Origin of the sequence: Bacillus sp. 005/A4HT-01/001 (assembly GCF_004634445.1) — a bacterium.
GTDB lineage: Bacteria > Bacillota > Bacilli > Bacillales > Bacillaceae > Bacillus > Bacillus altitudinis.
This window is the reverse complement of sequence record NZ_SEIZ01000001.1, coordinates 402352-517694: the sequence shown is the minus strand read 5'-3', so window position 1 is coordinate 517694 and position 115343 is coordinate 402352. Positions and strand designations below refer to the sequence as shown.

At 41.6% G+C, this 115343-nt stretch carries 122 protein-coding genes, 1 tRNA gene, 1 pseudogene and 1 other annotated feature (2 of these 125 only partly in view); of the genes and pseudogenes, 101 read left to right on the top strand and 23 right to left on the bottom strand.

Annotated elements, in window-relative coordinates; genetic code table 11:
- From tuaD to ES896_RS02795, 7 genes are all read left to right on the top strand, one after another.
- Window positions 1-1264, top strand: the 3' portion of a protein-coding gene (gene tuaD / locus ES896_RS02825; protein ID WP_046344599.1) for a UDP-glucose 6-dehydrogenase TuaD. It extends 74 nt beyond the left edge of the window; only the last 1264 of its 1338 coding nucleotides appear in the window; its start codon lies off the left edge, out of view; it ends in the stop codon at window positions 1262-1264.
- A 14-nt stretch (window positions 1265-1278) separates the two neighbouring features.
- Window positions 1279-2208, top strand: coding sequence for an NAD-dependent epimerase/dehydratase family protein (locus ES896_RS02820; protein WP_052320992.1), 930 nt, complete (start codon window positions 1279-1281; stop codon window positions 2206-2208).
- A 39-nt stretch (window positions 2209-2247) separates the two neighbouring features.
- Window positions 2248-3714 carry a teichuronic acid biosynthesis protein TuaE gene (gene tuaE / locus ES896_RS02815; RefSeq protein ID WP_052320993.1) on the top strand — a complete coding sequence of 489 codons (1467 nt, stop codon included), beginning with the start codon at window positions 2248-2250 and terminating at the stop codon, window positions 3712-3714.
- A gap of 61 nt (window positions 3715-3775) precedes the next feature.
- Entirely contained in the window at window positions 3776-4453 is a 678-nt protein-coding gene (tuaF, locus tag ES896_RS02810) for a teichuronic acid biosynthesis protein TuaF (RefSeq protein WP_052320994.1), read from the top strand.
- A 24-nt stretch (window positions 4454-4477) separates the two neighbouring features.
- Window positions 4478-5233: a teichuronic acid biosynthesis protein TuaG gene (gene tuaG / locus ES896_RS02805; RefSeq protein WP_135226382.1), complete on the top strand. Its 756-nt coding sequence runs from the start codon at window positions 4478-4480 to the stop codon at window positions 5231-5233.
- Window positions 5202-6449 (top strand): teichuronic acid biosynthesis protein TuaH, encoded by a 1248-nt coding sequence (gene tuaH, locus ES896_RS02800; protein WP_050826656.1) that lies wholly within the window; start codon window positions 5202-5204, stop codon window positions 6447-6449. The genes tuaG and tuaH overlap by 32 nt, the downstream gene beginning before the upstream one ends.
- A 134-nt stretch (window positions 6450-6583) precedes the next feature.
- Window positions 6584-7651, top strand: coding sequence for a glycosyltransferase family 4 protein (locus ES896_RS02795; protein WP_007499956.1), 1068 nt, complete (start codon window positions 6584-6586; stop codon window positions 7649-7651).
- Between the two features lie 36 nt (window positions 7652-7687).
- Here the strand turns inward: ES896_RS02795 and ES896_RS02790 are convergent, their stop codons facing one another.
- Together ES896_RS02790 and ES896_RS02785 are read right to left on the bottom strand one after the other, a co-directional pair.
- Window positions 7688-8779 carry an LCP family protein gene (locus ES896_RS02790; protein WP_135226381.1) on the bottom strand — a complete coding sequence of 364 codons (1092 nt, stop codon included), beginning with the start codon at window positions 8777-8779 and terminating at the stop codon, window positions 7688-7690.
- Entirely contained in the window at window positions 8764-9432 is a 669-nt protein-coding gene (locus ES896_RS02785) for a YigZ family protein (RefSeq protein WP_017357860.1), read from the bottom strand. The genes ES896_RS02790 and ES896_RS02785 overlap by 16 nt, the downstream gene beginning before the upstream one ends.
- Window positions 9433-9653: 221 nt before the next feature.
- On the opposite strand from ES896_RS02785, the gene degS reads away from it, so the two are divergent.
- The 24 genes from degS (at window position 9654) to ES896_RS02665 (ending at window position 31738) form a co-directional block, all read left to right on the top strand.
- Entirely contained in the window at window positions 9654-10829 is a 1176-nt protein-coding gene (degS, locus tag ES896_RS02780; protein WP_003213166.1) for a two-component sensor histidine kinase DegS, read from the top strand.
- Between the two features lie 64 nt (window positions 10830-10893).
- Complete coding sequence (degU, locus tag ES896_RS02775) at window positions 10894-11583, top strand: two-component system response regulator DegU (RefSeq protein ID WP_008348273.1); 690 nt, start codon at window positions 10894-10896, stop codon at window positions 11581-11583.
- A gap of 211 nt (window positions 11584-11794) precedes the next feature.
- A complete protein-coding gene (locus ES896_RS02770) occupies window positions 11795-12637 on the top strand; it encodes a DegV family protein (protein ID WP_024719242.1) in 843 nt (280 codons plus the stop codon).
- A gap of 119 nt (window positions 12638-12756) precedes the next feature.
- Window positions 12757-14136 carry an ATP-dependent helicase ComFA gene (locus ES896_RS02765; RefSeq protein WP_205687763.1) on the top strand — a complete coding sequence of 460 codons (1380 nt, stop codon included), beginning with the start codon at window positions 12757-12759 and terminating at the stop codon, window positions 14134-14136.
- Window positions 14137-14200: 64 nt separating this feature from the next.
- Window positions 14201-14494 carry a late competence protein ComFB gene (comFB, locus tag ES896_RS02760; RefSeq protein ID WP_035701582.1) on the top strand — a complete coding sequence of 98 codons (294 nt, stop codon included), beginning with the start codon at window positions 14201-14203 and terminating at the stop codon, window positions 14492-14494.
- Window positions 14495-14595: 101 nt separating this feature from the next.
- The gene (locus ES896_RS02755; protein ID WP_234717161.1) at window positions 14596-15177 is read left to right on the top strand and encodes a ComF family protein; all 582 of its coding nucleotides are present in this window, start codon (window positions 14596-14598) and stop codon (window positions 15175-15177) included.
- Between the two features lie 56 nt (window positions 15178-15233).
- Complete coding sequence (locus ES896_RS02750) at window positions 15234-15653, top strand: TIGR03826 family flagellar region protein (RefSeq protein WP_017357864.1); 420 nt, start codon at window positions 15234-15236, stop codon at window positions 15651-15653.
- Between the two features lie 79 nt (window positions 15654-15732).
- The gene (flgM, locus tag ES896_RS02745; protein ID WP_003213252.1) at window positions 15733-15996 is read left to right on the top strand and encodes a flagellar biosynthesis anti-sigma factor FlgM; all 264 of its coding nucleotides are present in this window, start codon (window positions 15733-15735) and stop codon (window positions 15994-15996) included.
- A gap of 18 nt (window positions 15997-16014) precedes the next feature.
- Window positions 16015-16497, top strand: coding sequence for a flagellar protein FlgN (locus tag ES896_RS02740; protein WP_007499977.1), 483 nt, complete (start codon window positions 16015-16017; stop codon window positions 16495-16497).
- 15 nt (window positions 16498-16512) lie between these two features.
- The gene (gene flgK, locus ES896_RS02735; RefSeq protein ID WP_017368142.1) at window positions 16513-18033 is read left to right on the top strand and encodes a flagellar hook-associated protein FlgK; all 1521 of its coding nucleotides are present in this window, start codon (window positions 16513-16515) and stop codon (window positions 18031-18033) included.
- Between the two features lie 8 nt (window positions 18034-18041).
- The gene (gene flgL, locus ES896_RS02730) at window positions 18042-18953 is read left to right on the top strand and encodes a flagellar hook-associated protein FlgL (RefSeq protein WP_017368141.1); all 912 of its coding nucleotides are present in this window, start codon (window positions 18042-18044) and stop codon (window positions 18951-18953) included.
- Between the two features lie 46 nt (window positions 18954-18999).
- Window positions 19000-19578: a DUF6470 family protein gene (locus ES896_RS02725; RefSeq protein ID WP_135226380.1), complete on the top strand. Its 579-nt coding sequence runs from the start codon at window positions 19000-19002 to the stop codon at window positions 19576-19578.
- A gap of 28 nt (window positions 19579-19606) precedes the next feature.
- A complete protein-coding gene (fliW, locus tag ES896_RS02720) occupies window positions 19607-20041 on the top strand; it encodes a flagellar assembly protein FliW (RefSeq protein WP_007499985.1) in 435 nt (144 codons plus the stop codon).
- Entirely contained in the window at window positions 20035-20259 is a 225-nt protein-coding gene (gene csrA, locus ES896_RS02715) for a carbon storage regulator CsrA (RefSeq protein ID WP_017368138.1), read from the top strand. Before fliW ends, csrA begins: the two co-directional genes overlap by 7 nt.
- 153 nt (window positions 20260-20412) lie before the next feature.
- Window positions 20413-20754 carry a flagellar protein FlaG gene (flaG, locus tag ES896_RS02710; RefSeq protein ID WP_017368137.1) on the top strand — a complete coding sequence of 114 codons (342 nt, stop codon included), beginning with the start codon at window positions 20413-20415 and terminating at the stop codon, window positions 20752-20754.
- Window positions 20755-20774: 20 nt separating this feature from the next.
- Window positions 20775-22301, top strand: coding sequence for a flagellar hook-associated protein 2 (locus ES896_RS02705; RefSeq protein ID WP_135226379.1), 1527 nt, complete (start codon window positions 20775-20777; stop codon window positions 22299-22301).
- 17 nt (window positions 22302-22318) lie between these two features.
- Window positions 22319-22723 carry a flagellar export chaperone FliS gene (gene fliS, locus ES896_RS02700; protein WP_008348247.1) on the top strand — a complete coding sequence of 135 codons (405 nt, stop codon included), beginning with the start codon at window positions 22319-22321 and terminating at the stop codon, window positions 22721-22723.
- A complete protein-coding gene (gene fliT / locus ES896_RS02695) occupies window positions 22720-23061 on the top strand; it encodes a flagellar protein FliT (RefSeq protein ID WP_008348246.1) in 342 nt (113 codons plus the stop codon). Before fliS ends, fliT begins: the two co-directional genes overlap by 4 nt.
- A gap of 13 nt (window positions 23062-23074) precedes the next feature.
- Window positions 23075-23455 (top strand): DUF8042 domain-containing protein, encoded by a 381-nt coding sequence (locus tag ES896_RS02690; protein WP_008348244.1) that lies wholly within the window; start codon window positions 23075-23077, stop codon window positions 23453-23455.
- Window positions 23456-23488: 33 nt separating this feature from the next.
- Window positions 23489-25174, top strand: coding sequence for a methyl-accepting chemotaxis protein (locus ES896_RS02685; RefSeq protein ID WP_135226378.1), 1686 nt, complete (start codon window positions 23489-23491; stop codon window positions 25172-25174).
- A 189-nt stretch (window positions 25175-25363) separates the two neighbouring features.
- Window positions 25364-25927: a ribosome hibernation-promoting factor, HPF/YfiA family gene (gene hpf / locus ES896_RS02680; RefSeq protein ID WP_007499992.1), complete on the top strand. Its 564-nt coding sequence runs from the start codon at window positions 25364-25366 to the stop codon at window positions 25925-25927.
- Between the two features lie 198 nt (window positions 25928-26125).
- Window positions 26126-28651: a preprotein translocase subunit SecA gene (gene secA / locus ES896_RS02675; protein WP_008348240.1), complete on the top strand. Its 2526-nt coding sequence runs from the start codon at window positions 26126-26128 to the stop codon at window positions 28649-28651.
- Between the two features lie 67 nt (window positions 28652-28718).
- A protein-coding gene (gene prfB / locus ES896_RS02670; protein ID WP_098680723.1) for a peptide chain release factor 2 occupies window positions 28719-29820 on the top strand; the annotation gives its coding sequence in 2 pieces (ribosomal slippage) (window positions 28719-28790 and window positions 28792-29820; 1101 coding nt in all).
- 124 nt (window positions 29821-29944) lie between these two features.
- Window positions 29945-31738 (top strand): M3 family oligoendopeptidase, encoded by a 1794-nt coding sequence (locus ES896_RS02665; RefSeq protein WP_135226377.1) that lies wholly within the window; start codon window positions 29945-29947, stop codon window positions 31736-31738.
- Between the two features lie 214 nt (window positions 31739-31952).
- On the opposite strand, the gene ES896_RS02660 is transcribed toward ES896_RS02665, so the two are convergent.
- On the bottom strand, window positions 31953-32687 hold the full coding sequence (locus tag ES896_RS02660) for an alpha/beta family hydrolase (protein WP_135226376.1): 735 nt from the start codon (window positions 32685-32687) through the stop codon (window positions 31953-31955).
- A gap of 189 nt (window positions 32688-32876) precedes the next feature.
- Between ES896_RS02660 and ES896_RS02655 the strand changes: the two genes are divergently transcribed.
- From ES896_RS02655 to ES896_RS02635, 5 genes are all read left to right on the top strand, one after another.
- Window positions 32877-33725 carry a YitT family protein gene (locus tag ES896_RS02655; protein WP_035389657.1) on the top strand — a complete coding sequence of 283 codons (849 nt, stop codon included), beginning with the start codon at window positions 32877-32879 and terminating at the stop codon, window positions 33723-33725.
- A 48-nt stretch (window positions 33726-33773) separates the two neighbouring features.
- A complete protein-coding gene (cccB, locus tag ES896_RS02650) occupies window positions 33774-34103 on the top strand; it encodes a cytochrome c551 (protein WP_007500002.1) in 330 nt (109 codons plus the stop codon).
- A 382-nt stretch (window positions 34104-34485) separates the two neighbouring features.
- On the top strand, window positions 34486-35172 hold the full coding sequence (ftsE, locus tag ES896_RS02645) for a cell division ATP-binding protein FtsE (RefSeq protein ID WP_008348229.1): 687 nt from the start codon (window positions 34486-34488) through the stop codon (window positions 35170-35172).
- Window positions 35165-36055, top strand: coding sequence for a permease-like cell division protein FtsX (gene ftsX, locus ES896_RS02640; RefSeq protein WP_017368131.1), 891 nt, complete (start codon window positions 35165-35167; stop codon window positions 36053-36055). The genes ftsE and ftsX overlap by 8 nt, the downstream gene beginning before the upstream one ends.
- Window positions 36056-36169: 114 nt before the next feature.
- Window positions 36170-37432 (top strand): murein hydrolase activator EnvC family protein, encoded by a 1263-nt coding sequence (locus ES896_RS02635; RefSeq protein WP_008348225.1) that lies wholly within the window; start codon window positions 36170-36172, stop codon window positions 37430-37432.
- A gap of 48 nt (window positions 37433-37480) precedes the next feature.
- Here ES896_RS02635 and ES896_RS02630 read toward each other — a convergent pair whose 3' ends face one another.
- A complete protein-coding gene (locus ES896_RS02630; protein ID WP_017368130.1) occupies window positions 37481-38221 on the bottom strand; it encodes a sulfite exporter TauE/SafE family protein in 741 nt (246 codons plus the stop codon).
- A gap of 153 nt (window positions 38222-38374) precedes the next feature.
- Between ES896_RS02630 and ctpB the strand changes: the two genes are divergently transcribed.
- The 3 genes from ctpB (at window position 38375) to ES896_RS02615 (ending at window position 41777) form a co-directional block, all read left to right on the top strand.
- A complete protein-coding gene (ctpB, locus tag ES896_RS02625) occupies window positions 38375-39823 on the top strand; it encodes a carboxy-terminal processing protease CtpB (protein WP_052321121.1) in 1449 nt (482 codons plus the stop codon).
- Window positions 39824-40167: 344 nt separating this feature from the next.
- Complete coding sequence (locus ES896_RS02620) at window positions 40168-40521, top strand: swarming motility protein SwrAA (RefSeq protein WP_007500014.1); 354 nt, start codon at window positions 40168-40170, stop codon at window positions 40519-40521.
- Window positions 40522-40589: 68 nt separating this feature from the next.
- The gene (locus ES896_RS02615; RefSeq protein ID WP_240688361.1) at window positions 40590-41777 is read left to right on the top strand and encodes a PDZ domain-containing protein; all 1188 of its coding nucleotides are present in this window, start codon (window positions 40590-40592) and stop codon (window positions 41775-41777) included.
- A gap of 9 nt (window positions 41778-41786) precedes the next feature.
- On the opposite strand, the gene ES896_RS02610 is transcribed toward ES896_RS02615, so the two are convergent.
- A complete protein-coding gene (locus ES896_RS02610; protein ID WP_135226375.1) occupies window positions 41787-42152 on the bottom strand; it encodes a winged helix-turn-helix transcriptional regulator in 366 nt (121 codons plus the stop codon).
- A 220-nt stretch (window positions 42153-42372) separates the two neighbouring features.
- On the opposite strand from ES896_RS02610, the gene ES896_RS02605 reads away from it, so the two are divergent.
- Together ES896_RS02605 and ES896_RS02600 are read left to right on the top strand one after the other, a co-directional pair.
- Entirely contained in the window at window positions 42373-43047 is a 675-nt protein-coding gene (locus ES896_RS02605) for an NAD(P)H-dependent oxidoreductase (RefSeq protein ID WP_045033987.1), read from the top strand.
- A 91-nt stretch (window positions 43048-43138) separates the two neighbouring features.
- Window positions 43139-43363, top strand: a binding site (T-box leader).
- A 75-nt stretch (window positions 43364-43438) separates the two neighbouring features.
- On the top strand, window positions 43439-44788 hold the full coding sequence (locus ES896_RS02600; protein WP_008348215.1) for an amino acid permease: 1350 nt from the start codon (window positions 43439-43441) through the stop codon (window positions 44786-44788).
- 48 nt (window positions 44789-44836) lie between these two features.
- Here the strand turns inward: ES896_RS02600 and ES896_RS02595 are convergent, their stop codons facing one another.
- The 8 genes from ES896_RS02595 to ES896_RS02560 all read right to left on the bottom strand — a co-directional run bounded on the left by ES896_RS02595 (window position 44837) and on the right by ES896_RS02560 (window position 56034).
- Window positions 44837-45829 carry a glycosyltransferase family 2 protein gene (locus ES896_RS02595; protein ID WP_048001939.1) on the bottom strand — a complete coding sequence of 331 codons (993 nt, stop codon included), beginning with the start codon at window positions 45827-45829 and terminating at the stop codon, window positions 44837-44839.
- A 31-nt stretch (window positions 45830-45860) separates the two neighbouring features.
- A complete protein-coding gene (locus tag ES896_RS02590) occupies window positions 45861-47972 on the bottom strand; it encodes an ArnT family glycosyltransferase (protein ID WP_017357879.1) in 2112 nt (703 codons plus the stop codon).
- 148 nt (window positions 47973-48120) lie between these two features.
- Window positions 48121-49539 carry a HAMP domain-containing sensor histidine kinase gene (locus tag ES896_RS02585; RefSeq protein WP_046526817.1) on the bottom strand — a complete coding sequence of 473 codons (1419 nt, stop codon included), beginning with the start codon at window positions 49537-49539 and terminating at the stop codon, window positions 48121-48123.
- Window positions 49536-50222: a response regulator transcription factor gene (locus ES896_RS02580; protein WP_048001940.1), complete on the bottom strand. Its 687-nt coding sequence runs from the start codon at window positions 50220-50222 to the stop codon at window positions 49536-49538. The genes ES896_RS02585 and ES896_RS02580 overlap by 4 nt, the downstream gene beginning before the upstream one ends.
- Window positions 50219-51202, bottom strand: coding sequence for a YncE family protein (locus ES896_RS02575; RefSeq protein ID WP_017357882.1), 984 nt, complete (start codon window positions 51200-51202; stop codon window positions 50219-50221). Before ES896_RS02575 ends, ES896_RS02580 begins: the two co-directional genes overlap by 4 nt.
- Before the next feature lie 268 nt (window positions 51203-51470).
- Window positions 51471-52805: an MFS transporter gene (locus ES896_RS02570; RefSeq protein WP_048001941.1), complete on the bottom strand. Its 1335-nt coding sequence runs from the start codon at window positions 52803-52805 to the stop codon at window positions 51471-51473.
- Between the two features lie 40 nt (window positions 52806-52845).
- Window positions 52846-53418, bottom strand: a complete 573-nt coding sequence (locus ES896_RS02565) for a TetR/AcrR family transcriptional regulator (protein WP_008348201.1) — start codon at window positions 53416-53418, stop codon at window positions 52846-52848.
- Window positions 53419-53508: 90 nt separating this feature from the next.
- Complete coding sequence (locus ES896_RS02560) at window positions 53509-56034, bottom strand: PEP/pyruvate-binding domain-containing protein (RefSeq protein ID WP_046526819.1); 2526 nt, start codon at window positions 56032-56034, stop codon at window positions 53509-53511.
- Between the two features lie 284 nt (window positions 56035-56318).
- Between ES896_RS02560 and ES896_RS02555 the strand changes: the two genes are divergently transcribed.
- The 3 genes from ES896_RS02555 (at window position 56319) to uvrA (ending at window position 61724) form a co-directional block, all read left to right on the top strand.
- Window positions 56319-56564: a CsbA family protein gene (locus ES896_RS02555; protein ID WP_008348197.1), complete on the top strand. Its 246-nt coding sequence runs from the start codon at window positions 56319-56321 to the stop codon at window positions 56562-56564.
- 290 nt (window positions 56565-56854) lie between these two features.
- Entirely contained in the window at window positions 56855-58840 is a 1986-nt protein-coding gene (gene uvrB, locus ES896_RS02550; protein WP_113746940.1) for an excinuclease ABC subunit UvrB, read from the top strand.
- 7 nt (window positions 58841-58847) lie between these two features.
- A complete protein-coding gene (uvrA, locus tag ES896_RS02545; protein ID WP_099496862.1) occupies window positions 58848-61724 on the top strand; it encodes an excinuclease ABC subunit UvrA in 2877 nt (958 codons plus the stop codon).
- Window positions 61725-61954: 230 nt separating this feature from the next.
- Here uvrA and ES896_RS02535 read toward each other — a convergent pair whose 3' ends face one another.
- A complete protein-coding gene (locus tag ES896_RS02535) occupies window positions 61955-62185 on the bottom strand; it encodes a hypothetical protein (protein ID WP_135226374.1) in 231 nt (76 codons plus the stop codon).
- A gap of 197 nt (window positions 62186-62382) precedes the next feature.
- On the opposite strand from ES896_RS02535, the gene ES896_RS02530 reads away from it, so the two are divergent.
- The 5 genes from ES896_RS02530 to ES896_RS02510 all read left to right on the top strand — a co-directional run bounded on the left by ES896_RS02530 (window position 62383) and on the right by ES896_RS02510 (window position 68358).
- Window positions 62383-62718: a membrane protein gene (locus ES896_RS02530; protein WP_017357888.1), complete on the top strand. Its 336-nt coding sequence runs from the start codon at window positions 62383-62385 to the stop codon at window positions 62716-62718.
- An 11-nt stretch (window positions 62719-62729) separates the two neighbouring features.
- Window positions 62730-63821 carry a DUF4097 family beta strand repeat-containing protein gene (locus tag ES896_RS02525; RefSeq protein WP_135226373.1) on the top strand — a complete coding sequence of 364 codons (1092 nt, stop codon included), beginning with the start codon at window positions 62730-62732 and terminating at the stop codon, window positions 63819-63821.
- Between the two features lie 6 nt (window positions 63822-63827).
- Entirely contained in the window at window positions 63828-64022 is a 195-nt protein-coding gene (locus ES896_RS02520; RefSeq protein ID WP_008348183.1) for a PspC domain-containing protein, read from the top strand.
- Complete coding sequence (locus ES896_RS02515) at window positions 64023-64409, top strand: phage holin family protein (protein WP_048001944.1); 387 nt, start codon at window positions 64023-64025, stop codon at window positions 64407-64409.
- A gap of 94 nt (window positions 64410-64503) precedes the next feature.
- Window positions 64504-68358: a lamin tail domain-containing metallophosphoesterase family protein gene (locus tag ES896_RS02510; RefSeq protein WP_135226372.1), complete on the top strand. Its 3855-nt coding sequence runs from the start codon at window positions 64504-64506 to the stop codon at window positions 68356-68358.
- Between the two features lie 27 nt (window positions 68359-68385).
- Here ES896_RS02510 and ES896_RS02505 read toward each other — a convergent pair whose 3' ends face one another.
- The 3 genes from ES896_RS02505 to nagA are packed head-to-tail and all read right to left on the bottom strand — an operon-like array spanning window position 68386 to window position 71045.
- Window positions 68386-69111: a GntR family transcriptional regulator gene (locus ES896_RS02505; protein WP_135226371.1), complete on the bottom strand. Its 726-nt coding sequence runs from the start codon at window positions 69109-69111 to the stop codon at window positions 68386-68388.
- An 18-nt stretch (window positions 69112-69129) separates the two neighbouring features.
- The gene (gene nagB, locus ES896_RS02500; RefSeq protein WP_048001946.1) at window positions 69130-69855 is read right to left on the bottom strand and encodes a glucosamine-6-phosphate deaminase; all 726 of its coding nucleotides are present in this window, start codon (window positions 69853-69855) and stop codon (window positions 69130-69132) included.
- Window positions 69855-71045 (bottom strand): N-acetylglucosamine-6-phosphate deacetylase, encoded by a 1191-nt coding sequence (gene nagA / locus ES896_RS02495; RefSeq protein WP_135226370.1) that lies wholly within the window; start codon window positions 71043-71045, stop codon window positions 69855-69857. Before nagA ends, nagB begins: the two co-directional genes overlap by 1 nt.
- 176 nt (window positions 71046-71221) lie before the next feature.
- Here nagA and hprK point away from each other — a divergent pair, with 176 nt between their 5' ends.
- The 7 genes from hprK to ES896_RS02460 all read left to right on the top strand — a co-directional run bounded on the left by hprK (window position 71222) and on the right by ES896_RS02460 (window position 76347).
- Window positions 71222-72154: an HPr(Ser) kinase/phosphatase gene (gene hprK / locus ES896_RS02490; protein ID WP_003212943.1), complete on the top strand. Its 933-nt coding sequence runs from the start codon at window positions 71222-71224 to the stop codon at window positions 72152-72154.
- An 11-nt stretch (window positions 72155-72165) separates the two neighbouring features.
- Window positions 72166-72990: a prolipoprotein diacylglyceryl transferase gene (gene lgt / locus ES896_RS02485; RefSeq protein WP_035701537.1), complete on the top strand. Its 825-nt coding sequence runs from the start codon at window positions 72166-72168 to the stop codon at window positions 72988-72990.
- An 18-nt stretch (window positions 72991-73008) separates the two neighbouring features.
- The gene (locus ES896_RS02480; protein ID WP_056702882.1) at window positions 73009-73953 is read left to right on the top strand and encodes a nucleoside recognition domain-containing protein; all 945 of its coding nucleotides are present in this window, start codon (window positions 73009-73011) and stop codon (window positions 73951-73953) included.
- Window positions 73950-74600 carry a pyrophosphatase PpaX gene (ppaX, locus tag ES896_RS02475; RefSeq protein ID WP_017357895.1) on the top strand — a complete coding sequence of 217 codons (651 nt, stop codon included), beginning with the start codon at window positions 73950-73952 and terminating at the stop codon, window positions 74598-74600. The genes ES896_RS02480 and ppaX overlap by 4 nt, the downstream gene beginning before the upstream one ends.
- A 1-nt stretch (window position 74601) precedes the next feature.
- Window positions 74602-75120, top strand: a complete 519-nt coding sequence (locus tag ES896_RS02470) for an acyltransferase (protein WP_017368116.1) — start codon at window positions 74602-74604, stop codon at window positions 75118-75120.
- 69 nt (window positions 75121-75189) lie between these two features.
- Window positions 75190-75618: an Rrf2 family transcriptional regulator gene (locus tag ES896_RS02465; protein WP_003213266.1), complete on the top strand. Its 429-nt coding sequence runs from the start codon at window positions 75190-75192 to the stop codon at window positions 75616-75618.
- Between the two features lie 87 nt (window positions 75619-75705).
- On the top strand, window positions 75706-76347 hold the full coding sequence (locus ES896_RS02460) for an NAD(P)-dependent oxidoreductase (protein ID WP_017368115.1): 642 nt from the start codon (window positions 75706-75708) through the stop codon (window positions 76345-76347).
- A 31-nt stretch (window positions 76348-76378) separates the two neighbouring features.
- Here ES896_RS02460 and ES896_RS02455 read toward each other — a convergent pair whose 3' ends face one another.
- Window positions 76379-77170, bottom strand: a complete 792-nt coding sequence (locus tag ES896_RS02455; RefSeq protein ID WP_060832680.1) for a C39 family peptidase — start codon at window positions 77168-77170, stop codon at window positions 76379-76381.
- A 230-nt stretch (window positions 77171-77400) separates the two neighbouring features.
- Between ES896_RS02455 and ES896_RS02450 the strand changes: the two genes are divergently transcribed.
- From ES896_RS02450 to ES896_RS02370, 17 genes are all read left to right on the top strand, one after another.
- Window positions 77401-78576: an ATP phosphoribosyltransferase regulatory subunit gene (locus ES896_RS02450; RefSeq protein ID WP_017368113.1), complete on the top strand. Its 1176-nt coding sequence runs from the start codon at window positions 77401-77403 to the stop codon at window positions 78574-78576.
- Window positions 78569-79216 carry an ATP phosphoribosyltransferase gene (gene hisG, locus ES896_RS02445; protein ID WP_007500071.1) on the top strand — a complete coding sequence of 216 codons (648 nt, stop codon included), beginning with the start codon at window positions 78569-78571 and terminating at the stop codon, window positions 79214-79216. The genes ES896_RS02450 and hisG overlap by 8 nt, the downstream gene beginning before the upstream one ends.
- The gene (gene hisD, locus ES896_RS02440; protein WP_135226369.1) at window positions 79213-80502 is read left to right on the top strand and encodes a histidinol dehydrogenase; all 1290 of its coding nucleotides are present in this window, start codon (window positions 79213-79215) and stop codon (window positions 80500-80502) included. Before hisG ends, hisD begins: the two co-directional genes overlap by 4 nt.
- Window positions 80499-81083 (top strand): imidazoleglycerol-phosphate dehydratase HisB, encoded by a 585-nt coding sequence (hisB, locus tag ES896_RS02435; protein WP_017368110.1) that lies wholly within the window; start codon window positions 80499-80501, stop codon window positions 81081-81083. Before hisD ends, hisB begins: the two co-directional genes overlap by 4 nt.
- On the top strand, window positions 81083-81721 hold the full coding sequence (hisH, locus tag ES896_RS02430) for an imidazole glycerol phosphate synthase subunit HisH (RefSeq protein WP_046344538.1): 639 nt from the start codon (window positions 81083-81085) through the stop codon (window positions 81719-81721). The genes hisB and hisH overlap by 1 nt, the downstream gene beginning before the upstream one ends.
- Window positions 81718-82455, top strand: coding sequence for a 1-(5-phosphoribosyl)-5-[(5-phosphoribosylamino)methylideneamino]imidazole-4-carboxamide isomerase (hisA, locus tag ES896_RS02425; protein WP_008348146.1), 738 nt, complete (start codon window positions 81718-81720; stop codon window positions 82453-82455). The genes hisH and hisA overlap by 4 nt, the downstream gene beginning before the upstream one ends.
- Complete coding sequence (gene hisF / locus ES896_RS02420; RefSeq protein WP_108611010.1) at window positions 82452-83210, top strand: imidazole glycerol phosphate synthase subunit HisF; 759 nt, start codon at window positions 82452-82454, stop codon at window positions 83208-83210. The genes hisA and hisF overlap by 4 nt, the downstream gene beginning before the upstream one ends.
- Window positions 83207-83836: a bifunctional phosphoribosyl-AMP cyclohydrolase/phosphoribosyl-ATP diphosphatase HisIE gene (gene hisIE, locus ES896_RS02415; RefSeq protein ID WP_025208029.1), complete on the top strand. Its 630-nt coding sequence runs from the start codon at window positions 83207-83209 to the stop codon at window positions 83834-83836. The genes hisF and hisIE overlap by 4 nt, the downstream gene beginning before the upstream one ends.
- A gap of 130 nt (window positions 83837-83966) precedes the next feature.
- On the top strand, window positions 83967-85427 hold the full coding sequence (locus ES896_RS02410) for a tetratricopeptide repeat protein (RefSeq protein ID WP_017357904.1): 1461 nt from the start codon (window positions 83967-83969) through the stop codon (window positions 85425-85427).
- A gap of 364 nt (window positions 85428-85791) precedes the next feature.
- On the top strand, window positions 85792-87168 hold the full coding sequence (locus ES896_RS02405; protein WP_135226368.1) for a C40 family peptidase: 1377 nt from the start codon (window positions 85792-85794) through the stop codon (window positions 87166-87168).
- A gap of 234 nt (window positions 87169-87402) precedes the next feature.
- A complete protein-coding gene (gene trxB, locus ES896_RS02400; protein ID WP_024719880.1) occupies window positions 87403-88353 on the top strand; it encodes a thioredoxin-disulfide reductase in 951 nt (316 codons plus the stop codon).
- Between the two features lie 357 nt (window positions 88354-88710).
- A complete protein-coding gene (locus tag ES896_RS02395) occupies window positions 88711-89175 on the top strand; it encodes an 8-oxo-dGTP diphosphatase (RefSeq protein ID WP_008348133.1) in 465 nt (154 codons plus the stop codon).
- A gap of 39 nt (window positions 89176-89214) precedes the next feature.
- Entirely contained in the window at window positions 89215-90102 is an 888-nt protein-coding gene (rapZ, locus tag ES896_RS02390; protein WP_024719879.1) for an RNase adapter RapZ, read from the top strand.
- Entirely contained in the window at window positions 90103-91062 is a 960-nt protein-coding gene (locus tag ES896_RS02385) for a gluconeogenesis factor YvcK family protein (RefSeq protein ID WP_008348128.1), read from the top strand. It abuts the gene before it with no gap.
- A 17-nt stretch (window positions 91063-91079) separates the two neighbouring features.
- Window positions 91080-92030 (top strand): DNA-binding protein WhiA, encoded by a 951-nt coding sequence (gene whiA, locus ES896_RS02380; protein WP_008348125.1) that lies wholly within the window; start codon window positions 91080-91082, stop codon window positions 92028-92030.
- Window positions 92031-92056: 26 nt separating this feature from the next.
- Entirely contained in the window at window positions 92057-92314 is a 258-nt protein-coding gene (locus ES896_RS02375) for an HPr family phosphocarrier protein (RefSeq protein WP_008348124.1), read from the top strand.
- Between the two features lie 39 nt (window positions 92315-92353).
- Entirely contained in the window at window positions 92354-93097 is a 744-nt protein-coding gene (locus tag ES896_RS02370) for an arylamine N-acetyltransferase family protein (protein WP_065461123.1), read from the top strand.
- Between the two features lie 52 nt (window positions 93098-93149).
- On the opposite strand, the pseudogene ES896_RS02365 reads toward ES896_RS02370, so the two are convergent.
- Window positions 93150-93476 (bottom strand): annotated as a pseudogene (locus ES896_RS02365) (ribonuclease); the annotation flags it as partial.
- 342 nt (window positions 93477-93818) lie between these two features.
- Window positions 93819-94796: a 2-hydroxyacid dehydrogenase gene (locus ES896_RS02360; RefSeq protein WP_026050151.1), complete on the bottom strand. Its 978-nt coding sequence runs from the start codon at window positions 94794-94796 to the stop codon at window positions 93819-93821.
- Window positions 94797-95359: 563 nt separating this feature from the next.
- On the opposite strand from ES896_RS02360, the gene ES896_RS02355 reads away from it, so the two are divergent.
- Both ES896_RS02355 and ES896_RS02350 read left to right on the top strand, forming a co-directional pair.
- Complete coding sequence (locus tag ES896_RS02355) at window positions 95360-95941, top strand: beta-class carbonic anhydrase (protein WP_025208023.1); 582 nt, start codon at window positions 95360-95362, stop codon at window positions 95939-95941.
- Between the two features lie 37 nt (window positions 95942-95978).
- Entirely contained in the window at window positions 95979-97601 is a 1623-nt protein-coding gene (locus ES896_RS02350) for a SulP family inorganic anion transporter (protein ID WP_125589574.1), read from the top strand.
- 29 nt (window positions 97602-97630) lie between these two features.
- Here ES896_RS02350 and ES896_RS02345 read toward each other — a convergent pair whose 3' ends face one another.
- The gene (locus ES896_RS02345) at window positions 97631-97972 is read right to left on the bottom strand and encodes a MazG nucleotide pyrophosphohydrolase domain-containing protein (RefSeq protein ID WP_017368102.1); all 342 of its coding nucleotides are present in this window, start codon (window positions 97970-97972) and stop codon (window positions 97631-97633) included.
- Between the two features lie 136 nt (window positions 97973-98108).
- Here ES896_RS02345 and ES896_RS02340 point away from each other — a divergent pair, with 136 nt between their 5' ends.
- Window positions 98109-98687: an LOG family protein gene (locus tag ES896_RS02340; protein WP_048001956.1), complete on the top strand. Its 579-nt coding sequence runs from the start codon at window positions 98109-98111 to the stop codon at window positions 98685-98687.
- Window positions 98688-98742: 55 nt separating this feature from the next.
- On the opposite strand, the gene clpP is transcribed toward ES896_RS02340, so the two are convergent.
- A complete protein-coding gene (gene clpP / locus ES896_RS02335) occupies window positions 98743-99339 on the bottom strand; it encodes an ATP-dependent Clp endopeptidase proteolytic subunit ClpP (RefSeq protein ID WP_007500118.1) in 597 nt (198 codons plus the stop codon).
- Between the two features lie 253 nt (window positions 99340-99592).
- Here clpP and ES896_RS02330 point away from each other — a divergent pair.
- The 18 genes from ES896_RS02330 to ES896_RS02245 all read left to right on the top strand — a co-directional run bounded on the left by ES896_RS02330 (window position 99593) and on the right by ES896_RS02245 (window position 110244).
- Window positions 99593-99668 (top strand) — tRNA-Arg (locus tag ES896_RS02330).
- Window positions 99669-99851: 183 nt separating this feature from the next.
- A complete protein-coding gene (locus ES896_RS02325; RefSeq protein ID WP_135226367.1) occupies window positions 99852-100838 on the top strand; it encodes a tyrosine-type recombinase/integrase in 987 nt (328 codons plus the stop codon).
- Window positions 100839-100955: 117 nt separating this feature from the next.
- Complete coding sequence (locus ES896_RS02320) at window positions 100956-101828, top strand: hypothetical protein (RefSeq protein WP_135226366.1); 873 nt, start codon at window positions 100956-100958, stop codon at window positions 101826-101828.
- 12 nt (window positions 101829-101840) lie between these two features.
- A complete protein-coding gene (locus ES896_RS02315; RefSeq protein ID WP_135226365.1) occupies window positions 101841-102341 on the top strand; it encodes a hypothetical protein in 501 nt (166 codons plus the stop codon).
- Window positions 102338-102685 (top strand): helix-turn-helix domain-containing protein, encoded by a 348-nt coding sequence (locus ES896_RS02310; RefSeq protein WP_048001679.1) that lies wholly within the window; start codon window positions 102338-102340, stop codon window positions 102683-102685. The genes ES896_RS02315 and ES896_RS02310 overlap by 4 nt, the downstream gene beginning before the upstream one ends.
- A gap of 365 nt (window positions 102686-103050) precedes the next feature.
- A complete protein-coding gene (locus tag ES896_RS02305; RefSeq protein WP_135226364.1) occupies window positions 103051-103386 on the top strand; it encodes a hypothetical protein in 336 nt (111 codons plus the stop codon).
- A gap of 148 nt (window positions 103387-103534) precedes the next feature.
- Window positions 103535-103708: a hypothetical protein gene (locus tag ES896_RS20025; protein ID WP_167764436.1), complete on the top strand. Its 174-nt coding sequence runs from the start codon at window positions 103535-103537 to the stop codon at window positions 103706-103708.
- Complete coding sequence (locus ES896_RS20520) at window positions 103690-103911, top strand: DUF7695 domain-containing protein (RefSeq protein ID WP_458208221.1); 222 nt, start codon at window positions 103690-103692, stop codon at window positions 103909-103911. The genes ES896_RS20025 and ES896_RS20520 overlap by 19 nt, the downstream gene beginning before the upstream one ends.
- Window positions 103892-104089 (top strand): hypothetical protein, encoded by a 198-nt coding sequence (locus tag ES896_RS02295; RefSeq protein WP_135226362.1) that lies wholly within the window; start codon window positions 103892-103894, stop codon window positions 104087-104089. Before ES896_RS20520 ends, ES896_RS02295 begins: the two co-directional genes overlap by 20 nt.
- Complete coding sequence (locus tag ES896_RS02290) at window positions 104086-104406, top strand: hypothetical protein (RefSeq protein ID WP_135226361.1); 321 nt, start codon at window positions 104086-104088, stop codon at window positions 104404-104406. Before ES896_RS02295 ends, ES896_RS02290 begins: the two co-directional genes overlap by 4 nt.
- Before the next feature lie 209 nt (window positions 104407-104615).
- A complete protein-coding gene (locus ES896_RS02280; protein ID WP_135226359.1) occupies window positions 104616-104978 on the top strand; it encodes a hypothetical protein in 363 nt (120 codons plus the stop codon).
- Window position 104979: 1 nt separating this feature from the next.
- Complete coding sequence (locus ES896_RS02275; protein WP_135226358.1) at window positions 104980-105798, top strand: hypothetical protein; 819 nt, start codon at window positions 104980-104982, stop codon at window positions 105796-105798.
- Between the two features lie 163 nt (window positions 105799-105961).
- Entirely contained in the window at window positions 105962-106159 is a 198-nt protein-coding gene (locus ES896_RS02270; protein ID WP_003212744.1) for a hypothetical protein, read from the top strand.
- Complete coding sequence (locus ES896_RS02265; RefSeq protein WP_135226357.1) at window positions 106149-106910, top strand: ATP-binding protein; 762 nt, start codon at window positions 106149-106151, stop codon at window positions 106908-106910. Before ES896_RS02270 ends, ES896_RS02265 begins: the two co-directional genes overlap by 11 nt.
- Window positions 106911-107555, top strand: coding sequence for a hypothetical protein (locus ES896_RS02260; RefSeq protein ID WP_135226356.1), 645 nt, complete (start codon window positions 106911-106913; stop codon window positions 107553-107555).
- Window positions 107552-107758, top strand: a complete 207-nt coding sequence (locus tag ES896_RS02255; protein ID WP_135226355.1) for a hypothetical protein — start codon at window positions 107552-107554, stop codon at window positions 107756-107758. Before ES896_RS02260 ends, ES896_RS02255 begins: the two co-directional genes overlap by 4 nt.
- Window positions 107759-107764: 6 nt before the next feature.
- Window positions 107765-109120, top strand: a complete 1356-nt coding sequence (locus tag ES896_RS02250) for a DnaB-like helicase C-terminal domain-containing protein (RefSeq protein ID WP_135226354.1) — start codon at window positions 107765-107767, stop codon at window positions 109118-109120.
- A gap of 122 nt (window positions 109121-109242) precedes the next feature.
- Complete coding sequence (locus tag ES896_RS02245) at window positions 109243-110244, top strand: toprim domain-containing protein (protein WP_135226353.1); 1002 nt, start codon at window positions 109243-109245, stop codon at window positions 110242-110244.
- Here ES896_RS02245 and ES896_RS20380 read toward each other — a convergent pair.
- Complete coding sequence (locus ES896_RS20380) at window positions 110241-110483, bottom strand: helix-turn-helix domain-containing protein (RefSeq protein ID WP_081375104.1); 243 nt, start codon at window positions 110481-110483, stop codon at window positions 110241-110243. The genes ES896_RS02245 and ES896_RS20380 overlap by 4 nt on opposite strands.
- Window positions 110484-110898: 415 nt before the next feature.
- Between ES896_RS20380 and ES896_RS02230 the strand changes: the two genes are divergently transcribed.
- The 7 genes from ES896_RS02230 to ES896_RS02205 form a co-directional block, all read left to right on the top strand.
- Window positions 110899-112086, top strand: coding sequence for an AimR family lysis-lysogeny pheromone receptor (locus ES896_RS02230; RefSeq protein ID WP_035389583.1), 1188 nt, complete (start codon window positions 110899-110901; stop codon window positions 112084-112086).
- A 284-nt stretch (window positions 112087-112370) separates the two neighbouring features.
- Entirely contained in the window at window positions 112371-112901 is a 531-nt protein-coding gene (locus ES896_RS02225; protein WP_135226351.1) for a hypothetical protein, read from the top strand.
- Window positions 112902-113035: 134 nt separating this feature from the next.
- Window positions 113036-113179 carry a hypothetical protein gene (locus ES896_RS20020; RefSeq protein WP_167764435.1) on the top strand — a complete coding sequence of 48 codons (144 nt, stop codon included), beginning with the start codon at window positions 113036-113038 and terminating at the stop codon, window positions 113177-113179.
- Window positions 113176-113700, top strand: coding sequence for a hypothetical protein (locus ES896_RS02220; protein WP_135226350.1), 525 nt, complete (start codon window positions 113176-113178; stop codon window positions 113698-113700). Before ES896_RS20020 ends, ES896_RS02220 begins: the two co-directional genes overlap by 4 nt.
- A gap of 249 nt (window positions 113701-113949) precedes the next feature.
- Window positions 113950-114723 (top strand): hypothetical protein, encoded by a 774-nt coding sequence (locus tag ES896_RS02215; protein WP_135226349.1) that lies wholly within the window; start codon window positions 113950-113952, stop codon window positions 114721-114723.
- Window positions 114724-114736: 13 nt separating this feature from the next.
- Entirely contained in the window at window positions 114737-115171 is a 435-nt protein-coding gene (locus tag ES896_RS02210) for a group I intron-associated PD-(D/E)XK endonuclease (RefSeq protein WP_135226348.1), read from the top strand.
- A 40-nt stretch (window positions 115172-115211) separates the two neighbouring features.
- On the top strand, window positions 115212-115343 hold the beginning of the coding sequence (locus ES896_RS02205) for a hypothetical protein (protein WP_135226347.1). It continues 618 nt past the right edge of the window; only the first 132 of its 750 coding nucleotides appear in the window; the start codon lies at window positions 115212-115214; the stop codon falls past the right edge of the window.

Genomic DNA, 115343 nt, shown 5'->3' with positions numbered 1-115343 from the left:
AAATCGCGTCATATGTTGTGACATCGACGAATCAAAAATCAACAGCTTAAAAAGCGGTCTCGTTCCAATTTATGAACCGGGCTTAAAGGAATTGATTGAGAAGAATACAGAAGAGGGAAGATTGTGTTTTACAACCAATATTCCGGCTGCAATTCGAGAATCAGAGATTATTTATATTGCGGTAGGAACACCAATGACACCTCAGGGGGAAGCGGATTTAACATTCGTGAAAGCTGTGGCTCAAACGGTTGGGGAACACCTGAATGGCTACAAAATCATCGTGAATAAGAGCACAGTGCCAGTTGGAACAGGACGTCTTGTTCAAGCCATTGTTCAAAAGGCTTCACGCAGTAAATATCCATTTGACGTCGTCTCCAATCCAGAGTTTCTGCGGGAAGGTTCAGCTATTCAAGATACGATGAATATGGAGAGAGCGGTGATTGGCTCTACAAGTGCACATGCATCCACGATCATTAAAAAATTGCATGATCCGTTTCAAACAGAAGTGGTTGAGACCAATCTAGAAAGTGCAGAAATGATTAAGTATGCGGCAAATGCCATGCTCGCCACAAAAATCTCATTCATCAATGACATTGCGAACATTTGCGAGAGAGTTGGTGCTGATGTGGAAAAAGTCAGCGAAGGCGTTGGGTTAGACAGCCGGATCGGGCATAAATTTTTAAAAGCAGGCATTGGATTTGGTGGTTCTTGTTTCCCAAAAGATACGATGGCTCTTCTCAAAATTGCCGAAACAGCTGGCTACCGGTTCAAGCTGATCGAATCTGTCATTGAAACAAACAACCACCAAAGAGCCCATCTTGTCAGCAAACTGATGAGTGTGTTCGGTGATATTAAAGGAAAAACGATTTCCGTTTTAGGGCTCGCATTTAAACCAAATACAAACGATATGCGTTCAGCACCAGCACTAGATATTATCCCAATGCTGAGAGAGCTCGGAGCTTTTGTCAAAGCCTATGATCCAATTGCTTATATAGAAGCAGAAAGAGAGCTTGGCCCGCAGGCGGTCTTCAGCAATGATCTCTATGAAACAGTGAAAGATACAGATGCTTGTCTCATCTTAACGGAATGGGATGACGTACAGAAGATGGATAAAGATCAGATCAAGCAGCTGCTTCGTTCTCCCATTTTAATTGATGGAAGGAATTTGTTTGATCCAGCAGAAATGAAAGAGAGAGGATTTATTTACCAGTCCATCGGCCGCCCAGGCGTATGGGAAACAGAATTGGTATCGAAGGCACAATAATAGGGGGAACTTGGATGAAGAAAGTATTGGTCACTGGGGGAAGTGGATTTATAGGATCTCATACGGTAGAGGCTTTATTAGAGAAAGGATATGAGCCTATCGTTCTTGATAACTTTTCAACTGGATCGAAGGAAAATATCGCTCATCTATCCGTACAATGCATTGAAGCAGATGTCACAAAATCAGAAACGGTCGATTTGATCAAACACATTTCACCAGATTATATCATTCATCTTGCAGCGCAAGTGAGTGTAGCCGTTTCGGTTCAACATTTCGTCTACGACGAAGAGGTCAATATTAAAGGCTCGCTGCATGTGATCAAAGCAGCGGCTGAAGCCGGGGTAGAGAAAGTGGTGTTTGCCTCATCGGCAGCAGTTTATGGAGACCCAGTCTATCTGCCGGTCGACACAGCTCATCCACTGCAGCCTGGTTCACCTTATGGCTTGTCGAAACTGACAGTTGAACGATACTTACACATGGCAAAATCACTCTATGATGTGGACTATTGTATTATGCGGTACAGCAATGTATATGGTCCGCGCCAAGACGCACGTGGTGAAGGCGGTGTTGTCTCAATTTTTTCTGATAAGTTTGCAAAGCATGAGGCACCTTTCATCTTCGGAAACGGGGAACAAACAAGAGATTTCATCTATGTAGGCGATCTAGCCGCAGCGAATGTTGCAGCTTTAACCGCTCAATCAAACGTTTGTTTAAATATTTCATGTGGTCATTCCATCACGGTGAATGAGCTGTTTCAAACGATGAAGCGAGTCACAAGATCAGATCTTGAACCGATTTATAAGCCTCAGCGTGCAGGAGATATTGTGCATAGTACATTGGAAAATGAGGAAACGAAACAAGTCTTAGCATGGGAGCCTGTTGTGACTTTACAAGAAGGTTTGGCTCGTACCATTTCCTACTATGAACAGGAAGTAAAGGCTTAATCCCTCAAATCGGATGGGTTGCTTAGGAGGAAAATAGGTATGAGTGTGAAACAAACAGCATGGCAAATGATAATCGGATGTATTTTATTAATAGCAGGTATAGGGCTTGTACAAATGGCATCCGCACAGCCTATCGGGTTAAAGAAGATGGTGGTCATTCCGGTTTTGATTGTGGTGCTCATGGTGGCTGCTATATATATGAAGCTCTACATGAATGGTGAGCACATATTCATGTCAGCCATTTACCTTTTAATTGCACTAACATTTCTCAATAACGCTTTCTTCTCTATTAGTGCCGGGTTCTTTAGTCTCTTTCTCTACCGCATCATGCTCTTGGCTGTCTTTGCTTTATTCATATGGCGGATGAGAGACAAAGGAACGTACATATCCCAGTGGCAGCAAATTCGTGTTAAAGGCATTCTTGGTTTTTTCGCTGCATGGTTTCTTTACGGGCTCATCTCACTGCTTTGGGCTCATTCGGTCACAGACGGCCTGAAATATATGTCTCTTCTTGCGATGGGAATGGGTTTTGTCTTTCTTGTGGTCATGTACATTCAGCGAATGGATCAGATCGTGACTTTTTATAGTATTTGGTTAGTCATGACTGTATTTGTGATGGGAATCGGGTTCTATAATCACTTGACCTTAAATCATTTACCGAATACCTCATTGTATCTTGGACCAGCGTATAAACAGCACTATCCTACGGCTGTCTTCTTTAACCAAAATGACTTTGCGACGTTTTTATCTATTAGCTTTTTCTTATATGTGGCGTGCATGCGCCAAATGAAAAATGGTTATATCAAAGCGTTCGGATTACTAGGAGCCATCTTAGCGCTGTATCTTATTTTGTTAACAGAATCGCGCGCCAGCTTGCTTGGCATATTAGCCGGAGCGGCAATCTATGTATGGCTGCTGATGCCTCGCTTTTTAAAAAAATGGTCCATCATGGCAGCAGGCGGGCTTGTTATCATCTGTATCGCCATTTTTTCAGCCAAAATCTATTCTGTCTTTTATGACTTGTTTCTCGCTTCTCAGGTCGCTCATTCTTTTAGCGAACCACTTCCGTCCAACATTGCCCGGGCGAATTTAATCAAAAACGCTTGGCATTTCTTTACGAATTCATATGGCTTCGGGGTTGGAGCGGGCAATGTGTCTTATTACTTAGCTCACTTTTCTATCTTTGATACAGATCAGGTCGTTGAAGTTCACAATTGGCTGCTAGAGGTGATGACGAATTTTGGGTTTGCCGTCATGCTAGGTTATATCTCAGTGTATGCCTATCTCATGTTCTCACTGTACAAACAATACCAATTGGCTGACACGAGATCAGCCAAGATGATCATTGAAGGTCTATTTGCTGCCATGCTGAGCTTTCTCGTCTCAAGTATCAGTCCGAGTTCGGTCTCAAATTTATATTTCCACTGGGTGTTTCTAGGTCTAGTGATCGCAGCGGTCAATATCATGAAAAATAAACAGCGTTTCAAGCCGTGGGCAAACGTGTGATGCTGAGTTTGTATGGCTACACTAGTGAAAAAGCAAATACGTCAATGTTGGGAGAATGAGCATGTCTGGTTTTATGTTAAGAATAGGGAAGCGAATGAAAAAATATATCGTCTGGCTTGTGCTGCTGCCCGTTGTATTGGCTGCTTTTGGTTTCTTTTTTGCCAAGGGGACAGTAGAACAGTCAAGTTACACAGCTGCTGTGACCTTGACGCTTGGGAAATATGACGACGGTGTGTATAACAATCTGTCAGAAGTGACATCTCTATTAAAAAGCGATGCATTTCTGAATCAAGCGCTCCGGGATGTAAAGGAAGAAGAAAGGCAGGATGTGAAAAATCGTTTGATTCTCACTAACCAGTCCGATACACAATTGCAGTTGTCGTTTACAGATGCTGATCAAGCTCGAGCTTTGGCGGTAGTGAAACAAGTGTCAGATACATTTTTAAAGCAGGACAAAGCCTTATTTACGAAAAGACAGCAAGTCATTGAAAGAAGACTATCCGCTCTTGAAGATGAATCTGTCAGCAATGACTCCAAAGTCGATAAAGAACGATTTTTATATGAATTGGAATCGACAAAGCTCGGGATGAAGCAGGCAAAGATTGTCGATCCTGCCCAAGTACTTGATGAAGGGAACAAAGGGATGTCAGCGAAAAAACGAGCACTGCTTGGACTTGTCATTGGCCTTAGCATCTCGCTTATGTTTGTGGTGTTACCTGAAGTGTTCAAAGAATCTTAATGATGAACTGGAGATGAGTCTTAGGTGAACAATCAACCGTTAGTATCAATTATTACACCGGCGTATAATGCGGAACGTTATTTAACGGATACAGTTCATTCCGTCCTTGCCCAAACCTATTCCAACTGGGAGCTGATCATTGCAGATGATTGCTCAACAGATGGCACAAGGAAGTTGTTAGGGGAATTAAGTCAGACGGACGACAGAATCAACGTCATTTATTTAGAGGAAAACGGGGGAGCCGCTATTGCTAGAAACACAGCCATCAAACAGGCGAAAGGCCGCTTTATCGCTTTTTTAGATAGCGATGATATTTGGAAACAGACAAAGCTCGAAAAGCAGGTCAAGTTTATGTTAGAAAATGATCATGCCTTTACTTTCACGGCATATGACATCATTTCAGAAAATGGAGAGCCGTTACAAAAAACCGTCACAGCGCCGGCTCAGTTGAACTACAATGAAGCTTTAAAAAATACGATTATCGGCTGTTTGACGGTGATGCTCGATCTTCAACAAGTAGGACACGTGGAAATGCCAAACATTCGAACAAGGCAGGACTTAGCCACATGGCTCTCTATTTTAAAAAAAGGATTTACTGCCTATGGAATGAGTGAGCCGCTCAGTGAATATCGCATCGTGGGAAACTCGATTTCTAGTAACAAGTGGAAAGCAGCGAAAAAAACATGGTTTGTCTATAGAGAAATTGAGCAGCTTCATTTTGTGAAAGCATCTTGGTGTTTTATGCACTATGCCACAAATGCTGTCAAAAAGCGTTTATAAACAGAAGGGAAAAAAGGTGATAAAGGTGAAAGCAGACTCGATCATACATGTGATTGTCGCAACGGGAGAATGGGGCCACGATGGCTTAAGGTACAGACGGCATCGACTGGCGGAATTTCTTGCATCTGATCCAGAAACGAAAGAGGTCATCTGGGTATGCCCATCTTCCACTCGTCATTCAACTCCCTTTCAGCCTATAACGGATCGAATGAAGCAAATGACCATTCCTGATGTGCTCAAGAGCAAGTTTTTTCGCTTTGGCCGTTATCAAGATATGTTTTATTTTCATAAATTATCTCCTCTTCTTGAGCATTTGCGTCAAGAAGAAAAGCAGGGCATAGCCGTCTGTTTATGGTATACGTTTCCGGGATTTCCGCTCTTATCTTCTTTATTTGAATGGAAACATATTGTGTATGATTGCAGTGACCTGTGGGGAGAGCCCATCAGCGGAAAAAACAACATTCTCTCTTATATGAGACAGCGAGTCATTGTAAAAGCTGAAAACCGCATTATTAAATATGCACACAGCATTACATGCTCTTCACAATACTTACATGATCAAATCAAAAAAAGGCTCATGGGTGAACCGAAAGATGTCTTTACAGTAGAAAATGGCGTCGAGTATGATGTGTTTGCAAAAAGCAACCTCCCTAGCAGGGAAGACGTGCTAGAGGGAAGAGAGGGAACGGTTCTTGGCTTTATAGGTGGGATCAAGCCGAAGCTCGATTTTGACATGATCGCTCAAGCTGCTCGAATGCAGCCAGATTGGACATTTTTATTTGTCGGTCCGGATGGAACGAATGGAGATCCATCTTTTCAGCATGCACTCAAACTGCCCAATGTCATATGGACAGGAGCAGTCGCACCAGAAGAAGTGCCTGCTTATATGAAATTAATTGATGTAGGGATGATGCCATACAAACAGTCTCCTTACAATCAAGCGGTTTTTCCGCTCAAGCTGTATGAATTTTTAGCTGCCGGAATCCCTGTTGTTGGTTTAAATCTTCCATCAACGGAAAGGCTAAAAGAGAATGATGTGTATGAATATGTAGAGGGCGAAGATCCAGCTCTCTTCGTCGAAGCCTGCCAGAAAGTGATCAGTAAAAAAGATGACATGACATGCAGACATCTAAGACAAAGCCGGGCAATGAAAAAAGATTGGCACGCACTGTTCACAAACATGGTGGAATTAACGAATATTAAAGAAAACGCATAATTCATTCAGGATTGTGCGTTTTTATTTGTTTCTTCTTCTTAGGGGGAGCTTGTGATCATCCTATATTCAATTGTATAATGGAAAGAGCGGCCAATATACAAAATACAGATTTCAATTTAGAAGGAGACTGACCTATGGATTACGAACGCGCCTTATTAGCGTTTTTTGTCTCTCTGGCTACAGTTTTAATTGTGACACCAATCGTCAAAAAGTTTGCAATTAAGATTGGTGCAGTGGACCAGCCGAATAAACGAAAAGTTCATGATAGAGTAATGCCTCGAATGGGCGGTTTGGCGATTTTTATTGGGGTAGCGGCTGGAGCACTAGCAGGCGGGCTGTTTCTACATAATAAAATTACAGCTATATCAGTTGGCGCTGTACTCATCGTCATTTTAGGTATATTTGATGATAAATATAATTTAAGTGCAAAATTTAAATTTCTTGTGCAAGTCCTCGTTGCTTGCTTAATCGTGAGCACGGGCTTAAAAATGGACTTTTTCTCTGTTCCTTTCTTAACAGATCGACTGGAGTTAGGATGGATGGCATATCCCCTGACTGTACTATGGATTGTTGGGATTACAAATGCGATCAATTTAATTGACGGATTAGATGGACTGGCTGCCGGAATTTCGGTTATCGGTTTAACCACGATTGCCGTCATGGCATTTTCTGCGGACAAGATCCTGATTCTTTCGTTATCTCTTGTCGTCATTGGCAGTACCATCGGTTTTCTTTTTTATAACTTCCATCCAGCAAAAATATTTATGGGTGATACAGGGTCGTTATTTTTAGGCTATATGATCTCGGTCCTGTCACTTTTAGGATTGTACAAAAGTGTTACTTTGTTTAGTGTTGTTGTCCCTGTAATTATTTTAGGTGTGCCTATTTTTGATACGACCTTTGCGATCATAAGACGAATATTGAATAAACAGCCTATCTCAGCACCTGACAAATCACACATCCATCATCGACTGATGGCCTTTGGCTTATCACATCGAATGGCAGTGATTGTGATTTACATGATTGGTTTAGTCTTCAGCTTAAGCGCGATTTTGCTGACAAGTGCCACCATTTGGCTGTCATTGATCATCATCTTTTTACTGGTCATGTTTATGCAAGTTATCGCTGAAGTCACTGGTTTGGTGAACGAAGAGTTTAAACCATTTACGAAATTCTACAAACGTATGGTCAAAAGACAATAAAAAACAGCCCGTTCCTCGGAAGACGGGCTGTTTTTATTATTGTCCTGTTGTATTGCTCGAAGGAGTCGTGGTATCAGTTGTTCCTGTTTCACCAGAGTCTGGATTGGTTTGTGAATCTGTTTCAGACGATGACTCAGCAGGAAGCTTTAAATGCGTCCTTAACTCATTTTGCACCTCAGCCAAGTTGGTTTGATCTGGCTCAAAGAAGTATGTTCGATTTGGTCCTAAATAAAGGTCTGATCCTTTAATAGATAATGTTTCAGTATCGTCTCCTTTGAAACCACTGTAAATTTGCTGTAGAGCAAGTCCTTCTGTGATGCGGAAGTTGGTTGTTATATGATCACTTACTTCTTTTGCGATATTATCCACGTTTGCAATGTTATGAGGTTTCGCCATTTGATCAATCATGGCACGTAAGATTTGTTTCTGACGATCGTTACGCCCGAAATCACCACGTGGATCTTGTTTTCTCATTCGCGCATAAGCAAGTGCCTCTTCCCCGTTTAAATGCATATTCCCTTTTTTAAAGTAAATCTTTTTCGATTTTTTGACGTCACTTTTTTCATTGAAGTCAAATGGAACGTCTATATCGATTCCCCCAACTTCATCAATGACATCCTTAAAACCGTCAAAGTCCACTGTTGCATATTTGTCAATTGGGATATGCAAGAATTGTTCGACAGTTTCAATCGTTTCGTCTTTACCGCCTTTAGCAAATGCCGCATTGATCTTTACTTTATTTCCCGTTGTGTCACTAGCAAGCTGTACTCGTGTGTCACGGGGGATACTGACCATTTTCATCGTTTTATCCTGAGGATTAATCGTTGCGACGATGAGTGAATCTGAACGGCCGTGATCACCATTTGTGGCGTAATCCTCTATACCAACAAATAGGACAGAGAAAGGTTTTTTCTTTATATCAATGACAGCATCACGGAGTTTCGATTTCTCCCCACGCTCTAATTCATCATAAGTTTTGTCAGCAGCCTGGAGTGTATTCACAATCTTATAAACTGCAAATCCGCCCATGCAGATGAAGAGAAGCAAAAATAAGACCAGAATCCGTTTGAAAATCTTTTTCTTCTTACTCTTTTTCTTTCGTACACGCACTTTTACTCGTTGTGCCATTCATCTGTCTCCTTTATCGGACCAACGTCCTTTTCTAAATAAATCAATTCGCCTTCTTTAGTAACACTCTTTCCATTCGTTAACTCAGTCATCCATTCAATGAACTGCTCTGTTTGTGTTTCTTCTACATACGTTTCAAAAATCACATCTTCTGCATAATGGATGTCTTTTAGCTGAAAAGATGAGGCTCTAAGCTCATTCTCTACCTTTCCAAGCCATGTATAATCTATTGTTGTGTGCATCGTACGCATTAAACAGCGTTCTACCATACCAACATGATTGATTGCTTCAGACACAGATTTTCCGTACGCGCGAATTAATCCACCGGCACCTAGCTTAATACCGCCGAAATAACGAGTGACGACAACAACTGTATCTTTCAGCTTGCGTTTTTTAAGCACTTCAAGCATGGGTACCCCTGCCGTACCGCTTGGTTCACCATCATCATTTGCTTTTTGAATCAGATCATGTTCACCGATCAAATAGGCGGAACAATTATGAGTGGCGTTCCAATGTTGTTTTTTTATGGATTGTATAAAGGCTTGTGCTTCTTCTTCTGAGACAGCACGTTGTATATGACAAATAAAACGTGATTTTTCAATGACGATCTCATGCTCGCCACGGCTTTTGACTGTGAGATAGCGGTTCAGCAAAAGACATACCCTCCTGACAAGCAAATTGTAAGGCTAGAGAAAATTTGCATTGGTTTTAGAATTTTACAGCGTATTTTGTTATGATGATAGGAGCGGAAAAAGGGTCGTCATAAAAATTTCATGATTTATACGCATTCTTTCATTATAATTCGACATAAAATGCAGATCAATGACATTTATAATAAAAAAAGATGACATCACTGTTACGGGAGGGAAAAGCCATGACAACACCTAAAATGGATCCGAAGTTATTGGATTCAATCATCATGAAAATGCTAAGTACAGTTGATGGCAGTAAGGACGAAGTATTTAGAATCGGCGAACAGTCCCGTCAACAATATGAAAGCCTAGTAGAAGAGCTTAAGCAAATTAAACAGCAAGTCAACGAAGTAATTGATTTTGGGGATAAACTAGAAGTACATACGAGACATGCTAGAAATCGATTATCTGAGGTCAGCAGAAACTTCAACAAATTCAGCGAAGAAGAAATACGAGAAGCCTATGAAAAAGCACATAACCTGCAAGTAGAATTGACCATGATCCAGCAGCGCGAAAAACAGCTGAGGGAAAGAAGAGATGATCTCGAAAGACGATTGTTAAGCTTACAAGATGTCATTGAACGTTCAGAAACGCTTGTGAGCCAGATCACGGTCGTCCTCAACTACTTGAACCAAGATTTACGTCAGGTCGGTGTTTTACTTGAAGATGCTCAGGCAAAACAAGATTTTGGACTAAGAATTATTGAAGCCCAGGAAGAAGAGCGCAAAAGGGTATCACGAGAAATCCATGATGGACCTGCTCAGATGCTGGCAAACGTGATGATGCGTTCAGAACTAATTGAACGAATTTTTAGAGACCGTGGAACAGAAGAAGGATTTAAAGAAATTAGAAGTCTAAGACAGAATGTGCGAAATGCACTGTACGAAGTGAGAAGAATCATTTATGATTTAAGACCGATGGCTTTAGATGATTTGGGTCTCATTCCGACACTGCGAAAATACTTAAACACAATTGAAGAATATGATGGAAAAACCAAAATTACGTTCCAGTGCTTAGGTGATACTGAAAGCGAAAGAATTGCTTCTCAATTTGAAGTGGCACTATTTAGACTAGCTCAAGAAGCTGTCACAAATTCTTTAAAGCATTCTGAAGCTGAAGAAATCTCTGTGAAGGTTGAAGTGACGAAAGACTTTGTCACCTTAATTATCAAAGACGATGGAAAAGGCTTTGATATGAAGGATGTTAAAACAAATAAAAACAAATCCTTTGGGTTACTTGGTATGAAAGAGCGCGTAGACTTACTAGAAGGTAAAATGACCATAGACTCAAAAATAGGTCTAGGGACATTCATCATGATTAGAGTACCGTTAACATTACAAAATAAAATTGTAAAATAGAGACAAAAGACATATTGACCATAAAGTTCAGGTGTAGAACAATAAACATGGGGAGGCGTAGCTTGTGACTAAAGTAAATATTGTAATTATCGATGACCACCAATTATTCCGTGAAGGTGTCAAACGGATTTTAGATTTTGAACCTACTTTTGAAGTAGTTGCAGAAGGAGACGACGGTGACGAAGCTGCACGTATCGTAGAACACTATCATCCGGATGTTGTCATTATGGACATTAATATGCCGAATGTAAATGGTGTGGAGGCTACAAAACAGCTAGTAGAGCTTTATCCCGAATCAAAAGTCATTATCCTATCTATTCATGACGATGAAAACTATGTGACACATGCATTAAAAACAGGAGCAAGAGGCTACTTGTTAAAAGAAATGGATGCAGATACTCTCATTGAAGCAGTAAAAGTAGTAGCTGACGGAGGCTCTTATTTACATCCGAAAGTCACTCATAACTTAGTAAATGAATTCCGACGCTTAGCAACAAGCGGCGTTTCAGCACATCCACAGCACGAGGTATATCCTGAAATTCGCAGACCACTTCATATCTTAACAAGACGTGAATGTGAAGTTCTTCAAATGTTAGCTGACGGAAAGAGCAACAGAGGTATTGGTGAGTCGCTCTTTATTAGTGAGAAAACAGTCAAAAACCACGTGAGTAACATTTTGCAAAAAATGAATGTAAATGACCGTACTCAAGCTGTTGTTGTAGCAATTAAAAACGGCTGGGTAGAAATGAGATAATGTTCCGGACAAGTACTCCTTTTTCGCCTGTTTTTAGTTCTCTCACATTCAAGTTAGAGAGCAATGATAGGCAGGTAAGGAGTCTTTTTCGGATATAGCGGGCTTGCCTATTGATTAGGCAAGCTTTTTTGATTAGTATTATAAATCTAGTGAAAAACAATGATCATTCTTTTTTAAAAAGCAACTTAACGGATAAGGAAGGTATTTAAGAATGAAAATAGCCGTTGTAACAGACAGTACTGCTTATATACCACAAGAACTACGTGATAAACATCATATTCATATGATCCCTCTGAATGTCATCTTTGGTACTGAATCATACCGTGAAGAAGTAGAAATGGATTGGAAGACATATTATGAAGAAGTCAAGAAACATAAAGATCTTCCAACAACCTCTCAGCCTGCTTTCGGTGAACTTATAGAATTATATGAAAAACTTAGTGAAACATATGATGCTGTGATTAGTATACATCTGTCAAGCGGAATTAGTGGAACATACAATAGTGCGGCCTCAGCGAATGAACTAGTTGACGGAATCGACATTTATCCGTTTGATACAGAGACTAGCTGTATGGCGCAAGGTTTTTATGTGTTAGAAGCTGCTGAAAAAATCCAAGGTGGTGCTTCTCCAGAAGAAGTGATTTCCCATCTCAATTATCTGAAAGAAAATCAAAGAGCTTATTTTATGGTAGACGATTTAACTCATTTACAACGTGGCGGCAGATTAAATGGTGCTCAGGCTTTTATTGGAAGCCTCTTAAAGGTAAAGCCTATCTTGCATTTTGACAACAAGCTAATTGTCCCTTTTGAGAAGATTCGTACACGCAAAAAAGCCATTTCACGTATTTTTGAATTATTTGATGAAGATGCATCACGTGGTGTTCCAATGAGAGCAACTCTGATACATGGTAATAGAGAAGAAGAAGCAGATGAATTAATTGCGCACTTATTAGAAAAGTATCCTCATGTTGAATTTTATAAAAGCTACTTTGGTGCCGTGATTGGCACTCATCTAGGCGAAGGCTCTTTAGCACTTGGCTGGATCATCAGGTAGATATCAAAATCCCCTTTTCTCATGGAAAAGGGGATTTGTTTTTCTATTTTTACAATTAGACGAAAGGCCTTCTCTTTGTACATAATGGGTCAACATGAATGGAAAGGTAGTGCGTGAAATTGAATCTGGAAAAAGCAATGGAACTCAGTCACAAGCTACAATCAAGGCATCTTCTTCCTATTGAATGTCAATGTACACAGTCCGAATTGGAGTGGCTGGAGAATCAAGGATTGATCCATAGAACACCTGCTGTCGATAGGGTGGCGGGTGGTTTGATCTGCTGCCGGTGCGGTGTATCAAACAAGCGCTACTTTGCCCTCTCTCCGTGTGAAACATGTAAAAAAGACTGTGTATACTGTAGGTCCTGCATCATGCTGGGAAAAGTAAGTGAATGTGGCTTTCTCTATGAATGGACGGGTCCACAAAAGAAAGAAACAAGACAAGTTGAATTAACATGGCAGGGAGAGCTTTCTAAAGGGCAAAAGAGAGCGTCCGATAGACTAGTAGAAGCAATCCAAAACAAATTTGATCTGCTCGTTTGGGCTGTTTGTGGTGCGGGGAAAACGGAGGTGCTTTTTCACGGAATAAAATATGCGTTAAATAACGGAATGAGTGTTTGTATTGCGACGCCTAGAACCGATGTTGTACTTGAGCTCGAACCTCGAATGAGGAAGGCATTTCAAGGAGTGAATATAGCTGTACTTTATGGCGGGAGTTCTCAAAGATTTCAAATGGCACCGCTTATGATCGCTACAACCCATCAGCTAATGAGATATAAAAACGCTTTTGATGTCCTCATTGTAGACGAAGTCGATGCTTTTCCTTATTCAATGGATGAACGGCTTCAGTTTGCTGTTTTAAAGTCAATGAAAAAAACAGGAGTTAGAATTTACTTAAGTGCCACACCATCTAAAAAAATGCAAAAGGATGTTGCTCGTGGACAATTAGAAGCGATCAAAATTCCTCTGCGCTTCCACCAAAAACCGCTGCCTGTCCCAACATTTCAATGGGTTGGAGATTGGAAAAAGAAATTAAAAAGAAATCGGCTTCCAGCATCTACAATGAACTGGCTGCATGAACATATCACAAAGAAAAAAAGAGTGCTACTCTTTGTTCCTTCTATTTCTACTATGAAGAAGGTAACTCATATTCTTCAAGTTCAATGTGTAAATGTACAGGGAGTTTCTGCCGATGATCAAGAAAGGAAGCAAAAAGTCCAGCATTTCAGAGATCATAGATACGATGTATTGGTTACAACAACTATTCTAGAAAGAGGCGTTACCATTCAAGATGTTCAAGTGGGCGTATTAGGTGCGGAATCTCCTATTTTTACAGAAAGTGCACTTGTCCAAATTTCTGGTAGAGCAGGGAGACATCCAGATTTTTTTAATGGAGACGTGTACTTTTTTCATTTTGGTTTAACGAGAAGTATGAAACAAGCAAAGAAACATATCGTAAAAATGAATAATACAGCTGAAAAAGAGTTTTCTGAAAAATAGTGTGGGTTCAACTAAATCATGGTACATTATATTCACAAAACACAAATGGCAGGAGAGACAAAATATGCTACTCAACGCAAAAGAAATACTACTTAAAGAAATTCTCTATCAATATCTCAACCAATTAAACATGATTTGTCATTGTGAAAAATGTATAGAAGATGTATTAGCCATTTCTCTAAATCAAGTGAAACCGCAATATATAACAGATATCGATAAAATATCCTACAGTAAATCCGAGATGGTGGATAAACAGAAAAATACGGCGATGCTCGTCATTCTGACAGAAGCTGCTTCAACGGTCACAACATATCCAAGGTGCGAAAATCATTTGCCGTTGAACAAAGAAAATCGTTGATTTGTCCAATTTGTGAGAGCCATTTTGTGGCTGCTTTTACATGGAAATCATTCCTACTATTAAATGAAGATTGTTTATGTGTAGCATGTAAGGACCACCTGATGAAGATTCAAGGTCCTACTTGTCCCAAATGCGGAAGAGCGCAATTAAATGATCAATTGTGTCAGGATTGTTCAAGGTGGAATAAACGACGGGATTTTGCTGAGATTCTTGTGATGAATCGATCTGTTTATGCTTACAACGACTTTATGAAAGATATTCTAGCTCGATTTAAATTTCGAGGTGATACGGCTTTAGCTGATCTATTTAAAAAAGATGTACAGTCAGCGTTTAAACGTTCTTTTTCAATCAAAGAACCGGTCCTTGTCCCAATTCCTTTGAGTAAAGAGAGATTAAAGGAAAGAGGATTCAATCAGTCAATGATGCTTGCTTCCATGATTGGCGGACCTATATTGGAGCCACTTATAAAAGTACATCAAAGTAAGCAGTCTAAGAAAAGAAAAAATGAACGTTTACATCAACAGAATTTGTTCCAATTAAGGCAGTCAAACCCGATCGTTCTAAAGGATGTCGTGTTAATCGATGACATTTATACAACTGGGGCGACAGTCTATCATGCAGCAAAAATTTTAAAAGGAGCAGGCGCCAAAAGTGTTTCCTCTTTTACGTTGATTCGTAGTTAAAAATCATGACAATCAACCGATATTAAGAAAAGAAAATAACGTAAGGGGTTTTGGTTATGAATCAATTGGCAAACTGTCCACAATGTAATCAGTTATTTTTAAAAACCACCATCCAAACGGTTTGTAACAAATGCTTTGAAGAAGAAGAACGTTCTTTTGATATCGTTTATAAATTCTTGCGTAAGCAAAGTAATAGACAATCAACCATTGCTGAAATAGTAGACGCAACAGAAGTTGATGAAGAATTAATCCTGAAATTTATCCGTTTGAAAAGACTTCAAATTAGTCAATTCCCGAATATCAATTATCCTTGTGAAAGATGCGGCCAACCGATCAGGAAAAACAAGCTGTGTAGCCATTGTGAAAAGGATATAAAGACGCAAATCAGCCAAATGGACCAAGAAGAAGAGCGTAAAAGGGAGATTGAATCTAGGAAAAAAGACACCTATTATGCCATTAATCCTAAAAACGACTGATTCCCTAAACTAAGTTGCAGTTTGGTCGATAAAATGGATAGAATCAAGACAGACTGTAACGGAAAGCGAGAGGAATCCCGTGAAAATTAATCGATATGGAACACAACCAGTAAATCCTTACAAGAAAACATATGAGAAACAAACGTTGCAATCGAATCAAGCAAAATCAACTGACAAAGTCGAAATTTCTAAAAAGGCAATCGAAATGCAAAAGGTGCCGAATATCATGAAAGAACGTCAAGATAAAATAGACCAAATTAAAAAAAGCATTGAAGCCGGAACATATCAAGTAGATACAAAAGGCATTGCAGATAAAATGTTGAATTTTTATAAACAACAATAACAAAAGGGAGTAGCGTGAATGTCAGTAAAAATAATGATTGAAGAACTGCACCGTCTCTACGGATTACATGAACAGCTTCTAAAGCTGTCTAAGAATAAAACAGAAATGCTGAAAAATAACGAGATCGATGCTCTTTCAGAGGTTCTGAACCTTGAGCAAAAATATATTCAGGCCATTTCACAATTAGAAGAAAAGCGGATTGAAGCAGCAGTTCAATTTTTACAAAGTGATCAATCGCCGACAATCACCGCATGTATCGAAAAAGCTACAGGAACGGATCAAGAAGAGCTTATTTCGTTATATGAGAAGCTGAATGACATCATGGTGGAACTGAAAGATGTAAACGAACTGAACAAACAGCTTATTCAGCAGTCACTTCAATTTATTTCACTGACATTCGATCTTGTGAATCCTAACAAAGAAAATATGAATTACGGACAAAATGGTCTTGAGAGTTCAAAGCCTAAACAGCATAGGGCTTTGTTTGATTCAAAGGCGTAAACAAGGAGGATATCTATGGGTTCTACATTCATGGGACTAGAAACGGCAAAACGAGGAATCACAGCCCAGCGTGCAGGGCTTTATGTCACATCAAACAACGTATCCAATGCAAATACTGATGGCTACTCAAGACAGAGAGTTACCTTTAAAGCAGAGAATCCTTACCCAGTGATTTCAGTTTATGATGGCAAGACATACGGCCAAATGGGGACAGGTGTCCAAGTTGGAACTGTTGAAAGAATTCGAGACAGCTTTTTAGATCTTCAGTATAGAGATCATAACAATAACCTGTCTTATTATGCGACGAAGTCTGATGCTCTTTCACAAATGGAAGGAGTGATGAATGATTTAACAGATGAAGGCTTGAATAGAGCCTTTGATAATCTCTGGAAATCATTACAAGTCTTATCAGAATCGAAAAATGCTGATACTGCTTCAGCCCGTACAGTTGTTAAGACAAGTGCTCAGGCTTTAGTAGATCAATTCCGCCTGCTAAATTCTTCTTTAACAACGATACAAAAGAATTTGAAAACTGAACTCGATTCAACGGCAAAAAATGTGAACACCCTATTAACTCAAATTGATGAAGTGAATAAACAGATTGCAACAGTTGAGCCAAATGGTTATCTTCCCAATGATCTTTATGATACCCGAGACGCTCTTATAGATCAGCTTTCCTCACTTGTTGATATTAAAGTGAGCTACAACCCTTCTGGAGGAAATGCTCTGGAAATTGCTGAAGGAACCGTTAACATCGACATTATCGGTGCTAATGGACAATCTGCTGGTACAATTTTAAATGGCATTACCAATGAAAAATCTGAATTACAACTTTCCTATGATAATACGACAGGACTTGTTAACTCACTCCAATTTGGAACGACAACCATCGCAGCTGATCAATTACAAGTGAATGGTAAAGTAAAAGCACTTGTTGAGGCGTATGGCTACATGTCTAATGGAGCTGAAAAAGGCATGTACCCAGATATGCTTGCTGAGCTGGATGAAGTAGCAAAAGTATTTATGGATACTTTTAACGATGTCCATAAGCAAGGGTACACGTTAAATGGCACAAGTGGACAAGACTTTTTCGATATTGAGAATAACAATGATTTGAATAAAGGCTTGGCAGCACGTATCAAAGTGAGTGACGTGATTTTAGCATCGACAGATAACATTGCTGCATCTCTTAATCAAACGCAAGGTGATGGTTCGAATGCTACGAAATTAGCTAATATTCAAAACTTAAAGCTGCCAATCGGCGGAACTACCACAACGATTCAGGATTACTATCAGAATGTCATTGCCGAAATGGGGATACAAGCTAAAAAGAACATGACCCTTGAAAGCAGTTCAGCAGCTCTTGTGAATTCAGCCAATGAACGCAGGATGTCAACTAGTTCTGTATCTATTGATGAAGAAATGACGAACATGATCCAATTTCAGCATGCGTATAATGCAGCTGCAAGAATTATGACGTTACAAGACGAAGTATTAGATAAAATAATAAACGGCATGGGTGTCGTAGGAAGGTAGGGTAACTGATGCGAGTCACGCAAGGTATGATTTCTCAAAATTCACTTCGGAATATTAGTAAAAGTTATGAAAAACTCTCTAAAATTAATGAGCAGGCACAGTCTGGAAAACGTTTCACAAAAACGTCTGATGATCCTGTGGCAGCAGTGAAAAGTCTTCAGTATAGTACAGCCATGTTTCGAAATGAGCAATACCAAACTAATTTAAATGAGGCACGAAACTGGATTGATACATCTGAAACAAGTGTCACTGAAATAATTGATATCATGTCAAATATACGAGATAAAGTACTCGATGCGGCCAATGGAACAAAACAGCCAGAAGATTTAGCTGCTATCGGAGTGGAAATTGGTCAGATGAAGAATCAAATCATTGATGCAATGAACACGCAGATGTTAGGTAAGTTTGTTTTTAATGGGACGAATACAAATGTTAAACCAGTTGTAGAGAATGCAGATGGTACGTTTACATTTAACTTTGAAAACTATACAGATGCAAACGTGGTTCAATCGAACATTTCTGATGGAATCACATTAAATGTGAATTCAAATCCTCTTTCAGCTTTTGGTGGGCAATCTGCCAGTGGTCAAAATGTCATTGAAATGCTGACTGATTTAGAAAACTCATTAAAAAATGGAACGTTTACAAATTCTGATGATGCATTAGGAAATATCGATCAGTTTAAAGAAGTGATGAGTGCTGAGCGTTCAGACCTTGGGGCTAGATCTAATCGTATCGACTTAGTCGGAAGCCGTTTGACTTCGCAATTTGAAGTGCTGAAAAAGGCTAAATCAGATGCCGAAGATGTAGAAAGTGAAAAAGCCATTCTTGATCTTCTTCAACAAGAGACTGTGAATAGAGCTGCTTTAGCGACGACAGCTAAAGTGATTCAGCCATCCCTTGTCGATTTCTTAAGATAAGAAAAAGCATCCGTTGGGTGCTTTTTTGCATCATGGAGGTGAACCTATGCAAATCCCTAGATTGTTAATAGAGCAAAGTTATGCAAAGCTGCAAATGTCGACAACCCCTTCCAGGCAAGAAGTAGAGCAGCCAAGAGCTGAGCTTGAGATTCAGCAGCCAAGAGCTGTCATGAATATCACAAGGACACCGTCGAAATTAACCATAGATCAAACCGAGGCATTTGCCGATATGGATATTAAGTCGATTTTTAGACGTTCAGAGGAATGGGCTGCGGAGGGGAAACGTGCGATTGGAGAAGGTATGGGGCGTAGAGCGGAAGAAGGAAGTGAACTCATCAAGATCGAGAATGGTGGGAATGCGATTGCTGAGTTTGCGAAAATCAATGGCAGTCCTCCAGCAAAACAATTCAACATCGGTGTGATTCCTTCATTTTTTAGTGTGAAAATTCACTATCAGCCATCTGAACTTAAAATTGATGTGGAGCCGCAAAAAGCTATTATAGAGGCAACACCTCATAAACCAATTGTTAACTACCAGCCAGGTAAAGTTCATATTGATATGTTACAATACCCAGAATTAAAAATAGAAGTTGACGAAACAGGTCAAAATGGTGATAAGGTATAGTTAAGAAAAATGAAAAAGGTCGTGAATTATGATCATTCAAACAAAATACCATGGTGAAGTGACGATTAAAGAGGAGCAAATCATTCACTTCTCTAATGGGATACCAGGATTTCTGGATCAAAAACAATTTGTCATTTTACCTTTATCAGAGGAATCCCCATTTTTAGTTCTCCAATCTTTGGAAAATGCGGAACTAGGCTTTATTGTCAGCAGCCCATTTTTGTTCTTCAATCAATATGAATTTGACTTAGAAGAATCGGTTGTAGACATTCTTGGGGTGGAAGATGCCAATGATGTGGAAGTCATGGTTATTTTAACAATGGGATCTTCTATTGAAAAAACGACAGCCAATTTAAGAGCGCCTATTATTGTAAATCGGAAAAACATGAAAGCCAAGCAGGTCATTTTGCATGATTCAGCCTATCATACAAAACATTTGCTAGAGGTGGCTTCCTCATGTTAGTTCTATCTCGTAAATTAAATCAATCGATTCAAATAGGCGACGATATTGAAGTCAAAATTATTGCGATCGAAGGCGATCAAGTAAAAGTCGGAATTGAGGCTCCTAAGCATATTGATATTCACAGGAAGGAAGTATACCTGTCTATTCAAGAAGAAAACAGCCGTGCTGCTAGCTTGTCCCTCGATCTACTTTCTCAATTATCCTCACAAAAAAAGTGAGGATTTTTTTATCCTATTTGTCGATCCTCCTCCGTGTGAAACCGTAGAAGTACACCATCTATATGAAACTTTAACAAATCGGTCCATCTATATTTAATTTAAAAATTCAAAGCCGATATAAAAGATAGATTAAAGCACAGGAGCTGAATAACTATGTCTGTTGGTAAGTTGACTTCGATAGAGCCACTGATTGATGCATTTCAAACCCGTGTTACGAATCATCAGAATGATAATGCAAACAACGATTTACAAGCAAATGGAAAAGTCGTTTCAAAAGAAGAAATTGAAAAAACGCTTCAAGGAGCAAATAAGCTGATTGAACCTACTCAATTTCATCTTCAATTTGAATTACATGAAAAACTCAATGAATATTATGTCAAAGTCGTAGATAACCAAACAGAAGAAGTCATTAGAGAAATTCCATCTAAGGAATGGCTTGATTTCTATGCGGCAATGACAGAAATTGTCGGTTTATTTGTCGATAAAAGAATGTAATTGAAGGGAGAACATAAACAATGGTTAATCGAATTACTGGATTTTCAAATGTATTTGATATTGACGAAATCGTCTCAAAGCTAATGAAAACTGAGCAAGCACCACTTGATAAAATGACACGACAGAAACAAACACTTGAATGGCAAAGAGACAGCTACCGCGAGGTCAATTCAAAGGTCAAAGAATTAGATGATCTCATTGCCAAACTAAATTTAACATATCCGAGTACTTATGGCGCAAAAAAGGTCACAAGCTCCAATGAATCTGCTGTCACAGCAACTGGCTCAACAAATGCTACCTCTGGCTCGATTAATGTGACCCAACTAGCGACAGCATCCGTATTCAAATCTTCTGGCACATCTGGATTTACTGCTGCAAACGGTACGTTCACGTTTGAGGTGACGACACCAGATTCTACAACACCTAAAACAGTGACCATTAATACAACTGATACAGATACCCTTGATTCAATCGTGTCAAAATTGAACAATGCTCAACTAGGTGTCACGGCTTATAAAGGCCAGATCTTTGATGGAACCAACTACGTAGATACGATCGCTCTGACTTCGCGTACGACTGGTGAAGGTGTCAGTATTAAGGCAGCAGATGGCAATTCCGCTTCATTTTTAACGCAATTAGGCTTCCAAGTGGATGGAGATAATAAATTAGTTGCGACTACTCAAGGGCAGAAAGCGCAATACGAAATTAATGGTCTCAAAATGGAAAATAACAATAATACCTTCACGCAGGCTGGTATCACATATGAGCTGAAAGGAACAACAGATAAGCCTGTCAGCTTGAACGTTTCAACAGATGTCGATGCCATCTTTGATAAAATTAAACAATTTGTTGATAAATACAACGAACTCGTTGAACTGGTCAATGGTAAAGTGAATGAAAAGCGAAATAGAGACTATCAACCATTAACGGCTGAAGAGAAAAAAGCCATGTCTGAAAAAGAAATTGAGTTATGGGAAACAACCGCTAAGTCTGGCTTACTGAGAAGTGATTCTATTTTACGAGCTGGTGCCTCTAAAATAAGAAGTGATTTTTATGCTGATATTACGACAAGTGATGGGAATAAAATTCACATGACACAAATCGGTATTTCTACTTCATCCTCGTATAAAGGTGGCGGGAAGCTTGAATTAATTAATATTAATGGAGTAGAGAAATTAAAAAAAGCCATTGAAGAAGACCCAGAAAAGGTAAGACAAATGTTTATCTCTGGTTCTTTAAATGTTGATTCTAAAGACAAAGACAAAGCACAGCAGCAATATAAAGAACAAGGAATCATCTATCGCGTCAAAAATTCCTTATCAGCCTTCACGAAGAGTATTCAAACAAAAGCTGGTAGTACAACAATGGAGCTAAAAGAATATGGACTTGGTAAAGATTTAGATTCTTTGACAAAACGAATGGATACATTCCAAGATCGTTTAAAATTAGTGGAAGCTCGTTACTACAAAAAGTTTAACGCCATGGATAGTGCGATTCAAAAGCTAAACAACCAATCTGGCTATCTTTCTCAACTGCTTGGACAATAATTGGAGGTTTATAACATATGGCAATTCAGAACCCTTATGCCGCCTATCAGAAAAATTCTATTGAGACCGCAACACCGGCCGAGTTAACGCTTATGCTTTATGAAGGATGCTTAAAGTTTATTAGACTAGCAAAGCATGGCATTCAAAAAGAAGATGCTGAAATGAGAAACTTGAACCTGAAAAAGGCTCAAAACATCATCCAAGAATTAAATGTTACCTTAAATCGTACGTATGATGTATCAAAGAGCATGGCAAGTATGTATGACTACATCTATCGAAGACTGATTGAAGCCAATCTGCAAAATGACGAAGAGATCCTGAATGAAGTAGAGCAATATGTGACTGATTTCCGAGATGCTTGGAAGGAAGTCATTCAAACCGATCGAAAAGGGCGTCACCACTCTATTGGGGGATCTCTATGAGTATTGTGGACCAACTGCACGACCAAACGTTAAAAATGGCAGCGGAAATAGAGGCCAACCCGCAAAGCGAAACACTCGTTGAAGACTTTGATGCTTTTTTAGTTGAGAGAGACGAACTAATGAGAGACATTCAACATGAGCTTTCCGTTCAAGAAAAAGAGAAAATCAAAGAAATCATTCAAACAGATCAACTGATGGCCAAGCAGTTAACGGAGATTCAAAATGGGATCAAGGCAGATATTCAAGCCATTCAACGTAAGAAAACAAAACAGCTGAATTATCAAAATCCGTATCAGCCCATGACAAGTGACGGCGTATACTACGATAAACGGAAATAAATAGGTGAGACCTGTGGCGTATCGTTCAGATGACTATATTTTATTAACCACATATTATGACCTTCTATATACGATAGAAGAGAGTCTAAAATATTTAGATGAAATTGAGAAGGATTTCGCTAAAACAGAAGGGGATCGGATCTTTAATGATCTGATCCATGCCTTCTTTCATTTAGAGACAACACATCCGCTTCTGCTTTCGATTATTGAAAATGAGCACTTTGCCAAGACGATTCGATCGTTTGACCAAATTTTTTTAAGTTTCGATATACTAGCTTTCTATACATTCCCTTCAAATCACTTCCAGTCATTCCTTACATCGTATTTTATACCTGAATATAGAAAGTGGATGGATGAAATACATGCCTGTATGAGGCCGTATGTCATTCATTAATTTTTGTTCAATTCAGACCATTCGGAGGAATTTATGAGACTAAAAAATCAATTTTTATTTGGGCTTATTGTCATATGTGTATTGTTTGTCAGTATTTTAGGATTTTCTAGCTTTATCTATTACAAAACAGATCAATCGTATAAAGCACTCCTCACCAAAGAAGTAAAGCTGTACCAGACCTCACTGGAATTAGAGGCACTGCTACAAAAGCAGGAAGCACAAATTAAAACGTATGTGGTTGTTCAAGATGCTGAAAATTTACAGAAGATTGAGCAAACATATGAAGAAATCAATAAGAAAACAACTGAAGCATCAAAAATGAGCACCGTTAAACAAGCAAAAAATCTGTTAGATCAAATTTCTGAAAAAAATTATCTTTACTACACCTCAACAAATCGATTATTTAATTCATTGAATATGCAAAATCAAAAAGAATTCAACACCCGCCTCAGTCAAGAATTACAACCTATCGAACAAGAAATACATACCTTTACAAAAGAATTTGCCCAAACACAATTGAAACAGCGTGATCAAAAAATCAGTCAGCTCAATGAAGAAAGTAACCAATTATTGCTGACGCTTATTCTCGTTAGCGCAGCGATTATAGTCGGCTTTTTAGTCATTGGCACAAGGTTTGTTCATCGTATGACAAAACCGATTGTCTCTGTCACACATGCAGCAAGAAGAATGGCAGATGGTGACCTCACACTTGAAGAGATTGAAGTAACCTCTAAAAATGAAATTGGCCAGCTCGGTACGGCTTTTAACCAAATGACAGCTCATTTGCGTCAGCTCATCCTACAGGTGCAAAATGGATCAAGGCAATTAGCTGATTCTGCTGCGCAATTTGAAGAAACCATCAGTCAAACCATTTCGGCAAGTGAACAGACGTCTAGCTCGATTGAACAGGTCAGTGAAGCTTCACGTGAACAATCGGATGCAGTAGGAAAAGTAGCTTCTTCAATTCAAGAAGTTTCGACTGGTATGCATAATGCGGCTGAACATACGTCTGATGTTTCGGGTCACTCAATTTCAGTGACTGAAAAGGCTGAAGAGGGCGCATCCCTCATTCAACAATTTGTGAAACAAATGAGTTCTATTAAGGAATCTGTGAATGAACATCATTCTACAATGGCCAATGTACAAGTACAGTTTACCGGCATTCAAGGCCTGCTGGGGAATATTCATGCCATTGCAGATCAGACAAATTTACTTGCTTTAAACGCAGCCATTGAAGCAGCAAGGGCTGGGGAACATGGACGAGGTTTTGCGGTTGTTGCAGATGAAGTCAGAAAGCTGGCGGAAGAATCAAGTCAGCTGACTGATCAAATTAGTCAGTTACTCGCCAACGTGAACAAAGATACTGAAAGATCGTCTCAATCTATGACGAAAGTGGAACGAGATGTAGCAGAAGGTGTGAAAGTATCGCAATTGTCTGAACAGAGCTTTCAAGAAATTCTGGCAGCCATTCGTGATATCTCGATGAAAGCAGAGGAGCTTTCTGCTACGACGGAGCAAATCTCAGCTAGTACAGAAGAAATTTCTCAAACAATTGGTGTGATAGAAGAAGGAGCCAAGCGAAATTCTGAGGAAACAGAGTACATGTCGGCGGCTGTTGAAGAATCACTAGCAGCGAATGAGGAAATGAAAGCAGCAGCGGAAGATTTAAAAACTTTGTCTCAATCACTGAAAACATCTATTTCATCTTTCAAGATTTAACAGCGCCATGGTCTTTTTCAAGAATCAATCGAATATATATTCATCACCTATCAAGTAAAAGCTGAAGCACCGCAGGATTCGACAAATTTCAATAAAAATTCACATTTTTTTTACGTTTGAGCAGGAGAAAAGGAGGGAAAAGTAGAAATAAGTTTACATATCCTTAATTTTAAAGGAGGCGTTCTTTACATGAATTACAATGTCCGAGGAGAAAACATCGAAGTAACACCTGCACTAAGAGATCATGTCGAGAAAAAAATTGGAAAGTTGGAGCGTTATTTTGAGTCAGATGTTGATGCTTCAGTCAACGTGAACTTGAAATTTTACAACGATCAAGAATCTAAAGTTGAGGTTACCATTCCAATGACTGATCTAGCACTTCGAGCAGAGGTGCATAATGAGGATATGTACAATGCAGTAGACCTAGCAACCAGTAAATTAGAACGTCAAATTAGAAAACATAAAACGAAAGTGAACCGTAAATTCCGTGAGCAAGGTGCGAAAAAGCATTTATTTGCTGGAGGAAACGGTGCGTCCGAAGTAGCAGTTCAAGATGACGAAGAGATTGATGAAACAGAAATCGTCAGACAAAAACGCTTCAATTTAAAACCAATGGATAGCGAAGAGGCCATTCTCCAAATGAACATGTTAGGTCACAGTTTCTTTGTCTTCACAAATGCTGAGACAAATTTGACCAATGTGGTATACCGCCGAAATGACGGCAAATATGGACTCATTGAGCCGAACGCTTAATCATTCGTTCCTTTTGATCCGAAAATGACCTAAAAAAAGTAAACCCGTTCCCTTCATTAGGGGCGGGTTTTTTGTGCTAAATCATTGCAAATTCTTTGGAAATCAAGGAAGGTATGGTATGATAAATGCAGGTAAATATGGACCTGTCAAACTTTTGAACATGCCGAAAAATTGCATGAAATAGAGGAGCGTTATTATATGCTTGGAATCTTAAACAAAGTGTTTGATCCTACGAAACGTACGATCAGCCGATATGAAAAAAAGGCAAATGAAATCGAAGCTCTCGCTCAAGATTTCGAGAAATTATCTGACGAGGCTTTACGAAATAAAACGATCGAATTTAAAGAAAAACTTGAAAAAGGACAATCTGTAGACGACCTTTTGGTTGAAGCATTTGCAACGGTTCGTGAGGCTTCCCGCCGCGTGACAGGAATGTTCCCATTTAAGGTGCAGCTCATGGGGGGGATTGCCCTACATGAAGGGAATATCTCTGAGATGAAAACAGGTGAAGGTAAAACGTTGACATCAACGATGCCTGTTTATTTGAATGCTCTTTCTGGGAAAGGCGTCCACATTGTAACAGTCAACGAATATTTGGCAAGCCGTGATGCACAGGAAATGGGCAAGATTTTTGAATTTCTAGGATTAACAGTTGGCTTGAACTTAAACAGTTTAGACAAAGATGAAAAAAGAGAAGCGTACGCTGCTGATATCACATATTCAACAAACAATGAGCTTGGCTTTGATTATTTACGAGATAACATGGTGCTGTACAAAGAGCAAATGGTTCAAAGACCACTTCATTATGCCGTCATCGATGAAGTTGACTCCATCTTAATTGATGAAGCGAGAACACCTCTTATTATTTCTGGACAAGCTGCAAAGTCGACGAAACTTTACGTACAAGCAAATGCCTTTGTTCGTACGTTAAAAATAGAAGACGATTTCACTTATGATATTAAAACAAAAAGTGTACAGCTGACTGAAAGCGGAATGACGAAGGCGGAAAAAGCATTTGGCATCGAGAACTTGTTTGATGTCAAACATGTCGCTCTTAACCACCATATCGCGCAGGCTCTTAAGGCGCATGTTGCGATGCAAAAAGACGTTGATTATGTTGTGGAAGATGGCCAAGTCGTCATCGTTGACTCCTTCACAGGACGTTTAATGAAAGGACGCCGCTATAGTGAAGGTCTGCACCAAGCCATTGAAGCAAAAGAAGGTCTTGAAGTGCAGAATGAAAGCATGACACTTGCAACCATTACGTTCCAGAACTACTTCCGTATGTATGAAAAGCTATCTGGTATGACAGGTACAGCGAAAACGGAAGAAGAGGAATTCCGTAACATTTACAATATGCAGGTTGTCACAATCCCAACCAATAAACCGGTTGTGCGTGATGACAGACCTGATTTAATTTACCGCACAATGGATGGCAAATTTAAAGCAGTAGCTGAAGACGTCGCACAGCGTTATATGACAGGACAGCCGGTCCTTGTCGGAACTGTTGCGGTTGAGACATCTGAATTGATTTCAAAACTGCTTAAAAATAAAGGCATCCCTCATCAAGTGTTAAACGCGAAAAACCATGAGCGTGAAGCACAAATTATTGAGGAAGCTGGACAAAAAGGTGCCGTCACAATTGCGACAAACATGGCGGGACGTGGAACAGACATCAAGCTTGGCGAAGGTGTGAAAGAACTAGGCGGTCTTGCTGTTATTGGGACAGAGCGTCATGAATCACGCCGTATTGATAACCAGCTCCGTGGTCGTTCTGGTCGTCAAGGAGACCCAGGGATTACTCAATTCTATCTCTCAATGGAAGATGAATTGATGCGCCGATTTGGTGCAGAGCGGACAATGGCGATGCTTGATCGCTTCGGTATGGATGACTCTACTCCAATTCAAAGTAAAATGGTCTCAAAAGCTGTTGAATCTTCTCAAAAACGTGTTGAGGGGAATAACTTTGATTCCCGTAAGCAGCTTCTGCAATATGATGATGTTCTTCGTCAACAGCGTGAAGTCATTTACAAACAGCGTTTTGAAGTCATCGATTCTGATAACTTGAAATCGATTGTGATCAATATGATTCAATCGTCTATTGAGCGGGCTGTTGGATCTTACACGCCGAAAGAAGAACTTCCAGAAGAATGGAAATTAGATGGTCTTGTTGAATTAATCAACACGAACTATTTAGATGAAGGTGCCATTTCGGTCAAAGATATCTTCGGTAAAGAAGCAGATGAGATCACCGAATTCATCATGGAGCGGATTAAAGAGAAATATGATGCAAAAGAAGAGACATTTGGCGATGAACAAATGCGTGAATTTGAAAAAGTCATCGTTCTTCGTGCAGTAGATTCGAAGTGGATGGATCATATCGATGCAATGGATCAGCTGCGTCAAGGAATCCATTTACGTGCATATGCACAAACCAATCCGCTTCGTGAGTATCAAATGGAAGGATTTGCGATGTTTGAGCATATGGTCGCTTCAATTGAAGATGACGTCGCTAAATATGTGCTAAAATCAGAAATCCAAAACAACCTAGAACGTGAAGAAGTCGTTCAAGGACAAACAACTGCTCATCAGCCTCAAGAAGGCGATGAGGAGAAAACAGTGAAGAAAAAGCCGGTGCGTAAAGTGGTGGATATCGGAAGAAACTCACCATGTCACTGCGGAAGCGGCAAGAAATATAAAAATTGTCATGGGAAGACAGAATAAGTAATGGAAAGAGGTGAAAACCTCTTTCTATTCATGTCAGCCCCCATACATCTATGAGGTGAAGGATATGGAATTAGTAGAAATTAGACAAGAGCTTGAAAATATGGCTAGCAGGCTAGCTGATTTTAGGGGGTCTCTTTGACCTCGATACAAAAGAAGCGAAAATTGCAGAGCTTGAGGCCACGATGTCAGAGGCTGACTTTTGGAATGACCAGCAAAAAGCGCAAGGTGTCATTAATGAAGCCAATGCACTGAAGGATTATGTGAATACATATCATGAGCTCAGTGAATCTCATGATGAGCTGCAAATGACGCATGATTTATTAAAAGAAGACTACGATGAGGATCTTCATGCAGAGCTTGAAAAAGAGCTGAAGAACTTAACAAAACAATTTAACGAGTTTGAATTGCAGCTTCTTTTAAGTGAACCGTATGACAAAAACAATGCCATTCTTGAGCTTCACCCGGGTGCAGGTGGAACGGAATCACAGGACTGGGGATCGATGCTCCTCAGAATGTATACCCGCTGGGCAGAGCGCAGAGGCTTTAAGGTTGAAACCCTTGATTATCTTCCAGGGGATGAAGCGGGAATTAAGTCTGTGACATTACTGATTAAAGGACATAACGCTTACGGTTACTTAAAAGCAGAAAAAGGTGTCCATCGTTTAGTCCGTATTTCTCCATTTGATTCATCTGGCCGTAGACACACATCTTTCGTTTCCTGTGATGTCATGCCAGAATTTAATGAAGAAATTGATATCGATATTCGTACAGAGGATATTAAGGTGGATACGTATCGTGCAAGTGGTGCAGGGGGTCAGCACGTCAATACGACGGACTCTGCGGTTCGTATCACACACATCCCAACAAATGTCGTCGTGACGTGCCAAACGGAAAGATCCCAAATCAAAAACAGAGAACGTGCAATGAAAATGCTGAAATCTAAGCTTTATCAAAAACGGATCGAAGAACAACAGGCGGAATTGGATGAAATCAGAGGAGAACAGAAAGAAATTGGCTGGGGAAGCCAAATTCGCTCGTATGTTTTCCACCCATATTCTCTTGTGAAAGACCATCGTACCAACACGGAGATGGGAAATGTTCAAGCGGTGATGGATGGAGATTTAGATTCCTTTATCGATGCGTATTTACGTTCAAAATTATCATAAAAACTCGGCTTCTTGCCGGGTTTTTTTAATTGTGAGAAAATATAATGAATATAAAGGAATACATATGCCATACTGACTCTATATCCTTTGTATGATGAAATTAGCAATTAAAGGGGGAAATAATTTGGGATTAAAACCATTACAAGAGACGTGGGATTTAGATGCCTTTTTTAAAGGAGGCAGTTCTTCATCAGAATTTATCACATACTTACAGCACATACAGCAGCTATTAGATGAGTTACGACAAAAGGTAGATGCCTTTTCAAAAGAAGATACACAAATTGAAAAAGAGTTAACAGCTGTCCTTGAAACGTATGAAATCACATATAAAAAATTAGCACAAGCAGGTTCATTTGTATCCTGTCTACAATCTCAAAATACAAAGGATATGAAGGCGGGCAGTCTCCGAGGGTCTATTGCCAAGCTGGAAGCTGAATTAGGAACCATTCTAGCAGGGTTTGATCAATCACTTGCTGAGATACCTACTAGCCAGTGGGAAGAATTAATGGATTCAGCCGCTTTCTCAGCTGTTCGTTACATATTAAATGAACGAAGAGAACATGTGAAAGATCAACTGCCTGTTGAACAGGAAACACTCATTCAAAAACTAGCAGTAGATGGGTATCATGCGTGGGATGAACTTTATTCTAGCTTGGTGAACAAAATTACCATTCCATTTGAGCAAAATGGTGAAACACAAATGATCTCTGTAGGCCAAGCAGAAAATGCGATGGATGATTCAGACCGTGAAGTGAGAAAAGCCGTGTATCATAATTTAGAACATGCATGGACACAGGATGAACATTTGTTTGCAAGCACACTCAATCATCTCGCTGGTTTTCGTCTACAAGTATATGAAGCCAGAGGATGGGATCATATATTAAAAGAGCCTCTTGATATTTGCCGGATGAAACAAGAGACGCTCGATACAATGTGGTCTGTCATTGATGAACATAAACAGCCATTCATTGAATATTTACAACGTAAAGCTGACATGCTTGGGGTTGATAAACTGAGCTGGTTTGATGTGGGGGCGCCTATTGGAAGTGAGACAAAGACCTATTCTTATCAAGACGCAGCCGCTTTTATTATCAAGCATTTCGCAGGGTTTGGAAAAGAGCTTGCTGCTTTTACTGAAAAAGCTTTTAATGAACGCTGGGTAGAAGCTGAGAATCGCCCAAACAAACGAGTGGGCGGTTTCTGTACGAATTTCCCTGATAGCGGAGAATCACGTATTTTTATGACCTTCTCAGGGACTCCATCCAATGTAGCGACACTAGCACATGAGCTTGGTCATTCGTTCCATCAGGAAGTCATGCAGGATGTTCGGATGTTGAATCGTAAATATGCGATGAATGTAGCTGAAACTGCGTCGACATTCGCTGAAATGATTGTGGCAGATGCTTCATTAAAAGAGGCGGCCAATGAAGAAGAGCGTCTCAGTTTGCTAGAGGATAAGCTGCAGCGCAGTGTGGCATTCTTTATGAATATTCAATCACGCTTCTTATTTGAACAACGTTTTTATGAAGAGCGCAAACAAGGAGAAGTGCCAGCTGACCGCTTGAATGAGTTGATGGTAGAAGCACAGAAGGAAGCCTTTGGCGACTCTTTAGATGAATACCATCCGCATTTCTGGGCGTCTAAACTGCATTTCCATATTACAGGTGTCCCGTTTTATAACTTCCCTTACACCTTCGGGTACATGTTCTCGCTAGGTATTTACGCGAAAGCATTGCAGGCTGGGACATCATTTGAAGAGAAATATATTGCGCTATTAAAAGATACAGCGTCAATGACTGTAGAAGATTTGGCATATAAGCACCTAGGTGTCGACCTTACTCAAAAAGCATTTTGGGAAGAGGCCATTTCACTGGCTGTGGCAGATGCTGAAGAGTTTTTAGAAGCGACGAAGGCATAAAAAATGAAAAGCTCCCATTACGGGAGCTTCAGCGTGTAGACAAACCCTCGCATTCGTTGTCAGTCCTGCGCTTCGGTGCTCACGAATGTCAAATTCGCTCCGCGCCGATGCTCGTCCTTCCTAGACTGCAAAGGTTTTCTATCACGCTGAAAAGAAGACAAAGGGCTAAAATCAAGTTCATTTTAGCCCTTTGTCAACAATCTGGCAGCTCCCATTACGGGAGCTTTTTTGCTGGTTTTACCCATTCCAGCATCGTCTGAACGATGTCTTTTTGTTGCGTGAGGACTGGAATGTCTGCAGGCTGATCCCCTTTTTGTTTGCCATACATGCCAAATTGCGCATGATTACCGCCTTTTATCTCATGATACACGGTTTGAGAAGGCAGCTGCTTTTTCGATTTTTTGATTTTTTCTCGTGTTGCGAGACCATCTTTTTCGCCTGAAATAGATAATACTTGCAAGGAAGCCTGTTTCAAGTCATCTGATGCAGGATAGGAGGCAAGGAAAAAGAGGCCGTCCAGCTTGCTTTGATTTTTCTCTGCATACATAGCGGCAGCTGTCCCGCCTAGCGAATGTCCGCCAATGTACCAATGCTTGATGGCTGGATGACTTTTGAGGATATCCTCTGCCTTCTTCGTATTAAAAATCGCGAAAGAAAATGGCATGTCTGGGATAAAGACCGAATAGCCTTTCTTCATCAGCGCATTCCCAATATAGGCATACGCAAGAGGTTCAACTTTTGCCCCAGGATAGAGAATGATGCCAGTATCGCTTTTTGATGCTTCAAATGAATATACCCCATTTTTATGATCGACTTGTTCAATCTTCACCTGCTTTTTTAACGCTTCCGATGGTCCATATGTAAAACGGCTCCATGTATAGAAAGCACCAAAAGCTAAGATGATGAGTGCAAGTAATGTAATACCGGTGATCTTCAATATTTTCTTCATCGTATGTCCCTTCTTTCTCATGTACATATTAAATATACCATCATTTACTCTTCTGCCAAACGGCAAGTACGCTGATCCGGCTGTGTGATAAAGTATTAATCCATTAGCACTGCATTTGGCTGTTATTTACAATCTGAATGAGAGGGCTTAAAATAGGTGTGCATTCAGAAGTAACGGAGGAAGAAAGACATGAAGCAGGAACATTCTCAACTTTGGATTGAAGTGAAAAATTATGTACTCATTTTAATAGGATCAGCCATCGTGGCGGTTGGCTTTAATACGTTATTATTACCAAATCAGATTGCTGCTGGCGGTGTGAGTGGAATCAGTACCATTATGCAGTCATTCGGTTTTGAAGCTGCATATGTACAATGGGGCCTCAATATTCCGCTCTTTATCGCAGGCTTTTATTTATTAGGTGGAACATTTGGGGTAAAAACGCTCGTTGGTTCTGTCTTTTTACCTTTAATGGTGTTCTTAACAAGACACATTGCTCCTGTCACCCATGAAGCACTGCTTGCCGCAATATTTGGCGGTGTAGTGATTGGGATCGGAATTGGGCTCGTTTTCCTCGGCAATGGTTCAACGGGAGGAACGGCACTTGCGGCCAAAATCATCAATAAATATACAGGGCTGACGTTAGGTACTTGTTTAGCGATGATGGACGGTTTGATTGTTTTGGCGGCCATGACTGTTTTTGGGATTGAAGAAGGACTGTACGCTGTGATCGGAGTGTTCATTTCTAGTAAGACGATTGATGTCGTGCAGGCTGGCTTTAGTCACTCGAAGATGGCCATGATTATTACGGGTCATGAGGATGAGGTCAGACAGGCGGTGTTTGATCAAATTGATCGTGGTGTAACGAAGATTTCAGCAGTAGGTGGGTACACCGACCATGACCGGCCTATTTTAATGTGTGTTGTAGGGCAGTCACAATTCACAAAGTTGAAACAAGTGGTAAAAGCGATCGATGCATCAGCGTTTGTCATCGTCATGGATGCAAAAGAGGTGCTTGGTGAGGGTTTTAAAAGGGCGTAAACAAGGATATAATAACGTTGACCAAATGATTGTAAGGGAGGGAAATACATGAAAAAGAGCGGATTAACGCTTCTTTTTGTCGCTATGCTTTTTGTACTTGCGGCCTGTGGAGGAAATTCAAGCAGCAGTGACAAAGAAGGCAGTAAAAGTGCTTCAAATGTGAGCAGTGGTGAAGAGATTTATCAACAAAACTGTATTGGCTGTCATGGAAAAGACTTATCTGGCGGAGGCGGCCCAAGCCTGAAAGAAGTCGGGAAGAAATATAATGAAAGCCAAATTGCAGATATTGCCCAGAACGGTAAAGGATCTATGCCAAGCGGAATGGTAGATGAAAAACAAGCAAAAGAAGTCGCCAAATGGCTTGCAGAGAAAAAATAAAACCTTTGTCTAATCGACAAGGTTTTTTTATTTTCTATTTGTAGAAATAGACTTTTAGATAGTATGAAAACGTATTATATTAAATTTTATTTAAAAAATAAGGGTAAAAAGACACGTTTTTTGGTTTTGGTTGCTCTATTTACCTTTTATTTATAAGTTTTGAAATATAAATGTAATACCATTGCGTCGATTCATGACGTATAATTGGAGTTGTTGAAATTTAGATGATTCAATTTTTTCATCTTTTTGGATGAAAAGGACATAAATTGCTTGTGCGTATCGAAGGGTATGTGCGTGACCATACATAACGTTTTTTGACGAGAAGTGTCAGAACATCATGATAAGCTGTTTGACAGCGAATAAGAAAAGATTAGGTGATTACATGATTGAAATGAAGGAAGTCTATAAGATCTATCCTAATGGTGTAAAGGCGATCAATGGAATCAATGTCTCTATCCATCCAGGAGAGTTTGTGTATGTTGTTGGTCCCAGTGGCGCTGGTAAATCCACGTTCATTAAAATGATGTATCGTGAAGAGAAGCCAACCAAAGGGAAAATCTTAATTAATAACAAAGATTTAGGCTCGATGAAGGAAAAAGAAATTCCTTATGTGAGAAGAGAAATTGGCGTAGTATTCCAAGATTTCAAACTGCTTCCAAGTCTCACGGTCTTTGAGAACGTGGCATTTGCTCTTGAAGTCATTGGTGAACAGCCAAGTATTATTAAGAAAAAAGTGCTTGAAGTACTTGATTTGGTGCAATTAAAGCACAAAGCTCGTCAATTTCCAGATCAGCTTTCCGGCGGTGAACAGCAGCGTGTATCGATTGCTCGTTCGATCGTCAATCATCCTGAGGTTGTCATTGCAGACGAACCGACAGGAAACCTTGATCCAGATACTTCATGGGAAATCATGAAGACACTCGAAGAGATTAATAACCGCGGAACAACAGTCGTCATGGCGACACACAACAAAGAGATTGTAAACAGCATGAAGAAACGCGTCATCGCAATCGAAGATGGAATGATTGTGCGTGACGAAGCAAGAGGGGAGTACGGAATTTATGATTAAAACTCTCTCGCGGCATTTACGTGAGAGCTTCCGTTCACTTGGAAGAAACACGTGGATGACATTTGCATCAATTAGTGCGGTCACTGTCACATTGATTTTAGTTGGGGTTTTTCTTGTTATTATGCTCAACTTGAATAACATGGCATCGAACGCTGAGAAAGAAGTAGAAGTAAAAGTTCTCATTGATTTAACTGCGAATCAAAAGCAGCAGGATGAATTAAAAGCAGAAATTGAGAAGATTCCTGAAATCAGTGATGTGAAATATTCATCCAAGGATGATGAACTAAAAGCACTGATTAAAAGCTTTGGTGAAAATGGACAATCTATGGGACTGGTTGATCAAGAAAACCCATTAAATGATGCGTTTATTGTGAAAACAACAGATCCCCACGATACACCAAAAGTAGCGAAGAAATTAGAAAACCTAAAAGGGACGTATAAAGTCACTTATGGAAAAGAAGAGGTCAGCCGACTCTTTAATGTTGTCGGAGTGGCACGTAATGTCGGCATCGCACTTATTATTGGGCTTTTATTTACAGCGATGTTCTTGATTTCCAATACGATCAAAATTACGATTTTTGCTAGACGTAAAGAAATTGAGATTATGAAACTAGTAGGTGCAACGAACTGGTTTATCCGCTGGCCGTTCTTCATCGAAGGATTACTACTTGGTGTATTTGGCTCGATTATACCAATCGCTGTATTGCTTGGCACGTATCAATATGCTGTCGGCTGGGTGGCGCCAAGGGTACAAGGTTCATTTATTTCAATGCTTCCATACAATCCGTTTGTCTATCAAGTATCACTGGTCCTTCTATTGATCGGTGCCATTATCGGTGTGTGGGGAAGTTTAACGTCCATCCGTAAATTCTTGAAAGTATAAATCTATTTATATTGATGGCAGCACTCGAGGATTCTATAGAAGATGTGACCGGTTGATCCAAATCATCCGGTCGACTCTTCATGCAGGCAGTTGTCATGGGAGGGGAATATCGTTTTGAAAAGAAAGCTGATGATGGCTGGAATGGCAGCGTTTATTGGAACAACGTGGCTATACATTCCAGGGAACGAAAATCGTGCATTCGCATACGAAGACCTAGATCAAAAACGTCAACAAATTGAAGAGAAAACATCGAAGACTGAATCAACCTTGAAGAAAAAGAAATCAGAACTGGCAAAGCTTGAAAAGAAAGAATCAAAGCTAAAGCAAGAAATTGAAAAAATTGACCAAAAAGTAAGTGCCGCAACTGAAAAAGTCGCTGAAAAAGAAAAAGAGGTCAAACAGACGAAACAAGAGATCAAAAAACTAAAAAAAGAGATTGAAGTCATCAACGAGCGAATTGAAAAGAGAAAAGCGATTTTCAAAGATCGAATTCGTTCTATGCAAAAAAGTGGCGGTACAATCAACTATTTAGATGTGCTGCTAGGTGCTCGTAGCTTTAGTGATTTTGTCAGTCGTGTGGGAGCTGTTACAACCATTGTCGAAGCAGATAAAGACATGATTACAGAACACGAAAATGATTTGGAGCTAGTGGAGCAAAAAGAAGCAGAGCTAAATAAACAGCTAAGTGGACTTGAAACATCTTTGAAAGAGCTTGAAACGTTGAAAAAGGACCTATCTAAACAGCAAAAAGAAAAAGGAAAAGTCCTTGGTCATGTAACGGAAGAAAAAGAACATGCACATGATGAACTAGGAAAGCTTGAAAATGAACAAGAAATTCTAGCGAATCAAAAAGCGGCGGTAAAGTCTGAAGAGGCACGTCGTCAAAAAGAAGAAGCGAAGAAAGCAGAACAAGCAGCTGCTGAAAAAAGTGCACCTGCACCAAGTGGAGGATCTGATCAAGTGTCAGATACACCAGCAAGTAGCTCAGGTTTCATTAAACCAGCTGCAGGCCGTTTCTCATCAGGCTTTGGCGGACGTTCTGGCGGACAGCATTACGGATTAGATATCGCTGCAAAAGGCACTGTATCTGTCGTTGCAGCCGCATCTGGAACAGTCACGAACTCAAGCTACTCGTCGAGTTATGGGAACGTGGTGTTCATTACACATAACATCAATGGCCAAACGTATCAAACGGTATACGCTCATCTTTCAACAAGAAGTGTGTCAACAGGTCAAAGAGTCGAGCAAGGTCAATTCCTTGGATATATGGGCAACACAGGTCAGTCTTATGGCCAGCATCTTCATTTTGAAATTCATAAAGGATTATGGAATGGCGCGAAATCAAATGCAGTCAATCCAGCGCAATATATCCGCTAACAAAAAGCCGATAACAGCATGTTATCGGCTTTTTTCATGTAGATGAAATTAAAATAACAGCAGTAATCCGGCAATAATAGGTGTTAAAAGCACAGCGGATTTTAAGAGAGGTTTCGGCGCAAGGCGTGTAAATTTTGCCCCAATAAAAGCCCCTAATACGGTACCGATTAAGATCTGAACGAGCAGGATAAAGTCAACATAGCCTTCTGAAATATAACCAATTCCACCGCCAATAGAGATTGGAATAATCACTAGCATCGTTGTGCCAACAGCTTGTCTAATAGACAGCTTCAGCAAAATCAAAAGCCCCACTTGAATAAATGGTGCTGATCCGATACCGAACATCCCTGAAAGCATCCCTGATACAAGGCCTAATATAATGCCCCTGATCAGCAATTGGCGTGAAGAAAGCGGCTGCTGTTCAGCATCTTCTTTTAGGACAAACAATTTGATCATCATAAAAACAGCAGATAAAAAGAGCATACCAGCTGTTAAATAGTGCAGGCTATCCTCTGGAATAAAAGGAGCCACTTTTGCTCCGGCAAATGAAGCAATACAAGCTAGTGCACCGACAATCAAACCTGATTTGAGCTGGATATTTCCTTCTCGGTAGTGGCTGTATGCACCAGATAAAGTCGTAAATGCCATAGCAGCTAAAGATGTCCCAAGTGCAGTATGGATTGGTACATCAAAGATTAACGTCAGCAATGCGATGACAAAACCAGCCCCGCCAGCTCCTACAAACCCTAGTAAAATTCCTAATAAAAGCATCGTCAATATAATATACATAGCGAAGACTCCTTCTCGATCGTAACAAAATAAAAATTACACCTAATGAAATGATTAGTCAAGCCTCCTTAGGAGAATGTCTTTACATGAAATCCCTTCTTCTGGCATATAATAACTCAGGTCATCAGGAAGAGTTGAAGAAGGAGGCCAAATATGAAAAAACAAATCGCATCCATCATGGCAAGTGTCATTCTCATCATCAGTGCAGGGGTTGTGACGCATAAAGAGGCGACTCAGGCGGAGTCACCGAAAGCGGCTGCTGCAGTGGCTGGACAAGCTCAATCAAGTGATCGAGCGAAGGAAAACGGAATGGAGAAAATTGAGAAAGCCTATGACCTCATTTCGAATGAATATGTAGAGGAAGTGGATCGTCAAAAGCTGCTTGAAGGTGCCATACAAGGAATGCTTTCAACCTTAAATGATCCGTATTCAGTATACATGGACAAGCAAACCGCAAAGCAATTTTCGGATTCACTTGATTCCTCATTTGAAGGAATTGGGGCAGAAGTTGGAATGGATGAAGGAAAGATTATCATTGTCTCTGCCTTTAAAAAATCCCCTGCGGCAAAGGCGGGTCTGAAACCGAAAGATGAAATCATCAGCATTGACGGTGAGTCGATGAAAGAAAAAAGCCTAAACGATGCTGTACTGAAAATAAGAGGAAAAAAAGGAACGTCTGTCGCCTTGAAAATCAGACGAAATGGAATTGAAAAAGAGCTAACATTCCATATCAAACGAGAAGAAATCCCGCTTGAAACCGTAACGGCTTCAATGAAAGAGGTCAATGGTCATAAAACAGGCTATATTGCGATCTCTAGCTTCTCTGAAGATACGGCGAAGGATTTCACGGCAAGCTTGAATAAGCTCGAGAAAAAGGGCATGGAAGGCCTTGTGCTGGACGTGAGAGGAAATCCTGGCGGCTATCTACAAAGTGTGGAAGACATTTTGAAACATTTTATCACAAAGGATCAGCCATATATTCAAATTGCAGAACGGAATGGCGATCGAAAACGATATTTTTCAAAACGAAAAGAACAAAAACCATACCCGGTCAATGTCTTAATTGATAAAGGAAGTGCATCCGCTTCTGAAATTCTGGCTGGTGCCATGAAAGAAGCAGGGAAGTATGAAGTGGTAGGTGACGTTTCCTTTGGTAAAGGAACTGTACAGCAGGCGGTACCAATGGGAGATGGAAGTAACATTAAATTAACGCTGTATAAATGGCTGACACCGAAAGGGAATTGGATTCACAAAAAAGGCGTTGTGCCGACCATTGCGATTCATCAACCAGATTACTTCACCGTTGGCCCGCTCCAACTGAAAGAACCGCTTCAGCTTGATATGAACAATGAAGAAGTCAGACAAGCACAGACATTGTTAAAAGGGTTATCATTTGACCCTGGCAGAGTAGATGGATATTTTGACGAAGAAACGAAAAAGGCTGTACTCGCATTTCAAAGCACATACAATCTCGAAAAATCAGGTGTGATTGATTTAAAGACAGCGAAAATGATGAACAAGATGGTAGATGAAGTGAAATCTTATGAAAAGAATGATCTTCAGCTACAAACTGCACTAAAAGCACTATATCTCAAAAAATAAAGAGGCGAATAAATGCCTCTTTTTTTTGGTTCATAAGTGTTACGAACATGTAATAATTTATTCTTAAAAATATATTATATCTATAAATATATTCATTTATTTTACAAAAAACATAACATTCCTTCGAATTTACCCGATAACATATTTATATAAGAGACTTTCTGTTGATTTAAACATGTCATGAAAATGAAACTTTTGAAAGTTGTATGTTACATAAATAATTCTTACAATAAAAAGTAGCACTCATTTTAAATATTTTATTTTTTGCGGATATTCAGCTTAAGCATTGAGCTGTACCGAGGTTTGCGCTTTTCTTAAAAGAACTAGTAAATGGGGGTACACAATTGAAAAGGGCAAGTATTGTGAGAGAGAAAAAATATTACGAGTTGGTAGAGGAGCTTAAGAGTCGTACGAAAGATGTGACGTTTTCGGCTACAAAGGCATTAAGTCTACTCATGCTGTTAAGCAGGTACTTGGTCAATTACACAACGGTAGAATCAGTCGACGAGATCGATGAAGACTGTGCTGAGATATACTTCAATTATTTAATGGATAATCATAAGAGACTTGGTATAAACTTAACCGACATCAAGAGGTCCATGCAGCTTCTCGGAGGCATACTAGATGTAGATGTAAATCACTATTTAAAAGATTTTTCACTGTCGAATGTCACACTTTGGATGAATCAGGAGAAATAAACCTGATGTCAAGCATCGATTTATTTGATAGAATAAGAGAAAATGCTTGACTTGGGCGGTGAACGATAATGAGCTCGGAGTGGATGGGAGCCGGATTAAAAGCGGTCGGTCTGTTTTTAATCCATCCTCTTTTTTATTTTATGATATTAATCAGCCTATTATATGGCTACATCCGCGTAAAGCGGGAGAGAAAAGCGTTTCAAACAAGAATAGAAGATGTTTACGATGAACTGAAATTTACATATTCAAAGGGATGGGTTCCAGGAATTTGTCTATCGATCATATCTGTAGGCTTAGGGATTTCCCTTCCGCCTGGATTCATCGTGCTGATTGCAGCGATGACCATCGTTTTCTCTTTATTCTTTAAGGCGAGTGCGCTTTCGTCTGCATACACACTCGGTTTCAGTTTTATTGCGGCATTTGGACTGATGTCTGTTCAAGTGAGCCATTCTTGGCTGCCGCAGCTTTCAATGATGAATGCATCAGCCGTTGTGATCCTGTTAGGGCTACTGTTAATGACCGAAGGCATCTTAGCCTATCGAACGGCGCATTTACGTACATCGCCTGCAATGGTGATGAGTGCGAGAGGACTTTTGATCGGCCAGCAGCGAGCAAACCGTCTGTGGCTTCTACCACTTGTTTTGCTGATGCCGGCAGGTGAATGGACTTCTTCTCTGCCATGGTGGCCTGTGCTTCAAGTGCACGATCAAAGCTTTTCATTTATTGTGATCCCGTACATCATCGGCTTTGGCCAGCGTATTCAAGGATCGCTGCCAATTGTCAGTATTCAAATTACGTCACGCCGTATTATGATGCTCGGTCTAGCTGTTGCTGCAGTAGGTGCGGCAAGTATTTGGTTTGAGCCGATTGCGTGGGGAGCTGTTGTTCTAGCGATTGCAGGAAGAGCCTTTTTATCATGGAAGCAAAGGGTGAATGACAACGCTGCACCATTCTTTTTCTCTAAGCGGAATCAAGGGCTTATGGTGCTTGGTATCATTCCAAATACCCCTGCGGCTGATTTAAAGCTTGAGATCGGAGAAATGATTACAAAGGTCAATGGAATCGAGATCAAAACCGTTTCAGAATTTTATGAAGCACTACAAACCAATCGTGCTCTGACAAAGCTCGAGATCATTGGTCTCAATGGTCAGACAAGATTTGAGAAACGCGCCTCTTACGAAGGGGAGCATCACCAGCTTGGTATCTTGTTTGTGAAGGACGATCCACAGCAAGAGCCAACGGCGATTTCATCTTAAAAAAAGCTGCTAGAGATGGCAGCTTTTTTCTTTTGGGCGCGTTTCTCTCCCATAGGATTCGCCCCATTCACGCATGGCAAAGATAATGGGCTTTAACGTATTTCCAAGAGAAGTCAGTGAATACTCGACACGAGGAGGAACTTCCTCATAGACTTCACGGTGAACAATCCCGTCTTGTTCAAGTTCTCGTAATTGCAACGTCAGGACACGCTGCGAAATTCTTGGCAGAAGCCGGTGTATTTCGTTGTAACGCTTTGGACCGCAAGTCAAATGATAAAGGATGACGCCTTTCCATTTCCCTCCGATGACATTTGTAGTGATAGACACGGGACAGCCATGATTCACAATACTGACTGGATTGGATGGTGCACTCATCTCAACATTCCTTTCTTAAACGAAAATGGTCATAAACGAACATGTTTGTACCTAACGAACAAAAATGTGCGTACTTGAATCAATGGAAGTTTTTCTTTTACCATAGAGATAGACATCACACATTCGGGTTGTTTGTTTTCCTATCATAACAATTTCTATGAGGGAATGGAAAGAAATTGGATTGTGGGAACACACCTGTTCATTAGAAAGGATGAATAACATGCGAGACAAAGAGCTATTAAAAAAAGAAATCATTGAGGCGTATGAATTCCGTCATGCGACAAAAGAGTTTGACCCAGCGAAAAAGATTCCAGAGGATGATTTTGCATTTATTTTAGAAACAGGAAGACTTTCTCCAAGCTCTGTAGGGTTTGAGCCTTGGAAGTTCCTCGTTGTTCAAAATGAAGCATTTAGAGAAAAATTAAAAGAGTATACATGGGGGGCGCAAAAGCAGCTTCCAACTGCCAGCCATTTTGTGATCATCTTGGCAAGAACAGATGCCCGCTATGATTCAGCATATGCAGAATACATCAACAAGCAAATCAAAGGAATGACAGACGAAACGTTTGAAATGGTCAAGGGGCGCTACAGAGAATTTCAAGAGAACGATCTTCATCTACTAGAAAATGACCGTACATTATTTGATTGGGCTTCAAAACAAACGTATATTGCCTTAGGTAACATGATGACAGCTGCGGCACAGATCGGCATTGATTCATGCCCAGTTGAAGGATTTAGCTACGATCACATCCATCGTATCTTAGAAGAAGAAGGGTTACTGGAGGATGGTCAATACGACATCTCTGTCATGGCAGCCTTTGGTTATCGTGTCACTGAGCCAAAACGCGGCAAAACACGTCGCCCGATGGATGAAGTAGCTGTTTGGATTCGTTAATCGCTGTTTGTCTGAAAAAGGCTGTTGACAATTGCGTGGTTAGTCAGTATATTTAAAAAATAAAATCTTTGACGAATATACAAATTTGACTATAAACGCTTTGACTTGAGAATAGTAAATGAACATCCGTTTTTTAAGAGAGTTGCGGGTCGGTGCAACGCAGTAAAACGAATCATTGAACTCGCTCAAAGAGCGGTAAGACTGAATGAATAGTAAGTCTTTACGTGTGACCTCCGTTATCGGGTTTTAAGTTGGATTCAGCCATGGCTGAATCAATAAGAGTGGTAACGCGGTTGCAAGGTCAGTCGTCTCTTCCAGGAGATGGCTGGCCTTTTTATATGCTTTTATCTCATATTTGTCTGAAGATTCAAATTTAAAGGAGCTATAGAAAATGGAAAAGGAACATGTGCAGTTAAAACGAACAATGACATCAAGGCATATTATGATGCTTGCGCTTGGCGGTGCCATCGGTGCTGGTCTGTTTAAAGGAAGCAGTTCTGCCATTGATATTGCGGGTCCTGCTGTCATTTTGGCATACATGATTGGTGGTCTTATTTTATTATTTATTATGCAAGGACTTGCCGAAATGACCGTTGCACGACCTGGAGCAAGAACATTCCGTGACTTGATTGAACCTGTGTTAGGAAAATATCCGGCCTATTTCTTAGACTGGATCTATTGGAAGATGTGGGTGCTGAACATTGCAGCAGAAGCGATTGTGTCGGCCATTTTTATTCAGTACTGGTTCCCACAAGTGCCAATCTGGATGCTTGTGTTAATCATTTCACTTGTAGTCACAATCATTAATGTTTGCTCAGTCAAAATGTTTGCTGAGACAGAGTATTGGTTAGCTTCTATTAAAATTGCTGTCATCATCTTATTTATTATCATTGGATTCACCATGCTATTTGTCTCATTCGGACAGCATGCAGCACCTGGATTGTCTAACTTAACGGATCACGGTGGATTTTTCCCAAATGGTACTGGCGGATTAATTGCAGCAATGCTGGTTGTCGTGTATTCATATGGTGGGACGGAGATGATTGGGGTCACTTTAGCAGAAACAAAAAACCCTGAAAAAGTCATACCAAAGGCCATTCAAAGTACGTTTGTACGCATCATCGGTTTTTATGTACTGCCGTTCTTTATCATTGTCAGCTTAATCCCTTGGAATCAAGTAAACAATGAGCAAGTAAGTCCATTTGTGACAGTGTTTGCAACGATCGGAGTACCGTATGCCAGTGACATCATGAACGGCATTATCTTACTAGCGATTTTGTCTTCTATGAACTCTGGCTTGTATGCTTCATCACGGGTGCTTTATACACAGGCAATGGATGGCCGTGTATGGAAAGGATTCTCCAAGCTGTCAAAACAGCAGGTGCCTGTTCGAGCCATCCTTGTATGTACATCTACTTTGTATGCAGCTGTATTGATTTCTCTTTTTGTAGGAAGTCAAACGTTTAATTACTTGATGGGCTCTTTAAGTTACACAGTTCTATTCATCTGGTTTATCATTGCCGTCGGTCATTTGAAATCTCGAAGCGTCGCACAGCCAGGCGGATATCGCGTGAAGCTGTATCCTTTCACAACGTGGTTTTCCGTTATTGCGATCATGGCCATTTTTGTCGGCGTTGTATTCAATACACCAATTGTTCAAACGCTGGTCACAATGGGCATTTATTTAATCATTACACTTTCTTTCTTTATTAACAGAAAACGGTTTGAAACAGCCGTCTAATTTATTAAAAAGCGTGCAGGACCTTCTGAAGGGTCTCGCACGCTTTTTTTAATACTGTTTATATTGCTTGAAATGGACAGGGGATTGAACGGGATGTGGCTTTGCCTGAAGGCCATAGCTCTCCCTGACGATATAAAGCGGCCGGTCCTTGGCTTCATCGTAGATTCGGCCGATATACTCTCCGATCATGCCTAACATAAAGAGGGTGATCCCGCTAAAGAATAGCTGAATGACAATTAATGAACTCCAGCCGGTGATGGTGCTGTTTGTAAAAAGCTTTAAATATAAAACTAGAAACATCGAAATGAAGCCAATAGCTGAAAGGGTAATACCTGCCACGCTGGCTAGCTTTAAAGGTTTGTAAGAAAAAGATGTGATCCCATCCATCGAGAGCTTGAGCATCTTTTTGAGAGGGTACTTTGTTTCTCCTGCCAACCGCTCATCCCGAACATATTCTACCGCAATCTGTTTGAAGCCAACCCAGCTCACTAATCCGCGGACAAATGGGTTTTTCTCGCGTATTTTTCTCATTTCATGACACACTTTACGATCCATCAATCTAAAGTCGCCGGTGTCAATAGGAATATCTACTTCGGTGATTTGACGTAGCACTCGGTAGAAAAGGGAAGCCGTGTACTTTTTGAAAGCTGTTTCGCCTTTTCGTTGCGTGCGGACCGCGTATACGACCTCATAGCCTTCCTTCCATTTTTCAATCATGTCTAAAATCAATTCAGGTGGATCTTGTAAATCCGCATCAATCACTACGACAGCTTCTCCCTTTGCATAATCCATTCCCGCTGTAATGGCAATTTGATGCCCAAAGTTACGAGAAAAATCAATAAGTCTCACATGCGGATCAGTCTGGCAGTACCCTTTAATCAGTTCAGCTGTTCGATCCATACTGCCGTCATTGACGAAGAGAAGCTCATATGCTTCTCCCGTCGAATCCATGACGGTCTTGAGGCGCTGATACGATTCATGGATCACAAGTTCTTCATTATACACTGGGACTACAACAGAGTATTGTATGTTCTTTTCCATCAGTCATCGTTCCTCCCTTTTAATAGATGAATTAATCAACGGATAGTTCATAAAGAGTACCGCTCTCCATTCCGCCCATTCGTCCATTTGACTGATCATTTTGTTCGGATTGTTGGCTGCCTGTTTGCTGGTTCGTTTTGGATGTAGAGCTATTCTGCCATTTAGAAGCAGTTACTTCTTTGCCATTTTTTTGAATCCAAGTAAGAATGTCAGAGCTGCCGCCTCTCATACCAGAAAGATAGAAGTATTTGATTTTGCCGTCTTTAACGAGCTGTTTGAATTCATTAAGCGTGAGAATGTTATCAGATCCACTAAATCCACCTAATGCCATAACAGCTTTTCCTGTTTTAATAATGTAAGGCGAAGCAGTGGTTGCATCTGTTGTCCCGAATAGGAATTCTTCTCCCGTATTGTTTTTCTCAAGATAGCTGATCAGCTTTTCATTGACTTGTGAACTCATGCTGCCACTTGAAGTTGCAAGCTGAGGACCAGCCTCTGGCAGCATACTGTTTCCTCCGTAAAGAAGAGGTGTGCTTGCCCAGTATAGTGGTGCGATCAGCATCCCAAGGATGGCAATGAGAGACATGAATTGTTTTAGTTTTTCTTTCCCTTTTATCAAGAGTAGAGAAAGGGTGGTTCCAACACCAATGATACCGACTGCAATGCTTAGTCCAAGACCGATCGTGCTTGTAAAAGTGGATAGGATAAAGATTTCAAATGCGGTTGTGACGAATATCGCAATTGGCAGTAGCCATTTTTTAAAGCCAGTTCCCGTTTGAAACAATTGAGTCATAGAAACCCATCCGGCTCCTGCTAAGACAGCAATTGGCGGTGCCAGCATGATTAAATAATAGTGATGGAAAAATCCAGCTACACTGAAGAATGCAGCAACAGGTATAAGCCAAGCTAACCAAAATAGTGTTTCTTTTTGTTTTGTATTGAGGCGTCTTCTTTCAAAGGCTGTCGAGAAGAAGATACCAATCGCACCGAAGAGCGCAAATGGAAGCAGCCAGCTGATTTGATCGGACAGTTCAGATTGGAACAGACGTAATGGCCCTTTTGTTCCTGTTCCAAACATGCCAGAACCATTTCCCATTTTTCCGCCCCCGCCATTTGGCGGTCCATCACCATTACCGCCTGAAGGCATATCAGGTGGTGTTGTGCCGTTTGCATTGCTTGGTGGTCCTTGCATTGAAGGCTGTTCCTGACTGGATGATTGGTTTGAATTGTCTGAGTTGTTTTGAGTTCCATTTGATGGCGGCTGAGGCATGGTGGATGAATCATTGTCATTTTGCTGATCACCCTGCTGTGAAGGTGGCTGTCCCTCACCTTGATTTGTGCCGCCTCCGCCAGACTGTTGACCAGTCAACCGCTGCAGACCATTGTAACCAAAGGCTAATTCTAGTGCTGAGTTCGATTGACTTGATCCCATATAAGGACGATTGTCTTTGGAAGTGAGATCAACCGCTATAGACCATGAAGCAGATACACCTAAAAGAACAATCATTGAAATCATCAGCGATAACAACTTTTTCTTCCATGTCGTTCGATAGGCAATGATGTAAAACAGAACGAGAGCCGGTACAATCATATACGCTTGTAGCATTTTTGTATTAAAACCGACACCGATCATTGCAAAAGAAGCAATCGCCCAAAGCACTTTCTGCTGTTTCACAGCCTTGAACATCATGGCTGTTGCGAGTAAAAGAATAAAGACGAGTAAGCTGTCAATGTTATTTGTACGAGATACAGCAACTGCGATTGGTGTACACGCCATAATGAGTGCTGACAGTCTTGCTGCAGCCTGGCCAAATGTAGGTTTGACTAGGCGGTAGATTAAATAAACAGATCCAATGCCAGCTAAAGCTTGGGGTAAGATCACACTCCAGCCATGCAGGCCGAAAATTTTGGCACTGATCGTTTGCAGCCAGAAGGCGAGCGGTGGTTTATCCACCGTGACATAACCTGAGGGATCGAACGAAGCAAAGAAGAAATTATGCCAGCTTTGCATCATACTTGTGACCGCCGCTGTATAATAAGCGTTCACCGTATCGTCGTTCCAAATGTTATAAATGTTTAAAATGGCAGATAAAATCAATATGAAAAATAAATAAAGATCAAATTTCTGAAAGCGTCTAATCAAAAGCTTGTCACTCCTTTTTCTTAACTTGAAAAAAGTGTAACAAGCAAATATGAATAAATTGTTAATAAAAAAAGGCCAATTCTTTATTTTTCTGTTGAATAAAAACAGCTCTAGAAAAGAGCTGTTTTGTTTAAGATGTCATCTTATTTTATGAGGAGACAGGCGGAGTTTCAGTGCTCTCTGCACTTGGTAATTGTATAACAGCGGTCGTACCTAGGCCTTGTTCAGATTGAAGAACGAACGTGCCACGATGTTTTTTTATAATTTGATAAACAATGGCTAGTCCAAGACCAGAGCCGCCATCTTTTCTTGTGCGGGCTTTATTCACTCGATAAAAACGCTCAGAAACATGAGGGAGATCTCCTTTTGGAATTCCGCTGCCTTCATCTGTGATTCTCAATTCAGCAGTTTGTTGGTGAACGAATAATTCAATCGAAATCGATTTTCCTGATGGCGTGTAATGGATGGCATTGTCCAATAAATTACGAACGACTTGCTCAAGTCGATCGCTATCACCATAAATAATACAATCTTCTTCGAGTTCTCGGTTGAACGAGATTCCCTTTTGACTAGTAATGAATGTCATTTGATCAAGAACATCATGAATAAGCTGCGCAAAGACGATTGGTTCCATCGTTAGTGGATAAGATTCCCCCTCTAACTGCGCGAGATCAAGAAGATCATGTACGAGCCTGCTTAATCGTGTGGATTCGTCTTGAATAATCTGCATGCCTTTCTTTTGATCAATAATGCCTTCTTCAATTCCTTCGGCATAGCCTTTCATATAACTTAAAGGCGTTCTCAGTTCGTGAGAGACATTAGCAAGGAACTCTCTGCGATGCTGTTCAACTTTTTCTAACGTAGAGGACAGTTTATTAAAGGAACGGCTCAGCTGATTTAGCTCATCCCCTTTTTTGGTCACAGCCATGCGTTTTGAAAAATCACCAGATTCCATTTCCATTGCAATTTCTTTCATTTGATTGATCGTCCTTACGACTTTATTAGAACTTTTATATCCAATAAAGAAAATCAAAAGCAGGATAATTAAAATAGAGATGCCAAGCGTTAATCGAATTTGAACAAACGGTTCATACACATCAGATAAAGGCATAGAGAGGAAAATGGTTCCTGATAAATCATTTTTGTTTGAGAACACAGGGATGGCAATCCCGAGAATATCTTGATGAAACTGGGGGTGTTCTCTAATTAACACAACTGTTTTCCCCTGAAGAAGCTTTTGGCGTTCTTTAAACGTAATGAGGTTATCATTTGTATTCGTATCGAAAGGAATACCGCTTGAAAGCTCCATAGGATCATCAGTAAAAATAACACTTGCCTGACTTGAGTCATTTGCCCACTTCATTCTGTCAGTAAAATACGTGTCTTTCCCGTGTTTGTGATAGATTTCTGCCAGCTTCTTTCCTTGTAAACTTAAAGAGTCAATCTGTTTATCTATATATAAGTGCTGGTATAAGTAATAAGTCAGGGCAAGAGCTGAGGCAGCAACGATGCCTATAACGGAAAGGATTAAGAAAAGCACTTTCCTTTTAATAGATAATGGCTTCATTTGTCCTCCTCAAACTTATAGCCGACACCCCAAACGGTTTTAATATACCGTTCCGCTTCCTTTAATTTCAGTCTTAGTGTTTTAATATGTGTATCGACTGTTCTTAAAGAGCCACTAGATGAGTGTGATTCCCACAATTTTTGATAGAGCTGTTCACGGGAAAAGACTTGGCCTTGATTGAGCAGAAGAAACATAAGTAAATCAAATTCTCTTCTTGTTAAATTGATGGGCTCTTGCTTGAGATAGACTTGTCTGCCGTCTTGATCGATCTCCAAGTCACCAATCATGATTCGACTGCGCTTTAAAGAAAGACCTCTAATTCGTCTTAATGTCGTTTCAATTCTAGCTGCAAGCTCACGTAGACTAAAAGGCTTCATGATGTAGTCGTCTGCTCCAATTTCCAGCCCCTTAATGCGATCCTCTTCATAACTTCTAGCTGTTAAAAATAAAATGGGGATTTGGGAGGTTTGCCTGATGCGCTGGCAGACTTCGAATCCATCCATATCTGGCATCATAATATCCAATACAACAAGGTCAATGGCCTCTTTTTCAAGCTGATGTAAGGCGCCCGTGCCATTATTTGCAGTTATCACGTGAAAGCCTTGTCTCTGCAAAAAGGATCCGATTAACTCAAGCATATCTAATTCATCATCTACTATTAAAATATTCATCTGTTCTTTCATTTCTTTTCCTCCAACATGATAGCATAAGGTCCTGCTGGGATGTTCAGTCGGTTCTTCAACATGAATGTATGTTTGTCGATGACGGATACTGAATTGTCATCTAAGTTACTGACATATATAGATGAGGAATCAGCAGTGATATAATTCGGATTTTGACCGGTCTCAACAGAGGAAAGCAGTTTGTTTTTCTCGGTATTTACTTTATATAGTGTATGGTCTCCATGACATAATACATATAAAGTAGAAGAGTTTTTTTCTGAAAAAAATGCGACTGGCATAACACCTAGTTTGATTTCTCGCTGTTTTTTACCTGTTTTAGGGTCGTAAGCAAAAATGCTCTTATTTAATGTGCCCGGTTTACCGTGTCCTCCAACCCAAATGGAATGCCCATCAAAATGAATGCCAGATGGCCGTTCTAGGACGGAAATCGTTCGTATCTTTTTTTTCTTTTCAATATCAATGACTGAAACAGAATGACTTTTTGCATTTAAAACAAACAACGTTCCTGAAGAAGACAACGCCATAGAAGAGGGTAATGTCCCGGTCTTCACAGTTGCTTTTATTTTCTTGTGCACTGTATCGATAAAATAAACGACATTTTTCTCTGAATCGGTCACAAGTAAAGTGTTGGTCTCCGCATCATACGCAAGTGAAGTCAGACCTTTATTCACATCCATATAGTCCGCTGCTGTTCCTTTTTTTAGATTGATTTCTATAAGAGATTGTCCCTCCTTACTTGATGCAATGATCACATCTTTGTTGATGTGAACAAGATCAGTGAGAGGATGTTTTAAATCAACGGAAGAGACAATTTTATTTTTTTGTAAATCAACGATTGAAAAGGAGGCTTTTTTTAGTTGAGAAATGACAGCAATTGATTGAGAGCTGCCAGGTGGCGTAAATTGCTGGTCTTTTCCGCAGCCTGCTAGGAAAAATAGTAGAGCTGACAAGCATATTAAAAAATATTTCACTCGTTTCATCCTTCTGCTCCTTTGGTGCTCTATTTTCAAAAAGCATAACACAAAAATTGTGAAAAAAAATCGAAGTTATGAATGCTGGAAGATATGAAAAGAAGTTTTTAGGTGGGGAAGTAGAGTTGAATGAAAGTTGAAATTTCTTTTTCGTTTATTCATATGACATTTTTTCATGAGTAAAAGATCATTTTCACAGTTTGATCATTGTATCCATAATCGGTTAAAGTAACAAATAATCATAGCTCCCCCGCCCTAAATAGAGCGAAGGGAGTCATTAAGCAGAGTGTTCAGATGAATGAGAAGTGGGTTTCGTTTTTAGACGATGAGAGAGGAGGAAACCAAGAATACCTGCGCCCATTAATACGATAAATAAAGATTGAAAACCACTTAATATACCAATTAAAGTAGATGAAATGATACTTCCGAAATATCGAAAGGTAGAAAAAATCCCAGATGCAGAGCCGGATAAACTCTGATCAACAGATGTTAAAGAAGCCATCTGCATGCTAGTCATGCCAATACCTGATGAGATCCCCCCAGCGACTAATGTGATGATAAGGAGTGGTAAATTTGGGTAGCTGCTTAGTGTGATCAGCATAACACCGGATAAAGTAAGGCATAGAAATGAAAATCGAATCATTTTTTTGGCACCTTTTATTGGATGGAGTTTTGCTCCGAGTAATCCACTAATAGACATACAGAGTGAAAAGATCGAAAGGAAAATCCCGCTTTGTGTATGAGAAAGCGCGAGTTTTTGCTCCATAAACAGCGGCATGATGAGAAGAATCGCGTACATCACAAAATTACTAAGCATGATAGAAATGTTAGCGTTCGTAAAAGTACTGTTTTTAAATAGTGTCAAATCAATGATGGGATTTGTAACTTTCCGTACGTGTTTGAAAAATAAAGGAATGGAAATTACCGCTAGAACGCCATAGATCATGTATTCGTTTAATACTTGGCTTTTAGTAAACAAAATGAGTGTGGCGATCCCGATTGTTAAGTATAACGAACCGATGATATCTACATTGGCTTGTAAACGTGTATGTTTCATCTTCGGAATCATAAAAACGCCTGTCACAAGTGTGAGAATCAAAAATGGTATATTCACTAGGAAAATGGAATGCCAGTCAAAGCTCTGAATGAGAATAGAGCCGATAAAAGGTCCAAGTGCGGCACCAATTCCCGCTCCAAAACCGAAAAAACCCATAGTTTTAGAAAGCTTTTCATGTGATACTGTTGCACGAATTAAAGCAATGCTGTTCGGCGTTAATATAGCTCCGCCTGCCGCTTGAATTGATCGGAAGCTAATAAGAAAAGCAAGATTAGGTGCGAAAGCACATCCAATGGAGCCAATCAAAAAGAGTATCACACCAGCTAAATACATGCTGCGGTGGCCGTATATATCTCCCAGCTTACCCGCAATAGGTTGGGTGACTGCCATGACAATTAGATAAATCGTGACCACCCAAGTAATGTTTGATATGGATTGATCGTAATAAGTTGATATGGATGATAGAGCGACTGCGATCATGGTTGAATTGACTGGAACTAAAATAGCTCCAAGCAGCAAAGAATAAATGATCAAGTTCTCTTTTTTAAGATTCAATGTGTTTACCACCTTTGTAAAAAAGAAGAATTTCACCCAATTAAGTGGGGGAAATTCCTCTCATGAAAATGTGTGTGCATGTCTCAATAAAGTCTTCTTTTTGTGTTAAAACAAGCTGAATGTCTTGCTCTAGCTGTTGAATGAAAAAGCCAAAATACGTACTAATAAATATATCTGCATAGATGTCTTCTTTTCCTTCTAATACACGATGCTGAGCACTCATTTTTTTGAAATAATGAATCAGCATGTCTCTCAATTCTTGAGGATAAATTTTTTCATGGTCTGTTAAATCTTTAAACATAGCGGGTTCTCTCATGCTGATATAGATAAATTCTTTTTTTGAAGTCAAATCTTCAAGGAAATAGCTACCGAGAAATTTTAAATCGGTGTATAAATCGTCTTTAAATTCTGCTTCAAGGGTTTTGGTCGGTGTTGATTTCATTTTCATAATGGCAGCAATCACGCCGCGTTTGTTTTTAAAGTTACGAAAAATTGTCGCTTCACTTACATTCGCTTTTGTCGCAATTTCTTTTGTCGTTGTTTTTTGATAGCCCTTTTCAGACAATAATTCCATTGTTGCGCGAATGATCCGTTGATTTGTTGATTTTAACAAGCATACTCACCTCAGGTTATGAATGTGTTTGCAACAAAGTAAGTATACCGATAAAATCTGTGACCGCCAATATGATTCAAACAGTGACGACTATGCCCGTGAATGCTGATTTAATAACTGGATACGCCCATTGGCTCCATCTACTGTCACGAGGTCACCGGATTTTAGTTTTTCAGTTGCGATCCGTGTACCTAGGACAGCCGGTATCATATATTCTCTAGCGATAATAGCGGAATGGGACAAAATGCCGCCAGAATCGGTGATGACTGCTTTTGCGTCTCTAAATAAGCTGGTCCATAAAGGTGTCGTTGTTTTACAAACTAAAATGTCATCTTTTTCAAATTGTGAAAATTCATCAGCAGATGTAATGACTCTGACTCTTCCAGAAGTAATGCCGCTAGATGCACCAATTCCATAGATTGCATCGTCTGTGTTGTTTTCATTTTCCCTTAGCGAACCGAGCATTCTTTCTACTTGCTGTAATTCAGCTTCAGAAGGCGTTCCTGTATAAGCTGGTGGTTGGATGGATTCATTTTCCTTCATTTCAATTTTTCTTTGCTGAATGATCGAATCGTATGTGGTCGAAGTTGTGAGCGCATTGAGTACTTCATCATCGTAAAGATACCAAAGGTCTTCTTGATGAGGGATCGCTCCTTTTTGAACAAGAAGTTCACCAATTTTTAAGAGATAGAGTCTCGCTTTTGCATCTAACATGGCATCAATGTAAAAGTGATGATCATCTCGAATATTGGCTGCATGGAGTGCAAAATGATAAAGTTCCTCAAATTTTGTTTTAAACGCTTCATCTGTCACTTGACTGATAAACTGTTCATACGTTTCTTGCCTTTTGATCACGGCTTGTGCAAATTCTTCATCAAAATCAGATTGGTACCGAATGTTGTTTCTAATGATGTCCAAGACAAATTCAGGATTTTCCACCCATGTTTCCTCTGTGAAATCATGGCTTTTAACAGACCGCCAACCATAGACTTGGAGAAAATCTTCTACTTTGGAAATGAAGTTTTTCCCTTTTTCTGTATGATTGAGTGCATATAATAGTTCAGCATTCGCTGAATGATCGGTAAATGCCTGAAGAAGTTCCGAATCTTGAAGGACGTCTTTTGCCAAGTGAGATAGCTTTTGATCTGTTTCAAGAGACTTGTTCATCACACCTATCATCATTTCATGCAACAGGACGACTTGTGTTTGATCGCCAGCATATGAGACAAGCATGTCTTCAATGATTCCTGATAGAATGACTTGAGGTATGACAATGTCAAAATGGTCGTCATACGCTCTTAGATAAATCTCTTTTAATTCTTGAAAGCCATTAATGGCTTCATCAATTGTCAGCGATTGAGTGATTTGCCGATCAAGTTTTTCGTATAATGGGAACAAGTTTTGCTCTAAAATGCGATACATTCTTTCGCTTAAACGAGGAAACAGTTCGAATAGACTCTCGTCAAAAACTGGTTCAGCTGACGCTTCTGGCATAGACGGTGAAGAATACAGATGTCCTCTATAAAGCTTGATATCTTTAATATTAAGGTCTGGCACTTGATACTTCTCTCCGTTTTTCTTCATCCCGTTTTTTAAAGCAGGTATGATCAAACTTGAAAAAAGAGGACTTGTGGGTCCAGGCATATGATCGTCCATTGAGATCCAGAAGTCTTGCAGCTCTTCAGGTTTCATTTGAAAGGCTGCACCTGAGGAGCCATTTGCTGTATTGGAAAAAGAAGCAGTAATCGGTCTTGCTTGAAGTAAATAAAAAGTACCGTTTGACATGCCGAATTCGATATCTACTCCATGTCCATAAAGTTCTTCTACTTGTTTTGTCATTTTCGTGATTTGGATCAATTGATCATCTCGAAGACAAAATTGGCCAGCCATCTCCTCACTTACGGGTTGTTCAATGACGCCCTCTTGACAGGGAACAATTTGCACTTCTTTTGTTCCTAGTGATTTTTCAATTGAGTACGTTTCTTTGTTTACAATAAATGTATCTGGCGTCACAAGGCCGGAGACGATGGCTTCTCCTAGTCCATAGCTTGCAGTCATCATGACTTCGTTTGTTTTTCCTGATACAGGATTCTCACTAAAGATGACACCAGAGATGTCAGAATGGATCAATCCTTGTACAACAACAGCCATGAGCGGCATCTCTTCCTCGTTCTCAATCATTTCTTCCTTATATTCTGTGACTCTTGCTGCGAAGTAAGACGACCAACATTCTTTGACGGCTTGCAAGAATTCTTCATTTGTTTTGATATTTAAATAGGTCTCGTATTGACCTGCAAAGGAGGCGCCTTCGAGATCTTCCGCAACAGAAGAGGATCGCACTGCAACGGATGGATATGTTTTCAACAATGATTGAAAGGATGAAAGTAATTCTGTCTCCATTTGTGAAGGAAACGAAGCTTCTGTGATTTTTCGGGCAAGGTTTTGATCAGTTGGATGGAAATTGTGATATGAAAGAAAGCTTGCAAAGCTGTTCGTTTTAATAATAAATCCATCTGGAACTGGCAGTCCGTGATTGTTTAATTTAATTAAATTCACGCCTTTTGCCCCTGCGAGTGATGCGGATTCTTCAGCCGCATGAAATAATACTGAATACATGGGAATGCCCCCTTATCCAAATAGCCAATGGTTTCATTTGTCTCTTTTTGTTTTTTTGAATGATAGTGCGCACTATCATTTTCATCATAGAATTTATTGGATGTAACTGTCAAAGACGTAAAGACCTATCTTTAGAAAGGGGACGTTTTCACTAATTTTCCTCCTCATCTATATCAAAAGTCTTCAACCGAGAAGAAAAAAGCTGAAATTGAAAACTGTGAATTGTTCAATATGCCAATCTTTACTATAATCAAGGAAGTAGACCATGAAGAGGGAGGGTTTTTGTGATTACAAAAGCCATATTTGCACTTGTTTTTCCTTTCTTGCTCGTTATTTTATTTTCAAAGGTTACTTATAATCATTACGTTGGCATTGCATTAACAGCAGCGCTTTTATTTGCTTCGTATATGAAAGGCTATACAGAAACCTACTTTATCGTAGGATTAGATATTATTTCTTTAGTGGCCGGGGCATTGTTTATGGCCAAGAAAGAAGTCGAAAAAAGAGAGAAGGCTGAAAAACATCATTGATGTGATCTCTCTTGATGAAAAGAAAATGTTTTTGATTGCAGGAGCTGTGCTTACGATTCTAGTGAGTGCAGCTTTCTTTTTTGTGGTTTTTCTGCTGATCGAATATCTCGCTCCAAAATGTTCCATACTGAAAGGAAGGTTTCTTTAGAGGGTTATGAGCCACGGCAGAGAGGGTATGGTTGTATTGGAAATAAAAATCAAGTCAGACACGAACTTTAGTTCGTATTTTTGTGTTCTTTTATGATAATATATTCATTAGATAGATTTCGTAACGAAACGGAGGCTTTGATGTGAGTGACCGCTTTGAATTAGTTTCTAACTATCAGCCCCAAGGAGATCAGCCAAAAGCCATTGAAAAGCTTGTGGAGGGCATCCATCAGGGGAAACAGCATCAAACGCTGTTAGGTGCTACAGGTACGGGAAAGACCTTTACTGTATCCAACCTGATCAAAGAAGTGAACAAACCAACACTTGTCATTGCGCATAACAAGACACTTGCCGGACAATTATACAGCGAGTTTAAGGAATTTTTTCCGAATAATGCTGTTGAATATTTTGTGAGTTATTATGATTATTACCAGCCTGAAGCGTATGTGCCTCAAACTGATACATTTATTGAAAAGGATGCCAGCATTAATGATGAGATCGATAAGCTAAGACACTCCGCCACATCCTCATTATTTGAGCGGAGAGATGTCATCATCATTGCCAGTGTGTCCTGTATTTATGGCTTAGGTTCTCCTGAAGAATACAGAGAGCTTGTGCTGTCTTTACGAACTGAAATGGAAATTGAACGCAATCAGCTGCTGCGTAAGCTTGTGGATATTCAGTATTCTCGTAATGATATAGATTTTCAGCGCGGAACCTTCAGAGTTCGAGGAGACGTCGTTGAAATTTTTCCTGCTTCACGAGATGAGCATTGTATCAGAGTGGAGTTTTTCGGTGATGAAATTGAACGTATTCGTGAAGTAGATGCTCTCACTGGAGAAATTCTCGGTGATCGTGACCACGTTGCTATTTTCCCAGCATCTCACTTCGTCACAAGAGAAGAAAAGATGGAAAAAGCGATTATTAATATTGAAAAAGAGCTTGAGGAACAGTTGGAAAAGCTTCGTGAAAACGGGAAATTGCTTGAAGCACAGCGTCTTGAGCAGCGGACAAGGTATGACCTTGAGATGATGAGAGAGATGGGCTTTTGTTCAGGGATTGAGAACTACTCAAGACATCTCACCTTACGTCCGCCTGGTTCAACACCTTACACATTGCTTGATTATTTTCCGGATGATTTTATGATTGTTGTCGATGAGTCACACGTGACCATCCCGCAAATTCGCGCCATGTACAATGGGGACCAGGCAAGAAAACAAGTGCTTGTTGATCATGGATTCCGTCTGCCGTCAGCACTTGATAATAGACCACTCACATTTGATGAGTTTGAAAAGCACATTAACCATATTGTGCATGTATCCGCAACACCGGGCCCATACGAGCTTGATAAAACGCCAGAGGTCGTGGAACAAATTATTCGTCCAACCGGTTTGCTTGATCCAATCATTGAAGTCCGTCCGATTGAAGGACAAATCGATGACTTAATTGGGGAAATTCATGCAAGAGTTGAGAAAAATGAGCGTGTGCTTGTGACGACTTTAACGAAGAAAATGTCTGAGGACCTGACAGATTATCTGAAAGAAATCGGAATCAAGGTCAATTATCTGCACTCAGAAATTAAGACACTAGAACGGATTGAGATTATTCGTGATTTACGTCTCGGAAAATATGATGTGCTTGTAGGGATCAACCTTCTTCGAGAAGGCTTGGATATTCCAGAGGTGTCGCTCGTGGCGATTTTAGATGCGGATAAAGAAGGCTTTTTACGTTCAGAAAGATCCCTCATCCAGACGATTGGCCGTGCTGCAAGAAATGCAGAAGGCCGGGTTATTATGTATGCAGATAATATGACGAAATCAATGGACATTGCCATACAAGAAACAAAGCGGAGACGTGAGCAGCAAGAAGCGTATAATGAGAAATTTGGTATCACTCCGCAAACGATCCATAAGAAGATTCGAGATGTGATCAAGGCAACAAAAGTACATGAGGATTCAGAAGAATACGAAACAAAAGCAGCACCAAAGTTGTCAAAAATGAGCAAAAAAGAACGAGAAAAAGTGATCGAAAACATCGAGATGGAAATGAAAGATGCAGCAAAAGCGCTTGATTTTGAAAAAGCAGCAGAATTAAGAGATCTATTGCTAGAGCTAAAAGCGGAAGGATGAATGCCAGATGGCTATGGAACGAATAGAGGTGAAAGGGGCAAGAGCCCACAACCTTAAAAATATTGATGTCAATATCCCGCGCGATCAGCTAGTGGTCATTACGGGTTTATCTGGTTCGGGAAAATCGTCGCTTGCCTTCGATACCATTTATGCAGAAGGTCAGCGCAGGTATGTTGAATCACTGTCAGCCTATGCACGTCAATTTCTCGGTCAAATGGACAAACCAGATGTAGATGCGATTGAAGGGCTTTCTCCAGCGATTAGTATTGACCAGAAAACGACAAGCAGGAACCCTCGATCAACCGTTGGGACTGTTACAGAAATTTATGATTACTTGCGTCTATTATATGCTCGAGTCGGAAAACCGATTTGTCCTATTCATGGGATCGAAATTACATCACAGACGATTGAGCAAATGACAGACCGCATTTTAGAGTATCCAGAACGAACGAAACTACAAGTGCTTGCTCCGATCGTATCTGGACGTAAGGGAACACACGTGAAAGTACTTGATCAAATTCGGAAGCAGGGCTACGTTCGAGTCAGAGTTGATGGCGAGATGGAGGACCTGTCAGAAGAGATCGAGCTTGAAAAGAATAAAAAGCATTCCATTGAAGTGGTGATTGATCGAATTGTCGTGAAAGAAGGCGTGGCGGCACGGTTGTCTGATTCTCTTGAAACGGCACTCCGACTTGGTGAAGGTCGTGTGATGATTGATGTGATTGGACAAGAGGAGCTGTTATTTAGTGAGCATCATGCTTGTCCGCACTGCGGATTCTCTATTGGGGAACTTGAGCCAAGAATGTTCTCGTTTAATAGCCCTTTCGGTGCCTGCCCAAGCTGTGATGGGCTTGGTTCTAAACTAGAAGTAGATCCAGAGCTTGTGATTCCGAATAAGGATTTGACTTTACGGCAGCATGCCATTGCCCCATGGGAGCCTCAAAGCTCACAATATTACCCGCAGCTTCTTGAGGCGGTATGTACACACTATGGAATTGACATGGATATTCCAGTAAAAGATATCCCGACGCATTTATTTGATAAAATTTTATATGGCAGCGGCTCTGAGCTGATTTATTTTAAATATGAAAATGATTTTGGCCAGGTCCGTGAAAATGAAATCGAGTTTGAAGGTGTGCTTCGTAACATTGAACGGCGTTACAAGGAAACGAGCTCCGATTATATTCGGGAGCAAATGGAAAAATATATGGCCAATCAGCCATGCCCGACCTGTAAAGGATATCGCCTGAAAAAAGAAACGCTTGCGGTTCTCATCAATGGCAAACATATCGGAGAAATGACCGATTTGTCTGTATCTGATGCCCTTGATTTCTATAAGAAAATTGAGTTGTCTGAGAAAGATTTGCAGATTGCCCAGCTCATTTTACGTGAAATCAAAGAGCGCTTATCCTTCTTAAATAATGTCGGATTAGATTATCTGACATTAAGCCGGTCTGCTGGCACATTATCAGGCGGGGAGGCGCAGCGGATTCGTTTGGCGACACAAATCGGATCAAGACTGACAGGCGTTCTTTATATTTTAGATGAACCATCGATTGGTCTGCATCAACGGGATAATGACCGGTTGATTGGGACATTGAAAAACATGCGTGATATCGGAAACACACTGATTGTCGTAGAACATGATGAAGATACGATGCTTGCCGCTGATTATCTCATTGATATTGGACCAGGAGCAGGGGTTCATGGAGGAGAAGTGATTTCAGCTGGAACGCCAGAAGAAGTCATGAAGGACCCAAAATCGTTGACTGGACAATATTTATCTGGTGAGAAATTCATCCCGCTTCCGATTGAGAGACGAAAGCCTGACGGGCGCTTCATTGAAATTAAAGGGGCAAAAGAAAACAATCTTAAAAACGTGAATGCGAAGTTTCCTTTAGGTGTCTTTACCGCTGTGACGGGTGTATCAGGATCAGGGAAAAGTACACTTGTGAATGAAATTTTATTGAAATCCCTTGCCCAAAAACTGCACAGAGCAAAAGCGAAGCCAGGACAGCACAAAGAAATCAAAGGAATGGATCACTTAGACAAAGTCATTGATATTGATCAATCTCCAATTGGCCGTACACCAAGATCCAATCCTGCTACGTATACAGGTGTATTTGATGACGTGCGGGATGTTTTTGCGCAAACCAATGAAGCGAAGGTACGAGGCTATAAAAAGGGGCGATTCAGCTTTAACGTGAAAGGTGGACGCTGCGAAGCGTGTCGTGGAGATGGCATTATTAAAATTGAAATGCACTTTTTACCTGATGTATATGTGCCTTGTGAAGTGTGTCACGGGAAACGTTATAACCGCGAGACGCTAGAGGTCACGTATAAAGGGAAAAATATTTCCGATGTGCTTGAAATGACGGTAGAGGACGCACTTCAATTTTTCGAGAATATCCCGAAAATTAAGCGGAAGCTGCAAACGATCTTTGATGTTGGATTAGGATACATTACACTTGGGCAGCCTGCCACGACATTGTCTGGTGGAGAGGCGCAGCGTGTGAAATTGGCATCTGAGCTTCACCGCCGTTCAAACGGAAGATCCTTGTATATTTTAGACGAACCGACAACCGGTCTTCATGTGGATGATATTGCTAGGTTGTTAAAAGTGCTCCAACGCTTGGTCGAAAACGGGGATACGGTATTGGTCATTGAGCACAACCTTGATATTATTAAGGCAGCCGATTACCTTGTTGATCTAGGACCAGAAGGCGGTGCTGGTGGAGGAACGATTATTGCTTCAGGAACACCTGAACACATTGCTAAAGAAGAAGCTTCTTACACCGGTCGATACCTAAAACCGATTTTAGAGCGTGACCGTGAGCGAATGAAACAGTTAGTCAAAGAAACAGAAAGTGTGACATCCTCATAAAGAAAAACCCCTCCGAAAGAGGGGTTTCAGCGTGTAGACAAACCCTCGCATTCTTTGTCAGTCCTGCGTGCCGGTGCTCACGAATGTCAAATTCGCTCCGCGCCAGTACTCGTCCTTCCTAGGGCTGCAAAGGTTTTCTATCACGCTGAAAAGAAGACAAAGGGCTAAAATCAAGTTCATTTTAGCCCTTTGTCAACAATCTGAACCCCTCCGAAAGAGGGGTTTTCCTTTTATTGCACATCTTCCTTTGGCATTAAGTTACTGAGGTGCGTTAAATCCTTTAAAATATGAGTGCTGCTACTATCGAGCAGTACTTTTAAATAACGGATATCACCATACTTCGGATGAGACGGATGAATGGCCTCTAGCTCCTTGATCATATCGCTGTTCATGCTTTTCTGTTTCTGTATAAGGTCTAAAAGCGTTTGTGCCGTGTGGTTAGCATTAAGATGATCTGTCAAAATAATTACCCCCTATAATGATAATCACCATCTTTTCAACATATTTTAAAGGGTAATCCATGAAGAATCTATACTTAGGTGCAAAAAGAAATAATTTGTGTCTAAGGTCATATGTAAATCGAATGAGTTTGAAACTTTTTATACGCCATAAACGTATGAGTTAGAAAGGAATTTTCATCATGAAGGAGCGAATATATATGAACAGAGATCAGTCGATCATTGCATCTATTTGTTATTTTAGTGTATTTTTCATGCCGTTTATTGTACCAATCGTGGCATATTTTGTAGTGGATCAAAAGGAAACGAAACGGCATTCGCTGCGTGCATTGTGGTCACATGTTTTGCCAGTCGCAGCGTGTGTGCTGCTGGTTTTTGGATCTATCCCCTTTTTATTGACGACACAGGCAAGCGACTCACTCATCCCAGTGTTCACCGTACTCATCTTGTCCTTTTTAGTCGCCATTGGCTTTTTGATCTCTGTCATTTGGAATATCATTCAAGGTATTAAAGTGCTTCAATCCATTAAATCGTAGGAGGGCTTTGTATGAATGAAAAAGAACGCATTTTAAAATTAGTAGAAGACGGGACATTATCTGCAAAAGAAGCGATTACGCTGCTTGAAAAACTAGAAGAAAATCAGTCCATTTCACTAGAAAAATCAACGGCTGATCATACCTTTCATGAAGAAAAAGCTGGCACAGAGAATAAAGGAACTGGTACTGAAAACCTCGGTGCAAAGCTGTTTGGATGGTTAGATTCGGCGGTGAAAAAGGTCAAAGATGTAGATCTTGATTTGAACTTTGGACAGTCCGTTGACGTTGAACACATTTTTCAATTCAAAGACGCTGCACTGTCCCATTTAGATATACAATTGGCAAACGGCAGTCTCAATTTGATGCCTTGGGATGATGGGGATGTTCGGGCAGAGTGTCATGCGAAAATCTACCGTGCAGAGGATGGAGAGCAGGCCAGACAGCAATTTCTTCAACATCTGGATTGCGGGCTTGAAGGGGACAAATTTTTTATCCGAACTGAAAAGAAGACCATGAAGGTCAATGTCACCCTGTATGTACCACGTATCCAATACGATAAGATCAAAGTCAAACTGTTTAATGGACCGATTCGCGGGGAAAAGCTAAAGACAAAAGAACTGGCTGCAAAAACAACAAATGGCGTCGTCTCTTTTGCCTCTTTACAAGCAGAAAAAGTCGGGATTGAAACAGCAAATGGACAAATCAAACTGGCTGATTACGAGTGTGGTATGATTGAAGTAGAAACCATTAATGGGCTCATTGACCTGCGCGGGAAAAGTGAATCAATTGATGCACAGAGCTTCAATGGGAACATTGCTGTTCAGCTGTCAGATGAGAAATGCCGTTCGATCTATGCAAAAACGACAACAGGCAGTGTGGACGTTCAGATTCCGCGTGCTTGTGCAGTGACTGCGGAGCTGAAAAGCAATCTCGGATCGATCTCTCATGAACTGCTTGATGCAAATATGATTAAAGAGAAAAATGAAACATTGCAAAAAGAGAAAATGATCAAAGCCAATCAACAGGCGGAGCACAATATATCCATTTTTGCAGAAACAAAAACAGGCTCAATCCAAGTAAAGCACCAATCAGACAAGGAGTGATTCTACATGAAGAAGCTTTATCGTTCAGCGACAGATAAAAAAATAGCGGGTGTTGTTGGTGGACTTGCTGAATACTTAAGTGTCGATGCATCCCTGCTTCGTATTTTAACGGTGATCATCGGATTTATGACAGCATTTATGCCGATCTTCTTGATCTACTTCATCTGGTATTTTGTTGTTCCGGAAGAAGGCACTAACTAAATGCTTAGATGGATCGTTAGTATTTTCGTCAATGCATTACTTTTAATCGTCATTGCTGGATATTTTGATTCAGGCATTCTGCCAGGCCTTGGTAGTGTGTATATTGAAGGCTTTGGCGCAGCGATTGTAGCAAGTATTATTTTGTCCTTGCTCAATATTTTAGTGAAGCCGTTTTTGATCATTTTAACGCTGCCAGTGACAATACTTTCACTAGGATTGTTCCTCTTTGTCATTAATGCCATCACACTGATGATGACCTCAAGCTTTATGGGAGATAGTTTTAACATTGATGGGTTTGGAACGGCCATTTGGATGGCTGTCATTTTATCCATTTTCCATCTGCTCATACAGAAAGGAATCGTGGAACCGTTAGCGAAAAAAAGCTAACGGTTTTTTTGTGTGGATTTATATCGTTTCCCCGTTCCATCTGTCATAAAAACCGTCTTCAGGAGACACAATATCCGAAGGGAGGCGGTGCACGATGGTGAATGTGAGCAGACAAATCATTCTTTTGCTTTTTTTGAGCATTCTTTTTTGTTTCAGTCAGCCTGCTTCAGCAGGATCTTTGACACAAACACAAGTGAATATACGAAATAAGCCCTTTTCACCTTTTATCTTTGATCAATTTCAAGTAGATGTCCGTCCGGTTCAAGGAAAAAAACGTGATCTTCAATTTCGGGCATCTATTAGTCAGTCAGAGCAAATTTTGTCTGCAAACCTGTACTATAAACAGAGTGATGAGCTAGGATATCGATTGATCCCAATGGAACGATTGCCGGGGATGAAACCAGAATTCACAGCGAAAATTCCGACAGATCAATTGTGGAATCCAACAGTTCATTACTATACAGAATTCTTGACGCAGAAGTCTGTCATCAAAACAACCGAACAAGCAGTTCACTTAAATGGATTTGAAGAGGATCTCTCACAGATTCCTGAGCTATTGATGACAGAAATCGTCGTGAATTCAAAAAACCGCAAAGGCAAGGATGCTTTTGAATTCATCGAGGTGTATAACACAACAGATGCACCCATTTCACTTCGACATTACCAGCTTCGCTATCGCAATCCAGCGCAAGGCGTGGAGATGGATGATATATATTCATTTCACACAAGTCCTATCACCATTTCTCCTGGAAAACCGTATGTATTTTGGCTTAGAAAAAAAGGGCAGGAGCATTTAACGGTAGCGGACTTTAATGCGATGTACAAAAGTCATTTAAAAGAGGGCGAGCAACTATCGGTCATTGAGAGTAAAGGATTGTCCAATTCTAAATCCCGCCTTGTTTCTATCACAACAAATATAGGAGAAGAGGTATCGTCGGCATCCTATCGTTTAAAGCCTTCATTGTTTAGCGAGCACAGATCGTTACTGTTCAAGTATCCAATGGATGGTACGACACAAATGAAGCTGATCTCGAAAGTGGAGGAAGAGCCGACACCCGGAAAAGTGTTAAAAGCACAAATTCCAACTGAAAAAAAAGAAATATCACAAGATGTTCATAAACCTGTGATCGAAGACATGACAGACAATCAACCGATAAAACCAACTGAAGGCATTGAAATGAGAGCAGATGTGCAGGATGATCAGTCCGTCAAAACGGTCAAATTGCGATATCGAACCAATCGTCATGAAGATTTTAAAGAGGTGTTGCTTCAAAAGGATCATAATGATCGGCTGTTTCACTATATTATTTATTCACCTGAGCTCATCGGTAAAGATCGATTGGAATATCAGATTGAAGCGTCTGACGGCGAAAATCATGCAATGACAATGAAAAAAACAATTGATGTGGAACAAGTAAGCAAAGCACACGGCCTTCGATTGAATGTAGAAGAAGGAGATACGGTTTCAGGCGTATTTCACTTAAAAGCAACAGCAGATCAGAAAAAAAGCATAAAATTAATGATAGATGGAAAACCAATTCGACAAGTATTCCCTGCACTTGAAGCAGATCCATATCTTGCATTTGATGTCAAAGGGACAAATTTATATTTTAAGAATGGTGTGTCTATAGGTAAGCACTTACTTTCCATTTTTGATGATTCGACAAAAGTGTATCGCACCTATACGATACCAATACCAGAAAAACACTTAGAAAAGGCAGGTCCACAAACAATATCATTCCATGCTGGGACGAAGTCATCGCCGTTTGACCGATTTCCTGGAGAAAATCACGATGATTTTGAATTGAAAAATGTCCAGATGATTTTATCGAATGGAACTCAAATTCTGCCTCTAAATGCGAGCCAGCATGAGGAATGGAAAATGGGCGACGGTGGCAGCGCTAAGAAGGTAAGAGCATTTCAGTTTCAAATCCCGAAGCAAGCATATGCTTCAAGCTATATTCAGTGGGATACAAGAAGGCTGAAAGAAGGAGTACATGTTGTTCAGGCTAAAACCGCAGACGAATCTCAATCTGTATGTGTGAAAGTCGATAACACGGGTCCGAAAATCAAGAGTAATATACAGGCAAATGACCAATATAAAGGCGTCTTTACGTTAAAGGCAAAGGTGACGGATCGTTGGAGTGATATAGCGGAGATGAAGGCATATTTAGATGGAAAACCGATCTCTTTGCCTTATCAAACGTCCTCTAGCGAATTAAACCCTGGGGAGCACACATTGAAGATAAAAGCAAAAGATGCCGCTGGAAACAAATCAACTTTGAAAAAGGTTTTTAAGACGGTACATGAACACCCTGAGACGCCAGAGAGAGTGTCAGATAGGACAAAAATGGAATCATCTAAGCAAACAGTGCTAACCAATGATCCTACTAATGATCAGTTAGATTACTCCTTTTACCGTGCCTATCAATATACATCGCTGCATCCGTCCATGAAGATTTTCAAATTTGCAGCGGAAACAGAGCCACCAAAACATTTAAATGAAACAGGGGAAATGATTTTTTCTGATCGAGAAAGAAATCGCATTGCATTTGCTGATGGTAAATCAGTGGAAACGAAAGATCTACAGCATTTTCCTTATCATCGCTTTCAAATCAAGGTTCATCACGATGTACGTGAAAAGGATGTTGTCGAAGCTGTATGGAAAGGAAGCTCATTATCAGGGAGAAAGGTAACGATGTACGCTTGGAATCATCAGCAAGAAAAGTGGGATAAAATCACTCATCACTTTGCCAAGGATGAAAAGGAATTTTACCTGAAAGGGCTGCTGTCAGTCAGACAGTACATGAAAAATCAAACGTTTGATTTGCTTGTACAAGATGAGATCAGTAAGACGTTAAAGCCTTATAAGATGGTGTGGATGTCTGATACTCAATATTATGCCAGAAGTTATCCTCACATCTTCAAAAAAATGGTCGAGTGGATCAGAGATCAAAGGGACCCATTAAATATTCAATATGTGTTCCATACAGGTGATATTGTGGATGATTCAAAGGATAAGCAGTGGAATCGTGCCGATACATTTATGCGTGTGTTAGATAAGCATCATATTCCTTACGGTGTATTAGCTGGTAATCATGATGTCAGGCACAAAGACGGCCATTATAGGGAATATGGGAGATACTTTGGAGCAAAACGCTTTGAAGACAAGCCGTATTACGGTGAATCCTATCAAAACAATCGAGGTCATTATGATCTTATCTCTGCTGGTGGCAATGATTATATGATGGTGTATATGGGCTGGGGGATCAAGCAAAATGAGATTGACTGGTTAAATCGAGTCATTTCTGAACATCCAGATCGAATTGTCATTTTAAATTTCCATGAGTATTTGTTAGTGAGCGGCAATCGAAGCCCAATTGGAGATTTGATCTTCCATCAAGTGGTAAAGCGTCACCCGAATATTGTCGCAGTATTTAGCGGTCACTACCACGGAGCCAGTCGAAAAGTAGATGAGATTGACGATGATCATGATGGAAAAGTGGACAGAAAAGTATATCAAATCCTTGCAGATTACCAGTCAGGTCCTGAAGGCGGTCAAGGTTTTATGCGGCTGATCACTGCGGATCAAGAAAAAAATAAACTTCATTTCACCACATATTCACCCTACTTGAATCAAGAACATTTCTATGATCCAAAAACGTATGGAGATCAAGATGAATTTTCAATTGATGTGGATTTAACACCTAAAATGAAATCCGTTAAAACCAATTATTTTGAATTGAATGTCTACACAAACGTTCTTCTTGGAGAAGTCAAAGGTGTGAAAAGTGGCAAAAAAGCAAGCTTTGAATGGAAAGGGTTAAAGCCAAATCAAGAATATTATTGGTACACTGTAGCAAAAGACCGTTTCGAAGGGAAAGCGATTTCGCCTATATGGAAAATTCATACAAAAAATGATGATCAATCAACATTTCTTAGGAAATAAAAAAACTGTGCTTTCAGGAGCACAGTTTTATCTTTCCATTGTGTGAGTGAGTTTGTATCGATCCCCTCTATAAATGGACATGACATACTCGAATGGAATGTCATTTTGAAAATAAGTTGTTCTTACAATGGAGAGGACAGGGTCCCCTAATGAAATAGACAGCAGGTCAGCTTCGTCTTTTGAAGCAACATTGGCTTCAAGCTCCTGCTTGGCATGGGCAATGGTTAGACCTGTGTTCGTTTCTATATATTCATATAAAGATCCAGTTAAATGTTCCTTTGTGAGCTCGCCAGCAAATTTTTCAGGAATATAACTCGTTTCAATAGCCATTGGTTCATCGTTTGCAAGGCGGATTCGTTTTAATTCATAGACATCTTCACTGTTCGACAGCTGTAATGATTGCAGCAAGTGCTCTGGGCATGCGACTTTTTTGAAATCAATCAACTGACTTGAAGCTTTAAGCCCACGTTGACGCATATCTTCTGTAAAGCTTGTTAAGCCCTGAAGCGGTTGTTCAAATTTCTTTCGGCTAACAAATGTTCCTTTTCCTTTTTGCCGGTATAAATATCCTTCGTTCACAAGGTTCGATAAGGCTTGTCTGACAGTCATTCGGCTAATACCAAAGCGTTCGGCATATTCTCTTTCAGAAGGAATGAGTGTATCAGGTGCTAACGTTCCATCCTCAATCTGCTTTTTCAAGTTCTCCATAATCTGATGGTACATGGGGATAGGTGACTGCTTATCAATAAACATGTGAAAATCCTCTCGTGTTTAGCGTAGTGAACCAGCTTCTCGATCAATAAAAATCGTCACATCTTCATGAAGTTTCAGAGCAGATGCAGGGAAGTCTGGGTGAATTTCAGTTCGTTCTAAATATTGTATCACGTCCGCTTTTGATTTTCCTGATGCGAGAAGGAGAATTTTTTTACTTGAAAGAATGCTTGCAATTCCCATTGTAATGGCATGTGTAGGTACCTCATCTATAGAAGAAAAGTACCTTGCATTGGCGTGGCGAGTGTGTTCATCTAATTGGACGACATGCGTCTTTGAGTCAAAAGGAGTACCAGGTTCATTAAACCCGATATGTCCATTTTGTCCGATACCAAGTAGCTGAAGATCAATATCCCCTAAATCTTCAATGAGCTGATCATACCTTAAGCACTCTTCTTCCAAGTGAGCAGCAGCACCATTGGGGAGGAAATATTGATCTGATGGGAGATCAATATGGTCGAATAAATGACGCTTCATGTAAGTCATATAACTATTTTCATGATTTGGATCAATTCCCACGTACTCATCCAGATTCACTGTTCTTGCTTGTTTGAAAGACAATTGTTCTGTTTGATGCAACTGAATTAACTCTTTATAAGTATCAATTGGTGTACCGCCAGTTGCCAGACCGAGAACCGCATCTGTTTTTGATTTAATGGTACGTGCAATGAAAGCAGCTGCTGCTTTTCCTAATTGATCTTTATCTGCAAATTCGATGATGTTCATCAGTGTGTGGCCTCCTTTTTTTCATAAACGATTTGTCCATGGCAGATCGTCATCATGAGTTCGCCAGCTTCATCCCAAATGACCAAGTCTGCCAGTTTTCCAACTTCGATCGAACCGAGCTGATGATCGATCCCGAGCTGAGTGGCTGCATTTGTTGAGGTCATTTGAGCAATTTCTGTCCATCCACATTGTGTGATCTGTCTCATACGTTTGACCCCATCTTTCATTTGTAAAATCGATCCTGCAAGTGTTCCATCTGCTAGCAATGCTTTTTCACCGCCGACTGTCACAGTCTGCCCGCCAAATTCGTAGGTTCCCTCTCCAAGTCCTTTTGCACGCATTGAGTCTGTAATCATGATCAAACGTTCACTTCCCTTTGCCAAATACGCAAGCTTTACGGAAAGAGGATGTGAATGAATGCCATCTGTAATCAGCTCAGTCAAAAGCTTTTCGTTTGTAAGTGCAGCTCCTGCAACATTGGGCTCACGATGCTGAAATGAACTCATTGCATTATAAAGATGCGTGACATGACGCGCACCGTGCTTTGCTGCTAGTTCAATCATGTCATGATGAGCATTTGTATGTCCAATAGAAGGAATGATATTTTTTTCTTTTAGTAAGGAAAGAAATGCAAAATCAGTATCTTCCTCAGGTGCAAAAGTGACAATTCGAATCAGCTGATCAGATGCACTCAGCCATTTCTCAAAAAGAGGAAGGTTAGCCTGTGTAATCCATTGAGCTGGCTGCGCACCAGCTTTATCTTTAGAAATAAAAGGACCTTCTAGATGAATGCCTAAACATTGTGCCTGACTTCCAGCCTGCTTTTTATTATAGGGTCTCCACTGTGCGACATTTTTAAGTGCTTGCTCAATCTCTTGATGATTTTGTGTAATGGTTGTTGCTAAAAAGCTTGTCGTTCCTTCTGCGGGTAAGTGATCAGCAAGTGTATTCATGGCTTCTGGTGTCGCATCCATCATATCTGCACCATATCCTCCATGGATGTGAATATCAATCATTCCGGGGAGTAAATAAAAGTTTTCCCGGGAAATATATACTTTTTCATAATTTCCTGTCGGCGGTGATGTTGAAATATAGTCGATCTTGCCATCGCGTAAACCGACAAAACCATTTTCAATGATTTCTGTCTTTGTCACAATATGAATATTGGAGAGCAATAAAGAACTGCTCATGATTGTGCCCCCTTATTCTCGTCGTTAGATTCAGTTTACCTTTTTTAAGTATAGTTGTCTATACCAGTAAATGTGATGAAAGAGGATCAGGATAAAATACTATTTTGGGTTCATCATTGAAAGTGATAAAATAGAGCTGTATTTCTGAAACGCCTGCGATAAAAGGAGGAAGAAGCGTGCCGAAAGTTCGTACGAAGGACATAATGGAACAATTTCATCTTGAACTGGTAAGTGGGGAAGAAGGGATTAATCGTCCCATTACAATCAGTGATCTTTCCAGACCAGGTATTGAAATGGCTGGATATTTTACATATTACCCAAAAGAAAGAGTTCAACTTTTAGGAAAGACAGAGCTTTCTTTTTTTGAACAGCTCCCAGAACGCGAACGAAAGCAGAGAATGATGTCTCTTTGTACAGATATTACCCCTGCCATCATTTTGTCACGAGATCGTGAAGTACCAAAGGAATTGATCGAAGCTTCAAACGAAAATGGAGTGCCGGTTTTACGCTCAAGCTTAAAAACGACAAGACTTTCGAGTCGATTAACGAACTTCTTAGAAAGCAAGCTTGCACCAACGACTGCGATTCATGGCGTACTCGTAGATGTATATGGTGTAGGTGTGCTGTTAATTGGAAAAAGTGGCGTAGGTAAAAGTGAAACGGCTTTAGAATTAGTGAAGAGAGGACACAGGCTGGTTGCAGACGATTGCGTGGAAATTAGGCAAGAGGATCAGGATACGTTAGTTGGAAGCGCACCAGAGCTGATTGAGCACCTTCTAGAAATCCGTGGATTAGGCATTATTAATGTGATGACCTTATTTGGAGCGGGCGCTGTCAGAAGCTATAAGAGAATTACGATTGTTATGAACCTTGAGCTTTGGGAACAAGGCAAACAGTATGACCGTTTAGGACTTGAGGAAGAAAAAATGCGGATCATCGATACAGATGTACCAAAGCTGACCATCCCTGTACGTCCGGGACGAAATTTAGCGGTCATCATCGAGGTAGCTGCTATGAACTTCAGATTGAAACGAATGGGACATAATGCAGCGGAACAATTTACAAGTAAACTTGCCGATGTCATTGAAGACAATGGCCAGGATGAATAGGAGCTGTCTATATGAATGAAGCAATTCAACCAATTGATCCGATTGCTTTTCAGCTCGGACCTATTTCGGTTCATTGGTATGGTGTGATTATTGGGGTCGGAGCCCTGCTTGGACTCTGGCTCGCATTAAGGGAGTGTGAAAAAAGAGGCATCAATAAAGATATGTTTATTGATCTCATCTTATTTGCCATTCCTATCGCCATTATTTGTGCACGAATTTATTATGTATCCTTTGAATGGGATTATTATCAGCAGCACCCAAATGAAATCATCAAGATTTGGAATGGTGGAATTGCCATACATGGCGGACTAATAGGGGCGGTGCTGACAGCGATTGTCTTTACTAAAGTGAGGAAGGTGTCCTTTTGGAAAATCGCCGATGTCGCAGCGCCTAGTATTTTACTAGGGCAAGCCATCGGGCGCTGGGGGAACTTTATTAATCAAGAAGCGCATGGTGAGGCTGTTTCAAGAGCCTTTTTAGAAAATTTGCACCTGCCTGAGTTTATTATTAATCAGATGTACATTGACGGGACCTACTATCACCCTACGTTCTTATATGAATCATTATGGAATATCGCAGGCGTTTTGATATTAATCTTATTACGTAGAACATCATTGCGTCGAGGCGAAATGTTCTTGTCTTATTTAATCTGGTATTCAATCGGTCGTTTCTTCATTGAAGGAATGAGAACAGACAGCTTAATGCTGACTGAGCACCTTCGAATTGCACAGATGATTTCAATTGCCATATTTGCAGTGGCTGTTCTGCTGATTGTGTTTAGAAGAATCAAGGGATATGCATCTATACCGTATAAAGAGAACAACTCATCAAATTAAGAGCAAGGGGGATAAGAGATGGGGGAGACATGGAAAAACGGCTTGAAAGCAGGGTTATCGACAACTTGGACACTTGGAAAAGTCATTTTTCCGGTTACCATTCTCGTTAGTATCTTGCAGCATACACCTGTAATGGATTGGATGATACAATTCATCCGTCCATTTATGGGCCTGTTTGGTCTTTCAGGGGAAGCGGCCATTCCGCTTGTTTTAGGAAATATGCTGAACTTGTATGCGGGTATTGCAGCCATCTTGACATTAGAGCTGCCTGTGAAGGAAGTGTTCATTTTAGCGGTCATGCTCTCCTTTTGTCACAACTTGATCATCGAATCAACAGTGGCGGCGAAGGTTGGGCTGCGGGTGTCTGTCATTTTGCTGGTGAGAATCAGTCTTGCCGTCGTGTCAGCAATTGTCATTCACCTCGTTTGGCAGGGAGGCGAGGAGCCGGCGCAATATGGTTTGCTGACAGCTGCTCAGTCGGCTGATGTGCCTTCTAGCTGGTATATGATCGTACTTCTTGCTTTACAGAAAGCTGTTCTTGGTGTGCTGCAGCTGGCTTGTATTGTCATTCCTCTCATGATCATCATTCAATTCATGAGAGACTTAGGGTGGCTCCATACGCTGTCTAAGTGGCTGTCTCCTTTTACGAGAATGCTTGGAATGAAAGAAAATACGTCTATGACGATGGTGGCTGGTTTGACCATTGGTCTTGCCTACGGGGCAGGCGTCATGATGAAAGCAGTGGAAGAGGACGGTGTCAGCAAAAAGGATTTAACGCTTGCTTTCATTTTCCTTGTGGCGTGTCATGCGGTGGTCGAAGATACACTCATTTTCATTCCTTTAGGTATTCCAGTCTGGCCGCTTCTTCTTATTCGCCTTATTTCAGCTATTTTATTGACAGCTGCCATCAGCTATATTTGGCGGAGGCGGGAACATGCAGCTGTTAGAAAGGAAGCTATATGAACCAATCAACTATTAACACAGTGTTATTTGATTTAGATGGCACATTAATCAATACAAATGAATTAATTATTGCTTCATTTCAGCATACGCTTGATCATTATTACCCTGGTCAATACAGCCGTGAGGATATCCTTCATTTCATTGGCCCATCATTATTTGATACATTCTCTGCAATGGATCCGAATCTGACAGATGACATGATTCAGATGTATCGAACGTTTAATCATGAACAGCATGACCTGCTTGTGACGGAGTACGAGACGGTGTTAGACACGTTGAAAATCCTCCAGGATCGAGGGTTTAAGCTTGGTATTGTGACAACAAAAATACGTGATACGGTCTTAATGGGATTAAAGCTGACTGGATTGGAGCCATTTTTTGAGGTCATTGTCACACTTGATGATGTACAAAATGAAAAGCCGCATCCAGAACCAGTCCAGCTGGCATTATCCAAACTCGGCAGTGATCCGCATGAGGCGATCATGGTTGGCGATAACTATCACGACATTTTATCTGGTCAAGCGGCAGGGACGAAAACAGCAGGTGTTGCTTGGTCTATTAAGGGAGAAGAAGCCCTGTTAAAGCATCGCCCAGATTATATGCTGCAGAAAATGAGTGATCTCTTGGCGATTGTTGGAGCTGATTAAGTTGAGAAAAACAGATCGTTATCCTGTCAAAGGGGTCAATTCGCTTAGACAAGTCTATCGAACGGTCCCCTTTCTCAAGGTTGTGAAAAACTTTATCTTTATTCAAATGGCAAGGTATACGCCTTTTATGGGAATGAAAAATTGGATTTATCGCACCTTCCTTCGAATGAAAGTCGGGGAGGATACGGCGTTTGCTTTAATGGTGATGGTCGATCTCATGTTTCCTGAGAAAATCACTGTCGGCCGAAATAGTGTGATTGGTTATAACACGACCATTTTGTCCCATGAGTATTTGATTAAAGAGTATAGGCTTGGGGAAGTCTATATTGGTGATGAAGTCTTAATTGGGGCAAATTCAACGATTCTACCTGGAGTGACAATTGGTGATGGTGCGATTGTATCGGCAGGAACTCTTGTGAACAAAGATGTTCCGGCAGGCTCCTTTGTTGGAGGTAATCCAATGCGGATGATATATACAAAAGAGGAAATGGAAGCACGTCAATCTACGTCTGCTGAGTAGCTCGGCAGACTTTTTTGTTGACATTCTAACATGGTGTAACTATAATGATTACAACAGAGGTGAGAAAACATGAAAATCAGCAGCAGATTTACTGTCGCTGTCCATATTCTGGCCTTGCTATCACTTGAAAAAGGATCATTACAGACATCGGAGGATATCGCAGGAAGTGTCAATACAAATCCAGTGGTCATTCGCCGTATCATGAGTAAGCTCAAAAAAGCAGGCCTAATCTCAACGAGTCTTGGCAAAGGCGGTTCTCAATTAAACCGAAGTGAGGATGACATTACACTGCTCGATGTGTATAAAGCCGTTGAAGTGGTGGATGAGGGAGAGTTGTTTCAAATTCATGAAAGCCCAAACCCTGACTGTCCGATCGGTGCAAATATTCAAGCTGTACTAGAATTAATTTTGTGCCGTGCTCAAAGTGCGATGGAGCAAGTGCTTGCTGAGATCAAATTAAGTGAACTAACGCAGGTTTTAATCAAAAAAATTGGATGATCTATTCAATTTTTTTTACCTCTGTTGTAACCATATTGGTTACATCTTAAGTGATCAAAATAACCTTATATTGTAGGAGGAATTTACATGAACATTGGAATCATTGGCGCAACAGGTAAAGCAGGACAACACATTTTAAAAGAAGCTCAATCGAGAGGGCACGAAGTAACGGCAATCGTTCGAGATGCACAAAAAGTGACTAATTCATCAGCAGCTGTTTTAGAAAAGGATGTTTTTCACTTAGAGGCAGGAGACGTCAAAGGCTTTGATGTGATCGTAAACGCATTTGGTGCGCCAGCAGGACAAGAGCACCTTCATGTAGAAGCAGGGAAAAAACTCATTCATCTCTTGAAAGAGACACCAGAAACGCGTTTAATCGTCGTGGGAGGTGCTGGAAGTTTATTTGTAGATGAGGCCAAAACAACTAGACTGATGGACACACCGGAGTTTCCAAAGGAATACTTTGCTACTGCTTCACAGCAAGGAGAAAATTTAATAGATCTTCAAAAGACCGAAGGAGTAAAATGGACATTTCTTAGTCCAGCTGCATTCTTTGATCCAGCAGGCAAACGGACAGGTGCTTATGTGAAAGGCAAAGACCATCTTATCGTTAATTCGAAGGGTGACAGCTATGTGAGTTATGCTGACTACGCCGTTGCGCTTGTCGATGAGATAGAACAAGCTGCTCATGTTGGAGAACGTTTTACTGTGGTTTCTGAAGCAGAATAAGAATATAAAAACCCCGCTATTTAGCGGGGTTTTATGCTTTAATGATAATCGCCTGGCTGCCCATCTGTTTCCAAGAATCCTCAAACTGTTCACGATCGACTTTTTGATTTTTTTCTCCGTATGGGTTATTTAAGTAGATGTGATCCTTGTCGTAGCCAGTGATGACGACGCTATGCATATTAAAGCTGATATCTATTTTTCCATTTGGTGTATTCCATGTTTCAATGTTATCTGTTTTGGCAAAGGTCGAAGTTGTAATGACCCAGACAGGATAACCTTTTTCAAGTGATTGATAGATGGCCTTTTTGACTGGCTTGCCGGTCAAGTCCACCGCTTGATTACCTGCATATTTTTTCGCAAGCTGATAAATGGGTTCGTGGTACACACCAAGACCTGGCCCATTCTCCATATCGCCTACAAACCCGTCATGAGGGTCTCCTTTTAAGCCATTCTCATAATTGAGTGGGATACGCTTCATCTCGTTTGCCAATGCGTTTTTCGTTATATGCTCATAGCCGCTGTAATGAAGAAGCATGGCTAAGCTCGTGACTTCGCATCCGTTATAAAGCTTTGGTGCATCCATTTGATTAAAGAGGATGACGTCCATGGCTTTTTTATTTCCTTTTAAACTAGAATGTGTCGTTTCTGTTTTCTTCGTAGAACGTGTTTCTTCTGCTGCTAGTGCGGTATCATTTTCTTTTTCTTTGGCTTCTTGCGGTGACGTTGTTTTCTTGACTTGGTCGAATTGTGAAATGAAAATAAAGCCGAAATAAACAAGACATGCGCACAACAAAGTTAAGATTAATGTCTGGATGAATTTCACTGTAATCTCCTGTGTTATTCAATATTTTTAAGTATTATAGCATGTTCCTAAAGCAAAGAGATCAAAAAGGATTAGGTGTCATTTTAATGTAATATATGAACAAATGATTAAGGAAAAAAAGGGGAAAATAAAAATGATTGATTTAATCACTTTATTTTGTTAGCATATTATCATATTAGCGAACTAAAGGATTCGGAATTTTTTGTTTTAATGTGTTGGAGGTGCGGAACATGTTCATGTTTGAAAAACCATATGGTATGCGAGATTCATTACCAGGATTGTATGAGACGAAGAAAAGGGTTAGGCATTCTTTAACAGAGGTCATGAATGGTTGGGGTTATCGTTTAATGGAAACGCCAACGCTTGAATTTTACGATACAGTCGGTGTTCAATCGGCGATTACAGATACGCAGCTGTTTAAGCTTCTTGATCAAAATGGTCAAACCCTTGTGCTTAGACCTGATATGACGGGACCAATTGCGAGAGTGGCGGCTTCAAAGCTTCACGAACAGGCGTATCCGCTTCGAGTCGGTTATGCAGCCAACGTGTTTCGGGCACAGGAAAGAGAAGGCGGAAGACCTTCTGAATTTGAACAGGTCGGTATTGAATTGATCGGTGATGGTTCGATTAGTGCAGATGCTGAAGTCATAGCGCTTGTTGTGTTTGCATTAAAAAATGCCGGACTTCAATCCTTCAAAATTGCGATTGGGCATGTGGCTTTGGCAGAGACCTTGTTTTTAGATGTACTAGGGAATACAGAGCGGGCGAACGTATTGCGCCGATTTTTATATGAAAAGAATTATGTGGGCTACAGGCAGCATGTCAAACAATTGCCTCTCTCATCCATCGATAAAACAAGGCTGCTCCAGCTTTTAGAGCTGCGCGGCGGTCAAGAAGTGACCCAGCAGGCTGAAGAAATTGTGGTCTCACAAGAGGGAAAAGAAGTGCTGGCGGAGTTAAAGGCGCTGTGGGAGACACTTGAAGATTACGGCTGTACAGAATATATCCGTTTGGATTTAAGCATGGTCAGTCATATGAGCTACTATACGGGAATTTTGTTTGAAGTATTTGCAGATCATGTTGGGTCTGTGATCGGAAGTGGAGGAAGGTATGATCAATTGCTTGCTCACTTTGATGCACCCGCACCCGCTACAGGCTTCGGACTTCGATTAGACCGTCTTCTTGAGGCACTCGACGCAAAAGAAATAAATGAGCCCCAAGAGGCTGTGATTTTTAGTAAAGAACAACGGCTTGAAGCATTTGATTTTGCAGAAAAAGAGCGGACAAAAGGCAAAAGGATTGTTCTCCAAGACTTAGCAGGTATTGAAAATATCGATGCCATGACCAAGGCATTTGAGCAAGTGACTTATTTTATCGGCGCTAGAAAGGAAGAGCAAAATGGGTAAAGTGTTGACAATGGCAATGCCAAAGGGGCGGATATTTGAAGAAGCAGCAGGGCTATTAAGACAGGCTGGATATCAGCTGCCGGAGGAATTCGAAGATTCAAGAAAATTAATCATTGATGTACCGGAAGAAAATCTCCGCTTTATTTTAGCGAAGCCAATGGATGTGACGACATATGTAGAGCACGGTGTAGCGGATGTGGGCATTGCAGGGAAAGACGTCATGCTTGAAGAAGCACGGGATGTGTACGAAGTGCTCGATTTAAACATTAGCAAATGTCATTTAGCTGTAGCGGGCTTGCCGGGAGCCAGCTGGGGCGGTGTTGCGCCGCGTGTGGCCACAAAGTACCCAAATGTCGCTTCTTCTTATTTTAGAGAACAAGGTGAGCAGGTGGAGATCATTAAGCTAAATGGTTCCATTGAATTAGCACCGCTCATCGGACTTGCCGATCGAATTGTTGACATTGTCTCCACCGGTCAAACACTTAAGGAAAATGGGCTTGTCGAAACGGAACATATTTGTGACATTACGTCACGTTTTATTGTCAATCCTGTGAGCTATCGAATGAAGGACGCGGTAATCGATGAAATGGCGCAGCGTCTGGCAAGAATCATCGAAGGAGAAGGGGAGGAAACATCATGAACATCACCTACATACAAGAAGGTGAGACAGACCCTCTCTCACTCAAGCGTTCTCTAGATACAGGAACGGAAGAGCAGCGACTGGCTGTTCAACGAATTATCGAAGAAGTGAGAAAAAATGGTGACGAAGCCGTACGGTCTTTCACGAAGCAATTTGACGGTGTCTCTATTGAACAGTCACTTGTGACGGAGGATGAAAAGACAAAAGCCTACGAACGTTTGGACCCGGAGATGATCCAAATCATCCAAACGGCGATCCGGAATATTCGAACATACCACGAGCGTCAGCTGACCTCCTCTTGGTTTTATCACCAAAAGGACGGCTCAATGCTAGGTCAGAAAGTAACACCGCTTGATGCGGTCGGTGTATATGTCCCAGGGGGAACGGCCGCTTATCCATCATCTGTTTTAATGAATGTGATCCCGGCACTTGTTGCCGGCGTTGAGCGAATTGTCCTTGTGACACCGCCAGGAAAAGACGGCCGTCTGTCTGACGCTGTTCTAGTAGCTGCGAAGGAGCTGGGCATTTCAGAAATGTACAAAATGGGCGGTGCTCAGGCGATAGCCGCTCTTGCATATGGAACGGAAAGTATTCAGCCTGTTGATAAAATCACCGGTCCAGGAAATATTTATGTAGCACTTGCCAAACGGGAAGTATTTGGTCAAGTAGACATTGATATGATTGCGGGTCCAAGTGAAATTGCTGTTTTAGCAGATGAAACGGCAACTGCACATGAGGTGGCAGCTGATTTGCTTTCACAGGCAGAGCATGATGCATTGGCATCTAGTATTTTGGTGACACCATCTAAGGTACTGGCTGAAAGAGTGCAAGCAGAGGTGCAAGCGCAGCTTGATACTTTGCCAAGGAAATCAATTGCAGCACAATCTATTCAAGACCATGGTTATATTTACGTAACAGAATCTTTGGATCGTGCAGTTGATATCGTGAACCAGTTAGCCCCAGAGCATTTAGAAGTGCTGACGGCGTATCCAGAATCACTACTTGGTCAAATCAAGCATGCTGGAGCAATTTTCTTAGGGCGTTACAGCCCAGAGCCGGTAGGGGATTACTTCGCAGGACCGAACCATGTGCTGCCAACAAACGGGACGGCAAGATTTTCTAGTCCGCTCGGCGTCACGGATTTCCAAAAGAAAACGAGCATCATTTCATATAGCAAAGAAGCCTTTGAAACACATAGGGAAAGCATTGCGGCTTTTGCAAGATTAGAAGGGCTTGAAGCACATGCCAGATCGATTGAAGCGAGAAAGCGGGAGGAATCAAAATGAGACAGGCGGAAACAGCGAGACAGACAAATGAAACGAACATTTCGTTAGCGCTAGAGATTGATGGCGAAGGAAAAGCAGATATTCAGACAGATGTCCCTTTTATGACGCACATGCTCGACTTATTCACGAAGCATGGACATTTTAACTTAACTGTAGATGCAAAAGGAGACACAGATGTCGATGATCACCACACAACAGAAGATATTGGCATTGTGCTTGGGCAGATGTTTAAAGAAGCGCTCGGTGATAAAAAAGGAATCAAGCGCTACGGCTCTAGTTTTGTTCCAATGGATGAAACACTCGCCCAAGTAGTCGTGGATTTAAGCAATCGTCCTCATTTGGAAATGAGAGCCGATTTCCCTAGTCAGAAGGTCGGCACCTTTGATACGGAGCTGGTTCATGAGTTTCTTTGGAAATTTGCCCTTGAAGCACGAATCAATCTGCATGTGATCGTTCACTATGGAACCAATACCCACCATATGATTGAAGCCATTTTTAAAGCGATGGCACGCGCCTTAGATGAAGCAACAACCATTGATCCGCGTGTGAAAGGGATTCCGTCGACAAAGGGGATGCTCTAATGATTGGCGTCATTGACTATGGAATGGGAAATTTGTTTAGCGTATCAAAAGCACTGGAACGAGCAGGAGCGTCTTATATCGTGTCTTCTGAAGCAGAGGAGCTGAAAAAGGCAGATGCGTATATTTTGCCAGGAGTCGGTTCATTTCGTGATGCGATGCAGCTGTTAAGACAGACAGGACTTGAGGCGTTTATCCACCAAGTCGTGCAGGAAGGAAAGCTGTTATTTGGCATTTGCCTTGGCATGCAGTTGTTGTTTGAAGAAAGTGAAGAAGCAGGAAAAACAAAAGGGCTAGGCCTTTTAAAAGGACGTGTCGTTCTTTTGAAGGATCGTGATCAGGATGGACAAAGGCTGAAGGTGCCTCATATGGGCTGGAATGAGCTCACATTTCATCAGCCCTCTCCATTGTTTAAAGGTGTGCCAGAAGGATTTGCATACTTTGTTCACTCGTATTATGTGAGTGGCATGAATCCAGAAGACCTATTGGCAAGTGCACCCTATGGTGTGCAAGTACCTGCCGTTGTTGGGAAGGGGAATGTGTTTGGAACGCAGTTTCACCCTGAAAAAAGCAGTACAACAGGAATGGCACTGTTGAAACAGTTTATTCAATTAGCAAACGAACAGAGGGTGAGCAAATGAGTGATTTTACATTATATCCAGCAATTGATATGAGAAATGGCAAATGTGTACGACTTGTGCAAGGAGACTATGACCAAGAAACCATTTATGGAGATTCACCGTTAGACATGGCGAGACTGTTTGCAAATGAAGGAGCAAAATGGATACATCTCGTTGATTTAGATGGCGCAAAAGCAGGAAAACGCGTGAATCACGAGCATGTGCTATCGATTGCTTCCTCATTAGATGTGAATGTCCAAATTGGCGGCGGCATTCGGACAGAAGAAGATGTTGCATTTTATTTAAACAATGGCGTATCGAGAGTCATTCTTGGCAGTTCAGCGGTGTCGAACCCGGTTTTTGTGAAAAAAATGCTGGCGCAATATGGGGAGAAAATCGCCATTGGCATTGATGCACGAAATGGTTTTGTATCGACTGAAGGCTGGCTTGAAACGTCGGAAGTAAAGGCGGAGGAACTTGGTCAGGAACTGGCAAAGGAAGGCGCAGAGGTCTTCATTTTCACGGATATTCAAATGGATGGCATGCTGTCTGGTCCAAATGTGGAAAGTACGGTTCGATTAGCAGAAGCAACTGGCAAACAAGTCATTGCCTCAGGTGGTGTCAGTGCAGTGAGTGATCTGCAAAAGCTGTCAGCACAAAAGCAGACAGGTGTGTCTGGTGCAATCATTGGCAAGGCGCTGTACACAAAGCAATTTACTTTAGCTGAAGCGTTTGAAGGGCTTGACAGCATATGATGACAAAACGAATCATTCCATGTCTTGATGTAAAGGAAGGGCGTGTGGTCAAAGGTATCCAATTTCTAGGGTTGAAGGATGCTGGTGATCCGGTCGAATTAGCGCAGATCTATGACGAGGAAGGTGCGGATGAACTCGTCTTTCTTGATATATCTGCCTCTCATGAAGGCCGAAAAACGATGGTGGATGTGGTCAAACAAGTGGCATCCACTCTCGCTATCCCGTTCACGGTGGGCGGCGGGATTAACCACCTTGATGACATGAAGCGTATTTTAAGAGCGGGGGCAGACAAGGTGTCTGTGAACACAGCGGCTGTTTTAAGACCGGAGCTAATAACAGAAGGAGCCGACTTTTTTGGTTCACAGTGCATAGTTGTTGCGATTGATGCGAAATACGATGAAGAGAAACAAGCATACATGGTCTATACGCACGGAGGACGACGTCAAACGGATTTAGAAGTGAGTGACTGGGCGAAAGAAGCCGTGCGAAGAGGAGCAGGCGAGATCTTGCTGACTAGCATGGATGCCGATGGTGAGAAAACGGGCTTTGAGCATCGTTTGACGAAGCTTGTATCAGAAACAGTCACAGTGCCAGTTATTGCTTCAGGAGGTGCTGGCAATGCGCAGCATATGCTGGAGGCTTTTACAAAAGGTGAAGCTGATGCCGCACTCGCAGCCTCTATTTTCCATTATAAAGAAACCTCCATTCAAGAGGTGAAGACATTTTTGAGAGAACACGGGGTGAAGGTAAGATGAAACAGGCAAACGAATTAACCTTTAATGATGCAGGTCTCATTCCTGCCATTGTACAGGATGCTCAAAGCAAGGAAGTTCTTACTTTGGCGTATATGAATCAAGAATCCTATGAAAAAACATTAGAGACAGGGGAAACATGGTTTTTTAGCCGGTCGAGAAATGAGCTTTGGCACAAAGGAGCCACATCTGGACACACCCAGCGTGTCACATCCATTCGCTATGACTGTGATCAAGATGCCCTGCTTGTTCTAGTGACACCAAGCGGTCCAGCCTGCCATACAGGCAGCTATAGCTGTTTTTCGGAAGAGGGCGTGAAACAGCAAAGGGGAGAACAAGACCGCTTTGCCATTTTAAATGAACTGGAACAGGTCATTGCGAAGCGTCAGATGGAAATGCCAGAAGGAGCTTATACAACCTATCTCTTTGAAAAAGGAGTCGACAAAATCCTGAAAAAGGTAGGGGAAGAAGCTTCTGAAGTCATCATTGCAGCGAAGAACCGTGATCAAGAAGAATTGAAATGGGAAACAGCAGATCTTCTGTATCACCTTCTTGTGTTATTACGTGAACAGCAGCTGCCTCTTGATGATGTATTAAAGGTATTGAAAAAGCGCCATCAAGGGGAATGAAAAGCTGGGGGTACCCCCAGCTTTTTGCTTTTAAATGAAAAACAAATCCTTCCTTTCCTTTTGTTCTATGTGACGACTCATGAAGTATGTTATACTACACACGGTACACTGTTCGAAATGGAGGGTATCGGTGAGTAAATACACTTCTCAAAATAATCACACACAAGTCGTCCAGCTATTCCAAGATGGGCATTACTTTTTTCATAAAGGTCTAAAAGCATATAGAGAAAGAAATCTGTCTAGGGCAAGTAAGTTGATACAGCGGGCCATCGTACTTGAGCCTGAAAATGTAGAAATGCTGTCGCAGCTTGCCATTATTTATACTGAAATGGGTCATTACCAACAATCTAATGAACTGCTTGATTTTATCCTTGAACACTTGGATGAGAACATGTCAGAGTGTCACTACTTTAAAGCCAATAATTATGCGAATCTCGGTTTGTTTCAAGAGGCATATAGATGCGCCACTGCTTATGCTGCGCTGGAAGAAGACGGGGAATTTGCAGATGAAAATGACGATCTCCTCGATCTGCTTGATATGAGTGACGATGTTGATGAAGATTTTCCTTATGATCAGGATGATCTGATTGTAAAGCAGGATCAAGCCAACCATTTGCTAGAAAGCGGCAGGCTAGATGAAGCAATCGAGATGCTGGAACAGATGATTGTTGAGTATCCAGAGTTTTGGTCAGCGTATAATAATCTCGCTTTGGCCTATTTTTATTCTGGCCAAATCGATCAGGCAAAAGAAATGTTGAACCGGGTCCTTCATGAAAATCCCGGTAATCTGCATGCCCTTTGTAATCAGCTTGTTTTCTATCATTATGAAAAAGAAGAAGAAAAGGTCAATCTGTTAGCGAAGCAATTAACGCACGTGTATCCAATATTAAGTGAACAGCGTTATAAGCTTGGCGCAACATTTGCCCTTGTTGGAGAATTTGAATGGGCATTTAAATGGCTTTATTCTTTGTATAAAACAGGTTTCCAAGGTGATAGTACGTTTTTATACTGGCTGGCAAGTGCAGCCTATTATACGGGCCACAAAACGCTGGCGCAAACCGTCTGGGATAAGATGGTGGAAGAAGATATTGATGCAGATGAAATCAAGCCGTGGCAAGACAAACCAGAGGAGTCTGAGCCAATGGTTTCAATTGAGGAACGACTCACTGCCTACTATGTCAGCAAACAAAAAGGTGAACGTGACGTCTTGCAATCTGTTCTTGATTCCCGCGCTGCGAAAACGGCCTTTGAACAGCAGTTTATTGAGTTACTTTTATATGAAGATCAAATGGAAGAACGATCGTTTTCAGAAGATGCGGTCTTCGCAAAACAGGCGGCATCTGCTTTGGAAGAAGCGGTGCAGCCTGATAGCCACATGCCATATTTTTGGTTATTCCATATTATTCAGCAAGCACGCGCTTCAGGCGTAGAGAAGAAAAATGCCATTGCATGGGCAGCAGCTTCTTATTATCTATGGATGAATGAACAAGAAGAATCAGCTGTCAGCAAAAAAGAGATCGCAGCTTCTTTTCAGATCAGCGTTCAAACGCTGTCAAAATATGAGAATGTTATTTGTGCGTTCATGGTTTGAATAGGTAAATAGAATCAGATAACAGCAGCATGGCCGAAAAGGTCATGCTTTTTTCTTGGATAAAAAGGTGGGATTTGCTAGGATTTGGCGAAGTATGACAATCTCGACATCTATTTGAAACATAAATGTAATAAAAATATTAGCTCATTTTGTCGATGTGTCATGTATAATGAAACTCGTGGATTAAAACAAAGATATATATTTAAATATTTTACTATACATAATGCAACACCTAGTGATAGAAACAATCTGGTCAACATCTGACTGAATCATCAGGAAGAAAGACACAGGAAGCACAGATTGGTCGCAGAGAATTTGCTGCTTTCTCATGTCGCTTGGGAAATTGTCAAAGGAGGAACTATACGTGAAAAAGTTTATTACTTTCGGTTTAGCTTCGGTGATTGGAGCGAGCGGTTTATTTATTCCATTTACTCATGAAGCAAATGCACAGAACTTTGAACAAAAGAAACAAGAACTAGACAGCAAGCAGTCAGAGGTAAACAAGAATCTTCAAAAGAAAAAAGAAGAGCTTTCAAAGCTTGAGGCAAAACAAGAGGCACTTGCGCTAAAGCTAAAAGAAATTGACGAAAAAGCTTTAAAAACAAGTGATCAAATCGAAGAAAAACAAAAAGAAAACGAAAAAACAAAAAAAGAAATCAAAGCACTGAAAAAAGAAATTGCTGATACAGAAAAACGTATCGAAGAAAGAAACGAATTCTTGAAAAAGCGTGTACGTGCGCTTCAAGAAAGCGGTGGTTCTACGAAATACATAGATGTATTACTAGGAGCAAAAAGCTTTAGCGATTTCATCAGCCGTGCAGGTGCTGTATCTACATTAATCAACGCAGACAGCGAAATCATTAAAGAACAAGAAAGAGACAAAGCGGAATTACAAAAGTCTGAAAACGAATTAAACACAAAGCTTGAAGATGTTCAAAAGACGCTTGCAAAGCTTGAAACACTTCAAACAGACTTAAATAAACAGCTTGATGAGAAAGACAAGCTATTCAAGCAAGTGAAAAAGCAAAAAGGAAGTGCCTCTTCTCAAATCAGCGAGTTAAACACTGAGGCAAACAGCATTGCATCTGAAAAAGACGCAACAATCGCTGCTCAAAAACAAGCTGAAAAAGAAGCAAGAGAAGCTGCTCAACAAGCAAAAGAAGAAAAAGCACAAAGACAACAGCAACGTCAAGCTAATGTTCAAGCAGAAGACAACAGCTCTAATAACGACAGCGGTTCTTCTTCAAATAACAGTGGATCTTCAAATAATAACAACAACAGCAGTTCACCAAGCAAAAAGCCATCTTCTGGCGGTGGATCACCTGTCAGCAATAACGTAGGCGGAATCGAAGGTGCAATCAGCACAGGTTCTACGATTGTAGGACAATCTCCATATAAATGGGGCGGCGGCAGATCACAAGCCGATATTAACGCACGTCGTTTTGACTGTTCTTCATTCGTTCGCTGGGCATTTGCATCAGCAGGCATCAACCTTGGACCAGTTGGCGGTACAACAACAGATACGCTTGTAGGTAAAGGAAGAGCTGTAAGTGCATCTGACATGAAACGTGGAGACCTTGTGTTCTTTGATACGTACAAAGTAAATGGCCACGTTGGTATTTACTTAGGAAACGGTACATTCTTGAACGATAACAGCTCTCGCGGTGTTTCAGTTGACTCTATGAGCAACGTTTACTGGAAAAAAGCATTCAATGGCGTTGTAAGAAGAGTCGTTGAATAAATCATTACTTACTATATAACCGTAAACAGGCTTCCTTAAACAGCAGTTTAAGGAAGCTTTTTCTTTTTTTGAAGATATGAGCAAATGATTCGCTTATTATCCGCAGATTTAATAGGATATGGGTAAGGCATAAAAGCTAAGAGTGGAAATGATGCTCTCTGTCATGAATGGAAGCATCACCCAAGGGCATTCTAATAAGAAATGCTAGCAGCAATTGAAGAGGGAGTGACAGTTGTGTCAGAAGAAAAAATCTACGATACGATCATCATTGGAGCGGGTCCTGCCGGAATGACAGCCGCTGTTTATACATCACGGGGAAATCTTTCAACACTGATGATTGAAAGAGGAATTCCAGGCGGCCAAATGGCGAATACGGAAGATGTCGAGAACTATCCGGGCTTTGAAAGCATCTTAGGGCCGGAACTTTCAAATAAAATGTTTGAGCATGCAAAGAAATTCGGTGCCGAGTATGCGTATGGCGATATTAAAGAAATTGTAGATGGAGAAGAGTACAAAATCGTCAAAGCTGGTTCCAAAGAATACAAAGGACGCTCTGTCATTATTGCGGCAGGTGCTGAATACAAAAAAATCGGTGCACCAGGCGAAAAAGAACTTGGCGGCCGCGGCGTATCATACTGCGCTGTATGTGACGGTGCCTTCTTTAAAAACAAAGAGCTTGTCGTGATTGGCGGAGGAGACTCAGCAGTAGAAGAGGGTGTTTACCTCACTCGCTTTGCGTCTAAAGTCACAATTGTCCATAGACGCGACAAACTTCGTGCCCAAAGCATCTTACAAGCACGTGCATTTGATAATGAAAAAATCGACTTTATGTGGAACAAAACCGTCAAAGAAATCAATGAAGAGAACGGGAAAGTCGGCAGTGTGACATTAATTGATACTGTGACAGGTGAGGAAGAAGACTTCAAAACAGATGGCGTCTTTATCTACATCGGTATGCTGCCGCTGTCTAAACCATTTGAAAATCTAGGGATTACAAATGCAGAGGGCTACATTGAGACTAATGAAAGAATGGAAACAAAAGTTGAAGGAATCTTCGCAGCTGGAGACATTCGTGAGAAAACACTTCGTCAAATCGTCACAGCAACAGGTGATGGAAGTATTGCAGCACAGAGTGCACAGCATTATGTAGAAGAGCTTGCTGAAAAGCTAAAAGCAATGAAATAAACAGCTGTCGTAAATCCTTAATATTGCGTCACGGGCTTTTAACTGGAATGTAACACGGGTGAAACAATTATCCGTTATGATGAAACTAGTAATTGACCCCCTTTTATAAGGAATACATGTTTGGCACGGATGTGAATCCGTGTCCTTTTTTTTGCTTAAAATCAGAAATTCACGAGATGTTCACAAATGACGCATGGAGAACCGTTAGATGTTGTAAAATAAAGAATAGAGAAAGTGCCCGTCACCATAATCATACGAAAACCTGTCTGTTTTCAGTGAAGAACGGGCATGTTCATTGTGGGAGTCATGATGAACCTGTATAATAAGAAAAAGACATAAAAGAGTAGGTGACAGCTGATGCAACGAGTAACCAATTGTGTGCTGCATCACGAAGATCAAGTTCTCTTGCTGCAAAAGCCAAGACGAGGCTGGTGGGTAGCACCTGGCGGCAAAATGGAGAGCGGAGAATCGGTCAAGGATTCAGTCGTTCGAGAATTTAGAGAAGAAACAGGCATTTATATTTTAAATCCGCAGCTAAAAGGCGTATTTACCTTTATCATAAAAGAAGGCGATCAAATCGTTCAAGAGTGGATGATGTTCACCTTTATGGCAGATTCCTTTACAGGAAAAAACGTATCAGAGTCGGAGGAAGGCATTTTAAAATGGCATGATGTAAAAGATGTGCCCAGCTTGCCGATGGCTCCAGGAGATTCCCACATTCTTGACTTCATGTTGAAAGGGAAAGGATTACTCCACGGCACTTTTACGTATACACCAGATTTTGAGCTGATTGCTTATCGATTAGATCCTCAAGGAGACTAATAAATGAACCGTTTTCATAAAGAAGGAGAGGGAGCAGGCATGAATACGCACAAACAAGATGATATTCAGCTTGTGATTATTACAGGAATGTCAGGTGCGGGGAAAACCGTTGCCATCCAAAGCTTTGAAGACTTAGGTTACTTTTGTGTGGATAACTTACCGCCATCACTTTTACCGAAGTTTCTAGAGCTCATGAAGGAATCAAATTCAAAGATGAGCAAGGTGGCCCTTGTGATGGATTTGCGTGGACGCGAATTCTTTGATAGCTTAATTGCTGCCTTAGATGAGATGAGTGATATCGGCTGGATCACACCAAGGATTCTATTTTTAGATGCAAACGATAAGGTGCTTGTCTCAAGATATAAAGAAACGAGACGTTCTCATCCCCTTGCGACAACAGGTTTGCCGCTCGAAGGAATTGAGATGGAACGCGATCTGTTAGAAGAGTTAAAAGGCCGGGCTCAAATGATTTTTGATACATCGGATTTAAAACCCAAACAGCTTCGAGAAAAAATTGTCGCACACTTTGCCACGAGCCAAGGGCAGGTGTTTACAGTGAATGTGATGTCCTTCGGTTTTAAATACGGTCTGCCGATTGATGCTGATCTTGTATTTGATGTGAGATTTCTGCCGAATCCTTACTATATTGAGAGCATGCGTCCACAGACCGGAAACGATGAAGAAGTACGCTCCTATGTCATGAAATGGAGCGAGACACAAAAATTCACAGAGAAACTAATTGACCTTCTCAGCTTTATGCTTCCGTCTTATAAACGAGAAGGGAAAAGTCAGCTGGTGATCGCTATTGGCTGTACAGGCGGACAGCACCGATCAGTGACGCTAGCGAACTACTTATCGGAGTATTTTAAAAATGACTACTATACACATGTCACTCACCGGGACATTGAAAAGAGAAGCAGAAAATAGATGACGACACTTCCAAAGGTGGTCATTCTTGGCGGAGGCACTGGCTTATCTGTTTTACTTAGAGGATTAAAGACAAAGCCAGTGGACATTACCGCCATTGTGACGGTAGCTGATGATGGAGGCAGCTCAGGCAGACTGCGGCATGATTTGAATATTCCGCCTCCAGGCGATATTCGAAATGTACTTGCGGCACTCTCTGATGTCGAACCGCTTGTAGAAGATTTATTTCAGCACCGTTTTAATAAAGGGAATGACTTAACAGGCCACTCTCTTGGCAACCTCATTCTTGCGGCCATGACAAATATAACCGGTGATTTTTTTCATGCCGTCACAGAAATGAGCAAGGTCTTAAATGTGAGAGGAAAAGTATTGCCAGCAGCGAATTCAAGTGTTGTTCTTCATGCTGAATTAGAAAATGGGCAAGTGGTAACAGGAGAATCAAAAATCCCAACCTATGGTGAGCGAATTAAACGAGTGTTCCTCACACCCGATACGATTGAACCGCTCCCAGAATCGATTCAAGTCATTCGTGAAGCCGACTTGATCGTCCTCGGACCTGGCAGCTTGTATACAAGTATCTTGCCAAACTTGCTTGTACCGCATATTGGCGAAGAAGTGATTCGTTCTAAGGCGAAAAAAGTCTATATTTGCAATGTCATGACACAGCCGGGGGAAACGCTTTCCTACAGTGCAGCTGATCATGTGCAGGCACTAAACGATCATATGGACCGACCATTTATCGATACGATATTTGTGAACAATAAAGAAATTCCAGAAGAAATCAAAGCAAAATATGCAGAAGAACAGGCGCAGCCTGTACAATTCGACACAGATGTACTCAAAGCCATGGGACTAGAAGTCATCCCTGGGGAAATCATTACATATGACCAGCATGTGATTCGTCATGATACGCTGAAAGTAGCTGCGCTGCTTGTCGATTTGCTGCATCAGAAAAAATAGGAATGGGGGTGGCAAGGATGTCATTTGCATCCGAAACAAAAAAAGAGCTGACTAATCTGGAAGTGAAGGACTGCTGCACAAAAGCAGAGCTTTCTGCCCTCATCCGTATGAACGGTTCATTATCTTTTTCTAATCGAAAATTGATTTTAGATATACAGACAGAGAACGCAGCCATTGCAAGACGTATTTATACCCTTTTGAAAAAGAAATACGATGTGACTGTGGAGCTGCTCGTTCGTAAAAAAATGAGATTAAAAAAGAATAATGTGTATATTGTCAGACTGGTAGAACGAGCGAAAACCATTTTAGAGGACCTAAAGATATTAGGTGAACAATTTGTATTTGAACGCAACATTTCAGAAGAACTTGTGAAGAAAAGATGCTGCAAGCGTTCCTATATGAGAGGTGCTTTTTTAGCAGGAGGTTCTGTGAATAATCCAGAAACCTCTTCGTATCACCTTGAGATTTTTTCACTATACAAAGAACATAATGATGCCCTTTGTGAGCTCATGAATCAATTCCATCTTAATAGTAAAACACTTGAACGCAAAAAAGGCTTTATCACATACATGAAGGAAGCGGAGAAAATTACGGAATTCTTAAGTGTTGTGGGTGCTCATAACTCATTGCTTCGTTTTGAAGATGTGCGCATCGTCCGAGATATGAGGAATTCAGTGAACCGGCTCGTCAATTGTGAAACAGCAAACTTGAATAAAACGATCGGTGCCTCACTGCGCCAGGTTGAAAATATTCAATTCATTGACGAAAAGATTGGACTAGACGCTCTGCCAGATAAGCTGCGTGAAATTGCGCAACTGCGTATTGACTACCAAGAAGTCACATTAAAGGAACTTGGCGAAATGGTGGAAAGCGGCAAGATCAGCAAATCAGGCATTAATCACCGTTTAAGAAAGCTAGATCAAATTGCAGAACAATTAAGAAACGGACAAGCTGTTACACTCAAATAGGGAAATAAAAAAGGGAGGCAGATCATATGGTGGAAAAAACGGTCACAATTCAGCTGAAAACGGGTTTGCAGGCACGTCCGGCTGCTTTGTTCGTTCAAGAAGCCAATCGTTTTGGTGCTGATATTTTTCTAGAGAAAGATGGGAAAAAAGTCAATGCGAAGAGTATTATGGGACTGATGAGCCTTGCGATCAGCTCTGGGGTCACCGTCAAACTAATAGCTGATGGAGCAGATGAACAAGAAGCCATCGATGCGTTAACGGATTTTATCAATCAAGAAAACTGAGTCTCTTTCAAGGGCTCAGTTTTTTTAGGAGGGAAAGTTGTGATTCAATCAGCCTTTTTACAGAAAATTGGATACGAAGCCGTGTCCATTACCTTTGATCAATTGCCTGATTTACTAAGGAAGATGGCTTATACCTTTCCTTTTGAAAATAGATCTGTGGTGGGTAAACACGCCTATGCTTTGGATCAAGAAGGTTTGAAGCTTCATCTTCTGGAAGGCAGCAGAGGTGGGCTTTGCTATGACCTCAATCCGCTCTTATATTATGTCTTAAAAGAGGCAGGTCTCGCTGTACAGCTCGTTCAAGGGACCGTATATAACAAAGAAGCGGAGAAGTGGGCACTGGATGGGACGCATGTAGCCATCGTCCTTCAACATCACCATGAGCGCTACCTCATTGATGCAGGATTTGGTGTAAATTTACCCCTTCAGCCCGTCCCTTTTACAGGTGAATGGGTGGAAGCACCGTCCCTTCGTTTTCGCGTGAACGCAGAGGAAACAGAAAAAGGAACCCATCTACTCCAATTGGATAGGGGAGCGGGTGCTGAAACAGGTTATGCTTTTACATTGAAAGAAGTCGGTGAAGATACACTTGTGCAATTGAGGCATGAGATTTATGAAAATGAAGCCTCTCCTTTTAACAAAAGGCCGCTTGCATCCAAACTGACACCAACAGGTCGTGTGATCGTGACAGAAGATCATGTCACGATACATGAACAGGAAGAAGTATCGAAGAAACCACTCTCACAACCGTTTGAGGAGTACGTACAAAAACTGCTTCCGTAAACAATATGAAAAAAGACAGCCCTTTTGACTTAGGGCAGTCTTTTTACAATGATTAACGAATCCTCGTAAATGTCGCATAGTGATCGGTTGTTTTATAAATGAGCCAGTCACTTGAGTATACTAGGCGGTCAGCATTACGGAAACCGGATACGTAGTTGATGTCGGCTTCACGCCATGTACGGCCGCTAGCTGATGGAAGGCGTCCCTCCCGATTAGAGAATACGTCTCCACCGATGCTTTTGCCCGGCGCGACTTCAGCTAAATTTCCTTTTGATGCCACCCATCCGAGGGCGCTCGCTTGTGATTTGGTGATGTAATTATCAGGTAGTCGTTTATAGCGGATTAAGTAATCTGCTACACCATCAAAGGTATTAATGACGGCAAGGGTACGAAGGTCTGGTGCAAGCTGTACGGAAGCAGTCTCATTTGTGGCTGTGGGTGTAAGTGATGTTTCTGCATGGACTTGCTGCGGGATAAATCCAGAAAACAGAATGGCAGCAATCAGAGCGAACAGAGTAAAAATCGAACTTATTTTTTTCATCTTGATCCTCCTCAAAAGGAAATGGGATGCCGTCCTCTTGATGCTTGTCTACCTCATATTATAGCACCGGCATATGAAGAGAATGTAAAGAATCAGGAGATTGGAAAAAATGAGGCTTTTTGACCTACTGTCTCTAGATGACGTAAACAAAAAGACGCAGTTCCCTGCGCCTTTTTTCAATTAAGATGAGGCAAGCTCCTTCACAATATCAACAGGGGCTTTACCGTCAATTCCGTGAATCACATTATGAATGGCTCGTTTCAGCATAAGATCTCTTGTCGTTTCAGTAGCGGAACCGATATGCGGGGCAAGCGTGACATTGTCCATCTCTTTGAAAGGATGATCTTCCTGAAGCGGTTCTTGCTCATACACATCCAGACCAGCTCCTTTAATCCACCCTTCCTGCAGTGCTTGAATGAGGCTTTTCTCATCGACGGTTTTTCCTCGGGAGATGTTCACGAATAAAGCTGTCGGCTTCATTAATTTCAATTCCCGCTCTCCTATCATATGGTACGTCTCATCCGTCAGCGGTGTGATTAACACAATGATATCAGCTTGCTTTAGCAAGTCATCCAGTGCACAATATACAGCGCCATAGGCCGATTCGGCTTTCTCGTTTCGGCTCCGGTTGTGATAGAGGACGTTCATATCAAAACCATGAGCGGCTCGTTTGGCTACTTGCTCACCGATTCGTCCCATCCCAATGATCCCAAGCGTTTGATGATGGACATCAATGCCGAATATATCTTCCTCTTGAACAAATTTTGTCCATTTTCCCTTGCGGATAAAACGATCAAGCTCGGCAATTCTCCTCGCAGAAGAGAGAATGAGCGAAAAGGCAAGATCAGCAACGGTATGATCGAGTGTATAAGGCGTGTGCGTACCAATCACGCCTCTTTGTCTCATGGCTTCTAGATCAAAATTGTCATAGCCGACTGAATTATTGCTTACCACCTTGAGTTGAGGTGCATGATCTAATAAATCTTGATCAATTTTCGTACCTGATGTTAAAAGGCCATCAGCCTTCTGCAGCTTCTCAAATAATAGATCTCTTGGGATCGGGTCCTTTGACTGCCATACCTCGTATGTACAATGTTCTTTTAACATGTCTTCAAAAGTGGCAGGTAAGGGTTTGGCGACAAAAATATGTGGTTTCATCATCAACTCGCTCCTTTCACATGGTCATCTTTCTCTTTTTATTATAAAGCAACCATTTTGGCAGTACACGTTTGAATATGAGCTGCTCAATATTTAATATACTGAAATAACGGAAAAGGAGAGATTTTTATAGTGAAAGAGTAAATGACATGGCCATCTGATGTCTTTTTACGATGTAGAAAAACGAGTGATTAGTAGATGAGTCATAGAAAAATGCTAGATGTTTCGAGAGATAATCTAACAAACTGGAAAATAGATCGAGACTTTTTGATAGAAAATTTATTATATTTGCAGTGTATTAAACGGGATGGTCATTTTCTACTAAACCATTTCATCGTCTTTTGGTGAAATGAGAGCCATTGTTTGAAAGCAAAAGCCGCATATCCCCTGTGCTGAAGCGGAACAAAGAGCAAAATAGAGAAAATGCTTACATATTCTCTCATCGTTTTCTCATTTTTTTCTTTTTTTTCTATCATTTTTCTTCTCTATGCTTGAGAACACACAAGGGAAAAGGAGGCCAGGTAAGGCGTTACAATCACTTAAAAAAGATAGGAGATGACAGGATGGGATCAACATTAGAACAGATTCTTCAGCACAATGCAGATTTTGTGAAAGAGAGACAGTATGAGCCTTTCAAGGCGGGGAAATTTCCTGAGAAGAAATTGGTCATATTAACTTGTATGGATACACGCCTGTTGGAATTATTACCCCAATCCATGGGGCTTCGTAACGGTGATGCGAAGATCATTAAAAATGCAGGAGCCATCGTCACACATCCATTTGGCAGTGTCATGCGGAGTATTTTACTAGCCATTTATGAGCTGAAAGCAGAGGAAGTATGCATTGTCGGACATCATGAATGCGGAATGGCAGGACTTGCGGCAGACCCTTTACTTGAAAAGGCAAAAGCACGGGGAATTGAGGAAAAGTGTTTGAGCATTGTGAAAAGCGCAGGTGTCGATTTAAAGGGCTGGCTGACAGGATTTGATTCAGTGGAAGAGAGCGTATCTCAAAGTGTGAAATTAGTCAAAGAGCACCCGCTCATGCCAAGTGATGTAGCTGTTCATGGACTAGTGATTCATCCGGCAACAGGAAAGCTGGATGTCGTTATAAAAGATAAACAGATCGACCCACAGTATACCTAAATCATCTACACATACTTGAAGGAGGCCAACACATACCATGCGTTTTTATGGAAGATTTGAAGGTTATGATTCATCAAAGTTTAGACGCGATTTAATCGCTGGGCTTGTCGTGGGCGTTGTGGCAATTCCTTTAGGCATGGCTTTTGCCATTGCATCTGGTGTCGGACCAGAATACGGATTATACACAGTCATCGTTGCCGGCATTTTGATTTCATTGTTTGGTGGTTCAAAGTATCAAATCGGCGGACCGACCGGGGCATTTGTTCCAATTTTATTCGGGATCGTCAGTCAGTACGGTATTGAAAACTTACTCATTGCTGGTTTTATGGCAGGCTGTATGCTTGTTTTATTCGGAATATTCAAACTAGGTAAGCTCATGAAATTTATTCCTCGTCCGGTTATCATCGGCTTTACTGCCGGCATTGCTGTCATTATTTTTTCAGGACAGATTGCCAACTTCCTCGGATTAAAGGGTGTTGAAAAGCATGAAAGCTTTTTCCTCAATATGAGAGAAATCGTGGTCCATCTCGGTACCGCAAACAGTCTCGCCATTCTCACAGCGATTGTTGGGCTCATCGTGATTTTGGCGGCACAAAAATACATTCCCAAAATACCTGGTGCTCTATTAGGTCTACTCGTTTCAACATTTATAGCTGTTCTCTTTTTTCAAGGACAAGTTGAAACCATCGGCTCTGCATATGGCGAAATCCCTCGTCAGCTGCCAACTTTCGCTTTTCCTGAATTGACGATTGAAAAAATGATGTATCTGCTACCGCCGGCTATTGTCATTGCGCTTTTGGGCGGCGTGGAGTCGATCTTGTCCGCGATGGTAGCTGATAATATGAAAGGTTCTAAACATGACAGCAATAAAGAACTCGTCGGACAAGGAATTGCCAATATGGTGGCACCGCTTTTCGGAGGGATCCCAGCGACTGGAGCGATTGCTCGTACGGCAACAAACATTAAAAATGGTGGAGTAAGCCCTATTTCAGGAGTCGTGCATGGTGTCGTCGTCTTGCTCATCTTAATGTTATTTGCACCATATGCATCGATGATTCCGCTTGCTGCCATGGCACCGATTTTGATGTTTGTGGCGTGGAATATGAGTGAGAAAAAGGAGTTTATCAATATTGTCAAAGTCAAAAATGCGGATTCCCTTGTGCTTGTCGTGACCTTCCTGCTAACGGTCATCGGTGATTTGATTATAGGGGTGACTGCAGGTCTCATTTTAGCGTTTATCGCCTTTATCAAAAAAATGAGCCAGACAACGAATATTTCCTCAAATGTTGCTGTTCCTCAAATCGAAACCGCAGCTGCCTTAGAAAGGGAGACCGATCAGAAAGGGATTAGTATGTATTCGATTGAAGGGCCACTCTTTTTCGGTACAACCGATTCATTGGAAAATTCGATTTTGGATCATGTTCAGACAAAGCCGAAAACACTCATTTTGCTTATGAACAAAGTGAATTATATGGACACCTCAGCAGAAGCGGTTCTGATGAACATTTCTAATCGTTTAAAGCATCACAATGGAAAATTGATGATTGTAGGGCTTCAATCACAGCCAAAAGAGCTTTTGCATCGTACCGGTCTTTTCCATCACATTGGAAAGCAGCATTTCTTTGAACGAACGGATGATATTTCACCACAGCAGCTATAAAAGGCTAAAAAAAGCACGTGACATGTCGGTCACGTGCTTTTTACCTGCTCTTTTTCACTAGAAAACCGTTGTGTGAGTTTCTGTTGATGGGAAGAGAAGACCTCTTCTACTGTTACATCATAGAGATCAGCTAGAACAAGTAGATTTCCTAAGACATCTCCCATTTCTTCAATAAGGTCCTTTCTTAACGCAGCGTCCTCCTGTGTTTTCTCATCAGGTCGATCGCGTCCAATTTCGACCGCCCTGACTGCGCGAGCGAGTTCACCTGTTTCTTCCATCAGGAAACCTAACCTGATAAACGGCCCGTATTCTGTCCAATTTCTCATTTTGTAGAAATCTTTGATCCATTTTTCCATTTCAGTTGTTTGCATTCTCTTTATACAGCTCCTTATATGGTGTTCACCTTCTGATTTTACACTATATATAGATAGAGCGGCTGTTTCTTTACAATGAATTATAGTAGAATGAGTGGGTGAAGAAATCATAGAGAGAGATGGAGCTGTTTTGATGAAAACGATTTGTGTGTTTGCTGGTTCGAATCCAGGTGTGAATGACATCTACAAACAAAAAGCTGTCGAGCTAGGGGCTTATATGGCAGAGCAAGGAATCCGCCTTGTATACGGTGGCTCACGAATTGGCTTAATGGGAGCTATAGCGGATGAGGTATTGAAAAACGGCGGGCAAGTGATCGGAGTCATGCCAAAAGGGCTTTTTAGAGGAGAGGTTGTGCATCAAGAGCTAACCGAATTGATTGAAGTCAAAGGGATGCATGAACGAAAAGCGAAAATGAGCGAGCTGGCCGATGGGTTTATTGCCATGCCAGGTGGTTTTGGTACATATGAAGAATTATTTGAGGTGCTATGTTGGGCGCAAATTGGCATCCATCAAAAGCCAATCGGATTGTATCAAGTGAATGACTATTTCAATCCGCTCATAGACATGGTGAAGTTTAGTATACAGGAAGGTTTTTCGAATGAATCACACCTTCAATTGCTACATGCCTCTGGAGAACCGGAAGAATTGATTTCACAGATGGCTTCCTATCAAACACCAACTCTTCAACAGAAATGGACGGAGCTGTCTTAAAATAGATGCATAACAAAAAACCGTCTGTTCAAAGAGCAGACGGTTTGTTTTGTGATTATTTTTGTTCTTCTGTATTACGGGTCAAGACTTTGTCAATGAGTCCGTATTGAAGTGCTTCTTCCGCTGTTTTAAAGTTGTCACGATCTGTATCGCGCTCAATGACTTCAATTGGCTGACCAGTACGTTCAGCAAGTACTTGGTTCAGTTTATCGCGTAAAGAAAGGATTCGTTTTGCCGCAATTTCAATTTCTGTTGCTTGACCTTGCGCACCACCTAGTGGTTGGTGAATCATCACTTCACTATTTGGAAGGGCATAACGCTTACCTTTTTCACCAGCAGCAAGCAGGAACGCACCCATAGATGCAGCCATACCAATACAAATAGTTGATACCTTTGGTTTAATAAATTGCATCGTATCGTAAATGGCCATACCAGCTGTGATCGAACCGCCAGGGCTGTTAATGTAGATAGAGATATCTTTTTCTGGATCCTCGGCTTCTAAGAAGAGAAGCTGTGATACGATGGAGTTGGCAACATTGTCATCGATCGCAGAACCAAGCATGATAATACGGTCTTTTAAAAGACGAGAATAAATGTCGTAAGCTCTTTCCCCACGATTTGTTTGCTCAATGACTGTAGGTATTAAATTCATAATGTTCCTCCTTCACCTTTTAGGTAAGTATGTAATTCAATGATACATTTTTGGTCAATAAAGGTCAAACAAAATGCTGACCTAAAATCAAATACCCCTATCCATTTTCCCCAAAACTCTTCCACTTCAAACCATCATATGAGTATATGTATGGGAATGAAGAAAATGCATGGACAGGGATAGTGATTAATCATTGCTTTCTTGCAGCATTTCCCTTATAATTTGATATGCTGACGTTCAAAAAACAAATCGTGCGCTCGTAGCTCAGTTGGATAGAGCGGTGGTTTCCGGTACCACGTCTGCCGGGGGTTCGAATCCCTCCGAGCGCGTTACAACGTTTTAACGCCGTTATATCAACGTTTTCCAACGGTCCGTTAATGCGATAAGTGTACGGAAGGACGCGATATAGGAAGAAACGGACAGTCGTTTTTATCCGATTTCGTGTCTTAGCGGACAAACTAGACCGATTCTCTACGAAGCCTTGCGGAATAATTTCCGGGAGGCTTTTTATTATGGCGATTACAAGAAGACGGCAAGGCGTGCGCAATAGGCGCGAGGTAAGTAACGATCGAATGCGGTCCTCATTCACGACAATACAAGACGCATCAGATGCGGTAGTTACCGTTATGACCGCGCAAAACTTTAGAGAAAGAACCATCGGGGACTACTGCGCCTATTTCCGCGAATTTTTGGCCGAGACCGCGTTAGAGCCCGCGATGCCAATTACGGCAGTCACCGAAGATCATTTTCATACTTATATTACGATAATGTTAAAGAAGCGGGGACTATCACCGGTGACGATTAACATTCGGCTAGGCGGTATAAAATCGTTATTCAGTAAGATGGTAGAACGCGGGCTTATCAACGAAAGTCCCTGCGAGCGGGTGACGAAGCTGCGCACCGATCAGTCTATCGTTAAAAGTCTTACTGATTCGCAGGTAAGGAGATTCTTCAGCGTCATTGATAAGGATACTTTTGCCGGCTTCAGAGACTACGTGGCGTTTTATCTTTCGTTGAAATGCGGATTAAGGTCGAATGAATTAGAAGGACTTGATCCGGCCGACGTTGATTTCGATAATAAAGTATTGATGTTACCGGGCGCAATCAACAAGAACCGCAAAAATCGTATGGTTCCGATAACCGATAAAGTTGCCGAAAATCTCCATCAACTTCTATTAGAAACGGAAGACTATTTCGGAGTTGCGAAAAAGGTATTCGTAAATCAGTACGGTGATGAAATGGCGAAAGAGCATTTACGCAAGCGAGCGGCCAAGTACGCTGGAATGGCGAACCTTAAAGGAGAGTGCCGCGCAAGCATCCATAGCCTGCGTCATACGTTTGCGATCAACTATCTACGAAATGGCGGAGACATCCGTTCATTACAAAAGATACTTGGCCACGCTGATTTAGAATCTACGCAAGTATATCTCGACTATGTTGACGATGTCGTCGTGGAGCAGTTCAATAAAGCGAATAAAAACGACACACTCGAAGTGTGAAAAAATACCCCGCCTGATTAGGCGAGGTTTTTTTATTTTAAATGTCCCGATTTCAGCAGACCGCATGCGACTGTACTTATGAAAGCAGTCATCAGGAAATAAAATGAGGTGAACAAAATGACTTTACCTAACTTATCAGGTTTTAACTATCTACAATTGAGCGGCGATATAGCTGCAACTCTTAAACAGAAAGAAATAGTGATGAAGGAAATAATAAATAAGGCTTACACCGATCTAGGGAAGGAACTTAAACATGCGCAGGACATACTATCTAAAAATGGATACGGATGTTTCAGAGAATGGACTGATTCAATCGGGCTAAAAAAAGACACGGTTAATAGGTTGATTCAGAGATACGAGTTGATTGTCGCAGCGTGCGATCATCAAGCCGATCTACTCGAAGACCTCCCCGTTTCACTAACGTATGAAATCGCCCGCCCATCCGCAGACTCCACCGAACCGAAACGGCAGGCGAAGCAAGCGGTCCTTGACGGAGAGGTTAAGACGTTAAAGGAGTACCGCGAGCTTCTAGCGGAGAAAGAAGCGGCTGAGAAACGTGCGCAAGAGGCGGAATCTCAACGACACCTCGCCGAAAAGGAAGCGGACTTATTGCGAAACAAACTCGAGCGAGTAGAGGAAGTTGAGCCGACAACAGTGACGGAATATGTCGAGGTCGAAACGACTAATCCGAAGTTAGTAGCCGAGAATGAACGCTATAAAGAGCTGTTCGGAGATATCTCGATGTATGAGGGGCGAACGACTCGCGTGACTAATGGCGACGCAATAACTTATACGGTTTACGAGTTCTCCGAGGACGTTCGTAAATTCGTTGAGAAGTACGGTCATTTGACGCATTTCGTCCAAGAATTTAACGGAATGATTATCGAAGGCAAGCAGGAGTACAAAAAGGCTATACACGCAATGCAAACGTTAATGCGTTCGATTGATAGATCAATAGACGAAGAAGATTCAATTATTATAAACGGATAAGGGGCGATTAAAATGATCAGTATTAAAAACGTAAAAGATGGCGGAGTAGCTTATATTTTCGGAGCAGAATATGTGGAGGTTGCGAAGGCGTTATTTCCTCAGTTTGCGCAGCGATTACTGGGCGTAGAGGAGAAGCCGTTAGTTTCAAAAGGGAATGAATTGAGCGGAATTAGAAAACGAATTGAAAGGTCGCTTCCAGCTCCACAGAAAACAGGCGCATCTTACAACCGTCTTAAAGGGTTATCTGACGAAAAGGCTGCGAGTGAACTCATTTCGATTCTTTATGAAAAAATAGGCAAGTCAGATCCAGTACGTCTTCGACCTTTCTATACGGAAGTCGAGTCGACCCTCGGAGTGCAGTTTTCGAGACTCCATAAACAACGTCTTAATGCGCCTAAAGCACAAAACGGGAAATATCCTCACCGTAAAATGGATACGATTCTTTTGCACGCAAGTAGAGAAGCCGTACTTGAAATTGCAGAAAACTATGTATTCGGAGGTGTTCGAATGTGAACGATCAGGTAGGCGTTTTAGATCTACGTGAACATAAATTTACTCAAGTCGCAAGTAGCGTACTGGCTGACGGTAAGATCCTCGATAAGAGCGCGCAGAAACTCGTATACACGATGCTTTCGATGCACGCGGATAATCATAGTAAGCAGTCGTTTCCTTCCGTTAAAACTTTGGCGGCGGAATGCTTATGCTCGGAAAATACGGTTCGGAAGGCGCTGACAAAACTGAAAGACGTCGGCTTGATCGATATTAGGGAACGGAAAAGTAAGGAAAGCGGGCAGTTATCGAATCTCTATGTATTGCTTCCGATACCGTCTTCATTCGATGCAGACAGGGGTTCATGAGGTGAAGCCGTCCCTTGCTCAAACGACAGACGAACTATACTCATTTACTATATTCATTATCTATACTCAATTAAATAATAGCGCTCAATTAAAACCTTTCGCGCAGATGCTTATTTAAAAGATATATTTATCGCGATAAAGGTTATTTGCAAAGAGTAAGCGTATGCGAACGAATTGCTACGGTTTTAAATAAAACGAAAAGAGGTGCGTTATGTTTACGGAATACGAACTCGTTACTATATACGAAGCACTTGCCACACTCCATCCGACTACTCGCGCTCAATTTAAAGATGACGTAGAGGTAGCGGTTTCTGACTTAAGCGACAAAGTATTGCGACTAATAAACGAAAAGGAGTCCGATAATCATGACGATTAACATTCCGATCTCACCCGACTACAAACTTACATCCGACGCCCACAACATCATCGTCAACGAGCGCTATTTCACCGATCCGACCAAATCGCCGGGCTGGCCGAAGAAACTTGCCGAGAATCCTGACGCCGACCCAACGCCCGTCGAGCGTTGGCGAGAGGTCTCGTATCACCCTACGATTGATCGCGCCGTCTTGGACGTAATGAACCGTCAGATCAAAACGTCGGATGCGTCTTCTTTAGCCGAGATTGCGCAAATGGTACGGGAATTTCGCACGGAATTAGCGGCGGCACTGACGATCGAGGGCGCTAATACTACCGACAAATAAAACGGCTGGGAGGCGGTTAAATCGTGTTTAGAAATATCCAGTGCGGTAATTGCGGAAACGAATACGATGATTGCGAGATCATTACGAATAGGTGTCCGATCTGTTGCAGCGGTAAAAAACAAATTCCGAAATAGGAGGCGGTTAAATCGTGGCTAAAACGTTTGACGCTAAGAAACTCGAAGAGACATACGGTCATCTTGGACTTACTGTTCGGAAATGTGAGCAGGGAGAAGTTGGCGGTATTTTCGTAAAGTCCAGTGACGGATCAAAACGCGAGATAACTATGGAAGACTTATTTCCGGGATGGGAGGACGTCAAATGACTAAAAAGATACTTCGTAACGCAATCAAATGCAAGCACTGCGCCGAGATAATCGAATCAAAATCAACGCACGATTTCCGAAGATGTTCCTGCGGAAAAGTATTCGTTGACGGGGGATTTGCATATCTACGTAGGGGATTCCCGGAACAACCCGCCGAAAATCACTTCGAGGAGTTGTCAAAGTATGAAGAAGACGAAGGATGAAGAAATCGCAGAATTACGTCAGGCTGTGGCGGCGCTTATTGCGGAGAATGAGCGGATGGTACGCGCCTTAAGACTAATCGAAGAAAAGTCGGATACACCGATACGAGAAAACGTCGATGACGTGCCGGTAACGGTTCTATACGAAATTAACTTACACGCAGAGGAGGCGTTAAAATGAAGCCGGAAATCACGAAAGAGCAGGCGGAAGCTATAACGTATTTAAGAGGACTCGGCAGGGACGACGAATATATTTTGCGTAACCATCGCGAATATATTATGAATTGCGCGGTACTAAACAAATTAAGTCTCGTATCGTTAGCGGCTGCTTTAATCAACGGATATGAAATCGTAATGACACCGGAAGAAGTACTACAGGAGTATTACGTTGAGGCATTCCACACGGCATGGGACGAGAGGGCTGGACACGATATCCAAGACGCCATTAGATATACGCTCGAAACGCTCGGAATCAAAATCGAAGGTGTGAATGCGTAATGAAAATGACATACGAACTCTCGGACATAAGACGCATTATCGATAATGATCTAGCGAAATTCGGACAACGCGTAAAATCAATTGCGTACAGTTACTATACGTATAATGGGAGCGTTGATATAGCGGGTATTGATCACGATTACCAAGAGAAGCGTATAAACGGAATAACCGTAGAAACTGAGTCTACCGAAGAATAGGAGGCGAAATATGTGAACGAAAAGCCTATCGAAAAATGGACGGCACGCGACTTTATCGTCTATCTACACGAACGCCATCTCGAATTCTACGGCATTAAATACGTCGCTAACAACCGCGGCATGGAAGCGCGGAACCTAAAGACGATGATCGGCGAACATGGAGCGGCTATTGTACGGGATTTTATCGACGCGTGCTTTGCGGCTAAGAAACCGACGGCTCAATGGCCCGGCTGCAATTTCGGATTTATGTTTTCGTATATGCGAGACCGGCACCTGCCGCCGTTGCTCGTAAAGCAAAAGACGGCTGAGCAGTCGGAAGAAGACGATCAAAGGGCGGCTCAGCAGTCGCAAATAAACTACGGGGAGTTGTTTTAGTATGACGAAGTATAAGACGGAGAAACGTAAGGCACGTGTAGGCGAGCGAATTTTGATTACGAATGTAGATGTTAATGAAAAACGATATGAGAATGGCGCGGTACTAGATGTTGTAGATTCTCAGGGGCGGATAGTACACGATAAAGAAGGTCGGCTTATCTACGACCACGAATACGAAGTCATTGTTGGAGAGCATACGCCGACCCCGAACCTATACGAAATGAGCTATGACGAATTAGCTGCACTGGTTGAGGACGCAATGAAGGCGCTAAGAACACGCTCATATAAGAACGGCTACGATCAAGGGCGTTTTGACGCGGAAATTGAGTCGGCGCATGGTACGTATGAAAAGTCCGATCAGCAGAAACGAGATGAGATCGTAGCGAAAGCGAAGGAAGATGTCGAAACGCTGAAAATGCGCAACCGATTATCTAAGGCGTTTACTATCCAAGTCATCGAGAGACCGAAAAGCAGAACCGTTGAAGCTACGGCAAAAGTGCCGAACAGTCGTAAAGCATTTTATGGAATCGCCAAGTGCGCCCCTACCGACTGCTTCAACGCACACATCGGCAAGGCAATTGCGCTAAGACGTGCGCTAGGTCTCGAAGTGCCATCGGAGTATCTGAACGTGCCGCAGCCGACAGAAGTGCGTGTGGGTGACGTGGTGCGAGGAATATACACGGGTGGAAATGAGACGTATGAAGAAACGTTAAGGAAAATTGAAGGTGGAAGATATACGTATGACTCAGGTGGGTTCGATTATATAGAGGAAACTGACCTCGTAATCATTGACGATTCAAGGACGGAGGTAAACGGATGATTGACGCGGATAAGTGGGCTACCTTTGCGAAGTATGTCCGCGAGACTGTAAAAGTGCGATGCCCTCATTGCGGATTTAGCGAAAGGTTTCCGAAAGAGTCCGTACCAAAGCAGATTAATTGCGAAGGTTGTTATCGGGAATTTAACGCAAAGGAGGCGCTTAATTGACGCTTCATCGATGGCTTAAAACAGGCGGAAGAAAAAGCTATGGCGGTGTCGATTGGTATTATACCGGTGGCGGATGGAAGGCGAACTTCAATGAACAGCGTGTGAAAGGCGAAGATAAAAAGATGCGCTCAAAACACGAACGAACTTTACGTAAACGAATTGACCGAAAGGAGGCGGCTATGAATGACGAATGAATCACGATGCCTACTCGCAAGCAAATGCGCCCAAGCTGGCGGTGTTAATTGTACGAAACACTGCGAGCTATACCTCGGCTTGCATGGCTTAGACGGCGGAGGCGGACGGTCGGGGGCGGCTGGCTTGGCGGAAGATTATCGTCTAGTGACGCTTCAAAACTCGCCGGCACGCGCAGATCAATACGAAGTCTACCGAGCTGCCGACTCTTACGCGCAGACATTCGAACGCCAATTCAACGCAGAAGCTGATCGCATTAAATCGTTGTATCTCTACAGTAATTCGCCAGGAACCGGCAAAACTACGACGGCGGCGGCTCTGTTGAACGAATACTTAACGGTCCATTACATCGGCGCCTTAAAACGAGGCGTACAACCCGACCAGCGTCCGGCTTATTTCCTCGACGTCAACGAATGGCAAAACGAATACAACGAGTTTAATAGACCGCGAGTACCCGACGCGATCGCAGAGCCGGCAGCAAAACGTTATTATGCCGCGCTAGAAGCAGCCAAACGGGCGCCATTCGCCGTCCTGGACGACATAGGCGTACGAGACGCAACGGACGGATTTCGCGGCGATTTACACACCGTAATTAACCACCGCGTGACTAACCGTATGCCAACCGTTTATACGTCAAATATTAGATTGGAAGACTTGCCGGAAGTATTCGGAGAGGCGCGGCTAGCAGACCGTATCGCCGATCAGTGCAAAGAAATCGTCTTCGCAGGCGGATCAAAAAGGAGGCGGTTGTAAATGAGCGGATTATCATTGACGGAAATTCAGTACCTACGCGACCTACTCGTTGCGGATTCGTTAGCTAACGGAGATGGCACGGCTAAATACGCCATTTTCGATAAACTAGATGCGCTTGAATTTGCGGATCATACGCCAGTCTATAAAACTGGCGACCTAGTTTCCGTCGAAGGCTATAAAGGACGCGTCTTCTACATTGACTGCGCTAGGTACATCGAGGAAACGTCGAAAGAGGCCGTCTTTAACTTTATTGAATACGACCTGTACGACGCGATTAACGGCGAATGGCTCGAAGCGTTCGAGGCAGACATGGCGTTAATTGCAGACGCACTAGTTGCGGAGGATTTCTTGGCGGACTTCAATCTCGAAGACTATCCGCCGGCAAGGAGTACCGTTTATCTAATAAACTACGAAACGGAGGCGGCTAATGTGGCGGCAAAAGAACAGCCGAAGACACCGAGACAGTTAAGCGCGATTGAAGCGGAAAAGCGTAAGCAGGAACGTAAAGAGGCGGCGACACAAACCGACAACCTACTCGACATTTACAACTGGAACAAGGCGCAGTATGACAAGACGGGTGACTTAGCGTTTAAGGCGAAGATGGACGATGTAATGGCGAAACTGAAAGGCGTTGAACAGTCGTGAAAATTGGTCATCTAACATTCGGTACACCGGAATATGTTCGCGTGACTAAGATGGCCGAGCGTGAAGCATTCGAGAAAGATGCGACAGAGGCGTGGGATAAGTGGGACGCAATGGTAGAAGATAGCCCGACGATTAGCGAGAAGGAAGCGTTGTACAAAATTCTTGAAGACGTCGAAAGTTTACTATATTTAGAAAGGAGCTGATCGCCGATGAGTTTCGGAACGAGCCTTTTGTCAAAAGTAATCGAAGCAAACGATCCGTCGGCTTTATTGCGCTACGGCTTGACACGAAAGGATTTTCAAACGGATGGCGAGCGGGCAGCATTCGAGTATATCAGTTCCTACGCGGAAAAGAACGGCAACCAAGCGCCGACAGCCGAGATGGTAGCGACTGAAGTTCCGACTTTCCAACCGGAATTCAGCATCGAAGCACCGTTTGAGTACTTGGCGCAGAAAACAAAAGGAGCGGCAGCTTTTAACGATTTCGCCAAGACGGCTGAATCCGAATTATCCGAGCGGTTTAATCGCGCCCAAGAAAACGGAAACCCGCAGGAATTTTTTGATTGGTTGAAAACCGTAGCGGAAGAGAGTACAACAAGAACAAGCGTTCGCAAAACGGTGGGGACAAACGTCGTGACAGACGTCGATAAGTTCAAAGCCGAATACGAAAAACGCAAGGCTGGCGAGTCTTTCCGCATTTGGAACAGTAAGTTTCCGGCGCTTAACAAAGCGATCGGCGGATACGTCAGTTCGAACATGTACGTTGTCTATGGAAAGTCAGGACGCGGTAAGTCGGCGATTACGCTTGAAGAATCGATTAATTGCGCAATTCAAGGCGCTAACGTACTTATATGGTCGATGGAGATGGGATGGTTCGAGGTGCTTGTACGTATCTACGTATCACTTTCAGGTGATCAAGGCGTTGCTTTAACCGAAATCGACGGTCAACAAATGGAAGCCGGCTTTGATTCGAGGGACGTCCGCCAAGGCAAGTTATCGGAAGAGTTCGAGGCGGGCTTTATGGAATTTATCGCGACGCTGAATACGCTAATAGCCGGTTCTATTACGGTTCGTGCTGTGGACGACAAAGACTTCGATTCTCGTTCGCTGCGTGATCTCAAAGCGGATATTGAGCAGACGAAGGCAGACGTAGTTATGATCGATCCGTTCTACTACCTCGATTACGAATCAAACTCGAATAAAACGACAGGCGGTGCGGCTGCCGATACGTCTAAAAAGATGCGTCGTTTAGCCGGTACGATGGACGTTGTCATTTTCGCCATTACACAAGCCGGAGAAGATGACGCGACTGAGGACGAGGGCGGAAATCGTGAAATTAAGCTGCCGAAACGAAAAGACGTAAAGAAAACGTCGTCCTTACTAGAAGACGCCGCGGTATTAATTCCGGTCGATACGAACGTAAGAGAAGGACGCGGCTTGATCGGCGTCAACAAGGGGCGAGATGGTGGCGAAGATGAAGTCGTAGAAATCGTATATCTGCCGCAAGTCGGCCTAATTAAGCAAGTGGCGACCGGAGAGACTGCGCTAGAAGAGTTCGGATTCTAGGATAATGGTTTTAAATGGAATGCCTACCATGAATTACACTGCAAAATTCTGAATCTTTTCGACAAATTACGACTACAATGTCGATGAGAATAGTGTAATATAACGAAAGGAGCCGTATATACATGTCGATTCTTACGATCAATGGCGTCCCAACGGACGTAGATATTCGAGAAGAATTAGAACAATACGAATGGGATCGTCCAACGTGGCACGCTGACCGTTTAACGGCGGCAAGCCCTTTTCGCGACGATCGGACTCCTAGTTTTTACGTTTACTACGAAGACACTCCGACCGCAAAGGCCGGCTATTTCGGGGACAGCGGCACAGGCGAACGAGGCGGCTTCATTAAATTACTTGCGTTTCTGCGCGAAGAAACCGAAGAAGAAACGGTTTTGTACCTCGCCGAGACTTATGGTACTGGCGAAGGTGAAGAACGCCTAAAACTCCGTGTTCCTCGTTTAAAAATCGTTGAGCCTAGACGTCCGTTAAACGAGGCTTTACTGGACGACGTTAAAATTGGGCCAAATGAGTATCTGTCTAATCGCGGAATAAGCGAAGAAGTCCAGCGCAAAGCAGGCGTAGGTCTAACCGGACAAACGGTAGTGATACCGTGGCGGCTGCCTAATAAGCGCCTGGCAAACGTAAAATACCGATCGACCCGTAATAAAGTCTTTTGGTACGCAAAAGACGGATTGCCGATCCGTGAATTAATCTACGGCATCGAAACCGTGTATGCTGAGCGCGCCAAAGTTGCGGTACTAGTAGAGGCTGAAATCGATGCGCTTTCGTGGCGTACGGCAGGCTTTTGCGGCATTGCGACAGGCGGCAGTAAATTTTCCGACCGAAAGGCGGACATAATTGCGCAGTCTCCGATCGAATATTTAATAGTAGTATCTGACAACGACGAAGCCGGTGAGAAACTTCGGAAGGAGGTCGAACTAAAGATGCGCGGCAAAGTCAGGCTTGCGCACGGTTATATAACGGAAGGGTTTAAGGATGCGAATGAATTATTGATGGCGAAAGGTGAGGACGCTCTTAAGCGAGTTGTTAGTCGTGCGGAGGCGGTAAGTATTAACGTGAGGTTCGGGAATATCCGAACTTTCGGTCGGCGGAGGTTGTCTTAACCCTCCGTGTTGCTACCGGATAAAGGACGCCAATTATAAAGAGCTTCGACCGGGCAGTCGAGGCAGCGCGCAATAGAATACGCCATTTCAACGTTAGGGACGTTTCTAAGCGCTATGTAATCGGAAAGCTGCGTTTTGGATATTCCGACCATTTCTGCGAGTTGTATAAGCGTATAACCACGTTTATAACACAGTTCCTTTATCCGGCAATTGACGACCGAATACTGCGAGATAAACACCTCCGCAAAGCAAAATGACGCGCTTTACGAAGGAAATTATACCACATAACCGCGCCGATTCCATCGTCATTCGGGCGGATTTGGAAGAATACGGACAACCTTTTCGATAGGCACGTCCAATTCGAGACAAATACGTTCTATTACGCGGAACTCTAGATTAGCACCGTTCATCGCAGGTTCCTTTGTAATCTTAGCCTGAGTAGACGACGACATAAAACTGCGCAAATAACTTTTTGATTTGCCTTGTTCTTTTAAAGTGTCAAAAAGCGGCGAGAAATCAACCAATTCAACCACCTCCGTATTTTATTGGAAAAATATTTAAAATAAATGTTTACGTACGCGAACATTTATTGTATACTTCAATTATACTCAACCTATATAAAAAGACAAGAACAAACGAAGGGGGTCAGAGCTTTTGGAATCGATCAGAAGAGAATTATGTAGTTTGATTGAAGACAATGATTTGAAGTATAACGAAATCGCAAAAATCATTCGAGCAGATAAATCAACCATGACGCACTTCCGGAATAATGGAACTATTAGCTTTAGAGCACTTGTAATCCTCGCACACTTCCTTTTTCCGAATAACTCAAATAAAAAAATTTCCGAATGGTGTTTGTCGATTCAAAAGACTGATAACAATGATTACTTAAAACAAATGATGGAGTACGCAGCAGTTACGAGAAACACAAATTTATTAAACTCGTTAATCAATGTTCACAAAAAGACATTCGGTTTAGAAGACCATGTTCAAATTTACAAAACTATCTTGAATTACATTAATGCGGAAATTAGTATTGATGATATGATCGAAACAATGAGCCTTTTTTCAAAGAGTAAGCACAAAGAATTACGAATATTATCTTCGATCTATATGTGTTATGGTTATTATGGAAAGGGTCAGATTCACTCGATCCTAGAGCTGGCGCCTTCAATCGGAGACAGCATCAAGTCATTAGGCGATAAGAAGAAGCTATTCATAAAAGAGTGCTACGTGCATCGATTCGCTGAGTTGATGTCGCCTGTGTACTTACGTTTAAATAATCTCGGCGCAGCCAAACACTACGCAACCATAATTAAGAACGGAAACATCTCGAATAAATCCGTTTCTGACGCGAACTATATTTTAGGCATGATTGCGATGTCAAAAGGTAAAAGAGATGCGATGGCCATATTTGAAGAGAGTTATAAATACGCTTATAAAACAGGTGTTGATTTCGTTATTACAAACGCAAAAAACAACTTCCTACTTGCAGAAGCGTATGTTAATAGAAAAGACCCCGATAAACTGTCAGCATTACTAGATCAATTAAAGGAGGTGATATACGAAGAGAGAACGGACGACTTTTACATATACCTCGAAAAATATAAAAAAGGTAGTGTCGAAGGGCTATTCGAATGCCATCGTCAATTTCTATTCAATTCAGACTTTTTCTTTTCAGCGTTGGTAATGAGAGATTTTAAAGACGCTGGGGTGCCTAAGTACCTAATTGATACATTTTCAAACTACAACTACACGAAAAAGGGGATGCTTTATTTTGAAGAAGATTTTATTGAGTGTTTTATTGATTTCAGCAATCGCGGTATCAACTGTACAGCTTAACAAAGGAACGGACGGGGCGCTAGAAGCAGAGCAACCATACAAAACAGCAGACATTCGTCCAGGAGGATAACGAGGCCATTAGGCTTCTTTTTTTTTGTCTAAAAATAGAATCTAGTTTAAAATCAAAATCTTTTTTTAGTTTTTCAACTTTCAAATATTACATAGTTGCTTTTGGTACTATATGGACATGGAAGAAAAATTATAAAAAACTTTAAATCAAATGTCCCGATTCTAACAGACCATATGCGACTGTATAAGTGTAAGGGACGGGAGGAGAAAAACACTTGAATAAACAAAAATTTAATAGACTTCAATTAGCCGCAGATTCCGGAGCGATTCCGTATGTACAAAGAGAATCGCAACGAATCGCACACTTAGTTCCCGACCAAACATCGTTCGAGCAGCGGTGCTTTAACTCGATAGGCTACTGGCTCGAAAGGTACGAAGACAACGGACGCGATAAGAAAGCGTTGATCCAACGTATTATCGTAAGGGAACGAAACAAGTATCTGAAGGCTTCACGAAAAGAAGCGGCTTTATCTATAGAAGGAATGCGAGACGATGGCAATATCTCGTGGGAACCTCACGACAGTTTGGCGACTATCGATGACGGTTTATTGGCAAAAGAAAAGATCGCTCTGTTGGCGCAGAACGACCTTCGTAAAAAGGTAATACTCGAATGTTGGACCGATGGCTTTACGAATACGACAGAGATTTCCGCGTTGTTGGCGCAACGCTTTGGTGGAAATTCCGAAACACATCGAAAGTTTATCCGTCGGTTTCAACTACACTGTCAACGCGAATTAACAGCATAATCACGTATCTAGGCACGAGGGCTTCGCTACGTATTTTAATGATAATCGATTGAGAATCGAATTTCAAGCGAACGCGATACGAACAACCCTCCGTCTAGTACGTTATACCTAAAATTTAAGGAGGCTAACGTACTATGAAACAACCTACAAACGATTTCCCACCCGCAATCAATATCCAAAAATTAACGGAACTACTCTACGAAGGCGCGCTTTACCGCGAAGACGATCCGGCTGACTTTTATCGTCCTGCGACCATTAAGGCGGTGCGCGTCGGATGAAACCTTCCGAAATAACCATAACCCACCACGCAAAGAAGCGATTTAGAGAACGGTTTGGTATCGATAACCAACACGTCGCATGCAATTGGATCGCGCAGAAGATGGAACACGCTCGGTATCTTGGAATCACCGTAGATGAATCCGGAAAAGAGGCTCGTATGTACGCGAGTAAAGGCGTAGTTTTTCATTTTGCGGTAGATTCAAACGTCGTTATTACCGTTTATAAGGAAAAAGATAATGCCGGATCAAAAGCCAAGCATTTACTTATTGACGCCTATAATATCGTACAAAAGAACGCAAACGAGGCACTTAGTAAAACAGAAACGTTCTCGGCTGAATTAGACGAAGAACTTCGTTGGTTATCCGAAGAACTCAAACGCACACGTTCGAAAGCCAAAAGAATGGCGCTACAAGCCCGAATTAATGCCGTTCAAATGCGCGTTGATGAATTACCGGCCGAATCGCACGAAATTAAGCGCAGGGTAACGCGTTATGCGAAAGGAGTGGCTGCGTATGTTTGACGACTTCCTAATGTACTTCGCATTCGTCGGCAGCATCGCGACTATCATTATCGGCGGCATGTACTGGTCACTTTTGCGAGAAGAAAGACGGAATAAAGGCGGCGAGTGACCGCCGACGCTCGGAGAATACCGGGGCGTTCGTTAAGTAAAACTGTCGCGTCGCTATGCCGTGCGCTGGCGGCGTCTCGGGCGCAGATACCGGTGTTTTGCGAGGGTCAAACCCTAAAACAAATTAACGGAGGTAATCGGATGACAAAGTACACTAGCGGAGCTGACGCTCTAAACGCATTGAACGCAACAAATGAAGGAGGCGGCGGAGGTAATAGCGCCGAGTTTGCGAGCTTTAAGACGGGAACGGTTTATAAGGTACGCGTTATGAGTGCTTTCGATCTAATTCGCTTCTTTTCATACGGAATCTATAAGAAAGTAAATTCGTTCTCGGCGGCTAATCCGAGCACGCTAAACAAAAACGGCTTTCCTGAGTCGAATCTTACGTCATGGGATCGCGCGTGGAAGTATTACCAAGACCAAAAGAAAGCGGCTGCTGATCGAGGCGACGCCAAAGCGGAAGAGGCAGCTAAGCAAGAGGCGGCCAAGTATCGCGTCAAAGAACGATATGCGCTCGGTTTTATTAACCTTGAAACAGGCCAACCGATCATCGTCGACCTTTCTAAAACGCAGGCTACGACGGTTCACGCAGTTATTAAAAAGCAGGAAAAGAAACTCGGTCGCATCGCGTTTGAATTGGAGAAGTCCGGTTCAGGTACGAACACAGTCGTTTCATTAACGCCTCTTATCGATATGGAAGAAGACTTGACGGAAGCGGAACGTAAGCATTTTGCGGACCAAGACGGTAAAGAATTCGATATGTCTTTATTTGACGGCTTAATTTACGAAGCTGACGAAAAGGAAATGCTCGAAAACCTTGTCGCGGCCGGCTTTAATTTGGCGCTGATCGGCGAATCGCTTGACGGCAGCGCAGCAGACGACGAACTACCAACCGAAGATGACTTCGAATTTTAAGGAGGACGAATAGATGGCGCACAAAGAGGAAACGATCGGCAAATTCGCCGAACTGATCGCACGCGCTGCCTTAATGGCGGCCGGCTGGTCAGGCGTCAGTAAGCCGGAAACCGAAGAGCCGTATGATATTCTCGCGGCCGAACCGGTCACTGGCGCAATCAAACGTATCCAGGTCAAGACGATTCGTGACCGTCGGGACAGCCGAGGTTGCTTAACAGTCAGCGGACGCAAGAACACCGGCCAGGCTTATACGAAATCTGATACGGATTATTTTATCGGAGTGCTGATCGAAGACAACGAGACAAAAGCGTATATGTTCGAATGTCGCAATATTACGGATTATTGGATGCCGCGTAAGAACGAAGGCGTCCGAGCATGGCACGAACTCAAACTTAACTTAGACCGCGCATTCTTGGCGGCAGTAGAAAACGAAGCGGAGGCGGTTTGATCTTACCGGGTCGGACGGTCAATAAAAGGAGGACGAAATGATGGCGGCATTAAAAGGCGTAAAGACGATCGATATGACGGGCGGAGAAATTACGAAAGTTGTGTATGAAGGTGCGGAGTATGAACGCGTTGAGGGAGACGCAAAGGTTGGCGATATTATTCGTCTACCAGGT

Bases quoted from the DNA above. Each gene is read 5' to 3' on its own strand.
- ES896_RS02820 (WP_052320992.1), top strand. From the start codon at position 1,279: ATGAAGAAAGTATTGGTCACTGGGGGAAGTGGATTTATAGGATCTCAT.
- tuaE (WP_052320993.1), top strand. From the start codon at position 2,248: ATGAGTGTGAAACAAACAGCATGGCAAATGATAATCGGATGTATTTTA.
- tuaF (WP_052320994.1), top strand. From the start codon at position 3,776: ATGTCTGGTTTTATGTTAAGAATAGGGAAGCGAATGAAAAAATATATC.
- tuaH (WP_050826656.1), top strand. From the start codon at position 5,202: ATGCCACAAATGCTGTCAAAAAGCGTTTATAAACAGAAGGGAAAAAAG.
- ES896_RS02795 (WP_007499956.1), top strand. From the start codon at position 6,584: ATGGATTACGAACGCGCCTTATTAGCGTTTTTTGTCTCTCTGGCTACA.
- ES896_RS02790 (WP_135226381.1), bottom strand. From the start codon at position 8,779: ATGGCACAACGAGTAAAAGTGCGTGTACGAAAGAAAAAGAGTAAGAAG.
- degS (WP_003213166.1), top strand. From the start codon at position 9,654: ATGACAACACCTAAAATGGATCCGAAGTTATTGGATTCAATCATCATG.
- ES896_RS02770 (WP_024719242.1), top strand. From the start codon at position 11,795: ATGAAAATAGCCGTTGTAACAGACAGTACTGCTTATATACCACAAGAA.
- comFB (WP_035701582.1), top strand. From the start codon at position 14,201: ATGCTACTCAACGCAAAAGAAATACTACTTAAAGAAATTCTCTATCAA.
- ES896_RS02755 (WP_234717161.1), top strand. From the start codon at position 14,596: ATGAAGATTCAAGGTCCTACTTGTCCCAAATGCGGAAGAGCGCAATTA.
- ES896_RS02750 (WP_017357864.1), top strand. From the start codon at position 15,234: ATGAATCAATTGGCAAACTGTCCACAATGTAATCAGTTATTTTTAAAA.
- ES896_RS02740 (WP_007499977.1), top strand. From the start codon at position 16,015: ATGTCAGTAAAAATAATGATTGAAGAACTGCACCGTCTCTACGGATTA.
- flgK (WP_017368142.1), top strand. From the start codon at position 16,513: ATGGGTTCTACATTCATGGGACTAGAAACGGCAAAACGAGGAATCACA.
- flgL (WP_017368141.1), top strand. From the start codon at position 18,042: ATGCGAGTCACGCAAGGTATGATTTCTCAAAATTCACTTCGGAATATT.
- ES896_RS02725 (WP_135226380.1), top strand. From the start codon at position 19,000: ATGCAAATCCCTAGATTGTTAATAGAGCAAAGTTATGCAAAGCTGCAA.
- fliW (WP_007499985.1), top strand. From the start codon at position 19,607: ATGATCATTCAAACAAAATACCATGGTGAAGTGACGATTAAAGAGGAG.
- csrA (WP_017368138.1), top strand. From the start codon at position 20,035: ATGTTAGTTCTATCTCGTAAATTAAATCAATCGATTCAAATAGGCGAC.
- flaG (WP_017368137.1), top strand. From the start codon at position 20,413: ATGTCTGTTGGTAAGTTGACTTCGATAGAGCCACTGATTGATGCATTT.
- ES896_RS02705 (WP_135226379.1), top strand. From the start codon at position 20,775: ATGGTTAATCGAATTACTGGATTTTCAAATGTATTTGATATTGACGAA.
- fliS (WP_008348247.1), top strand. From the start codon at position 22,319: ATGGCAATTCAGAACCCTTATGCCGCCTATCAGAAAAATTCTATTGAG.
- fliT (WP_008348246.1), top strand. From the start codon at position 22,720: ATGAGTATTGTGGACCAACTGCACGACCAAACGTTAAAAATGGCAGCG.
- ES896_RS02685 (WP_135226378.1), top strand. From the start codon at position 23,489: ATGAGACTAAAAAATCAATTTTTATTTGGGCTTATTGTCATATGTGTA.
- hpf (WP_007499992.1), top strand. From the start codon at position 25,364: ATGAATTACAATGTCCGAGGAGAAAACATCGAAGTAACACCTGCACTA.
- secA (WP_008348240.1), top strand. From the start codon at position 26,126: ATGCTTGGAATCTTAAACAAAGTGTTTGATCCTACGAAACGTACGATC.
- ES896_RS02660 (WP_135226376.1), bottom strand. From the start codon at position 32,687: ATGAAGAAAATATTGAAGATCACCGGTATTACATTACTTGCACTCATC.
- ES896_RS02655 (WP_035389657.1), top strand. From the start codon at position 32,877: ATGAAGCAGGAACATTCTCAACTTTGGATTGAAGTGAAAAATTATGTA.
- cccB (WP_007500002.1), top strand. From the start codon at position 33,774: ATGAAAAAGAGCGGATTAACGCTTCTTTTTGTCGCTATGCTTTTTGTA.
- ftsE (WP_008348229.1), top strand. From the start codon at position 34,486: ATGATTGAAATGAAGGAAGTCTATAAGATCTATCCTAATGGTGTAAAG.
- ftsX (WP_017368131.1), top strand. From the start codon at position 35,165: ATGATTAAAACTCTCTCGCGGCATTTACGTGAGAGCTTCCGTTCACTT.
- ES896_RS02630 (WP_017368130.1), bottom strand. From the start codon at position 38,221: ATGTATATTATATTGACGATGCTTTTATTAGGAATTTTACTAGGGTTT.
- ctpB (WP_052321121.1), top strand. From the start codon at position 38,375: ATGAAAAAACAAATCGCATCCATCATGGCAAGTGTCATTCTCATCATC.
- ES896_RS02615 (WP_240688361.1), top strand. From the start codon at position 40,590: ATGAGCTCGGAGTGGATGGGAGCCGGATTAAAAGCGGTCGGTCTGTTT.
- ES896_RS02610 (WP_135226375.1), bottom strand. From the start codon at position 42,152: ATGAGTGCACCATCCAATCCAGTCAGTATTGTGAATCATGGCTGTCCC.
- ES896_RS02605 (WP_045033987.1), top strand. From the start codon at position 42,373: ATGCGAGACAAAGAGCTATTAAAAAAAGAAATCATTGAGGCGTATGAA.
- ES896_RS02600 (WP_008348215.1), top strand. From the start codon at position 43,439: ATGGAAAAGGAACATGTGCAGTTAAAACGAACAATGACATCAAGGCAT.
- ES896_RS02595 (WP_048001939.1), bottom strand. From the start codon at position 45,829: ATGGAAAAGAACATACAATACTCTGTTGTAGTCCCAGTGTATAATGAA.
- ES896_RS02585 (WP_046526817.1), bottom strand. From the start codon at position 49,539: ATGAAGCCATTATCTATTAAAAGGAAAGTGCTTTTCTTAATCCTTTCC.
- ES896_RS02580 (WP_048001940.1), bottom strand. From the start codon at position 50,222: ATGAAAGAACAGATGAATATTTTAATAGTAGATGATGAATTAGATATG.
- ES896_RS02575 (WP_017357882.1), bottom strand. From the start codon at position 51,202: ATGAAACGAGTGAAATATTTTTTAATATGCTTGTCAGCTCTACTATTT.
- ES896_RS02560 (WP_046526819.1), bottom strand. From the start codon at position 56,034: ATGTATTCAGTATTATTTCATGCGGCTGAAGAATCCGCATCACTCGCA.
- uvrA (WP_099496862.1), top strand. From the start codon at position 58,848: ATGGCTATGGAACGAATAGAGGTGAAAGGGGCAAGAGCCCACAACCTT.
- ES896_RS02530 (WP_017357888.1), top strand. From the start codon at position 62,383: ATGAACAGAGATCAGTCGATCATTGCATCTATTTGTTATTTTAGTGTA.
- ES896_RS02525 (WP_135226373.1), top strand. From the start codon at position 62,730: ATGAATGAAAAAGAACGCATTTTAAAATTAGTAGAAGACGGGACATTA.
- ES896_RS02520 (WP_008348183.1), top strand. From the start codon at position 63,828: ATGAAGAAGCTTTATCGTTCAGCGACAGATAAAAAAATAGCGGGTGTT.
- ES896_RS02515 (WP_048001944.1), top strand. From the start codon at position 64,023: ATGCTTAGATGGATCGTTAGTATTTTCGTCAATGCATTACTTTTAATC.
- ES896_RS02510 (WP_135226372.1), top strand. From the start codon at position 64,504: ATGGTGAATGTGAGCAGACAAATCATTCTTTTGCTTTTTTTGAGCATT.
- ES896_RS02505 (WP_135226371.1), bottom strand. From the start codon at position 69,111: ATGTTTATTGATAAGCAGTCACCTATCCCCATGTACCATCAGATTATG.
- nagB (WP_048001946.1), bottom strand. From the start codon at position 69,855: ATGAACATCATCGAATTTGCAGATAAAGATCAATTAGGAAAAGCAGCA.
- nagA (WP_135226370.1), bottom strand. From the start codon at position 71,045: ATGAGCAGTTCTTTATTGCTCTCCAATATTCATATTGTGACAAAGACA.
- lgt (WP_035701537.1), top strand. From the start codon at position 72,166: ATGAATGAAGCAATTCAACCAATTGATCCGATTGCTTTTCAGCTCGGA.
- ES896_RS02480 (WP_056702882.1), top strand. From the start codon at position 73,009: ATGGGGGAGACATGGAAAAACGGCTTGAAAGCAGGGTTATCGACAACT.
- ppaX (WP_017357895.1), top strand. From the start codon at position 73,950: ATGAACCAATCAACTATTAACACAGTGTTATTTGATTTAGATGGCACA.
- ES896_RS02465 (WP_003213266.1), top strand. From the start codon at position 75,190: ATGAAAATCAGCAGCAGATTTACTGTCGCTGTCCATATTCTGGCCTTG.
- ES896_RS02460 (WP_017368115.1), top strand. From the start codon at position 75,706: ATGAACATTGGAATCATTGGCGCAACAGGTAAAGCAGGACAACACATT.
- ES896_RS02450 (WP_017368113.1), top strand. From the start codon at position 77,401: ATGTTCATGTTTGAAAAACCATATGGTATGCGAGATTCATTACCAGGA.
- hisG (WP_007500071.1), top strand. From the start codon at position 78,569: ATGGGTAAAGTGTTGACAATGGCAATGCCAAAGGGGCGGATATTTGAA.
- hisD (WP_135226369.1), top strand. From the start codon at position 79,213: ATGAACATCACCTACATACAAGAAGGTGAGACAGACCCTCTCTCACTC.
- hisB (WP_017368110.1), top strand. From the start codon at position 80,499: ATGAGACAGGCGGAAACAGCGAGACAGACAAATGAAACGAACATTTCG.
- hisH (WP_046344538.1), top strand. From the start codon at position 81,083: ATGATTGGCGTCATTGACTATGGAATGGGAAATTTGTTTAGCGTATCA.
- hisA (WP_008348146.1), top strand. From the start codon at position 81,718: ATGAGTGATTTTACATTATATCCAGCAATTGATATGAGAAATGGCAAA.
- hisF (WP_108611010.1), top strand. From the start codon at position 82,452: ATGATGACAAAACGAATCATTCCATGTCTTGATGTAAAGGAAGGGCGT.
- hisIE (WP_025208029.1), top strand. From the start codon at position 83,207: ATGAAACAGGCAAACGAATTAACCTTTAATGATGCAGGTCTCATTCCT.
- ES896_RS02395 (WP_008348133.1), top strand. From the start codon at position 88,711: ATGCAACGAGTAACCAATTGTGTGCTGCATCACGAAGATCAAGTTCTC.
- rapZ (WP_024719879.1), top strand. From the start codon at position 89,215: ATGAATACGCACAAACAAGATGATATTCAGCTTGTGATTATTACAGGA.
- ES896_RS02385 (WP_008348128.1), top strand. From the start codon at position 90,103: ATGACGACACTTCCAAAGGTGGTCATTCTTGGCGGAGGCACTGGCTTA.
- whiA (WP_008348125.1), top strand. From the start codon at position 91,080: ATGTCATTTGCATCCGAAACAAAAAAAGAGCTGACTAATCTGGAAGTG.
- ES896_RS02375 (WP_008348124.1), top strand. From the start codon at position 92,057: ATGGTGGAAAAAACGGTCACAATTCAGCTGAAAACGGGTTTGCAGGCA.
- ES896_RS02360 (WP_026050151.1), bottom strand. From the start codon at position 94,796: ATGAAACCACATATTTTTGTCGCCAAACCCTTACCTGCCACTTTTGAA.
- ES896_RS02355 (WP_025208023.1), top strand. From the start codon at position 95,360: ATGGGATCAACATTAGAACAGATTCTTCAGCACAATGCAGATTTTGTG.
- ES896_RS02350 (WP_125589574.1), top strand. From the start codon at position 95,979: ATGCGTTTTTATGGAAGATTTGAAGGTTATGATTCATCAAAGTTTAGA.
- ES896_RS02345 (WP_017368102.1), bottom strand. From the start codon at position 97,972: ATGCAAACAACTGAAATGGAAAAATGGATCAAAGATTTCTACAAAATG.
- ES896_RS02340 (WP_048001956.1), top strand. From the start codon at position 98,109: ATGAAAACGATTTGTGTGTTTGCTGGTTCGAATCCAGGTGTGAATGAC.
- clpP (WP_007500118.1), bottom strand. From the start codon at position 99,339: ATGAATTTAATACCTACAGTCATTGAGCAAACAAATCGTGGGGAAAGA.
- ES896_RS02325 (WP_135226367.1), top strand. From the start codon at position 99,852: ATGGCGATTACAAGAAGACGGCAAGGCGTGCGCAATAGGCGCGAGGTA.
- ES896_RS02320 (WP_135226366.1), top strand. From the start codon at position 100,956: ATGACTTTACCTAACTTATCAGGTTTTAACTATCTACAATTGAGCGGC.
- ES896_RS02315 (WP_135226365.1), top strand. From the start codon at position 101,841: ATGATCAGTATTAAAAACGTAAAAGATGGCGGAGTAGCTTATATTTTC.
- ES896_RS02305 (WP_135226364.1), top strand. From the start codon at position 103,051: ATGACGATTAACATTCCGATCTCACCCGACTACAAACTTACATCCGAC.
- ES896_RS20520 (WP_458208221.1), top strand. From the start codon at position 103,690: ATGGGAGGACGTCAAATGACTAAAAAGATACTTCGTAACGCAATCAAA.
- ES896_RS02295 (WP_135226362.1), top strand. From the start codon at position 103,892: ATGAAGAAGACGAAGGATGAAGAAATCGCAGAATTACGTCAGGCTGTG.
- ES896_RS02290 (WP_135226361.1), top strand. From the start codon at position 104,086: ATGAAGCCGGAAATCACGAAAGAGCAGGCGGAAGCTATAACGTATTTA.
- ES896_RS02275 (WP_135226358.1), top strand. From the start codon at position 104,980: ATGACGAAGTATAAGACGGAGAAACGTAAGGCACGTGTAGGCGAGCGA.
- ES896_RS02265 (WP_135226357.1), top strand. From the start codon at position 106,149: ATGACGAATGAATCACGATGCCTACTCGCAAGCAAATGCGCCCAAGCT.
- ES896_RS02260 (WP_135226356.1), top strand. From the start codon at position 106,911: ATGAGCGGATTATCATTGACGGAAATTCAGTACCTACGCGACCTACTC.
- ES896_RS02250 (WP_135226354.1), top strand. From the start codon at position 107,765: ATGAGTTTCGGAACGAGCCTTTTGTCAAAAGTAATCGAAGCAAACGAT.
- ES896_RS02245 (WP_135226353.1), top strand. From the start codon at position 109,243: ATGTCGATTCTTACGATCAATGGCGTCCCAACGGACGTAGATATTCGA.
- ES896_RS20020 (WP_167764435.1), top strand. From the start codon at position 113,036: ATGAAACAACCTACAAACGATTTCCCACCCGCAATCAATATCCAAAAA.
- ES896_RS02220 (WP_135226350.1), top strand. From the start codon at position 113,176: ATGAAACCTTCCGAAATAACCATAACCCACCACGCAAAGAAGCGATTT.
- ES896_RS02215 (WP_135226349.1), top strand. From the start codon at position 113,950: ATGACAAAGTACACTAGCGGAGCTGACGCTCTAAACGCATTGAACGCA.
- ES896_RS02210 (WP_135226348.1), top strand. From the start codon at position 114,737: ATGGCGCACAAAGAGGAAACGATCGGCAAATTCGCCGAACTGATCGCA.